Origin of the sequence: Streptomyces sp. NBC_00385 (genome assembly GCF_035917155.1) — a bacterium.
GTDB classification, from domain to species: Bacteria; Actinomycetota; Actinomycetes; order Streptomycetales; family Streptomycetaceae; genus Streptomyces; species Streptomyces poriferorum.
The window spans coordinates 8,602,636-8,715,607 of the sequence record NZ_CP107951.1 but is presented as its reverse complement, the minus strand read 5'-3'; the positions used below and the strand labels follow the sequence as shown (position 1 = coordinate 8,715,607).

At 69.2% G+C, this 112,972-nt stretch carries 102 protein-coding genes, 10 pseudogenes and 1 riboswitch (2 of these 113 running past the window's edge); of the genes and pseudogenes, 55 read left to right on the top strand and 57 right to left on the bottom strand.

Annotated features, from left to right (window positions below; all coding sequences use genetic code 11):
* The 3 genes and pseudogenes from OG959_RS38580 to OG959_RS38570 form a co-directional block, all read left to right on the top strand.
* Positions 1–543, top strand: a pseudogene (locus tag OG959_RS38580) (IS1380 family transposase); it begins 831 nt to the left of the window's first position.
* 243 nt (positions 544–786) lie between these two features.
* Positions 787–1,095: a hypothetical protein gene (locus tag OG959_RS38575; RefSeq protein ID WP_326666130.1), complete on the top strand. Its 309-nt coding sequence runs from the start codon at positions 787–789 to the stop codon at positions 1,093–1,095.
* Between the two features lie 273 nt (positions 1,096–1,368).
* Positions 1,369–2,014: pseudogene (locus OG959_RS38570) on the top strand (ISAzo13-like element transposase-related protein); the annotation flags it as partial.
* Positions 2,015–2,126: 112 nt separating this feature from the next.
* On the opposite strand, the gene OG959_RS38565 reads toward OG959_RS38570, so the two are convergent.
* From OG959_RS38565 to OG959_RS38550, 4 genes are all read right to left on the bottom strand, one after another.
* Positions 2,127–2,447, bottom strand: coding sequence for a DUF4333 domain-containing protein (locus OG959_RS38565; RefSeq protein ID WP_326666129.1), 321 nt, complete (start codon positions 2,445–2,447; stop codon positions 2,127–2,129).
* A gap of 732 nt (positions 2,448–3,179) precedes the next feature.
* Positions 3,180–3,518, bottom strand: coding sequence for an inner-membrane translocator (locus tag OG959_RS38560; protein ID WP_326666127.1), 339 nt, complete (start codon positions 3,516–3,518; stop codon positions 3,180–3,182).
* An 823-nt stretch (positions 3,519–4,341) separates the two neighbouring features.
* Positions 4,342–4,785, bottom strand: coding sequence for a hypothetical protein (locus OG959_RS38555; protein WP_326666125.1), 444 nt, complete (start codon positions 4,783–4,785; stop codon positions 4,342–4,344).
* A gap of 806 nt (positions 4,786–5,591) precedes the next feature.
* Positions 5,592–9,440 (bottom strand): nSTAND1 domain-containing NTPase, encoded by a 3,849-nt coding sequence (locus OG959_RS38550; RefSeq protein WP_326666123.1) that lies wholly within the window; start codon positions 9,438–9,440, stop codon positions 5,592–5,594.
* Positions 9,441–9,637: 197 nt separating this feature from the next.
* Between OG959_RS38550 and OG959_RS38545 the strand changes: the two genes are divergently transcribed.
* The 4 genes and pseudogenes from OG959_RS38545 (at position 9,638) to OG959_RS38530 (ending at position 12,147) form a co-directional block, all read left to right on the top strand.
* On the top strand, positions 9,638–10,069 hold the full coding sequence (locus tag OG959_RS38545) for a hypothetical protein (protein WP_326666121.1): 432 nt from the start codon (positions 9,638–9,640) through the stop codon (positions 10,067–10,069).
* Positions 10,070–10,347: 278 nt separating this feature from the next.
* A pseudogene (locus OG959_RS38820) lies at positions 10,348–10,548 on the top strand (hypothetical protein); the annotation flags it as partial.
* Positions 10,457–10,882, top strand: coding sequence for a hypothetical protein (locus OG959_RS38535; RefSeq protein WP_442805772.1), 426 nt, complete (start codon positions 10,457–10,459; stop codon positions 10,880–10,882). The pseudogene OG959_RS38820 and the gene OG959_RS38535, both read left to right, overlap by 92 nt.
* A 254-nt stretch (positions 10,883–11,136) precedes the next feature.
* Positions 11,137–12,147 (top strand): SGNH/GDSL hydrolase family protein, encoded by a 1,011-nt coding sequence (locus tag OG959_RS38530; RefSeq protein WP_442805771.1) that lies wholly within the window; start codon positions 11,137–11,139, stop codon positions 12,145–12,147.
* 125 nt (positions 12,148–12,272) lie between these two features.
* On the opposite strand, the gene OG959_RS38525 is transcribed toward OG959_RS38530, so the two are convergent.
* Entirely contained in the window at positions 12,273–13,253 is a 981-nt protein-coding gene (locus OG959_RS38525; RefSeq protein WP_326666847.1) for a transposase, read from the bottom strand.
* A 151-nt stretch (positions 13,254–13,404) separates the two neighbouring features.
* On the opposite strand from OG959_RS38525, the gene OG959_RS38520 reads away from it, so the two are divergent.
* From OG959_RS38520 to OG959_RS38510, 3 genes and pseudogenes are all read left to right on the top strand, one after another.
* Positions 13,405–13,914 (top strand): hypothetical protein, encoded by a 510-nt coding sequence (locus OG959_RS38520; protein ID WP_326666118.1) that lies wholly within the window; start codon positions 13,405–13,407, stop codon positions 13,912–13,914.
* A gap of 440 nt (positions 13,915–14,354) precedes the next feature.
* Entirely contained in the window at positions 14,355–14,648 is a 294-nt protein-coding gene (locus OG959_RS38515) for a hypothetical protein (RefSeq protein ID WP_326666116.1), read from the top strand.
* A 527-nt stretch (positions 14,649–15,175) separates the two neighbouring features.
* Positions 15,176–15,286: pseudogene (locus tag OG959_RS38510) on the top strand (IS21-like element helper ATPase IstB); the annotation flags it as partial.
* 75 nt (positions 15,287–15,361) lie between these two features.
* Here the strand turns inward: OG959_RS38510 and OG959_RS38505 are convergent.
* Entirely contained in the window at positions 15,362–15,760 is a 399-nt protein-coding gene (locus tag OG959_RS38505; protein ID WP_326666114.1) for a hypothetical protein, read from the bottom strand.
* 185 nt (positions 15,761–15,945) lie between these two features.
* On the opposite strand from OG959_RS38505, the pseudogene OG959_RS38500 reads away from it, so the two are divergent.
* A pseudogene (locus OG959_RS38500) lies at positions 15,946–16,066 on the top strand (IS21-like element helper ATPase IstB); the annotation flags it as partial.
* Positions 16,067–16,177: 111 nt separating this feature from the next.
* On the opposite strand, the gene OG959_RS38495 reads toward OG959_RS38500, so the two are convergent.
* Both OG959_RS38495 and OG959_RS38490 read right to left on the bottom strand, forming a co-directional pair.
* Positions 16,178–17,044, bottom strand: coding sequence for a bifunctional 5,10-methylenetetrahydrofolate dehydrogenase/5,10-methenyltetrahydrofolate cyclohydrolase (locus OG959_RS38495; RefSeq protein WP_326666846.1), 867 nt, complete (start codon positions 17,042–17,044; stop codon positions 16,178–16,180).
* Between the two features lie 22 nt (positions 17,045–17,066).
* Positions 17,067–17,152: riboswitch (ZMP/ZTP riboswitch) on the bottom strand.
* Positions 17,153–17,378: 226 nt separating this feature from the next.
* Positions 17,379–17,867 carry a MarR family winged helix-turn-helix transcriptional regulator gene (locus OG959_RS38490; RefSeq protein ID WP_326666112.1) on the bottom strand — a complete coding sequence of 163 codons (489 nt, stop codon included), beginning with the start codon at positions 17,865–17,867 and terminating at the stop codon, positions 17,379–17,381.
* Positions 17,868–17,897: 30 nt separating this feature from the next.
* Between OG959_RS38490 and OG959_RS38485 the strand changes: the two genes are divergently transcribed.
* The gene (locus OG959_RS38485) at positions 17,898–18,968 is read left to right on the top strand and encodes a bifunctional NAD(P)H-dependent oxidoreductase/GNAT family N-acetyltransferase (RefSeq protein WP_326666110.1); all 1,071 of its coding nucleotides are present in this window, start codon (positions 17,898–17,900) and stop codon (positions 18,966–18,968) included.
* Between the two features lie 482 nt (positions 18,969–19,450).
* Here the strand turns inward: OG959_RS38485 and OG959_RS38480 are convergent, their stop codons facing one another.
* Positions 19,451–20,065: a TetR/AcrR family transcriptional regulator gene (locus OG959_RS38480; RefSeq protein ID WP_326666108.1), complete on the bottom strand. Its 615-nt coding sequence runs from the start codon at positions 20,063–20,065 to the stop codon at positions 19,451–19,453.
* A 51-nt stretch (positions 20,066–20,116) separates the two neighbouring features.
* On the opposite strand from OG959_RS38480, the gene OG959_RS38475 reads away from it, so the two are divergent.
* Positions 20,117–20,668 (top strand): GNAT family N-acetyltransferase, encoded by a 552-nt coding sequence (locus OG959_RS38475; protein ID WP_326666106.1) that lies wholly within the window; start codon positions 20,117–20,119, stop codon positions 20,666–20,668.
* Positions 20,669–20,970: 302 nt separating this feature from the next.
* On the opposite strand, the gene OG959_RS38470 is transcribed toward OG959_RS38475, so the two are convergent.
* From OG959_RS38470 to OG959_RS38460, 3 genes are all read right to left on the bottom strand, one after another.
* Positions 20,971–21,216, bottom strand: a complete 246-nt coding sequence (locus OG959_RS38470) for a transposase (RefSeq protein ID WP_326666103.1) — start codon at positions 21,214–21,216, stop codon at positions 20,971–20,973.
* A gap of 64 nt (positions 21,217–21,280) precedes the next feature.
* A complete protein-coding gene (locus OG959_RS38465; RefSeq protein ID WP_326666101.1) occupies positions 21,281–21,490 on the bottom strand; it encodes a helix-turn-helix domain-containing protein in 210 nt (69 codons plus the stop codon).
* 267 nt (positions 21,491–21,757) lie between these two features.
* Positions 21,758–23,023, bottom strand: a complete 1,266-nt coding sequence (locus OG959_RS38460) for a HEAT repeat domain-containing protein (RefSeq protein WP_326666099.1) — start codon at positions 23,021–23,023, stop codon at positions 21,758–21,760.
* A gap of 414 nt (positions 23,024–23,437) precedes the next feature.
* Between OG959_RS38460 and OG959_RS38455 the strand changes: the two genes are divergently transcribed.
* Positions 23,438–23,641 carry a hypothetical protein gene (locus OG959_RS38455; RefSeq protein WP_326666098.1) on the top strand — a complete coding sequence of 68 codons (204 nt, stop codon included), beginning with the start codon at positions 23,438–23,440 and terminating at the stop codon, positions 23,639–23,641.
* Positions 23,642–23,833: 192 nt separating this feature from the next.
* Here OG959_RS38455 and OG959_RS38450 read toward each other — a convergent pair whose 3' ends face one another.
* Complete coding sequence (locus tag OG959_RS38450) at positions 23,834–24,043, bottom strand: hypothetical protein (RefSeq protein WP_326666097.1); 210 nt, start codon at positions 24,041–24,043, stop codon at positions 23,834–23,836.
* A 213-nt stretch (positions 24,044–24,256) separates the two neighbouring features.
* Positions 24,257–25,519: an MFS transporter gene (locus OG959_RS38445; protein WP_442805719.1), complete on the bottom strand. Its 1,263-nt coding sequence runs from the start codon at positions 25,517–25,519 to the stop codon at positions 24,257–24,259.
* Positions 25,520–25,617: 98 nt separating this feature from the next.
* Between OG959_RS38445 and OG959_RS38440 the strand changes: the two genes are divergently transcribed.
* Positions 25,618–25,998: an ArsR/SmtB family transcription factor gene (locus OG959_RS38440; RefSeq protein ID WP_326666095.1), complete on the top strand. Its 381-nt coding sequence runs from the start codon at positions 25,618–25,620 to the stop codon at positions 25,996–25,998.
* Positions 25,999–26,277: 279 nt separating this feature from the next.
* On the opposite strand, the gene OG959_RS38435 is transcribed toward OG959_RS38440, so the two are convergent.
* From OG959_RS38435 to OG959_RS38385, 11 genes are all read right to left on the bottom strand, one after another.
* Positions 26,278–27,354 carry a winged helix DNA-binding domain-containing protein gene (locus OG959_RS38435; RefSeq protein WP_326666093.1) on the bottom strand — a complete coding sequence of 359 codons (1,077 nt, stop codon included), beginning with the start codon at positions 27,352–27,354 and terminating at the stop codon, positions 26,278–26,280.
* Positions 27,355–27,801: 447 nt separating this feature from the next.
* Entirely contained in the window at positions 27,802–28,122 is a 321-nt protein-coding gene (locus OG959_RS38430) for a hypothetical protein (RefSeq protein WP_326666091.1), read from the bottom strand.
* Between the two features lie 26 nt (positions 28,123–28,148).
* The gene (locus tag OG959_RS38425; RefSeq protein ID WP_326666089.1) at positions 28,149–29,012 is read right to left on the bottom strand and encodes a DUF3592 domain-containing protein; all 864 of its coding nucleotides are present in this window, start codon (positions 29,010–29,012) and stop codon (positions 28,149–28,151) included.
* A gap of 3 nt (positions 29,013–29,015) precedes the next feature.
* On the bottom strand, positions 29,016–30,119 hold the full coding sequence (locus tag OG959_RS38420) for a hypothetical protein (protein ID WP_326666087.1): 1,104 nt from the start codon (positions 30,117–30,119) through the stop codon (positions 29,016–29,018).
* A 623-nt stretch (positions 30,120–30,742) separates the two neighbouring features.
* Positions 30,743–31,609: an NAD-dependent epimerase/dehydratase family protein gene (locus OG959_RS38415; RefSeq protein ID WP_326666086.1), complete on the bottom strand. Its 867-nt coding sequence runs from the start codon at positions 31,607–31,609 to the stop codon at positions 30,743–30,745.
* A 4-nt stretch (positions 31,610–31,613) separates the two neighbouring features.
* Positions 31,614–33,845 (bottom strand): FAD-dependent oxidoreductase, encoded by a 2,232-nt coding sequence (locus OG959_RS38410; protein ID WP_326666085.1) that lies wholly within the window; start codon positions 33,843–33,845, stop codon positions 31,614–31,616.
* A complete protein-coding gene (locus tag OG959_RS38405; protein WP_326666083.1) occupies positions 33,842–36,154 on the bottom strand; it encodes a hypothetical protein in 2,313 nt (770 codons plus the stop codon). The genes OG959_RS38410 and OG959_RS38405 overlap by 4 nt, the downstream gene beginning before the upstream one ends.
* A 36-nt stretch (positions 36,155–36,190) precedes the next feature.
* A complete protein-coding gene (locus OG959_RS38400; RefSeq protein ID WP_326666080.1) occupies positions 36,191–37,072 on the bottom strand; it encodes a carbohydrate ABC transporter permease in 882 nt (293 codons plus the stop codon).
* Positions 37,069–38,022, bottom strand: a complete 954-nt coding sequence (locus OG959_RS38395) for a carbohydrate ABC transporter permease (protein ID WP_326666079.1) — start codon at positions 38,020–38,022, stop codon at positions 37,069–37,071. The genes OG959_RS38400 and OG959_RS38395 overlap by 4 nt, the downstream gene beginning before the upstream one ends.
* A gap of 7 nt (positions 38,023–38,029) precedes the next feature.
* Positions 38,030–39,370: an ABC transporter substrate-binding protein gene (locus OG959_RS38390; protein WP_326666078.1), complete on the bottom strand. Its 1,341-nt coding sequence runs from the start codon at positions 39,368–39,370 to the stop codon at positions 38,030–38,032.
* 92 nt (positions 39,371–39,462) lie between these two features.
* On the bottom strand, positions 39,463–40,461 hold the full coding sequence (locus OG959_RS38385; protein ID WP_326666076.1) for a LacI family DNA-binding transcriptional regulator: 999 nt from the start codon (positions 40,459–40,461) through the stop codon (positions 39,463–39,465).
* Positions 40,462–40,665: 204 nt separating this feature from the next.
* Here OG959_RS38385 and OG959_RS38380 point away from each other — a divergent pair, with 204 nt between their 5' ends.
* The 3 genes from OG959_RS38380 (at position 40,666) to OG959_RS38370 (ending at position 45,299) form a co-directional block, all read left to right on the top strand.
* The gene (locus tag OG959_RS38380) at positions 40,666–41,808 is read left to right on the top strand and encodes a mandelate racemase/muconate lactonizing enzyme family protein (RefSeq protein WP_326666074.1); all 1,143 of its coding nucleotides are present in this window, start codon (positions 40,666–40,668) and stop codon (positions 41,806–41,808) included.
* Positions 41,809–41,868: 60 nt separating this feature from the next.
* Positions 41,869–44,022, top strand: coding sequence for a DUF6351 family protein (locus OG959_RS38375; RefSeq protein ID WP_326666072.1), 2,154 nt, complete (start codon positions 41,869–41,871; stop codon positions 44,020–44,022).
* 161 nt (positions 44,023–44,183) lie between these two features.
* Positions 44,184–45,299, top strand: a complete 1,116-nt coding sequence (locus OG959_RS38370; RefSeq protein WP_326666070.1) for a PP2C family protein-serine/threonine phosphatase — start codon at positions 44,184–44,186, stop codon at positions 45,297–45,299.
* 169 nt (positions 45,300–45,468) lie between these two features.
* Here the strand turns inward: OG959_RS38370 and OG959_RS38365 are convergent.
* Positions 45,469–45,591: pseudogene (locus OG959_RS38365) on the bottom strand (transposase); the annotation flags it as partial.
* A 158-nt stretch (positions 45,592–45,749) separates the two neighbouring features.
* Entirely contained in the window at positions 45,750–46,343 is a 594-nt protein-coding gene (locus OG959_RS38360) for a TetR family transcriptional regulator (RefSeq protein WP_326666068.1), read from the bottom strand.
* A 120-nt stretch (positions 46,344–46,463) separates the two neighbouring features.
* Between OG959_RS38360 and OG959_RS38355 the strand changes: the two genes are divergently transcribed.
* Genes OG959_RS38355 through OG959_RS38345 form a run of 3 tightly spaced genes read left to right on the top strand, consistent with a single transcriptional unit; the run spans position 46,464 to position 47,988 of the window.
* A complete protein-coding gene (locus OG959_RS38355; protein ID WP_326666065.1) occupies positions 46,464–47,633 on the top strand; it encodes an alkane 1-monooxygenase in 1,170 nt (389 codons plus the stop codon).
* Positions 47,630–47,818, top strand: a complete 189-nt coding sequence (locus OG959_RS38350) for a rubredoxin (protein WP_326666063.1) — start codon at positions 47,630–47,632, stop codon at positions 47,816–47,818. Before OG959_RS38355 ends, OG959_RS38350 begins: the two co-directional genes overlap by 4 nt.
* Positions 47,815–47,988: a rubredoxin gene (locus OG959_RS38345; RefSeq protein ID WP_326666062.1), complete on the top strand. Its 174-nt coding sequence runs from the start codon at positions 47,815–47,817 to the stop codon at positions 47,986–47,988. The genes OG959_RS38350 and OG959_RS38345 overlap by 4 nt, the downstream gene beginning before the upstream one ends.
* Before the next feature lie 365 nt (positions 47,989–48,353).
* Here OG959_RS38345 and OG959_RS38340 read toward each other — a convergent pair whose 3' ends face one another.
* Positions 48,354–48,953: a TetR/AcrR family transcriptional regulator gene (locus tag OG959_RS38340; protein WP_326666060.1), complete on the bottom strand. Its 600-nt coding sequence runs from the start codon at positions 48,951–48,953 to the stop codon at positions 48,354–48,356.
* A 110-nt stretch (positions 48,954–49,063) separates the two neighbouring features.
* Here OG959_RS38340 and OG959_RS38335 point away from each other — a divergent pair, with 110 nt between their 5' ends.
* Complete coding sequence (locus OG959_RS38335; RefSeq protein ID WP_326666058.1) at positions 49,064–49,636, top strand: hypothetical protein; 573 nt, start codon at positions 49,064–49,066, stop codon at positions 49,634–49,636.
* 192 nt (positions 49,637–49,828) lie between these two features.
* Here OG959_RS38335 and OG959_RS38330 read toward each other — a convergent pair whose 3' ends face one another.
* The 3 genes from OG959_RS38330 to OG959_RS38320 form a co-directional block, all read right to left on the bottom strand.
* On the bottom strand, positions 49,829–50,896 hold the full coding sequence (locus OG959_RS38330; protein ID WP_326666057.1) for a glycoside hydrolase family 43 protein: 1,068 nt from the start codon (positions 50,894–50,896) through the stop codon (positions 49,829–49,831).
* Between the two features lie 327 nt (positions 50,897–51,223).
* A complete protein-coding gene (locus OG959_RS38325) occupies positions 51,224–51,562 on the bottom strand; it encodes a tryptophan-rich sensory protein (RefSeq protein ID WP_326666055.1) in 339 nt (112 codons plus the stop codon).
* A gap of 9 nt (positions 51,563–51,571) precedes the next feature.
* Complete coding sequence (locus OG959_RS38320) at positions 51,572–51,700, bottom strand: hypothetical protein (RefSeq protein ID WP_326666053.1); 129 nt, start codon at positions 51,698–51,700, stop codon at positions 51,572–51,574.
* 135 nt (positions 51,701–51,835) lie between these two features.
* Between OG959_RS38320 and OG959_RS38315 the strand changes: the two genes are divergently transcribed.
* The 3 genes from OG959_RS38315 (at position 51,836) to OG959_RS38305 (ending at position 54,342) form a co-directional block, all read left to right on the top strand.
* On the top strand, positions 51,836–52,840 hold the full coding sequence (locus OG959_RS38315) for a YdcF family protein (RefSeq protein WP_326666051.1): 1,005 nt from the start codon (positions 51,836–51,838) through the stop codon (positions 52,838–52,840).
* 223 nt (positions 52,841–53,063) lie between these two features.
* Positions 53,064–53,648: a DoxX family protein gene (locus OG959_RS38310; RefSeq protein WP_326666050.1), complete on the top strand. Its 585-nt coding sequence runs from the start codon at positions 53,064–53,066 to the stop codon at positions 53,646–53,648.
* A 181-nt stretch (positions 53,649–53,829) separates the two neighbouring features.
* Complete coding sequence (locus OG959_RS38305) at positions 53,830–54,342, top strand: hypothetical protein (RefSeq protein ID WP_326666049.1); 513 nt, start codon at positions 53,830–53,832, stop codon at positions 54,340–54,342.
* Positions 54,343–54,442: 100 nt separating this feature from the next.
* Here the strand turns inward: OG959_RS38305 and OG959_RS38300 are convergent, their stop codons facing one another.
* Positions 54,443–54,805, bottom strand: coding sequence for a MerR family transcriptional regulator (locus OG959_RS38300; RefSeq protein WP_326666844.1), 363 nt, complete (start codon positions 54,803–54,805; stop codon positions 54,443–54,445).
* A 70-nt stretch (positions 54,806–54,875) separates the two neighbouring features.
* Here OG959_RS38300 and OG959_RS38295 point away from each other — a divergent pair, with 70 nt between their 5' ends.
* The gene (locus OG959_RS38295; RefSeq protein ID WP_326666048.1) at positions 54,876–55,739 is read left to right on the top strand and encodes an NAD(P)-dependent oxidoreductase; all 864 of its coding nucleotides are present in this window, start codon (positions 54,876–54,878) and stop codon (positions 55,737–55,739) included.
* A 126-nt stretch (positions 55,740–55,865) separates the two neighbouring features.
* On the opposite strand, the gene OG959_RS38290 is transcribed toward OG959_RS38295, so the two are convergent.
* Entirely contained in the window at positions 55,866–56,174 is a 309-nt protein-coding gene (locus tag OG959_RS38290; RefSeq protein ID WP_326666046.1) for a hypothetical protein, read from the bottom strand.
* Between the two features lie 648 nt (positions 56,175–56,822).
* Here OG959_RS38290 and OG959_RS38285 point away from each other — a divergent pair.
* Positions 56,823–57,005 carry a DUF6480 family protein gene (locus OG959_RS38285; RefSeq protein ID WP_326666044.1) on the top strand — a complete coding sequence of 61 codons (183 nt, stop codon included), beginning with the start codon at positions 56,823–56,825 and terminating at the stop codon, positions 57,003–57,005.
* Positions 57,006–57,720: 715 nt separating this feature from the next.
* Entirely contained in the window at positions 57,721–57,798 is a 78-nt protein-coding gene (locus OG959_RS38815; RefSeq protein WP_371604899.1) for a 50S ribosomal protein bL37, read from the top strand.
* Between the two features lie 118 nt (positions 57,799–57,916).
* Here OG959_RS38815 and OG959_RS38280 read toward each other — a convergent pair whose 3' ends face one another.
* Together OG959_RS38280 and OG959_RS38275 are read right to left on the bottom strand one after the other, a co-directional pair.
* Entirely contained in the window at positions 57,917–58,711 is a 795-nt protein-coding gene (locus OG959_RS38280; RefSeq protein WP_326666042.1) for an SDR family NAD(P)-dependent oxidoreductase, read from the bottom strand.
* Positions 58,712–58,822: 111 nt separating this feature from the next.
* On the bottom strand, positions 58,823–59,218 hold the full coding sequence (locus tag OG959_RS38275; protein ID WP_326666040.1) for a hypothetical protein: 396 nt from the start codon (positions 59,216–59,218) through the stop codon (positions 58,823–58,825).
* 268 nt (positions 59,219–59,486) lie between these two features.
* Here OG959_RS38275 and OG959_RS38270 point away from each other — a divergent pair, with 268 nt between their 5' ends.
* The 6 genes and pseudogenes from OG959_RS38270 (at position 59,487) to OG959_RS38240 (ending at position 64,481) form a co-directional block, all read left to right on the top strand.
* Positions 59,487–59,819, top strand: coding sequence for a hypothetical protein (locus tag OG959_RS38270; protein ID WP_326666038.1), 333 nt, complete (start codon positions 59,487–59,489; stop codon positions 59,817–59,819).
* 94 nt (positions 59,820–59,913) lie between these two features.
* A pseudogene (locus OG959_RS38265) lies at positions 59,914–60,703 on the top strand (hypothetical protein).
* A gap of 388 nt (positions 60,704–61,091) precedes the next feature.
* Positions 61,092–61,439, top strand: coding sequence for a S24 family peptidase (locus OG959_RS38260; protein WP_326666036.1), 348 nt, complete (start codon positions 61,092–61,094; stop codon positions 61,437–61,439).
* Positions 61,440–61,955: 516 nt separating this feature from the next.
* Positions 61,956–62,699: an IPT/TIG domain-containing protein gene (locus OG959_RS38250; protein WP_326666034.1), complete on the top strand. Its 744-nt coding sequence runs from the start codon at positions 61,956–61,958 to the stop codon at positions 62,697–62,699.
* A gap of 158 nt (positions 62,700–62,857) precedes the next feature.
* Entirely contained in the window at positions 62,858–63,616 is a 759-nt protein-coding gene (locus OG959_RS38245) for an IPT/TIG domain-containing protein (RefSeq protein ID WP_326666032.1), read from the top strand.
* A 373-nt stretch (positions 63,617–63,989) separates the two neighbouring features.
* The gene (locus OG959_RS38240) at positions 63,990–64,481 is read left to right on the top strand and encodes an Ig-like domain-containing protein (protein WP_326666030.1); all 492 of its coding nucleotides are present in this window, start codon (positions 63,990–63,992) and stop codon (positions 64,479–64,481) included.
* A gap of 402 nt (positions 64,482–64,883) precedes the next feature.
* On the opposite strand, the gene OG959_RS38235 is transcribed toward OG959_RS38240, so the two are convergent.
* On the bottom strand, positions 64,884–65,477 hold the full coding sequence (locus OG959_RS38235; RefSeq protein WP_326666028.1) for an RNA ligase 1 family protein: 594 nt from the start codon (positions 65,475–65,477) through the stop codon (positions 64,884–64,886).
* Positions 65,478–65,625: 148 nt separating this feature from the next.
* Positions 65,626–65,949, bottom strand: coding sequence for a hypothetical protein (locus OG959_RS38230; RefSeq protein WP_326666027.1), 324 nt, complete (start codon positions 65,947–65,949; stop codon positions 65,626–65,628).
* Between the two features lie 334 nt (positions 65,950–66,283).
* On the opposite strand from OG959_RS38230, the gene OG959_RS38225 reads away from it, so the two are divergent.
* Entirely contained in the window at positions 66,284–67,681 is a 1,398-nt protein-coding gene (locus OG959_RS38225; protein WP_326666024.1) for a hypothetical protein, read from the top strand.
* Between the two features lie 212 nt (positions 67,682–67,893).
* On the opposite strand, the gene OG959_RS38220 is transcribed toward OG959_RS38225, so the two are convergent.
* Positions 67,894–68,934, bottom strand: a complete 1,041-nt coding sequence (locus OG959_RS38220) for an NAD(P)-dependent alcohol dehydrogenase (protein WP_326666022.1) — start codon at positions 68,932–68,934, stop codon at positions 67,894–67,896.
* 94 nt (positions 68,935–69,028) lie between these two features.
* Between OG959_RS38220 and OG959_RS38215 the strand changes: the two genes are divergently transcribed.
* Positions 69,029–69,637, top strand: a complete 609-nt coding sequence (locus OG959_RS38215; protein WP_326666020.1) for a TetR family transcriptional regulator — start codon at positions 69,029–69,031, stop codon at positions 69,635–69,637.
* Positions 69,638–69,692: 55 nt separating this feature from the next.
* Here OG959_RS38215 and OG959_RS38210 read toward each other — a convergent pair whose 3' ends face one another.
* Positions 69,693–70,601 carry a LysR substrate-binding domain-containing protein gene (locus OG959_RS38210; RefSeq protein WP_326666018.1) on the bottom strand — a complete coding sequence of 303 codons (909 nt, stop codon included), beginning with the start codon at positions 70,599–70,601 and terminating at the stop codon, positions 69,693–69,695.
* Between the two features lie 280 nt (positions 70,602–70,881).
* Here OG959_RS38210 and OG959_RS38205 point away from each other — a divergent pair, with 280 nt between their 5' ends.
* Genes OG959_RS38205 through OG959_RS38195 form a run of 3 tightly spaced genes read left to right on the top strand, consistent with a single transcriptional unit; the run spans position 70,882 to position 73,278 of the window.
* Positions 70,882–71,514, top strand: coding sequence for an NADPH-dependent F420 reductase (locus tag OG959_RS38205; RefSeq protein WP_326666016.1), 633 nt, complete (start codon positions 70,882–70,884; stop codon positions 71,512–71,514).
* Positions 71,515–71,567: 53 nt separating this feature from the next.
* Positions 71,568–72,533 (top strand): SDR family oxidoreductase, encoded by a 966-nt coding sequence (locus tag OG959_RS38200; protein WP_326666014.1) that lies wholly within the window; start codon positions 71,568–71,570, stop codon positions 72,531–72,533.
* A gap of 55 nt (positions 72,534–72,588) precedes the next feature.
* Entirely contained in the window at positions 72,589–73,278 is a 690-nt protein-coding gene (locus tag OG959_RS38195) for an NADPH-dependent F420 reductase (RefSeq protein ID WP_326666012.1), read from the top strand.
* A gap of 359 nt (positions 73,279–73,637) precedes the next feature.
* Here OG959_RS38195 and OG959_RS38190 read toward each other — a convergent pair whose 3' ends face one another.
* Together OG959_RS38190 and OG959_RS38185 are read right to left on the bottom strand one after the other, a co-directional pair.
* Complete coding sequence (locus tag OG959_RS38190; protein WP_326666011.1) at positions 73,638–77,396, bottom strand: S8 family peptidase; 3,759 nt, start codon at positions 77,394–77,396, stop codon at positions 73,638–73,640.
* Between the two features lie 146 nt (positions 77,397–77,542).
* The gene (locus OG959_RS38185) at positions 77,543–78,154 is read right to left on the bottom strand and encodes a hypothetical protein (protein WP_326666010.1); all 612 of its coding nucleotides are present in this window, start codon (positions 78,152–78,154) and stop codon (positions 77,543–77,545) included.
* A gap of 109 nt (positions 78,155–78,263) precedes the next feature.
* On the opposite strand from OG959_RS38185, the gene OG959_RS38180 reads away from it, so the two are divergent.
* Entirely contained in the window at positions 78,264–79,157 is an 894-nt protein-coding gene (locus tag OG959_RS38180) for a LysR family transcriptional regulator (protein WP_326666009.1), read from the top strand.
* 7 nt (positions 79,158–79,164) lie between these two features.
* Here OG959_RS38180 and OG959_RS38175 read toward each other — a convergent pair.
* From OG959_RS38175 to OG959_RS38165, 3 genes and pseudogenes are all read right to left on the bottom strand, one after another.
* A pseudogene (locus OG959_RS38175) lies at positions 79,165–80,297 on the bottom strand (aldehyde dehydrogenase family protein).
* Positions 80,298–80,328: 31 nt separating this feature from the next.
* Complete coding sequence (gene phnA, locus OG959_RS38170; protein WP_326666007.1) at positions 80,329–81,693, bottom strand: phosphonoacetate hydrolase; 1,365 nt, start codon at positions 81,691–81,693, stop codon at positions 80,329–80,331.
* A gap of 255 nt (positions 81,694–81,948) precedes the next feature.
* A complete protein-coding gene (locus OG959_RS38165; protein ID WP_326666006.1) occupies positions 81,949–84,804 on the bottom strand; it encodes a glycosyl hydrolase family 95 catalytic domain-containing protein in 2,856 nt (951 codons plus the stop codon).
* A gap of 271 nt (positions 84,805–85,075) precedes the next feature.
* On the opposite strand from OG959_RS38165, the gene OG959_RS38160 reads away from it, so the two are divergent.
* The 7 genes from OG959_RS38160 to OG959_RS38130 all read left to right on the top strand — a co-directional run bounded on the left by OG959_RS38160 (position 85,076) and on the right by OG959_RS38130 (position 92,389).
* Complete coding sequence (locus tag OG959_RS38160) at positions 85,076–86,164, top strand: substrate-binding domain-containing protein (protein ID WP_326666005.1); 1,089 nt, start codon at positions 85,076–85,078, stop codon at positions 86,162–86,164.
* Between the two features lie 39 nt (positions 86,165–86,203).
* A complete protein-coding gene (locus tag OG959_RS38155; protein ID WP_326666002.1) occupies positions 86,204–87,292 on the top strand; it encodes a mandelate racemase/muconate lactonizing enzyme family protein in 1,089 nt (362 codons plus the stop codon).
* Entirely contained in the window at positions 87,289–88,371 is a 1,083-nt protein-coding gene (locus tag OG959_RS38150; protein ID WP_442805716.1) for an ABC transporter permease, read from the top strand. Before OG959_RS38155 ends, OG959_RS38150 begins: the two co-directional genes overlap by 4 nt.
* On the top strand, positions 88,368–89,441 hold the full coding sequence (locus OG959_RS38145) for an ABC transporter permease (protein ID WP_326666000.1): 1,074 nt from the start codon (positions 88,368–88,370) through the stop codon (positions 89,439–89,441). The genes OG959_RS38150 and OG959_RS38145 overlap by 4 nt, the downstream gene beginning before the upstream one ends.
* Entirely contained in the window at positions 89,438–90,982 is a 1,545-nt protein-coding gene (locus OG959_RS38140) for a sugar ABC transporter ATP-binding protein (protein WP_326665998.1), read from the top strand. The genes OG959_RS38145 and OG959_RS38140 overlap by 4 nt, the downstream gene beginning before the upstream one ends.
* Positions 90,979–91,302, top strand: a complete 324-nt coding sequence (locus OG959_RS38135) for an L-rhamnose mutarotase (protein WP_326665996.1) — start codon at positions 90,979–90,981, stop codon at positions 91,300–91,302. Before OG959_RS38140 ends, OG959_RS38135 begins: the two co-directional genes overlap by 4 nt.
* Positions 91,303–91,669: 367 nt before the next feature.
* Positions 91,670–92,389, top strand: coding sequence for a GntR family transcriptional regulator (locus tag OG959_RS38130; RefSeq protein ID WP_326665994.1), 720 nt, complete (start codon positions 91,670–91,672; stop codon positions 92,387–92,389).
* A gap of 106 nt (positions 92,390–92,495) precedes the next feature.
* On the opposite strand, the gene OG959_RS38125 is transcribed toward OG959_RS38130, so the two are convergent.
* The gene (locus tag OG959_RS38125) at positions 92,496–93,866 is read right to left on the bottom strand and encodes a DEAD/DEAH box helicase (protein WP_326665992.1); all 1,371 of its coding nucleotides are present in this window, start codon (positions 93,864–93,866) and stop codon (positions 92,496–92,498) included.
* A gap of 478 nt (positions 93,867–94,344) precedes the next feature.
* On the opposite strand from OG959_RS38125, the gene OG959_RS38120 reads away from it, so the two are divergent.
* Positions 94,345–98,250 (top strand): glycoside hydrolase family 2 TIM barrel-domain containing protein, encoded by a 3,906-nt coding sequence (locus OG959_RS38120; protein ID WP_326665990.1) that lies wholly within the window; start codon positions 94,345–94,347, stop codon positions 98,248–98,250.
* Between the two features lie 66 nt (positions 98,251–98,316).
* On the opposite strand, the gene OG959_RS38115 is transcribed toward OG959_RS38120, so the two are convergent.
* Both OG959_RS38115 and OG959_RS38110 read right to left on the bottom strand, forming a co-directional pair.
* The gene (locus OG959_RS38115) at positions 98,317–98,772 is read right to left on the bottom strand and encodes an SRPBCC family protein (protein WP_326665988.1); all 456 of its coding nucleotides are present in this window, start codon (positions 98,770–98,772) and stop codon (positions 98,317–98,319) included.
* A gap of 141 nt (positions 98,773–98,913) precedes the next feature.
* A complete protein-coding gene (locus OG959_RS38110; protein WP_326665986.1) occupies positions 98,914–99,735 on the bottom strand; it encodes a class I SAM-dependent methyltransferase in 822 nt (273 codons plus the stop codon).
* A gap of 254 nt (positions 99,736–99,989) precedes the next feature.
* Here OG959_RS38110 and OG959_RS38105 point away from each other — a divergent pair, with 254 nt between their 5' ends.
* Positions 99,990–100,895: an NAD-dependent protein deacetylase gene (locus OG959_RS38105; RefSeq protein WP_326665984.1), complete on the top strand. Its 906-nt coding sequence runs from the start codon at positions 99,990–99,992 to the stop codon at positions 100,893–100,895.
* A gap of 34 nt (positions 100,896–100,929) precedes the next feature.
* Here the strand turns inward: OG959_RS38105 and OG959_RS38100 are convergent, their stop codons facing one another.
* The gene (locus OG959_RS38100) at positions 100,930–101,298 is read right to left on the bottom strand and encodes a VOC family protein (RefSeq protein ID WP_326665981.1); all 369 of its coding nucleotides are present in this window, start codon (positions 101,296–101,298) and stop codon (positions 100,930–100,932) included.
* Positions 101,299–101,361: 63 nt separating this feature from the next.
* Here OG959_RS38100 and OG959_RS38095 point away from each other — a divergent pair, with 63 nt between their 5' ends.
* Positions 101,362–101,820, top strand: coding sequence for a MarR family winged helix-turn-helix transcriptional regulator (locus tag OG959_RS38095; RefSeq protein WP_326665979.1), 459 nt, complete (start codon positions 101,362–101,364; stop codon positions 101,818–101,820).
* A 150-nt stretch (positions 101,821–101,970) separates the two neighbouring features.
* On the opposite strand, the gene OG959_RS38090 is transcribed toward OG959_RS38095, so the two are convergent.
* Entirely contained in the window at positions 101,971–102,126 is a 156-nt protein-coding gene (locus OG959_RS38090; RefSeq protein ID WP_306106244.1) for a hypothetical protein, read from the bottom strand.
* Between the two features lie 266 nt (positions 102,127–102,392).
* Here OG959_RS38090 and OG959_RS38085 point away from each other — a divergent pair, with 266 nt between their 5' ends.
* Positions 102,393–102,647, top strand: coding sequence for a hypothetical protein (locus OG959_RS38085; protein ID WP_326665977.1), 255 nt, complete (start codon positions 102,393–102,395; stop codon positions 102,645–102,647).
* A gap of 51 nt (positions 102,648–102,698) precedes the next feature.
* Here OG959_RS38085 and tpg read toward each other — a convergent pair whose 3' ends face one another.
* The 5 genes and pseudogenes from tpg to OG959_RS38060 form a co-directional block, all read right to left on the bottom strand.
* On the bottom strand, positions 102,699–103,253 hold the full coding sequence (gene tpg / locus OG959_RS38080; RefSeq protein ID WP_326665975.1) for a telomere-protecting terminal protein Tpg: 555 nt from the start codon (positions 103,251–103,253) through the stop codon (positions 102,699–102,701).
* A 3-nt stretch (positions 103,254–103,256) separates the two neighbouring features.
* Positions 103,257–105,428, bottom strand: coding sequence for a telomere-associated protein Tap (gene tap, locus OG959_RS38075; protein WP_326665973.1), 2,172 nt, complete (start codon positions 105,426–105,428; stop codon positions 103,257–103,259).
* A 114-nt stretch (positions 105,429–105,542) separates the two neighbouring features.
* Positions 105,543–105,725: pseudogene (locus OG959_RS38070) on the bottom strand (peptidase E); the annotation flags it as partial.
* A gap of 84 nt (positions 105,726–105,809) precedes the next feature.
* Positions 105,810–106,769, bottom strand: a complete 960-nt coding sequence (locus OG959_RS38065) for an SDR family NAD(P)-dependent oxidoreductase (RefSeq protein WP_326665971.1) — start codon at positions 106,767–106,769, stop codon at positions 105,810–105,812.
* 131 nt (positions 106,770–106,900) lie between these two features.
* Positions 106,901–107,104 (bottom strand): cold-shock protein, encoded by a 204-nt coding sequence (locus OG959_RS38060; RefSeq protein WP_136326921.1) that lies wholly within the window; start codon positions 107,102–107,104, stop codon positions 106,901–106,903.
* Positions 107,105–107,470: 366 nt separating this feature from the next.
* On the opposite strand from OG959_RS38060, the gene OG959_RS38055 reads away from it, so the two are divergent.
* Both OG959_RS38055 and OG959_RS38050 read left to right on the top strand, forming a co-directional pair.
* Positions 107,471–107,911, top strand: a complete 441-nt coding sequence (locus OG959_RS38055; RefSeq protein ID WP_326665966.1) for a hypothetical protein — start codon at positions 107,471–107,473, stop codon at positions 107,909–107,911.
* 44 nt (positions 107,912–107,955) lie between these two features.
* Positions 107,956–108,681, top strand: a complete 726-nt coding sequence (locus OG959_RS38050) for a class I SAM-dependent methyltransferase (RefSeq protein WP_326665964.1) — start codon at positions 107,956–107,958, stop codon at positions 108,679–108,681.
* Positions 108,682–108,778: 97 nt separating this feature from the next.
* On the opposite strand, the gene OG959_RS38045 is transcribed toward OG959_RS38050, so the two are convergent.
* The gene (locus tag OG959_RS38045) at positions 108,779–109,297 is read right to left on the bottom strand and encodes a GNAT family N-acetyltransferase (protein WP_326665961.1); all 519 of its coding nucleotides are present in this window, start codon (positions 109,295–109,297) and stop codon (positions 108,779–108,781) included.
* Positions 109,298–109,558: 261 nt separating this feature from the next.
* Here OG959_RS38045 and OG959_RS38040 point away from each other — a divergent pair, with 261 nt between their 5' ends.
* Positions 109,559–110,398, top strand: coding sequence for a GH25 family lysozyme (locus tag OG959_RS38040; protein WP_326666842.1), 840 nt, complete (start codon positions 109,559–109,561; stop codon positions 110,396–110,398).
* A 64-nt stretch (positions 110,399–110,462) separates the two neighbouring features.
* Positions 110,463–111,070: pseudogene (locus OG959_RS38035) on the top strand (LLM class flavin-dependent oxidoreductase); the annotation flags it as partial.
* Positions 111,071–111,232: 162 nt separating this feature from the next.
* Here OG959_RS38035 and OG959_RS38030 read toward each other — a convergent pair.
* The gene (locus OG959_RS38030; protein WP_148015772.1) at positions 111,233–111,682 is read right to left on the bottom strand and encodes a spore-associated protein; all 450 of its coding nucleotides are present in this window, start codon (positions 111,680–111,682) and stop codon (positions 111,233–111,235) included.
* Positions 111,683–111,819: 137 nt separating this feature from the next.
* Positions 111,820–112,972 carry the 3' portion of a serine hydrolase domain-containing protein gene (locus OG959_RS38025; RefSeq protein WP_442805715.1) on the bottom strand. The gene runs 20 nt beyond the window's last position, so the window shows 1,153 of its 1,173 coding nt (coding positions 21–1,173); the start codon falls outside the window, past its right edge — the gene reads right to left on this strand; its stop codon occupies positions 111,820–111,822.

Genomic DNA, 112,972 nt, shown 5'->3' with positions numbered 1-112,972 from the left:
CGAGACGGACGGCGAGATCCGCGACGGCGCCTGGGTCGCCGAACTCACCGGCGACGCGCTGACCGGCTGGCCCAAGGGCATGAGGCTGATCGTCAGGAAAGAACGACCGCACCCCGGTGCCCAGTTGCGGCTCACCGACGCAGACGGCATGCGACTGACCTGTCCGCCACCAACACGGTGGGCCGGCCGATCGCCGAACTCGAGCTCCGTCACCGTCTGCGGGCCCGGGCCGAGGACCGCATCCGAAACGCCCGCGCCACCGGCCTGCGCAACCTGCCCCTCCATCGCACCTCCCAGAACCGGATCTGGCTGGAGATCGTGCAGATCGCCCTCGCCCTGCTGGCCTGGATGCCGATGCTCGCCCTAACCGGCAAGGCCCGCCTCTGGGAACCCCGCCGACTACGGCTCCGCCTGTTCACCGCTGCCGGACAGCTCGTCACCACCGCCCGCCGGCGGATTCTCCGCCTGGCCCGGCACTGGCCCTGGACCGCTCACATCACTACTGCCCTCGATCGGCTCACCCAACTGCCCGACCTCGGCTGACCAGCAGATTTCCCCCTTCGACGGCATCTCAACACCCGGCCCCGTGGAAGCCGGCTTCGCCCCGAGACGACACTCGGGTCCTCATCCTGCCCATCTTCAGCTCACGGCACGAAAACGGTCCACCGACTCCGTCGGCGGACCGTCACGAAACTTCGAGGTTGATGTTTTCAGAATAACTTGGCCAGACAGCAATGCCCTGCGAAGATGCGACTTCGACTGGGCAGTTGAGAACGGAGCGAGTCGGTGACGCAGTGGCAGCTCTTACAGGGGAACGTCTTGCTCGGCGAGCTCAGCGAGTACGGCTGTGACCAACCATTCTTCCTGGCGCGCTTCACTCCGGGGCCAGGCTGGGAGAGCGTGAGGGCCTTGTTCGAGGCATGGGCGGCCCTCAAGGACCCGGACCCAGACGGCTCTCGCACCGTCGCCGTGGTGAAGCCGCTGAGGGACCTGGAGCTCACTCTGGCACCGGTCGGCGGCGGGCAACATCTGCTGCAGGTCTTCAAGAGCTGCACGCTGCGCATCGACGGGGCTGAGGCCCTCCTCCGCTACTGATCCGGCGAGCGGCAATTCTCCTGGAGCCAGGCCTCATCCTCGTCAGGCATGGTGCGCCCACGGACACGTGGACGACGCTGAGAGCGCCGATCACAGTATCCCACCTGGGGGCATTTGAGGGAGCCTCCCCGTAACGCTGTTCAATCGAGGTTACGACCGCTGGCCTCATGGAAGATGGGAACCTTGAAGGTTCCCATGCCCGGCCTCTATCCACCAGGCAATCTAAGGGCTCGCAGAGAATCAAGGTGTTGCATCCCGCGGTTCGGCTCGTTGATGCGGTGTTTGCATACTGATGAGTCCCGTAATCAACTCGCCCTGACGTTCGTGGTGTTGTTTTCGCACCTGGACGAGCGGCAGCGTCATCTGCTGACGGGGGCCGAAGCCCGGATCCTGGGGCACGGCGGGATCCGGGCGGTCGCCCAGGCGGCCGAGGTCAGCGAGACGACTGTCCGCAAGGGCGTGGATGAACTGGAGGCGGGGGCGGAACCTCTGGGACGAAACCTCTGGGACGGGTCCGCTGTGCCGGTGGCGGGCAAAGGCGGGCAGCCGAGGTAGATCCAAGGTTGCGTCCCGCGCTATTGGCGCTGATCGAGCCCGACGTGCGCGGAGATCCGACGTGTCGTCGCTGCGCTGGACGTCGTCGCCGACCTGCTGCGGGAGGAGGGGGTCAGCCTCCAGGCCAACGCCAAAACCCTCGAGGGCGGAGTACCCCGACCGGGATGCCCAGTTCCGCTACATCAACGACCGGGCCGAGGAACACATGGCTGCCGGCGACCCGGTGATCAGCGTGGACACCAAGAAGAAGGAACTGGTCGGCCCTTACGAGAACGGGGGCCGCAAGTGGGAGCTGAAAGGAGCTCCGGCACAGGTCACGACCCATGACTTCCTGGACCGGCAGGGGCCGGGCAAGGCGATCCCTTGACTATGCAAACACGGCAAGAACCTGCCCGGATGAAAGGCGGCGGCAAAACCGCTGGCACTCAATTGAGTTTGGTGAGCCGCCGCGCGTCGGCGTCCGCCACAACCTGCGGTCACCCCGATAGCGAGAACTCGCCCTGTCCACCCATCATTTTGACCTCCACCGTATTCGGGATGTCTTTGACCCAATACGTGCACGTGAACGACTTGCCGTCCTCGGCCACGAGGTAGACAGGGCAGCTCACCCGGTCGGTCTTGGGGCCAATGCGGGCTTGAACTGCCTGCTCCACCGCCACGGGGTCCAGCACCACGGGTTCCGCGGGGAGGTCGGTGTCCGTGTTCATCACCTTGGTCGTCACGATTACCGCGCAGACGGCAACCACCACCGAGGAAGCCGCCATGATGCGCCGCGCCAAGCTCCGTTGATCAGTCACCGGACAGTCCTACCGGGCACCAGCCGAGCTGACAAGGGCCCGCGGGCATCTATCGGTGGGCGGGCAGAGTCACGATGCTCGCCCCGGACGCGTCGTTGAACTCGGCCTCGGTGACCTTCCCGATGTCCGTCCGGCACACCACCGTACGCGTCCAGGGCGCCGCTGGCAGTCAGCCACCCGCCTTTGCCGTTGAGGTAGCTAGCATGGTCCGCTCCTCAGCTGGTGACCACGAGGAGGTCAGTATCGGTGATCCACTGGTTCGGGGTCACACTCCCCGGACACCACGCTGATCGAGAGGTATACGCGCACCGCGTAGGCGGTTTGGGCGGGCAGGACAACCGCCTTCGATGTCGCGAAGCTCCAGCGCTCGTGTCCGGCCACGCCCCCGGCCTGAAGCGGGTACTGAAGCTCACGCCGCGGCACGTCGACGGACCGTCCGCAGCGTAGGCGCCGTCGGGCAACGCCGAGTTGTCGGCGATGACGAACCCGCCGGTGGGGCCGAGCGTCGGTGTGCCGAGAGGGTGGTTCTGCTGGAGCGAGACTGCAGCGAATGTGTGCTCGGGCGGCGTCCATATAGGCTTTACTGGCCGGGTCGCGCTTCAGCGTGCTGAACGTATGCGCACTGATCAGCACGCCATCATCTGGCCTGCGGTATCAACGTCGCCCGTACGCCGCACTCCAGCACGACCTTCCTGTACCAGGGCGTCCTCGGCTGCCGTGGCCACACGGGGGTCACGACCAGGATGCCAGCGCGATGAGCGCCACAAGGACGCAGAGAATGACCTGCACCACCCCGATAGCGCGGTGCCCGATCCGCAACAGTACGACGGCCGTTATGCCGACCACGAGGGCCAACGCACCGAAACCCAGCACCGGAGCCCAGTCCGGGGGCGACCCGCTGGTACCAGTCTGCCCGGAGCCACTGTCCATCCGGTGCAGCCCCCGAACGGCAAGCATGATGGCGACCAGCAGCGCGGCCGCCACATCCGCCACCAGCACAAGCAGCAGCAGACAACCTCCGGTGAGCGCGTCCTTCCTGCCGGAAGGCTGCGCGTCGTCACGATCAGGCATGTCCCTACGATCACCCGGAAAGCATCCTTCCGAACGGTCCGTTGCCGAGTCGCAACCCAGACGTACTCCATCCTCCATGGACCTGTCCGGCCCCGGCGATCTCTCGTGACCTGACCTCGGCGGACGTGTCAACCCGCGCGCACAGCCTGACCGGCGACATCACCCTGGCGTACGTGCAGGCCCCGGGATCTTCGAGCTCACCGAAACGCCAGAGCCCTCTCTGCCGACGTCCATGTTTTTCCGGGCCGAGCGGCGCTGCGGGCAAGGTGAGCTGGGTGGTGCCGCCGACCACGACCAGGTCAGGATCCGAAGGCATCGTTCGGCTACGCGGTGAGCGCCAACCGCGAGAGCAACTATCCAGCCGGCCTTGGTAAGTTCAACAGAGCACTGTCGCAGGCTGCCCACCCTGCAGACCGGACGACCGTGTCACCGAGATGATCTCCGGCTACGAAAATCTTGCCAGAGCCACATACGCGAGTACGCCGACAGAGCCCCCTCGAAGTCCTACTGAGGTGGACCGAGGCAGCCTAAGCCGCAGCCCAGCGAACCGCCGACTCACCCACCCCCCGCGAGATGGCTCGCGCGCATGCAGAATCCATGCGCCGGGAACTCACACAATCCGAAGCCACCGACGAGCAAGCACCGGTCACCATGACCACACAGGTCAGTGGTTGAACGGCAAGCTGAGGTCTGAATACGGGCACGGACCGGCTCCGACGCCACGGGGCTGCGGCGACGGAGCCAGCGCCCACTATTCTCTGGCTTCGGCAGGCCCCCAGAGGGGCGGTGTGCTGAGCTGTTCAGGGAGCCGATCGGCGGCGTCTCAGCAGATGTTGCGCCAGGCGCCGAAGGAGCCGGGTATCGGCTGACCGCCTTCGGTCAGGTAGGCGCGCACGCTGACGGCCGCGTCATCCGCCCAGTTCGCCGTGCCGGATATGACGGCACCGTTTGCGCCGTTGTGGTTTACGGGGGGATTCACGTACCAATTGGAACCGTCGTTGATCCAGAACTGCAGTCCGGCGCCGTGTCCGTCGGCCAGGGTGTCGTCCACGTTCCACGTCGTGTAGCAGTCCGCATTGGATGTTCCCCAGCCATGGACGGAGCCGGGGTAGCTGCCGCTGGCATACACGTGCCACGCGCCGGCCGCGGAAGCCTGGCCCGCCGTTGCGAACAGGGCGCCGGCGGCAAGGCCGATTGCTGCGGCGCTGATGGATGCCCGCTTCGCGAGCCGCCCGTGTCGTGCATCGGTTCCAGGTGTACTGCGCATGCCCATCACACCTCTTCCAGTCGATGGTCAGGACGGGTGTCCTGACCGCTGCCGGCCAAGTCTTGGGGGCAAAAACATTGTCTGAAAGGGCCTCTCACCAGTGCAGACAATTTCAATGTCCTGGCGAGGAGGGGGCATGCCGCCTTGGTGGGGGCCGTCCTGGTGCCCATCGTTGCCAGGATATGGCTGTGCCGACGGCGGGTGCCATGGGGCGCCGGCAACGTCCGCTGGATCCTGCCGAGGGTCCGGTGGCGAGCTTCGCGTACGAGTTGCGGAACTGCGCCAGGAAGCCGGCGGAATCACCTGCCGGCAGTTGGCGACCACAGCGCACTACTCGACGGTAACTCTTGCTCAGGCAGCGGCCGGGGACCGGCTTCCCTCTCTCGCCCCCGTCGCCGCGTGCGGCCCCGAGAAGGCGAACTGGGAACAGCGCCGTAACCAGGCGCTGCAGGATGTCAGGGACCAGGCGACGCTCGCCGAGGAGAACAGTCAGTCTCCCTGTGGCCCGCTTTAACACCGGCGAACAGGACCGCTTCTTCGGCAGGGACCGGCTCATTGAACGGCTCACCACCCCTGATCGGGCGTAAACGCCTGGTCGTTGTGGCCGCGCCTTGCGGCAGTGGCAAGTCCGCGCTGCTCCGTGCACTCAGGGGCCGGACCGCCGCGCTCTACCAGGAGCGGGTCTGCAAGGGCTCCGCCTGGGGCATCGCCAGCCCGACCATGGGCATGCCACCACCGCCGCAGCCCGGTTGCCGCACCGCAGCCCGCGCCGGCGCCGGTGGTGGCCGAGCAGCGGTGACCGGGGGTCACGCCGCCGGGCAGCCGGGAGCGAAGGGCACATCGGGGAGATACGTGCGCCAGGCCGCCTCGTCGAGGGGTCCGTGCGCCCGGCGGCAGACCGTGGCCGCAGCCGTACGCGGGTCGGTCCTGTACGTCGCGAGGTCCACATGGCGTCCCGCGACACGCACGGTCGTGCCGTCCGCGTCGAAACTCAGTGCCATAGCGGGCTCTCCCCCCGTAGCCAGCGGCGGGCCCAGCAGCGTACGGGAGGCGACGTCCCACACCTCCACGGACCCGTCGCCGCCGACGGCCAGCAGGCGGGAGTCCGGGGAGAAGGCCAGCGAGACGACCATCCCGGGGGCTTCGGGGCTCACGTCCCTCAGCTCGCCCAGGCGGCTTCGCGCCCGCCCGTCCCACAGCACGACGCGGCCGGTCGGGTCCCCGGCGGCCAGCAGCGCCCCGTCGGGGCTGAAGGCCACGGCGCTCGACTCGTCGAGGGTCCGGGCCTCCGCGCCCGGCCGGCCCTCGGGCAGCGCGCCGACCTGACCGTCGGAGGTGACGAACCGGCTGCCGTCCGGGGCCGTGGCCACCATGTGGCCCTGGACGCCGGGCCAGGACCGAACCACTGCGCGGCGGCGGGGGTCCCACAGATATGCCGAGCCGAGGGCCGGGGATCCGACCACGAGCAGTGACCGGCCGTCGGGGGCGTAGGAGAGGGCACCCACCTCCACCTGGCGCGGACCGGGCAGGACCACATCCTGTGTCCCGGTGACGCGGTGCCGGGTTATGTCCCAGAAGACCACGCGCGGGGGCAGCAAGGGGCGGGTGGCGGTCGCGTACGCCTCGGTCCCGTACACGAGCGTGCGGCTGTCGGGGCCGAAGGCCAGGAACGTCGCACAGCCGTGTACTGGGCCCTCCGGGTCCTCCGGGTTCGGGCACGGCAGATCGGGCAGTTCGGTCCAGCCACCGCCCGGCCGCAGATCCCGTAACCGGAACCCGGCCCGATCCCCCTGCCCACGGGCGACGGCCAGCAGCGTTCCGGAAGGGCTGAACTCGGCGTTCATCGCAGGATCGCGCTGCCGGCCGAGGGACAGGACGCGGCCTATGTCCAGGGTGCGCACCGTCCTCGGCCACCCGCTGGCGTTGCGGGCACCGGCCAGATAGCTGAGGCTGCCCGCAGCGAGATCGAAGCGGAGTTCTGCCGCCTCCTCGCCGCCGAGCGCGTATCGGAACACCGGGCCACCGCCCGGGTCGTCCGTCCGCCAGATCAGCAGTTCGTCGTGGTCCGCCGCCGCCAGGAATCGTCCGTCGGGGCTGAACCGCGTCTCCATGAGGCCCGGACGCTCGACGAGGCGCTGCCCGTGTCCCGTAGCGATGTCCCAGGTACGGATGCCGTCGTCGTCGGCCACTGCGAGCACACGCCCGTCGGGGCTGAACCGCACCGCCTCGTTACCGCATTGTTCTCGGCGGACCGTGGGCGCCCACGGCGTGGTCAGGCTGCGGCGGCGGCGCAGATCCCAGAGCTGGAGCGGCTCGCCGGGCAGGCACCAGGCGAGCAGGCGGTCGTCGGGGCTGAGGATCACGTCCTGGCCTAGCGGGATTTCGCGCCGTTCCGACCCGCGCCGGGCTTCGAGAGCGGCCGGCTCGTATGCGGCGAAACCCTCGCCCATGCGCGGCTCGCGCCAGGGCCGCGGAGGGAGGGCCAGACGTGCCTTCCCGGTCGTCGCGTCGCGCGCCACCGCGCGTTCCCTCCGGCCCTCGCCGGGCGCGGCGGGGACGGCGTCGTAGGTGACGAGGAGGCGTCCCTCCGGTCCCGTCGTGGCGCCACCGAGTACATCGGTCGAGAGAGGGCTACCCGTGCGGCCGCCGGCCAGGTCCCGGACCGCCACCGCCATCGTGGGGGGTGCGCTTCCGGAGAACTCCAGCACGCGCAGCCCGTCGCCCCGCATCGGTGCGACCCGGTCCAGCGCCGCACCCACGCCGGGCAGGCGGCGCCGCTGGCGGCCCGTGCGTACGTCCCACTCGACGACGCCCTGCCGGCCGATGCTCAGCAACGTGCTTCCGTCATCGCTGAGTTGCCTCATCGTGTCGCCGCTCGTGTCGGGGTCGGTGAACAGGCCCTGCTCCGGTTGCGCCGACGCCGCCAGCAACGCCGCACGCGTCTCGGGGAGGTCGGCCACCTGCCAGGCGGCGAGGCCGAGGCGCATGGCGGAGACTGGCTCGGACAGCCGCAGACTCTGGGCCACCCCCGCGATGCGCCGGGCCTCGTCCTCCACGCGGCGCCGTTCACCCTGCCGGTTCTGCTGCCACGCAACCAGGCTCGCCAGCAGCGCGAGCACGAGCAGGGTCGACAGCGCGCCGCCGCGCAGGCGTCGGGTGCGCTGTTCGCGCGCCGCGGCCCGGGTGCTCGCGGCCAGGAACCGGCGCTCCAGGGAGGAGAGCCCTCCGGGATGCGGACCGAAGCATTCCCTGGCCCCCGACAGCCGCGTCCCCCGGTAGAGCGCACCCGGATCGCCGCCGAGCTCCTGCCAGCCGGCGGCGGCCTCGGTGAGCCGGCGGTGCAGGCGCAGCCGCTCCCGGTCCTCGTCGATCCACCCCCGCAGCCGCGGCCAGGCGGTCAGGAGCGCCTCGTGCGCGAGGTCCACGGTGTCGTGGCCGAGGGTGACGAGCCGGGCCCGGCCGAGGCGTTCGAGGACCACGGTCACATCGCCGCCCGTGGCCTCCTCGGCGTTCTCGCCCACGGGCATGCCGAGTTCGGCCCGGGTGACGGGCCGACGGGTGTCCTGGGTGCCGAGGCCCGGGGCGACCAGCCGCAGCAGCAGATGGTGAGCCGTCTCCCGCTGGGCGGGGGTGAGCCCCTCGTAGCAGTCCTCGGCGGTACGGGCGATGGCCCCGGCGAGTCCGCCCGTGGCCAGGTACGCCGCTTCGGTGAGGGTCCGGCCGTGGCGCCTGCGCCAGGTCTCCAGGAGGGCGTGTGACATCAGGGGCAGGCTGCCGGGCTGTTCCCCGAGCTCGTCGATGATCCGGGTGGTCAGGGCCTTCTCGACGAGCAGTCCCCGGGCGGCCGCGGGCCCGGTGACCGCCGCGCGGAGCTCGTCCTGGTTCATCGGCCCCAGGAGCAGCGCGCTGTCACCGGCCGCGTCGGCGAGACGGCGGTCCTGGGCGAGATGACCGTAGAAGTCGGCGCGGATCGCGATGATCACGCGGTCGCCCTGCTCGGACCGTGCCGCATCCAGGAGCCCGTCGACGAACCCGGCCCGCTCGGCGGGGTCCGTGCACAGCGTGAACAGTTCCTCGAACTGGTCGACGACGATCAGGGCCGGGCCGCCCGCCGCCCCGGTGGACAGGGCCGCCGCGTGCGCGGTCGCCGGGCGCGGACCGGGGGTGAGGACCCGGATCACCGCCGGCCGCTCCGCGGGCTGCTCCCCCGGATCGCGCAGCCGGGGGATCAGCCCGGCCCGGAGCAGGGACGACTTCCCGCTGCCGGAGGGGCCGCACAGCACGGTGAACCGCTTTTCGGACACGTGGGAGGCGAGTTGGGCGATGACGCGGTCGCGGCCGAAGAACAGGCCGCTGTCGCTCGTCTCGAACCGGGCGAGCCCCCGGTACGGGGTGGAGGCGTCGTCCCCGTCTGCGGCGAGGCGTTCCTCCGTCGCCTCTTCCTCCGCCTCGGCCCAACGCCTCTCCCAGTGCTCCTCGTCGCCCCCGCAGGCCCGTACGTAGGCGAGAGTCACCGGCAGGGACGGCAGCCGCTCCCCGGCGGCGGCCTGCGCGAGCGTGGCAGTGGAGTAGTGGGCACGTAAGGCCATCTCCCGGTACCTCAGCGGCCCGGCCTCGTCTCGCAGCTTGCGCAGTTCCAGTGCGAAGCGGGCCACGGGCCCATCGTCCGGATCCAGTTCGCGTTCACGGCGCCCCACAGCGGCTCCCCCTTGCCCGTCATCGACCCACCCAGCATGCCGGGCTTTGTCCGGAGTGATGAGAGGGGCTCGCCCGACAACTCCACCGCGCCGAAGACTCGGCACCAGGACGAACGACACGAATCGTCCCGACCAGCAGAGGAGAACCCGAACTCATGCGTATGAAGCGCGCTCTCGGCACGGCGGCGGTGATGGCCACGGCCGTCGCCGCCCTGGCCGTCACACAGGCCGAAGCCCTGCCGCCGGCCCCGGCCCCGGCCTCGGTGCAGGCGACGTCACCGAGCGTCTCCCCCAGTACCGGCTACCCACCCATCTACAACACCGAGGGCCTCATCTCCTGCCAGAAGGGCTCCCTGTGCACCTCCGTGTGGGACCCGGTCAGAAAGAAGTGGCGGGTCGACCGCTTCGAGAAGTGCGGCACCTACGACCTGAACTACTGGGGAGGCCGGGGGTCGTACATCAACAACCAGACCGGCGGGGTCGAAGGAAGGTTCATCTGGCAGGACGGGACAGCGCGCGTGGTCGCGGCCGATAACAAGCCGCACAGCGTCACCTGGGACCCGTACTGGCACATCAAGCCCTGCTGACCCTGACAGCAGCCGCTCCGGAAGCTGCCCCGCGCTTCGGGTGCGGACGGTGGGGCCGCCCTGGGTGACGTACTCGACGTCACCCGGGTGTCGGCCGCCATGGTTCTCTTCCGTGGCTGACGAGCTCGTGCACGGTAGCGGTGAGACGTCGAGCTCCGGATCGGCGATCATGGTTGCGTGGTGGGGAACGTGACGCGCACAGCGATCATCAGCGACCGGAGGATCACGGGCCTGTCAGCCGCTGTGATCGCTGAACTCGTGGCCGAGGTAGGACCGTTGTGGCAGGAACGGCACCAGGCCAGGCTTGCATCCCGGCCGCGGAAGCGTGCCGTGGGCGCCGGTGCGGCGCACCGCATGGTCTTCGTCGACCGGCTCCTGGCCACGCTCGTGCACCTTCGCCACGGGGTCACTCACGATGTGCTGGCCTGCTGGCCTGCTGGTTCGGCGTGGACCGCTCGACCGTCACACGGACGATCGGCGAGGTGCGGCCACTGCTCGCCGAGCGAGGATGCACAGTCAGCCCCGACGTGCGGCTGCGAACCCTGGCCGAGGTCGTTGACCATCTCGGCGCGACGGGGAAGCTCGGCATCATCGACGGCACCGAGATCCGTGTCCGGCGGCCGGCCGTCGGCCGCAAGGACCGGGACAAATTCATCTCCGGCAAGAACGAGCAGAACGCCGTCAACGCCGTGGTGTTCACCGACGGGGACGGGCGGCTGCTGTTCTTGCAGTGCGCGGATTCCCGACGCCGGAGGCCACAAGGCCCCGGGCCGCCGTCCAGGGCCTGGTCGAGCACGGACATCGCGAACCTGAGGAACTGGCGCGCACTGGCCGAGCTCCGGCCCACACGTCGCCCACATCGGTCGCCTGTTGATCCATTTCTTCCCAACAAACTGGTTGACATTCAGGGGTGGAATGTCGGACGTTCAGCCGTGACCACCGATGCGCCACAGGAGCGGGGAACGAGCACACAGATGACTTTCGGAGGAGAGGACCCGAAGCCAGCGCGCGGGAGGCGCTCGGCGGAGCCTGCCGTGGACACGGGCTTGCGCTACGAGTTGAGGCGAATGGTCCCCGAGAAGAGCTTTTCGGAGCAGGTGCACACCGCAGGGCGGGTCAAAGACGCGGGAAAGACGGTGCAGTTCAGCTGGCCCGGGGTGTACTTCGAGGGCCGCTTCCGCGGGACCGGCCTCGGCGTGGTACTCGACTGCGCGGCCGCCGACTACGACGTCCAGGTCGACGGGGCCACCGTAGCCACCCTGGTCACACCCGGCGACACCACGCACTGGATCGACGGCCTGCGGGACGGCGAGCACACGGTCCGGGTCGTCAAACGCAACGACACCCCTGGGGACACCAGCACGTTCGGAGGCTTCGTCGCCGCGCCCGGGGGCGCCGTACTGAGCAAGCCGGCACCCCGGCACCGCCAGATCGAGTTCATCGGGGACTCCATCACGGTGGGCTACGGCAATGTGTCGGGAACCCGCGACTGCAATCCGGAGCAGCTCAAGCGGAACACCAACACCGACGTGAGCCACGGCGCCCTCGCCGCCCAACAGCTGGACGCCGACTACCAGGTCAACGCCGTCTCCGGCCTCGGCATGGTGCGCAACGTCGCCGGCATCTGCCCGGACGTCACGTACCGGACCTACTACGACCGTGTCCTGCTGAACGTGGAGGGCGACGTCTGGCAGAACCCGGGGACGTGGCGCCCTCAGATCGTGGTGGTCAACCTCGGCTCCAACGACTTCACCGACCTCACCCCCGGTGAACCCTGGACGCCCGACGGCCTTGCGGCCGCCTACCGCACCGCCTACGGCGAGTTCCTCCGGAAACTGCGGACGCGCTACGGTGCCGGAACCCACCTCGTGGCCGTCGGCTTCGACAGAAACGCCGAGTATGTGCGGCAGGTGGTCGAGGCGCGCAACGCCGCCGGCGACAGCGGGGTCCACTACTGGTTCCTCGATCAGTCGGGCCTGGACTTCCTCGGATGTGACGGGCACACCTCGGCTCACGATGACCAGGTGATCGCCGACCGGCTTGCCCCGTTCCTCAGGAGCCTGCCGACGGGATGGTGAGGGACATTCGCCACCTACGAACCGGGCCAGGGCTGCTGCCCCCGCCGTCGCCCCCGGCGCCCCTTGCGTGTCCTGCCGTCGGGCGACTTGATCACCTCGGTTGAGGCCAGCAGCACGGGCGACGGCTACGGGGGCCGTTGTGGGACAGGCTCACCTCTGTAGCGGTCCCCGGCCCCGGCCCGGTGTCGGGGCTGGCCGCCGGGCGAGGAGCTGATCTCGTAGCCGAACTGGACGTGGTCATACGCGCCGCCCATCGCCACTGTCTCCCCGCGATCCGCTGACCTGATCGCGGCCAGAATGACATGCGGGACCGAGACATCCGACAGATCACTGCCACTCGTAGATCGCGGCGATGAGGACGGTCGCTCTGCAGCGGACCCCGAGCGTGTCGAACCGTGTGGCCACGGCCCGGTTCCGCCTGAGCAGGTTGATGCCGCATCGGCCGCATGGCGGGCCTTGCAGTCCTCGCGGTCGAACGCCGGAGGACGCCCGCCGGCCGCTCCCCCGACGTTCACGGTGGCCTGCTGATCTGCAGGCTCCGGGATCGTGCAGCGGATCCCTCTCTGCCGCAGACAGGCACGGTTCACGCGCGATGAAACGCTTCGCCGCCTCGCACCCGCAGCGGACGATACCCGGGGCCGCCCCAGCCCGAGACGAGGAACCCAAATGGCTTCCAGCACGGCCGTGAACTGCGGGCTGTCACCCCGCTGCCCTGCTGCGACCAGCAGCAACAAGGGCCGTTGGCCTTGCTCGCAGGCCAGATGAATCTTCGTGGTCCAGGAGCTGCGGGACCAGCCCAAGCCGTGATCGTCAGGTTCGCTCTGTTTTCGGCCGTCCCGCCGGGCACAGGACGCGTGCTGATGTGCCCGGCAGATCGCGGGGTCGACGATCACCTCCCAGGCGATCAGCCCGACCGCATCCGCTCGCGCTTGCAACCTGGTCAGTACCGACGACCAGACATCGCGTTGCCGCAGGCGGAAGAGCCCGTAGACCGTCTGCCACGGACCGTACTCCGCCGGCAGATCCCGCCACGGGACTCCGGTCCGAACCCGCCGGCGCATCCGATTGATCAGGTTCCGCCGGCACTCCGACGGCCTGCCCAACATCGCGACAGGCAGCAACGGGCACAACTCTGCCCGCTGGTCATCAGAAGATCTCCTCGCCCCACACCGAGATCATCACGGTACGAGGCGAGACACTGGAGCCACTCCTGGAAACGGCCTAGTAGTATCCGGACCATCCTCGGGGGGTGGGTAGATGCGACGAGTGATGGTATATGCGCTGTTCGCGGCGGTAGGAATGGCGACGCTATCCGGATGCGGTGCGGTGGTCGTGCCATTGGTTGGCGTACAACTCGATGCCAAGGAAGTTCCGCATCTTCTGTTGCGGCCGTGCGGAGACGACAAGATCCAAGGGCTGGCCCTACAGGGATTCGCAGGAATCAACCAAGCTGAGAGTGGCGGCCTGCTCGATGGGGAGAACCTCTCCGGCTGGAAGGTTCCGGGTAAAAAAGCGCCCGGGGATGTCGACTTTCCGATCTTCGCACCGCCCTCGCAGTGGGCTGCCGTCCACGTGGGGGATCAGAATCTGCGCACCGACCTTACATACCAAGTCGCTTTCGGCAAGGCCGAGTTCAATTATGAGTACACGGGCCTGGTGACCTTCCGTCTGACGGATGTCGATGCTTTGGAACCCGGCCAGGTGTGGGCCGATGGCCGGAGCATGACGCGTGAAGCCTTCGAAGAACTAGCCGAGGAATCCTGCTGAGGCTGTCCGTCTCCATCAGCCTGCATATCCGGCAGACACCGCACGCCGGTTCGCCTCCGCTCGCGCAGAGAGCACTACGACTTCGCTCACGGCACCCGGCTCTCGCCGCTCCCGCGCTCCTGCCTTCGGCCCGCCCGTCGCTGCCGCCGGCGCCGTGGATCGGCGCACGGGTATGAGTCGAAACCGATCCGCGACACCTTCGCCCCCGAAGCACAGGGCACCGGCCTCCTCCAGAACGCCCGCATCACCGTCATCGAACTACCCGCGTACACCGACGCAGCGAAGGCACCGATCCGGCATCCGCTACAACCACCCGCAACCGGAGCCGCCGGCCGGACTCGATGTGCTCGACGTGTGGACATCGAACACCAAATCGAGACGCACCCCCTCATCCAGGAGCAGCTGGACGCGCTGCCGACGCTGGGCGTGTAATGGGCGGCATGAGTCCCGGGGAGGAAGAGCACGAAGCGCAGCTCGCGGCTCCCGAGGTCAGTGTCGAGGCCGACGGGCGGCTGACCGTACCCGCCGACCACGTCACCGGGCTCCTGCGCTCCATCGCCCGTAGCTGGGAAGCCGGCACACGCGACGGCATCCCCGTACGTGTCGTAGAAGAGAACACCGCCGTCAGTCTGGAGCCCTTCACCGTCCAGGCCCTCGCCGAGACCTTGACTCACATCGCCGACCAACTCGACGTCCAATACATCCACATCACCACCCACACCCACAACGGCTGAACGACAAGGACGGGAACCCCCCGGGATCTGAGCGCGAAGAGAACACAGTCAACAACGAGACCCATCCAGCGACCGAGAGGGCCCAAGGTCTCGCGCACATGAACCGCTACCAGTACTGCCTGGTCGACGTGCACCTCACCGGTTTCTTCCCTGCCCACGCGATGGATTCGCCCCGGTCCACAGTGCCTGGTAAGCCCGGGCCCGCAAGGTTCACGGCGAGCGGGACGGAACCCGGGCGTTGCTCGAGGCGCTGCTGAACCGGCACCCCGCCCACCAGCACATGGTCGCGGACCTGGCCACCGCACTGCAGGCCGACGCTCTGACCGCCGACGCTGTTGCCCCGGAAGCCCGCAAGATCGCACAGCGGAGGGCGAGCCCAACCAACGCGGCATCCATCCCGGCGGCCCCGGGGCAGACGCCGACCCCCGTCACCTCGCTGCACGAGTGGCGGCTCACCCACCTTCCACCGGACACCAGACCACCGCCGTCGCTGATCCCCTACGACCAACTGCTCCGACCCGCCCCACCAGCTCGGCCACACGGAACTCGACCGCCACGGCACCGAACTGCTGTTCCAGGTGCGGACCGAGCGGGAGGAGAAGAACAGCGTGGCCATCGCCTCCAACGAGAGATTCGGTAAAGCGCACATGTTCTGCGAACCCGTCCAGGGCGACACCAAAAGTCAACGGGTTCGGCGTTACCAGGTACCGCGATCAGTCGTCGGAGAAGGAGAGACAGACCGCAGTCGGCTCCAGAGTCACTTGGTTCTGGGTGTAACAGTCCGCTTGTCGGGTGGCGACTTCGGCTCCGCAGCCCCTGCAGACCAGGTTCAGACCATTGCCACCTGCAGGGCCTTGGCAGCAGCCGATTGATCGCATGAAGTCGGGATGCTCTTCGGTGCCGATCAAGTCGGTGGGGTGCACGATGAAGCCCGGGACGTCGTTGCTGAACTCGCTCAGCCGGAAATTCGGGGCATAGGTTCCGCAGGGCACGCGGGCCGGACGTGTTCGGACACCCGGGATTTCCGACATCGGCACCGAAGGCGGCACTTTCACCTTGGCGACCCGTCCGGTGAGGGGACGTCGGCAGTGATCACACAAGAAGCGCGGCATTCTGTCGATTCTGCAGATCGAACACAGCCGTGACCAACGAATTGATCCGGTAGGTCACGCAGCCGGCATGCGGCCGGGGTCGACGTGGTCGGCGAGATGGACCATGGCGGCCTCGGGGCCCATGCCGAACGCGGCAGCGGCGAGGTCGGGTGCATGGTGTTGACCAGCTCGAGCAGTCGAGGCCGCTGTGCGCGTCCATCGTCGACCGACCTCACCTGCAATGGCACCGTCATCGAGACCGGACCCGACTCCTACCGCCTCGTCAGCACCCGAGCCCGAGCCGGAAAGCCCGCTGCATCCGGCTGACAGACCTGCAGGCGCGCCTCCGTGGCGGCTCACCGCCCTTACGAGCGGCGAGCCGTCACCGGAAGGACAGCCGACCCGACTACGCGGTCTCCAGTTCTGGGCGGAAGACCTTCAGCGCTCCCGGATTCCTATTTGGTTCGCGGCGGCTTCCACGGTCTGCGCGAGCAGGACGGCGATGGTCATCGGTCCGACGCCGCCGGGCACAGGGGTAATCAAGGTGGCACGGGTCCGGGCGGTGTCGAAGTCCACGTCGCCGACATTGCCCGGGTTGTAACCGGCGTCGATCACCACTGCACCAGGTTTGATGTCCTCGCCCCGGATCAACCGGGGCCGTCCTACGGCCGCTACCACGACGTCTGCTTCCCGGACGACCGCCGAGAGGTCCGCCGTGCGCGAGTGACAGTACGTCACCGTTGCATCCTTCGCGAGAAGGAGCATCCCCACCGGTTTGCCGAGAATCGCGCTGCGGCCCACTACGACGGCACGCTTGCCGGCGAGTTCTACGTCGTACGCCTCCAGCAGCCGTACGATCCCGCCGGGAGTGCAGGACACGAAGCCCGGCAGGGCGAAGCTCATCGCGGCGAAGGAACGCATCGTGACCCCGTCGACATCCTTCTCCGGGGCGATGGCCTCGAACGCCGCCCGCTCGTCGATGTGCGGGCCGCAAGGATGCTGAAGCAGAATGCCGTGGACTTCCGGATCACCGGACAGGTTGGCGAGCGTGTCGATCAGTTCGGCGGTCGTGGTGGCGGCCGGCAGACCGATGTGCCGGGACTGGATACCTGCCTTCGCGCACCGCGCCCGCTTCATGCGGACATACGTGACCGAGGCCGGATCCTCTCCCACCAACACCGTCGCCAGACAGGGACCCGCACCCGTGCGCCGTGAGATCTCCGCCGCCTTGGCAGCAGCCTCTCCGCCGATACGTTTGGCGAGACCGTTGCCATCCATGAGCTGGGCCGTCTGCGTCGCGGACATCATTGCCCTTCAGGCGTTGCTGACCACTCGCCCAGGCGCACGGCAACGACATCTCGTCAGACCGCTCCCCGGTGGTTCTCCACCTCAGCGCCAGTCACGGCCCACACCGCACCCTAGTAGACGCCGCGTCGTCACCAGGCACCCATCAGCGTCCTCGGCCAGAAAGCGCGTCACGAACCTCGGCCGCTCTGCGTTGACGTCGATTCTCGTGAAACATTCCTGACGCGCCCACCAGATGCCTCCCGGGCTCACAGACACATGCTGCTGCTGGAAGTGGACGAGGCCGAGACGATGCTCGGCAGACCCACTTGGTCCGGCAACTCTCCTGCCGGCATCAGCCTCCGTGGCTGCTGCGTGACTCCTGGTCGTTGGCGAGTTTCTGTGCGATTCGGTCGAGCGCCGCGAGTTCCTCGGGGTCGAGACGGTCGATGAAGTGCAGGCGTACGGACGCAACGTGGGCGGGGGCGGCGTGCCGCAGAGTTTCCCAGCCTGTCGGGGTCAGACCGAGGAGGCAGCCGCGGCCGTCGGCGGGATCGGGTGCGCGGCGGATGAGTTCGCGTGCCTCCATGCGGGAGGCGTGCCGGGACAGGCGGCTGCGTGACCAGCCCATCTTGGTGGCTTGGTCGTGGAGGGTGCTGGTGCCGTCCGGGTGCTCGGACAGGGTGCTGAGTACCTCGTAGTCCGGCTCGGACAAGCCGAGTGCGGCCAGGTCCTGGGTGGTGCGGACCTGGAGGGCGGTCACCATGCGGAGGTACGAGCGCCAGGCGTGCTCCTCGTCGGACGTCAGCCATCGGACCGGGTCGCCCGTCTCATTCGTTGACATGTAACCAATCTACCCGCTAGTTTCGTTTCCATGACAACGAAAAGATTGCGCGTCCTCGTTCTGGTCTGCAGCACCCGGCCCAATGCACTCGGCCACACCGTCGGACAATGGTTGACCGAAACGCTCGCGCCGAGCGCCGAACTGCTCGGCGTGGACCTGGTGCCCATGGCGATCGGCGATCTGGGACTGCCGTTCCTGGACGAGGAAGAGCATCCGGCCGAAGGAGTCCACCACCACGAACACACCCGGCGCTGGAGCAGAATCGTCGACGCCTCGGACGGCGTCGTCCTCGTGACACCCGAGTACAACTACGGCATGCCGGCCACGCTGAAGAACGCCCTCGACTATCTGGGCCCCGAGTGGGCCTGGAAGCCCGTCGGTTTCGTCAGCTACGGCCACACCTCCGCCGGCACCCGGGCGGTCCAGCACGCCAAACAAGTTGTGACGACATTGCGGCTGGTACCCCTCGGAGCGACTGTCGCCCTGCGGATCACGGAAGTGGTACAAGGCGACCGCTTCGCTCCCGGAACGCGCCATGCGGACGCAGCGCAGGGCCTGCTCGAGGAACTGGCACAGCTCGCACGGGCCCTGCGCCCCATGCGCGAGCGCGAGCACGCCTCGTCCGTCACCGGCCCGCTCCCCGGCTCGTACGCGCGCCGGCTCGCCCCGGACGATGCCCCCCACGTGACCGTTCTGCAGCGCTGCTGCTGGACGGAGGAGGCACTCACCAACGACACCCTGGCCCTACCGGCGCTCCACGAAACGCCGGCTGACGTGCGTTCCTGGCTGGCCGACTGGCACACGACGGGCCTCTGGCAGGACGGCCGGCTGGTCGGCATGGTCCGCACCCGCCGCGACGGCACAGACCTCCACATAGGACGGCTCGCCGTCGCCCCTGACCTGCGAGGACTCGGACTGGGCCGCTGGCTGCTGCACCAGGCCGAAACGGCCGCAGAGGAATGCCAACGGATCGTCCTGTCCACCGGCGCCGCCAGCCACCACAACATCGCTCTCTACCAACGACAGGGATACGAGCCGCTACCCGATACCCACCAGGACGGCACGGTGGACCTCGCCAAGTCCCTTGTGGCACAGACATGAACACGCACTTCACGGACGGCCGTCTGCCCGAAGCCGGCCAGACGGCCGTCCAGTGACCACCTGACCCGTACCCGGAACGCGTAGGCCACTGGTGCCAGTGCCGCCAGAGCGGGCGGCCTGCAATTTCCGCGCGATCTCACGGACCGTACAGCCAGAGAGATCTACCGCCCGACTGCCACGTCAGATCCCCACATCGGCCCGTACCCCAGAACCCCAGAGGCGTGACTTCCTCCACCGGAATGTGGACAAGGCCGAGGCGGGCCGGGGCCGACGTCGTGGCTGCGCCCAACACCCGTCCACGCAGTCCCCGTTCACCCCCGATGTTCATCCGGTCAGCCTTCCAGCCGTCACCCAACATTGCGCCGGTCCCGAGGCTTGCCCACGGGGGCTGACCTGGGGCAACAGCCGGTTGCCGAGTTGCCGGGCTCATGCCTCCGGTCATGTATCCGGAGCTGTCGTACCGACGCGGTCGCCCGCCAGGATCACGCAGAGCGCCCTTCGCTGGAGTGATCGGGTGCGGTCAGCGCCCCCAGGTAGGCGTCGAGGAGCTGGACCTGCCGCTGCGGCGGGAACACCGTCGGGGCGAACAGTGCCTGAACGACCAGGCCAAGAACAAACGACTGAGCCCCGGCCGCGACGTCCGCGGGGTCGCCCGGGGGCAGTTCGCCGAGCTCCTGGGCCACGGCCACCCGATCGGTCAGCCTGTCGCGGCTCACCGCGTACTTGCGGGCATGGCCGGCACTCAGACCGGGGTCGGCAAGCGCGGCATCCCACGAGGACACCCAGATCCGGCTGCCGTCAGTGGCCTCGGGAGTCATCGGCAGGATGTCCAGCAGCGCATCCCTGAGGGCGGCCAAGCCCCTCCCCGAGTTCCGGCGAGGGCGGGAGAGCGTACGTTGCTCGAGCAGCTCGAGGGCGTACTCCACCAAGGCCCGCTTGGTGGGGAAGTAGTGCGTGAGCAGGCCGGTCGTCGCACCAAGCTCGGTGGCGACGGCGCGCAGAGTCAGGCCGGCGAAGCCGCGGGCGGCCATCACCTGCCAGACAGCTTCGGAGACATCGCGTCGCCGTGCCTCGTGATCTCCCCTGGTGCGTGGCATACCACCACGATACATTCCCACAACACTCGTTATGCGAATGAGGAGGTCTTCATGTTCTCGTTGCCTCTGCGCGACGACGCCCACCTCGGTCCGCTGGAGGTCTGGCACGCCCAAGAGTTCGCCGACCACCTCGACCGGGCGCGTGAGCACATCCGCCCTTGGGTCGGTCCGTCTTTCGTCACCGACGACCTGGCCGGAGCGCGCGCCACACTCCAGCGGTATGCGGAATTCCAGGCGGGCGACGGTGCCCGGCTGTACGGCGTCCGGCAGGATGGAATGCTGGTCGGTGGCGTGATGTTCACCAGCTTCGACGCCGCCGTCGGCTCGTGCGAGGTCGGCTGTTGGCTGGAGCCCTCCGCCGAGGGCCACGGCGTGGTCACGCAAGCATGCCGCGCGCTGCTGGACTGGGCGTTCACCGTGCGCGGACTGCATCGAGCCGAGTGGCACTGCCGGGCCGACAACGACCGCAGTTCGGCGGTGGCCAAGCGGCTCGGCATGACGCTCGAGGGTGTGCGACGCGAAGCATGGCCCTATGCGGGCAGGCGCTACGACAAGCAGGTCTGGGCTGTCCTCGCTCCCGAATGGCGAGACCTGGGACGATGACCGGAATCGGCCTCGCCCGGCGGCCATGCCGTCTGCCTGACCGGCGAACAACGGGAAGCTCTTCGCGGGCCCGCGCGCGAACCGGCCTCCCCGGGGCCGCCCGCCACACATGGGCGGCCCCAAGCCGGTGTGGATGGAAACCACCAGCCATGCCGGCAGGGCGAGAGCGGGGAGCAGAGGCGCTTTCAGCGCCAGTCCCTCGTTACGCCAAGGCGTGAACAGATGTGTCTCCGCATGAGCGGCCCACATGAGCTCGTGCACGGCTAGCGGTGAGACATCGAAGGACCGGGGGGCCTCGGTGCTCACGTCTGCCGGGCCAGGATCCGGTCTGCGGTCTGCTGCTGGGGCAGCGGGCCTACGATGGCCTGGGCGGTGTCGTCCATGTGCTCGCTACGGCCAAGGCGACGGGCCAGTGCCCGCCAGTTCTTCAGATGGGCGACACCGTGCTCGACCCGGATGCGGCGTGAGGAGTGTGCTTTGCGCCGGCACTCGTGTCTCCTCGTACCAGTCCGGGCGTTCTTCTTGAACTTGCAGTGCGATGGCGTCACAACGCGTCCGCCGGCCGGGCGGCGGACACGGATCTCGGTGCCGTCGACGACGCCGGTCTTCCCGTCACGCCGAGGTGGTCAACGACCTCGGCCAGGGTTCGCAGCCGCACGTCGGGGCTGATGGTGCATCCCCGCTCCCCGAGCAGGGCCGCACCTCGCCGGTGGCCCGGGTGACGGTTGAGCGGTCGACGCCGAACCAGCAGGCCAGCACGTCATGTGCAACTCCGTGGCAAAGGTATACAAGTGCGGTCAGAAGCCGGTCGACGAAGTCCATGCGGTGCTTCGCGCCGGCACCCACAGCCCGCTTCCCCGGCCGAGACGCAAGCCTGCCTCAGTGCCGCCCGCTCGTGCCGCTCGTGCCGCTCGTGCCGCTCGTGCCGCAACGGTCTTACCTCGAGAACGAGTTCAGCGATCGTGGTGGCCCGACAGGCCCGTGATCCTCCTGTCACCGGTGATCGCTGTGCGCGTCACGCTCCCCACCACACAGCCATGATCAACGATCCAGTGCTCTACGTCTCACCGCTATCCGTGCACGAGCTCGTTAGATGCGCAGCGCTCCGGTGAACGGTCGGTGGCCCACACCCTCCTCCGTGACCGCCAGCCACCCGTGGCCGCGCATGGAAGTGTGCTCGCCCACCCCGGTCGGGTCGAGGGAAAGCTCGCCGGCGGCACTGTCGACACTGGATGCCTGGGTGGCGTTCGATGCCTGGTCGTCATCGGGGTCGAAGTCCGGGTCCGCGCTGAGAGGTTCCTCCCAGTCCAGTGGCTCTCCCCGCCATTCCGGCTCCCCGTAGCGCCAGTAGCTGCGGCGCACCTCGCCGTCGACGGCGAGGGCCCAGACCATCGAATCGCTGTGGTCGTCCTGGAAGAAGAACTGCGCCTGCCCGCAGGCGGCACTGATTCTGTCGAGCAGACCATCGATGTCCCAGTGCATCTCCCACAGCGGTGTATCGGCGTAGACCAGCCGCCAGCCGTCCAGTTCCGGCGTGACGAACACTCGGTAGACCGCACGCTCCACACCCTCGGAGTCCGCCACGAGGGCAACATCGTTCTCCATAGCGGCCAGGCCCATCGCGACGGTACAGGGCCTTCTGTCATGCAGCCCCATAGCCGCGAAGAGACCTTCGTACGTCGCACCGGGGACGGCCAGCCAGCGGTACTCGGGGAGGCTTTCCGGAATGTCCTGGGCCGATTTGATCCGCACGAGCCGCTCCAGGACATGCAGGTCCCGCTCGCCGATCTCGGCCTCGCCGCCGATGAGGGCCAGTGCGTTCAGTGCGTGCCTCCGCAGGTGTGCGGGACCTTCACGGCGGACGGCCCGCAGCTCTGGGGCCGCCTGCCTGCCGATGGCGCGGACCGCCTTCTCGGCCTGGTAGCGCGTGTAGCTGTCGGCGTCGGCCAGGAACGGGATGACATCCATCACGGCCGTGGCAGCTGACTCGCCGAGGTTCTGCAGACCCCACAGTGCCTGCTGACGTATCTCCTTCATGGGGTGCGACAGCGCAGCCACGTACTGCGGCAGGCACCGCTCGTCGAAACCACGCAGCACATGCCCCAGTTCCCACCAGTCGGGTACCTTCTCCGCTCTGGCTCGCGCGGCCACCGCGGCTTCGAGGGCGGCGGGGCCGATGAGATGCAGGGCGTCCCGCACACCCCACATGGCCTGCTCGCTCACCGTACCCAGCGCGGCAACCAGCCCGGGCGCGGCAGCAGCACCGGGCTCGGCCAGACTGCGGACGACTCGCGCCGTCAACTCCTTGTCACGAGTCGCCAGTTCCAACTCTGCGATCAGCTCACCTTGATCCATGCAGCTGACGATAGAGCAGCCGGAGACCGAACCCCCGCCAAGCGATACGTAAGAGAGCCCCTAACGCGCGTATTCGCTTGTGCCCCATATATGGTCCGGGTGAGGTGTTCGAGCCGGATAAGGCGCCCTCGAAGCCGGACACGGGGGTCTCGTTGAAGCGACGGAAGCTGATCGGGATCGGGGCGGGGCTGGCGGTCCTGCCCGCCTGGTGGACCTTGCGTCAGGTGACGAACCGGACCCGGCGGGACTGGCACACCGACACCGCACCGCTGGAGCAGGCGTTCCCGCTGCTGGGCCCTCTCACCGACGCCAAGTGGGTGAGCAGCCGGGACAACGATCGGGGCGTGCCGTCGCCGGAGCTGGTGATCTCGGGGCTTCGCCCGCCTGGCACCGGGGAAGCTCGCCGGGCTGACGGTGGCCCACGCCTTCGTCTCCGAGGGGCCGGCCGATGACTTGTCCTCGTGGTTCGAGAAGCCGCTCGAAGCCGAGGGGCCGGAGAACCCGCAGTGGATCCGGTCGCACGAACTCGACCGCGACGGTAGCCGCTACTCCACCAAACTGTGGTTTGACCGTCGCAGCGACACCGTCCGTTTCTGGGCACTCAACCCGTACGGCTAAGGGCTGTCCCGCAATTCCTGGTGGATCAGCGCGCGGCGTCAGATGCGGTGCATCGCAAGGCGGAGAGGCGCCCGCATACTGGATGTATTCGGGCGTTTCGACAACGGAGGGGGTCCCCCCGTGCCGTTGAGGCTACGGGGGAGAGGTGCCGTAGCTGTCGTCGTGCGCCCGCCAGGAATTGCGGGACAGCCCTTAGGTCCTGGCTCTTTCGGGCGTCGGCGCATGAGGAATACGCGCGCGGTCGGCCAGGGCGGCGAGGGGACGGGTTCGTGGCCTGCCCGGACCGCTGGGCGAGTCGACCGGCACGGTCCGGTCGATGATGTCCTCGGCCTTGGCTGCCGCCAGGAGAGCGGCGGGGATGCGTTCCCAGGTGCCGTCGACGGCCGATCTGAGCAGGTGCATATGAGCAGTGCGGAACGGGCCGAGCCCTCGACGATCGACCTCGCCCCGCACCGGTCGGCCGATCGCCGGCCACATGCGCGCGGACCTCGTATCCGCCACCCTGGCTGCGGCGAGCCGAACTCGCGGCAGCCTCACCGGATCGGTCGTGCACACCGGCCACGGAACTCAGGATCGGCGCATCCCTTGCCAGGGCGCACATGGCCCGTCGTGACTTCAGGATCGTTCCGCCACCTGGCGCCAACTGGCAAGGACCACCAGGCCTCCGATGGCCGCGAGGACCATGAGGACTACGCCGAACACCGTGGCACCGTTGGTCAGCCCCACCGCATCACTCAGGTACCCGGCAGTGACAGGAAGAGCGCCGGCGAAGACATACCCGCCCACGTTGAGAGCGGCGTTGGCCTCCGCGAGACGCTGGGCGGGAACGCTCGAATTGAGCAGCGACAGGCCACCCAGCTGCCCCATCCCCTGGCCGGCTCCGGCGAGCAGCGCCGTGGCTACGAGCACCGGCACGGAGGAGGCGTGCACGGCGATGACCAACGCGATCATGCTCGCCGTGGTGCTGATCGCGCCGGCCGCCAGGATGATGCGCCGGTGCAGATGCTGGACGGCGAACTGCATCGCGGTAGCGGCGAGAAACATGGCGAAGGCCATTGCACCGGCGATGATCCGGCTGGTACTGCCCAGCAGCCCCGAGAGGAGTGAGGGACCCAGCGAGAGCACAAAGGAGGTGGCGGTAATGCCGGGTGCGAACACGGCGATCCCCAGGGTGAGTTGACGACCGCCTCCTCGCGGAACGGCGGGTACACGCACCCAGGCACCTTTGGGCGGCGACAAGGGGCTCCGGATCGGCATGCGCACTACGGCAAACACCGCGGTGACGAGCAGCATGGCCTCGACGACGAAGACGGTGACGGTGGGTGCGGGCATGGTCTCCGAGAGGACCCCGGCAAGGAAGGGGCCGAGACCGGCGCCGAAGACCATCGCGCACGAAGCAAGCAGGGCGGCAATTCTCTTGCGTTCGGGGCCGGCCACGTCGGTCACCGCAGCCATGCCCGCCGAGACCACAGCACCGACCGCCATTCCGGTGAGCAGCCGGGCCACGATCAAGGCGGCCACACTGGTGGCGGTCGCGAAAGCCAGGCATGCGATGAGGGCGAGTGCGAGGGCGGGCAGCAGTACGGGCTTGCGTCCTAGCCGGTCGGAGACCACACCGGAGACGAGGAGTGAACCGACGAGACCGACGATGTAGAAGGCGAACACGACGGTCAGGGTGCCCTTGGAAAAGCCGATGTCGCGCTGCCACAGCACGTACAGCGGGGTCGCCGCGTTCGAGAGAACGAAGATGGCGGTGATAGGCCATGCGGCCAGCCATACCCACAGCAGCGGAGCGGCGCCCCCTTCCCCGGCCCTCGTGGTGTCTTTGCGTCGCCTCGCGTCTACGGCCTGGACGGGTGTCGTCCGAGTCCCGAACATGAGCGTGCCTCCCGACTTCCTGCAGTACGAGTCAAGTCGAACTTAGCATGCAGTACGATTGAAGTCGTACAAAGGAATCGAGTCATGAGGAGTTACCGATGCCTCCGACCGCGGGCACCGCACCCGGCACCGTCAAGGTGTTCCCCGAGCCGCCCGGCCTGCCGGAACCGCTGCCGGAACCGGCAGTCGACGACCTTCGCCTGGAAACGGTTCTTGCTGCACTCAGCGACCCTTTGAGGCTGACGATCGTCCGCAAGCTCCTCCTGGAATCGGAACAGTTCGACCACGCCTGCGGCTGGTTCGGCTTCGACCGGCCCAAGTCATCTCTTACGCACCACTTCAAGGCCCTGCGGGAGGCGGGAATCACGCGCCAGCGCCAGTACGGGCTCGAGCGCCGCAGTCACGTACGCGTCGACGATCTCAACGCCCGCTTCCCCGGCCTCCTCGACCTGGTTGCTGCTTGGGCCCCACGGGCATGACGCAGCACCGGTCGGCGGGACGTCCTTGGGCTGTGGGCCGGGGATGCCGGTGAGGACGCCAAGCGCGGGATACGTACCCTCGCCGCGATCGATTGCCGCGGAGTGGCGGAGTGAACGACATCTCATGCCGGTCTGTGACGGGCTGAAAGGTCTGTCGTGCGCGCCGGGACCGTCCGCCCCTCATTGCCACCAGTCGTCATGGGCACCAGTCGTCAGGGGGGAAGTGAACGGGTCGCTGACGGGCTCCCGCGCCTGACCGTGCACGTCAAACCGGCTGTGCTATTGGGTAGGCCGCAGAAAACGAGCGACGGCCTCCTTCTCCCTCTCAATTCCCTCCCGGATCTCGGGCGGGCCAGGTTCGAATGCATCCACCTGGATGGGGCGCGAGCCGGAGCCACGGGTCCAGGTGGCGACGGCCAGGCCGTCGGCAATGACGGTGGGGCGGATGATCCCGCCTCCCGGCCAGACGCCGGCCTGGAGCCGAGCGGGGACAGATACCTCGCGGGTGCGGTAGCCGACGAGGTAGTTGTCGTAGGCGGGCAGCATGCGAACGTCCGGCGTGTCGGGTGTACCCGTTGGCTGTTCCACCCGGTCGGCGAGCATGGTCAACGCGTCGTATCCGGTGATCGCGCCGGATTCCGCCAGCGTTTTCCAGGCCCTGCGGGCCCATGTGACCGGCAGCCCGGACCACGCGGCGAAGTCCTCCGAGGCGGCGGGGGCGTGCACGGCAAGGTAGCGGCGGGCCAGCTCGGCGAGGGCAGGGTCTCCCTCCCACTGGGCGCCCCCGGTGGTGGGCAGCCAGTCGTCGAGCAGTACGTAGGTGGCCTCACCGTCGCGCTGGGGGCCGTGGCAGAGGATGCCGGTGAGTGCCGCGTGGCGGATCAGGTGGAACGGCGACTGTCCGTCGGGCGGGATGCCGAGGGTGGTGAGGTGCTCGGTCAACTCGGCCCGGGTGAGTGGGCCGTGCGTGGCAAGATCGCACCGGATCAGGTGGTCGGCGCGCCGGCGCAGATCGTCGTCCAGGCCCAGCTGCTGGTAGCGACGGCTGGTTGTGGCAAGGATTCGAGGTGCGAGCAGTTGCCGGATCCAGCGGGCGTCGTCGCTGGGGATGGTGTGCAGGGTGCCACGCATGTACCAGCCGCGGACGATGCTCCGCTCCTTCTCGTATGCCGTGCGGATGGACTGTGCGGTGAGATCCCGTCCGCGTACCCGTATGCCCAGGTCGGCGGCCGTTGCGTCCTGGGCCTGTACGGCGAAGACCCGTCGGACGACCGCCTCGGCAGATGTCTCCCGTGTTCCGCCGGCCAGGGCCTGCGCGTGGGCCCGCAACCGGCGGACGCATTCGTGGTCGAGCATCGGGCTGCGCCTCTCAGTTCGCGCGGTCAGGAGACGGTCGCGTCGAGGATGTCGGCGAGTTCGACGGGCGCGTACAGTATCGGCCAGTGACCAGTGGCCAGATAGAACTTCGACTCTACGACGCGATCGGGCGGGCAGCCGGATGGGCGAGCTCGGCGAGGAAGGCGCGGTAGAGGGGCTCGTAGGCGGCTCGGGATCTCGCGCCGGCAGAGCACCGGTCCGACGCCCGGCACGCTCGCGTAGGCCGGTTCGCCCAGGTCCTCGGCGGCACAGAAGCACAGCCGGTCCGGCCCCCTCGACGCCGCCTCGGCGTACGCCGTCACCCAGGCCGGCGCGTAGCGGTACGGCCCGATGACGATGGTGCGCCGGAAGACCTCGACGATCCCCCGGTCGACCTGGATGTACAGGCTGTGGCGCTGGAGGGCCTTCGGCTCCGCAGGTTCCCTCTCAGACCACCCTCCGGTCGGCGAGCGCGGCCACCTCGGTGAAGTACGCGCGGAACAACGGCTCGTCGTCGGGCGGTACCCGGAACGCGGGCGAGGTGCTGTACCAGAAGGCGGCCTGCTCGGTGCCGTAGAGCGCGGCGCTCGGATCGCGGACGGTGCCGATGAACAACTGGCCGGGCCGGGCGGGCTTCTTGTAGTGCACCAGTGCCCCGAGCCGCCGCAGCGGCACCCGGAGCTCGGACCTGCCCATGGCGAACTGTTCGAACACTCCTCGGTCCACGCGCAGATGCAGGTCCTCGTAGTCGAACGTCAGCGGCTCCATGTCGGGAAAGTGGCCCGGCTCCCTGCTCACAGCGCGACCACCCCCGCCACGGCCGCCGCCGCCACGACCAGCACACCCACCACGTTGACCACCATGTCCCGTTTCCAGGAACGGCGTTCGGCCTCGACGTCCAGGATGTAGAGGGCCGGGTCGTCGGGGGCGTAGTGGATCGTGAGGTTCAGGCCCCGTGATCCGGCGGGGTCCGGGATTCCGGACTCGCAGTAGGCCGTGACCTCCCTGCCGTCGAGGGTGGTGAAGGTGACAACCGGCATCAGGTTGGTCAGGGTGTTGCCGTCGCTGGAGTCGACGGTGACGCTCTTGAGGACGGCGACGACACGGCCGGATACGGTGTCCATGGCAGCCAGTTGGTCGATGCGGCGGTTCCTGTCGCGGATGTTCCCGGGCAGGTGGTACAGACCGGAGAGGGCCCAGGGCCCGCAGACGCCGAGCAGCGCCCACGGCCAGTCCCAGTCGACCGCGGCGGCGGCGACCAGACCGGCGTACACGAGGAAGAGCGCGAAGTACGCCCAGCCGAGGCCGCGTCCGCCTTCGGAGAGGTGGTTGGCGAACCGGAAGGCGTGGGGTCTGCCGCGCGGATAGTGGACCCCGATCTCCCGGCCCTTCCAGGCGACGCCGATCCTCTCGCCGCGCTCACCCTCGTTGGTGACGGTGAACTCCCTTCCGGTGGACGGGTCCTGGAAGGAGACGACCACGGCTATCCCGTCGCTCGGGGAGCTTCCGTGCCGGGGCTCGTCCACCCGCTCGATCCGTCCCGTCACCCGGACAGCGCGCTGCGTCCGGGTCATCCCGGCCAGGGATCTCCCGTATCCGACCAGCGCCCACGCGCCGAACACCCCGCACCACAGCACCAGGTACACATGCCAGTCCATGGATCAGTCTCCTGTTGAGACGCGCCGTACGACCTTGCCGTGCCCGTCCGCCTCCAGATAGGCGGTGCCTTCGGAGCCGGTCACGGAGATCCTGAGGGCCACCCTGCCGGTGAGGCCGTCGGCGATGAGCTGCCAGGTGCGCGGGGAGGCGACGCCGAGCGTGGTCGTGGCCTCCTTCACGAGGGCCGGGACACGGTCGTACGGCAGGGAATCCAGATCGAGTCGGGGGGCCGCGTGGGTGCCGGTGGGGGCGAAGACGACCGTCAGCAGGCGTTCCTGCACGACGACGGTGAGCGCCCGCTGCCTGTCCTCGCCCTTGGCCAGCGCGGAGACGGAACGGCCCAACCTGCCTTCGTCCAGAAAGGATTGCCCCGGGCCGAGGGCCACCGTGCCGGACGCCGACGACACGGTGGTCGTGGACGACGAGGAGGTGCTGGAGGAGGAGACCGAGGGCCGGGCGGTATCGGAGTCGCCCTGGTCGAACAAGCTCGCGCGGAAGAACAGGACGACCAGGGCGGCACCGAGCAGCAAACCGAGGAAGCCGACCAGGGTGGCACCGCAGCCTTCCAAAGGGTCGCTCGCCCGGGCCGGCCCTGGTGCCGAGTCGAGGCGGGCCGAGGCGGCCCGTTCCTCCCAGTCCGGTGTCGGTCGTTTGACGATCCTCACCTTCAGCGGCCGGTCCGGCGGGTACTGGACGACCAGGATGCCGCGCGGCCTGTAGTCGGGCAGGTCGGCGAGGTTGATGTCCTGCGTGAACTCGACGCGGTACGCCGGTACGTCGTCCGGTGCGACGGTGAGGTCGAACTTGACCGGTATGTCGCTCGTTTCACCCCCGACGGCCTCCAGGCTCTCGATCATCGCGAGGGCCAGGTGTGGCGGGATCTCCGCTTCCCGGGTGCGCCTCGGAAGGCCGGCGAGGTAGCGGATCAGGACGTAGACCGCGAGCAGGCACGCGCCCCCGACGATCAGCGGCTCGTTCGAAGTGACGATCCCGACGACGACGGCGGCCAGGGACGCCCCCGTCACGCCACCCGTGAGGAACCCCCGGGCGAGCGCGACGGGCCTGTTGCGCATGGGCGGCGGCGCGGCGCTCGTGGTGATCGTCATACGGGCGATTGTGCAGGGCTCAGGTGACGCCCGGTAGACCTCAGCATGAGCTTCCGGCAGGTGCCGACGCTGAGCTGGTGCTGCACGGCTCTGAGCTCGCCCGGTGTTCGGAAGGCCGGCGTCTGCCCGAGCTCTCGCGGTCGATACGGACCGGTGGCGAACGCGCCCGCTGTTCCTCAACCCCCGGCTCGCAGCGGCGGAAGCACAGCCGGCGGGCTGTGGGAATCGTCCGCCGCAGATCGTCGCGAGGGTGCGTGGATCGAATACCTCCTCTTCGTCAGTGGGCCCGGCACACCGCCGAGGTGATCATTGGTGCGGTCAGCGGCTCCCTCCGCACCGGCCGCCGTGCTGATCGGCCGCCACGACGCCCACGGGCACCCGCACTGTGCCGACCGCAGTGCCGTCCTGGCCCGCCGAGGCGCCCAGTACCTGGCGCCGCACAGCTCACCGCACCGCACGGTGACCACCCCTGGCAGGGACGGACCTCCACCACCGGCTGGGGCACAGCCCACAGGCCACACCCGCGTCCGCCCCAGGTCGTTCGCACCAGGCAAGAGGCCCGTCGCAGGCGACTACTCGACCTTGCGGCACCAGCCGGAGGCCTCCCACCTCAAAGTGTTACCTCAGTGAGAAGTGACACCCTCGCGGTCGACGAGATTCCGGGCCGTGAACCCCAGGAGCCTGCGCGCCGCCGAGGTGTCGACCGGGGCTGCACGGCCCGGCAGCGGGGCGCGCAGCACGGTGCCGGGGTGGTAGCGGCGCAGCAGTTCCTCCGTCGGGTACGGGACGATGATCTCGGGGGCGCAGAGGTGCACCGCGTGCGCGTCGCTGCCACGCACGTCCAGCGCGAGCAGTGCCGCTCTCGCCGCGTCGTGGACCTCGAGGTACGTCCACAGGTCCCTGGCGCCGGCGGCCGGGTCGGCCGTGAGCCGGGCGGCGTGCGCCAGCAGCCGTTCCTCGAAGCCGCCCACGTACGGATAGCGCAGGCACACCACACTCATGCCGTGCCGTCGCGCCATCATCCGCGCGGTCAGCTCGTCGACCTGTTTGGACAGGCCGTAGGCGTCGGCGACCTGGGAGTCCATCGCCTCGTCGACCGGCACGTACGGCGGATGCGGATGCTCGGCCGCCGTCCAGGGCAGACCGGTGACACCCCACGAGCTGGCCAGTGCCACGTGCCGGATCCCTGCCCGACCGGCCTCCTCCAGCACGGTGAAGGTGGTCAGGCTGTTGGTCGTGAAGACCTCGGCTGCGGTGTTGTGCTCGGGAGTGGGGATCGCGGCCAGGTGGATGACCGAGTCGGTGCCCTCCAGGGCCGCCCGTACGGTCGTCGCGTCGGCCGCGTCGCCGGTGACGACCAGGCGGGCCGGGAGGTCACCGGGGTCGTCGAGGACCAGGGCGTTCGCTTCCAACCCGCGCGCGGCGAGCAGCGTGAGGACCGCTCGCCCGATCCGTCCGGCGGCCCCGGTGACCAGCACTCTCGCGACCATCGGGTCACTCCCCCGCCGCGTAGGCGCGTACGGCGACGAGGTGCGCCGCGTCCGTGCCGTTGGTGGCTTCGACGACGATCCGGACGGCAGATGTGGTGACCGGCTCCGACGGCGTGTGGGACCGGCGGCGTTGTCGGTTCCGGTCCGCGCGGGCGATCACCTGCCATGTGCCGTCCGCGTCCCGCGCTTCCACGCGGTAGTCGCACAGGAGCGTGGGGAGGGTGTCGAAGGGGGTGCGGTGGTGGTGCAGGTTGATCAGGTCCTCGTTGACGTCGTCGTCGGCGATGACCTCGATACGGCCCAGGGTGACCGGTTCGGGCCAGGTGAGCGACAGCCAGGGCGAGGGATCGTCCGCCAGGGGTGCGGAGACCCACATGTGCGGTCCCGCGTAAGGGCGGGCGTAGCCGTCGACGGCCTTGGCCGGGGCGTATGCCGCGGTCTCCCCCGCGCGGAAGCAGAAGGTACGGCGCAGCAGACCGGCGTCCGTCCACTCGCGCAGCAGCTGCGGGGACTCGTCCTGCGGACGAAGCGGGACACGCGTGAAGCACAGGACGCCGGGTGCCGGCCGGTCGGCGCGGTGCAGGGCTATCGCGTCATTCGCGCGGATGACGAGGAAGGCGTTGCGCGGGGTGTCCGGGTACCAGTCCAGGCCGGTCTTGAGCCATTGCCGGCGACCGGCGGCGACCGGCAGGGTGGTGGAGATGACGAGGCGGCGCGGGACGTAGTTCTGGCCGAGTTCGGGATCGTACAGGTCGATCACGAGCTCGGTGTCACGGTCGGCGTCGACCAGGAGTTCAAGGCCGGTGAGGTCCGGGTCGGCGGGAAGGACGAGTCCGGCGTCCGCCGCGAGCGGCCACAGCTCGGCGGAGTCCTCGACTGCCAGGCAGGACAGGGCAGATGACGCGACTGTGGTCGCTCGCAGCGCCAGGTCCTCCGGGTCCGTCGATGCCAGACCGATGAGCGAGGCGTCGTGACGCAGCAGCACCCGGTGCAGCTCGGGTACGGAGAGTTCGCGCGGCGCGGTCTCGCCGGCAGCACACAGCGCCGCCGCCGTGCCCGCCGCCTGCCCGATCGTGGCGCATGTCGCCATGACCCGGGTCGAGCCGAACGCGACATGGCTGGCGGAGATGTTCCGCCCGGCGAACAGCAGGTTCTCGGTGTTCACCGAGTACAGGCTGCGGTACGGGATGTGGTAGATCCCGTCCGCGTAGCGCTGCCGGGCCCCCGACTCGGTGGCGTACATACCCTGCGGCGGATGCAGATCGATCGACCAGCCTCCGAAGGCAACCCGGTCGGCGAACTCCGTCTGCCCGAGAATGTCCCCCTGGTGCAGCACGTAGTCACCGAGAAAGCGCCGGTACTCCCGCTTCCCGGGCACCGACCCCACCCACTCCAGCGTCATGTTCGCCGCGTCGAACTCGCCGGAATTCTTGATGTGATCCCAGATCCCGTAGATCACCGACCACAGCTCGTCGCGTATCCGCTCGTTGTCGTGCACCGTGTCCAGTTCTCCGCCGAACTCGATCCACCAGTACGCACACCCGTTGTCCCCCGCCTTGATGATCCGCCGCTGGGGTATGGAGGTGGTGCTGATGTTCTTGGCGAAGTCCGGCGGCACGAACTTCACCGGACGGCCGGCGTCCTTCGTGTAGAAGAGCAGCGTGGAGCCGAGAGTGATGCCGTCGGCCGACTCCGGGGCCCACGCCTCCTCGAACTCGTTGCGCGCCTCGCGGCCGATGCGGTGGTGGGCGCCCGCGAGGTGGCCGACCAGGCCGTCTCCGGTGCAGTCGAGGAAGACGGGGCTCTCGAAGCGGATCCGGCGCTCGGAGCCCATCATCCAGCCCGTGGCCGAGGTGATCCGCCTCTGGTCGTCCGGGCCCTCTGCCTCGACCTCGCGGACATCGGTGTTGAGGTAGAGCGTGATCCCGGGCTCGGCGCGTACCGCGTCCAGGACCACGGCGTCCCAGTAGTACGGGTTACCGTCCGGGTTGCGGTACTGGTTCTCCACGAGCAACTCGCCCATGATGCCGCCCTCGCGGGCGTTGTGGTTTCTGCCGTGGCCGGTCGCGCCGCACACCCAGACGCGGACCTCGCTGCTCGAATTGCCGCCGAGTACCGGCCTGTTGTTGATCAGTGCGACGGTGCGGCCGAGGCGGGCGGCGGCGATGGCCGCGCAGACCCCGGCCAGGCCGCCGCCGACGACGGTGATGTCGTGGCGTGCGGTTTCGTTCCTCATGCGGTCCGTCCCGTGTTTCCGGGCTTGCGGTCGGGATCGGCGGCGAGGCCGTAATAGATGCGCGGGGCGCCGTCGACGGTGAGGGTGATCCTGCCGCCGGTGGCCTTCAGGGAGCGTTCCTGGCCGATGCAGTTGAGCTCGCGCACGGTGCCGGCGGCCGCTTCGGCCACGACCTCGGTGCTGGTGGTCCAGGTGTCGACCCACGGCTCCGGGGACGCGTACCAAGGATCGTCACCGTGTTCGGAGTTGAGGACGTACCCGTCCTTGCGGGACCAGATGATCGACAGCGGGCCGTCGGGAGTGGTGAAGAGAAGGCCCTTGATGTCCGGGTCCGGGAAGGCGAGATGGCGGACGAACTCGGCCTGGTCCAGGACCCGGGCGGCGGTCGCGAAGGCGAGCAGCGACGGCTTGGCACTGGTGTCGCGGTTCATCAGGCCGTAGTGGTACTCGGGGTTGGCCGGGTCGGCCTCCTGAGGGTGGTGGATGATCGAGTCGTGCAGCTGGTACCAGTTGACGGCGCGCACCTTCTCCGACTTGGCGAGGGCGAGCGAGAGCAGCGTGTTCTCGGCGGCGTGCCGGTAGGTGTCGCTCCACCACACGTTGGGACGGGTGGGCGCATAGGCCTCGGTGATCCAGAGTTCCTTGTCGCCGCCGTATTCCGCCATGACCTGCCGTGCCTTGCGCAGGGCGCCGAGGAAGTTCCAGTACGTGCCGGACGAGCCCTGGGTCCACTCCTGTGGCGGCGGCGCGAAGTCGGGTGTGAAGTTGCCGCGGCCGGGGTGAAAGGCGAAGACGTCGATGAGGTCCCAGCCGCCCGCGTCGTGGAAGTTCTTGGTCCAGACGTGGTCCATGCCGCCGAGGCCGGCGTTCATGACCTTCATCTCGGAGCCGGCAGCGGCGAGGCGGGTGGTGACCTGGCGCAGGCCGTCGCGGACGTAGGCGTCGGCGCCACGGCCGGACATCCAGGGCTGGTTGACCTCGTTGCTGACTTCGAAGTACGCGGCGTCGGCGGCCAGCGCCTTGGCGACGTTGGTGTCGGCCCAGGCGGCGATCTGCTCCGGGCTGCCGCCTACGGGGATGCCGCTGAGCTGCACGTTGTGGCCGATGCCGTTGGCGTCCAGGGTCGCGATGTCGATGCCGGGGGCGCCCTCGTAGGCGATCCGGATCCACTTGATGCCGAGCGTCCTGACCAGGCCGAGTACGGCTTCCTTGCTGGGCCGGAGCAGCCAGGGGTAGTTGGCGAGGCCGAACATCGACTCCTTGCCGGCCCGGTACGTGAACTCCGGGAGCACGCTCAGATTGGTGCGGGCGATTGCCCGGTCAGCACCGCTGACCGCCTCCACACCGGTGAACACGATGTTCTGCGAGGGCGAGGTGAGGGGGAAGGAGGCGTTCCAGGCGGCGCCTGCGGCGAGGTTCTTGCAGAGGGTCCCGCCACCGACCTTCTTGCCTCCGAAGTCGCGTGCCCACCAGGTCAGAGTCACCTTCCTGGCGGCTCCCGACCCGTTGACGACCTGCGTCCGGAGCGTCATCGTCTGCCCGGCCGCCTTGTAGAGGTTGAACGGCTGGTCGGTCCACACCTCCACGCCGAGCGGCCGCCCGGCGCCGATCGTGCCCGCCGCGCGCGGCCGCAGGTCGCCGAGGACCAGATCGGCCTCGGTGACGACGGTGCTCGCGCCGGTCGAGGTGCCGGGCGCGTGGATCCATGTGGCGTTCGTGCCGGCGGGGTCGGTGGAGGAGAGGCAGAAGAAGCCCTTCGTCCCCTCCCACGTCTCCACGTACGTACCGCCCGCGTTCACCTCGTACGGGATGCCGCCCCGAGTGTCCCGCTCCCAGACGGTCAGCGCTTCGTACGACTCCGGTGCGCTCGCCCCGTACACGGTGCGGGAGAACTGGAAGCCGGACGGGGTGAGCGTGCTGGAGCCCGCGACCTCCCACTTCAGGTGCGCCTTGCGCGCCGTGACGTCGAAGGTGCCGCGCACGGTGACTCCGGGCGCGCTGCTCCCCATCGTGTACGTGACCTGGACCGCGGGCCGTCCGTCGGGGAGTGTGACCAGGGCGGGGCTGCCGCCGAAGGTGCGCTGCTGGCCGAGTGCGGTGTCCTTGATCATGAAGTGGCTGAGGAGGATGCGGTCGGTTCCCGCACCGTCCTGGACGAGGACGCTGCCGTCGCTGCGGCCGACCAGTCTGATGCCGTCGGCCTCGACGGTGACCGGGTCGGCGGCTGCGTACGCGGGGACGTTCGGCAGCAGTGCGGCGCCGGCGGTGAGGGCCGTGCCCTGGATGAGTCTGCGTCGGGCGACTGACATGGAGGTGCCCTTCTGTTGGTCCGGTGTGGGTGGGGCTCAGCCCTTGACGCCGGTGAAACCGAGCCCGGCGACGATGTACTTCTGGCAGACGACGAAGACCAGGACCGGCGGGGCCACGGCCAGCACCATCGCGGCGATCAGCTGGTCCTGCGGGGCCTGCGTGGCGAGCTGCGCCAGCGCGACACTGATCGGCTGCTTCTCGGGGTCGGTGATGGCGATCAGCGGCCAGATGAAGTCCTTCCAGGAGTGCATCACCGCGAGCAGACTGATCACGGCGAGGACCGGCTTGCTCATCGGCAGCACGATCCTGGTGAGCAGCTGCAAGGTGCTCGCCCCATCGACCCGTGCCGCGTCGAACAGTTCCCTGGGCAGAGCGTCGAAGAACTGCTTGGCGAGCAGCACCGTGAAGGCGTTCGTACCGGCCGGCAGCCAGATCGCCCAGTACGTGTCACCCAGGTTGAGGTGCAGGAGCGGCACGTCGATCACGGTCATGAAGAGGCTGACCATGTTCACCGTGTACGGCACGAACATGGTGGCCAGGATCGCCCCGTAGACGGCCTTGCCGAACTTCGGCCTGAGCACGGAGAGCGCGAAGCCCGCCGTGGCCGAGACGAAGAGCTGCACGAACCATGATCCGCCGACCACCAGGAAGGTGTTCATCAGATAGCGGCCGACGCTGAGGTCGGTGTATGCGGTGGCGAAGTTGCCGAGTGCCGGGCGGTCCGGCCAGAGGGCGAGCGGCTGGGTGGTGAGCTCGGTGGGCGGGGAGACCGCGCCCTTGAGCATCCAGTACAGCGGTCCGATGCCGATGAGCAGCAGCAGGATGAGGGTGAATCCCTGGATGGAGCGTACGGCGGCGCGGACGCCGGGCCGTTGCCGGTCGTTCGTCGAGACGAACGTGGTGAGTACTGTGGTCATGATGTGCTCCAGCTGCGGGTGGCCCGCAGATACACCGCGGAGAGCAGGGCGAGGGCGAGCACCATCAGGAAGGAGAGGGCGGCGGCCTGGCCGTACTCACCGTCCTGGAAGGCGTAACGGAAGATCAACAGCAGGATCGTGAGGGTGGAGTTGTCGGGGCCGCCGCCGGTGAAGACGTACGGCTCGGTGAAGACCTGGACCGTGTTGACCAGTTGCACGAGAAGCAACAGACCGATGACGGAACGGAGTTGGGGAAGCATGACGTGCCAGATGCGGCGCCAGATGCCGGCGCCGTCGACCTCGGCGGCCTCGTAGAGTTCGCCGGGGATGGAGACCATGGCGGCGAGGTAGATGAGGACGGCGCCGCCCATTCCGGCCCAGGTGGCTTCCAGGACGAGCGACAGCATGGCGCTGTCGGAGGACTCAAGCCAGGGGTACGGGCCGAGGCCGATCTTGCCGAGGATGTTGTTGAAGAGGCCGCTGCCGGGGTCGTAGAACCATTTCCAGAGCAGGATCGCCACGACCGGCGGGATGACGACCGGCAGGTAGACGAGAAAGCGGTAGACACCGGCGCCACGTCGCACGGTCGACATGATGGCGGCGAGGATCAGTGGCGCCGGGAAGCCGATCAGCAGGCCGAGTGCCACGAAGAAGAGGGTGTTCCCCACGGCGGTGGCGAGCAGCGGATCGTCGAAGAGCGTACGGAAGTTGTCCAGGCCCACCCAGGCGGCCGGTTCCACGAGATTGGTGCGCTGGAAGCTGAGGAGCAGGCTGCGCACGATCGGCCACCAGGCGAAGAGCCCGAAGACGAACAGTGCGGGGACGAGGAACAGCCAGGCCGTGAGCTGTCTGCGGGCGCCGGTGCCACGCTTCCGCCGCATCGGCGGCGACTGCGGAACGGGCTCCTTGGACACTGCGGCGGAGCTCCGGGAGGGAGTGAGCAGAGTCATCGGCCGGCTACTTCTGGTCCGCGGCAAGCTGCGCATTGACGTCCTTCTCGGCCGAGGCGAGGAGGGAGCCGATGTCGGCGTCACGCTTGGTGAGCACGGCCTGGATCACCGGGTCGAGCGCGGTGTACAGCTTCTGCGCCTGGTAGGGCGGCTCCGGCTTCAGCTCCAGCGTCGCGAGCCCGCCGATGTACGGCTTGAAGTGGTCCAGCTTCACGTTCACGTACGGCTTGATCGCGGCATCGATCTCGGTCTGCCGCTTCTGGCCGAAGACGGGCAGGGTCGGTACGCCCACCGCGGACTTCGGGTCGGCCGAGAGCGCCTTGGCCTGGGCGGCGGCGATCTCGGTGCTGTACTGCGGCTTGGCGTAGGCGAAGGTCAGCCACTCGACGGCCGCTGCCGCGTGCTTCTTGTCGGCGGACTTCGGGACCATGTAGATGTCGCCCCCGGTGAGGGTCGCGTCGCCACCGGACTGCGGCATCGGGGCGGCCCCGAAGGCGTCGGTGTTCTCCATGCCGAACTGCATCTTCGCCAGCCGGTACGTCCCCGGGCTGCCCATGAACATGCCGACCTGTCCGGCCGCGAACTGCTTGATCACATCGTTCTGGTTGACCAGCAGCGTCTTGCCGAGCGAGTCGTCCTTCCAGCGCATGTCCTTCAGCAGCCGCAGCGCCTTCTTCGTCGGCTCCCCGGTGAGCGTGGCGGTGTACTTGCCGTTCTCCTGCTTCTGCAGCTCGCCGCCGAAGGCGTACGAGAGCATGGTGAGCTGCCAGCCGCCCTGGTTGTCCTTGGACTCGTGGACGAAGCCCGCCTTGCCGGTCCTCTCGCTGATCCGCTCGGCGGCGGTGCGGACCTCCTCCCAGGTGGCCGGCGGCTTGTCGGGGTCGAGGCCGGCCTGCTCGAACAGCTCACGGTTGTAGACCAGGCCCTGGGCGTACGGGTTCTGCGGTACGCCGTAGACGTCGCCACCGTCGTCGGTGAGCTGCTGGAGCACCTGCGGGTTGAACTCCTTGAAGTGCTGCCACTCCTTGAGCTGCCCGGTGATCGGCTGGACCTGCTTCTGCCGGATGAGGCGCTGCGGCTCGGTCAGCGGCACCTTGATGACGTCCTCGACGTTGCCGCCGGAGAGCTTGGCGGAGAAGGTCAGCGGGTCGAAGACCGTGGTGGAGCCCTTGACCTTGATGCCGGGGTGGGCCTTCTCGAAGTCGGCGACCTGCTTCTTGAAGAGGGCGAGGCCAGGCTTGTCGGTGGCCGGGGGCATCCCCTGCACCCGCAGGACGAGATCGCCGGAGGTGTCGGCGTTGGTCGGGGTGAGGGAGGAACAGCCCGCGAGGGTCGCGGTCAGGGCCATGGAGCCACATATGGCTGCATAGCGGAAGTTTCTGGGCATGACGGCTCCAAGAAGGGCAGGGGTGAGCTCGGTGCGGTGCTTTTCGCTATGGATCAGTGGGTGGGCGCGGGGCCCGTCGAGGCCCGGGGGATCAGGCGGGAGCCGATCTCGACGAGGGGGGCCGCGGCATCAAGTCCCTTTGTGTGTCCCGCCGAGCCGGCGATCATCTCGATCAGGAGGTCTCCCGCACGGGTGGCGATCTCCTCGGGGTCGATCCTGATCGTGGTGAGGCCGGGGGTGGAGACGGAGGCGAGCAGGGTGTCGTCGATGCCGATGACGCTCACGTCACGGGGCACGCTCACCCCGAGGTTGGCCATCTGGTGCAGCACGCCGAGGGCGACCAGATCGTTGTGGGCGATCACGGCGGTGGCGTCATGAGCGGCGACCAGGGTGGCGGCGTGTACACCCGTCTCGAACCTCGGCTCGTACGGACCGAGTTCGTGCAGGGAGAGGTCGAGCGCCTCGAAGGACTCCTGGATGGACTTGCCGCGGCTCAGTTCGGCGCGGGACGCGTTGACGAAGACGCAGCGCCGGTGACCGTACGCCTTCAGAAGCTCCGCGGCCTGGGCGATCCCGGCGGAGAGTGAGATGCGGACCTCGGGGATGCCGGGGACGTGGCGGTTCACCACCACCAGCGGCATCCGGCCCGCGAGTTCGTGGAGGCGCCCCTCGGTGAGGGTGGAGGCCCACAGGATCAGGCCGTCGACCCGCTTGGACACGGCCGCGATGACGGCCAGTTCGTCCGCCTCGCGCTCGTCGCTGTCGGCGACCAGGACCGTGTAGCCCAGACGCCGGGCGCGGGCCTGCATCGCCTTGATGATCGGCGGGAAGAACGGGTTGGCGATGTCCGGGACGATCAGGCCGAGGGTTCCGGTGGAGCCGCCGCGCAGCGAACGCGCCGCCGGATTGGCGGAGTAGCCCAGTTCGGCCGCGGCGTCGAGGATGCGCTGCCGGGTCGCCGGCTGCACCTGGTCGGGCGCGGTGAACGCACGGGACACCGTCGAGACGGAGACACCGGCGACACTCGCCACCTCCCGGATCGTGACTGCCACGGACGGCCTCCTCGTCGTCTGGATCCTGCGAACGCGGTTGATGCTTGCGAACGTTCCCAGGAAGTGTCAAGACGTGCGGCACGACTTGTTCACCGACTAAATGCCGCTCACTGCAAGGGTCTTGCGCTGGAGCTCGGCTGCCCCCAATGATGCGTTCTCGAGAATGATGCTGACTTTGCGGGAACGTTTTCATAGAGGAGCGGAATGAAGATCACCGGCCTGGAAGTGCTGACTCTCCCCGACCACGGCGACAGCATGATGCTGGTGGTGGTCGACACCGACGAGGGCATCCACGGCCTGGGCGAGGTCGGCATCAGATCGCGACAGCGGGCGGTCGCGGGGGGCCTGGAGCATCTCGCGGAGCTGATCACCGGCGAGGATCCGCGGCGGATCGAGCACCTGTGGCAGGTCATGTTCCGGCGGGGCTTCTTTCCCGCCGACCGCTTCCTCGGTGCCGCCATCGCGGCGGTCGACGTAGCCCTGTGGGACATCCGCGGCAAGGCGCTCGGCGTACCGGTCCACGAACTCCTCGGTGGCCGGGTACGTGATCACGTACCGGCCTATGTGCATGTCGGCGACGGCTACCACGACCGCGAGTGGTTCCTGGACCGCTGCCGCGAATTGGTCGCCGAGGGCTGGCGCCATCTGCGGTTCGCCGCGCCGCACGACGCGGACGACACCCTCGATGCGCGCCGTTGTCTGCGGGACTCGGTGGAGCTCTTCCACCAGGTTCGGGACGCGGTCGGCCACGAGGTGGAGCTGATCCTCGATGTCCACACACGCCTGGATCCGCCGGAGGCGCTGACGCTGTGCCGGGAGATCGAGGCGGCACGCCCGTACTTCGTCGAGGACCCGTTGCGCTGCGAGAACCCGGACAGCTACCGGATGCTGCGGGCGCGTACCGGCGTTCCGCTCGCGGCAGGCGAACAGTACGGCTCCAAATGGGAGTTCAGGACCTTGATCGAGGACGATCTGATCGACTACGCGCGCGTGGACATCGGGGTGGCCGCGGGCCTGACCGAGGCGAAGAAGATCGCGGCGATGGCGGAGACCCATCACATCAAACTGGCCACCCACAACCCGCTCGGGCCGGTGACCGCCGCCTCGTCGCTCCAGCTCAATCTGGCGTGCCCGAATGTGGCGGTCCAGGAGCATCAGACCGATCCGGATCCGGAGATCGCCGCGCTGTTCACCGCTCGGCCGACGATCGTTCCGGGGCGGGTGGAGATGAACGAACTCCCGGGTATCGGCGTCGACATCGACCGGGAGGCCGCACGCCGCTACCAGGCCGCCGCAGCCGAGCGGCCTCATCTTCGGGCGGCGGACGGGTCGTTCACCAACTGGTGACCGGCCGTGTCCGGACATCGGGTACGCAATCCCACTCCAGGAAGTGAGGCGAATTCCGTCATGTCGTTCACCGCAGCCACGAGGAGACCGGCCCGGCTGGGCCTTACCGGTCTGGCGGTCATGGGCGTACTGCTCGGCGCGACAGCGACGCCGGCCAGCAGTCTGGAAGGCGGGCAGCTCCAGGTGACGGCCCTGTCGTCACGGCCCGCCACGGTGTCGGGCGACGACGCCCTGATACGCGTCGGGGTGCCCGCGTCGACACCGGCCGGCACGATACGGGTCGAGGTGGGCGGCCGGGATGTGACCTCGGCCTTCCGGCCCTCCGGCGACAACACGCTGACCGGCCTGGTCAAGGGCCTGTCCCAGGGGGACAACCTCCTCACGGCGAGCGCCCCGGGAGCGGAATCAGGGCAACTGACCCTGAAGAACCACCCGGTCACCGGCCCGGTCTTCTCCGGGCCCCACGAGCAGCCGTTCGTCTGTGACACCGCCGAGTTCAAGACGATCACCGGCGTCACCCTCGGGCCGCCGCTCGATCAGGACTGCTCGATCAAGACCCGCGTCGACTACATGTACCGCACCACGGCCGGCACATTCGTCCCCCTGCCCGACCCGGCCGTACGCCCCGCCGACCTCGCGAGCGCCACGACGAGTGCCGGCGAGAAGGTCCCGTACATCGTCCGCGTCGAGACCGGCACCATCAACCGGGCCATCTACGAGACGGCCGTGCTGCACGATCCGCAGTCCCCCGGCCCCGACCCGCTGCTTCGCGGTCCGGGCTGGAACGGGCGACTGGTGTACGGCTTCGGCGGGGGCTGTTCGGGCGGCTGGTACGTCCAGGGCCGCAACACCGTCGGCATCATGAACGACGCGTATCTGAGCAAGGGGTACGGCGTCGCCTCGTCCTCGCTCAACGTCTTCGGCAACAACTGCAACGACGTCCTGGCAGCCGAGACCATGAGCATGGTCAAGGAACACTTCGTGGAGACGTACGGCGAACCGGCCTTCACCATCGGCAACGGCTGCTCCGGCGGCTCGTACCAGACCCATCAGATCGCCGACAACTACCCGGGGCTGCTCGACGGCATCCTCTCCGGCTGCAGCTTCCCCGACGTGGGCTTCGGGACGATCCAGACCCTCAGCGACGCACAGCTCCTGAACCACTACTTCACTCAGGTCGCGCCCGACGCGTTCACCCAGGAGCAGCAGCGGGCGGTGTCCGGGTTCGGGAAGTGGGAGAGCATCGGCAGCCTGGCCAGGGCGGCCGGACGGATCGACCCGACGGTGTACTGCCCGGCCCAGCTGCCCGCGGCCCGGCGTTACGACCCCGCGACCAACCCGGGCGGTGCACGCTGTGACGTCTACAGCCACACCGTGAACGTGTACGGCAAGGACCCGGAGACCGGAAAGGCGCGCAGGCCCCTGGACAACACGGGAATCCAGTACGGACTCCACGCCCTGAACGACGGAACCATCGACATGGACCGGTTCATCGACCTGAACAGGCGTATCGGCGGACTCGACGCCGACGCCCGGCCCGTCGCTTCGCGCACCGCCGCCGATCTCGCGGCGACGCGGCTCGCCTATCGCACGGGCCGTCTGCTCAACGGCGGTGGCGGACTCGCGAACGTACCGATCATCGACTACCGCGACTACGTGGACGACGCGGCGACCGGTGACATGCACATGCGTTTCCACTCGTTCTCCACCCGGGCGCGACTGGACAAGGCCAACGGCACCCACGCCAACCAGGTCATGCTGACCCGCGCCGGCGGCCACGGGTTCACGCTCGCCGGGATGGTGTCCGACATGGACCGGTGGCTGACCTCCATCAAGGGCGACGCGGGGGCCGGCGCCCCCATCGACAAGATCGCCCGGAATCGGCCGGCGGGACTCACGGACGCCTGCTGGACGCGTGGCATCGGCGCGCAGAAGATCGAGGAGCCGCAGGTCGAGGGCATCGGCAATACGGCGTGCAACACGCTCTACCCGGTGTGGACCTCGCCCCGTATGGTCGCCGGGGCCGATGTGGCCAACGACATCGTGAAGTGCCGCAAGCGGCCCGTGACCCCTGAGGACTACAAAGTGCCGGTGACCGAAGCGCAGTTGAGCGCGCTGAAGGTGATCTTCCCGTACGGCGTCTGCGACTGGTCCGTCCCCGGGGCGGGGCAGCAGGGGCTTATGGGGACCTGGCTCTCCTTCGGCCCGGGCTGACCAAAACCGGCAGGCGCAGGCGTTCGAGGGTCACGCACGGACCGGGTGTCATGCACACTGCGCACCCGTGGATCGTCGACCGGGCCGCACTGGCCGTGCGGCCCGAGCAGCCCCGTCCTCTCCCCGATGCGAGCCGGGCACGGGAGGTGTAGAGAGGAGACATGTCGCAGCGTCTCGCAGGACTTCGCCTGCCGGTGCGAGCAGGGAGAGCATGGGTGGCCATCCCGATCGCGTGGATCGTCGCCGTGTCCTTGACCGATGTTCTCGCACCACCCGACATCCACCTGGGGCCGCTGCTCGTCGCGGCACCCGCCATCACCCCGTCGTTCGGCGGGCCCCGGACAGTGGGCCTGGTCGCCGCGCTGGCCGTGATCGCACAGACAGTCATCGGGGTCCTGCGCGATCACGACGCGGTGCTCTCGGCCAACCACCAGGCACAGATCATCGCCCTGGTGCTGGTCGGCACCAGCCTCGTGATCTTCTGTGTACTGCGGGAGCGGCGCGCGAAGGAGCTGGCGCAAGTACGGCACGTGTCCGAGGCTGCCCAGCGCGTAGTCCTGCCGCCGCTGCCCAGTCGGCTCGGACCACTGCGCGTCGCCACCCTCTACCTCGCCGCGGAGGCCGAGGCCCAGATCGGCGGGGACCTGTACGCGGCGGCGCGCACCACCTCAGGCACCCGGCTGATCGTCGGCGACGTACGAGGAAAGGGGATGACCGCGGTCAACGACGCCGCCATGCTGCTCGGAGCGTTCCGCGCCGTGGCCCACCGCCGGTCGAGCCTGAGCGAGCTGGTGGCCTACCTCGACCGAGGCATGTACACCGACCCCATGGGGCCGAGCGAGACCAGCCACCACGGAGAAGGATTCATCACCGCCACCATCCTGGACATCCCCGACCGGGGAGGCCGGGTCCAGATGGTCGCCTGCGGACACCCACCCCCGGTCGTCCTGCGCAACGGCCGACCGGCGACGATGAACGCCCTTCACCCCGCACCCCCATTGGGCCTGGGCGAACTGACACAGCCGCAGTACCACGTCGACACCTTTCCGTTCGAGCCGGGAGACCTTCTGCTGTTGTACACGGACGGCATCACCGAGGCCCGCGACTCCACCGGCACCTTCTACCCTCTCGCCGAGCGGATCACCGGCTGGACCGAGAACGACCCCGACGCCTTTCTCGACCGCTTCCGGCGCGACCTTCTGCATCACGTAGGCGGACACCTGAACGACGACGCCGCCATGATCGTCATCGAACGGCCTGCCACACCTCTGACGTGATCGTCTCTCGATTCCGACGGTACCCCGACCCTGCCCGACAGAACGGCAGAGCGTCGCAGCCCGGATCGTGCGGCACCTGGCGGGGATCGCCGCCCGACGGCGGCGATCCCCGCCGCCTCCGGAGCGGCCGGCTGAGCTACTTGGCGGCCAGGGGCATCGGCTGGTGACCGTCAACGATCCGCCGCCGTGGGTGCTTCTCGGATCGCCCACCCTTCGGCCCCACCCCCGCGGCCGGCAGGAGTGGCTCCGCCAGAGCCCGCTGTGCGTCCGTCAGGTCCGACGGATACCGATCCCCACCGGGGACACCACGACCGAGACGGCCGCCGTTTGGAAGTGACCGTGCCGCGGCCGACGTGCCACGCGGCCCGCACGGTCGACAAGGCCGGTTCGCGCCCCGGCCCGGTTACAGATACTGGGGGCGGCCCAGCCTCCCCGCCCTTCAGGCGATTGTCAGTGACGTGGGTACTGGGCCGTGAGGACGGTGATCCGGGCGATGCGACGGGCGGACTCCTCCGGGGAGGCGCCGGGTTGCACGATGTGGCTGACCGTCAGCCGCACGATCGTCTCCACCGCGAGGCTGCGGGACTCCGCGTCGACTTCGGGCCAGGCATCGGCCGCGTACGCATCGAGCATCGCCGCCGCGGTATTGAAAACGGGTTCGGGCCGGGTGGTCAGGTAGGCGAGCAGGTCGTCCTCGCCGCCTCGTGCGCTGGTGAGGACCGACTTGATGAGCGCGTTGTCGGACGCCTGGCGCAGGGTGTAGCCGACGCCTGCCGCAGCGGCCGCCTCCAAGTCGTCGCGGTGCGCGTCCAGTTCCTGCTGAATACCCAGGAGGAAGTGGTCGGCCTCACGCGCGATGAGTGCCTGGCCGATGACGTCCTTCGAACCGAATTCGTTGTAGAGAGTCTGCCGGCTGATACCTGCGATCCGTGCGATCGCGGCCATCCGCAACTTGCCCCAGCCCTCGGTGGTGACGAGCTCGTAGGCCGCGTCCAGCACCTGGTCACGAAGCAGCGATCGAACACTTTCACGGAACCTTGTCATGGTTGACTCACTGTATCCAGCAAGCCGCATCCTGTCGAAAGTCTTGACACTATTTAGTGAAACTGTCTAACTACTCGACGTTAACTCACGTATATGTCACACGAGTTGAGGAGTCGGTGCATGACGGAATCATCCGAGACCGCGCACACGGCCGTGACCTGGCACGATCCGAAGCGCTACCTGTGGCTCATCGGACTCCTCGTACCCCTGCTGCCCTTCATCTCCTGGGGACTCGTGGAGACGACCGGACTCGGCGCCTTCTGGTGGACCGGACTCGTTCTGCTGTACGGAATCGTCCCCGCCATCGACCAACTCTTCGGCAAGGACACCGCAAACCCGCCGGACACCGCACTGTCGTGGCTGGAGCAGGACCGCTACTACCGCTGGTGCATCTTCCTCTATCTGCCCGTGCAGTACGCCGGGCTCGTCTTCGGGTGCTGGCTGATCACTCACGGCGGCCTCTCCACGGCCGGCCGTACGGGCCTTTCTCTCACGCTCGGCGGCGTCGCGGGCATCGGCATCAACACCGCGCACGAACTCGGCCACAAGAAGGAGTCCGTCGAGCGCTGGCTGTCGAAGATCGCCCTGGCGCCGACCTGGTACGGACACTTCTTCATCGAGCACAACCGCGGCCACCACGTACGCGTGGCGACCCCCGGGGACCCCGCCAGCGCCCGCCTCGGTGAGAGCTTCTGGAGCTTCCTGCCCCGTACCGTCACCGGAAGTCTGCACTCGGCCTGGACCCTCGAGCGCACCCGTCTGAAGCGTCTCGGCAAGGGCCCCTGGACGCCTCGCAACGACGTACTCAACGCCTGGGCGATGTCACTCGCCCTCTTCGCCGCGCTCACGGTTGCCTTCGGCCCCGGCATCCTGCCCTACCTCTCCTTCCAGGCCGTCTTCGGCTTCTGCCTGCTCGAAGTCATCAACTACACCGAGCACTACGGCCTGCTGCGCCGGCGCACCGACTCGGGCCGCTACGAACGCTGCGCCCCCCGGCACAGCTGGAACAGCGACAACGTCACAACCAACGTCTTCCTCTACCACCTGCAGCGCCACAGCGACCACCACGCCAACCCCACCCGCCGCTATCAGGCCCTCCGGCACTTCGACGAGGCACCCGAACTTCCCGCCGGATACGCCGGGATGATCCTCCTCGCCTACTTCCCACCGCTGTGGCGCCGAGTCATGGACCCACGGGTCGTCGCCCACTACGAAGGCGACGTCACCCGCGCGAACATCCAGCCCTCCAAACGCCGGGCCCTCCTCTCCCGCTACGGGCACGCCGCATGAGCGCGACGAGTCCCGGACACCACTACGCCTGCCCGGTCTGCGACTACCGCTACGAGGAGCAGACCGGGGCGCCTCGCGAGGGCTTCCCCGCAGGCACCCCCTGGAGCCGGATACCTGACGACTGGTGCTGCCCCGACTGCGGCGTACGGGAAAAGATCGACTTCGAGTACGTGGAGCCCTCATGAAGACATGGCAGTGCCTGGTGTGCGGCTGGATCTACGCGGAGGCCGATGGCTGGCCGGAAGAGGGAATCGCTCCCGGAACCCGCTGGGAGGACATTCCCGAGGACTGGTCCTGCCCCGACTGCGGAGCGGCAAAGGCGGACTTCGAGATGACCGAGGTCACCCACACCTGACGAGCCGCCCCGGCCCCTCGCCGCCGGGTCGGGTATCGCGCGAGCCACCGTCTCCCAACGCCTCGTTCCGCGCGCCGAGGGCAGACGGACTGCCTGATCCTCCAAGGGCCTTCTCCAGCGGGGTTCGAGTCCGCTCGCGTGGCGGGCACGGGCGCCTCGGCCGCCGGCTCATCCGCCGGCACGGTTCGCCTCCGCTCGAGCGGGCGTGAGCCGCCGAGGCCACCATCGAACACGTGAGGGCGGAGGTGAGCTCCGGGCCCGCTTGTGGCGACGCCGGAATGTGCACCGCATCAGGCGCAAGGCGTCAACGCGGGGCCTGCCCCACGCCCTTCGCAACCGCCGCCTCGCCAGGAAGGCCGTCGGACTCAGTCTGCCGAACGGGCTGTGGAACGTGACCGCAAGATCCCTTCGATGCCCTCCAGGAACGTCTCGGTGATCAATCCCGGATGGGAGAGACATCCCGCAGCCATGGCCCCGTCCCGGAGCATGACGAAGTGCCGCCCCGCCGCTTCGGCAGGCGCGTCTCCGACCTGTGCCATCAGGCCCGTGACGGTGTCGAGGAACCACTGCCGGTGCGCGAGAACGGCCTGGTGGATCGGGTGAGCCGGATCGGGATACTCGGCCGCGGCGTTGAGGAAGGCGCAGCCGCGGAAGCCCTCCGACCTGATCCCCTCGGCGATGGAGCGGCCGACCGCACGGACCCTGTCGCCCGGGGTCCCACCGCCCTCCTGAGCGGCCGACACCTGCGCTCTGATGCCCTGGTCGGCCTGCTCGAGGTAGGCGAGGACGAGATCTTCCTTGCCGGAGAAGTGACGGTAGAGGGTGGCCCGGGTCACCTGCGCTTCCTCGATGATCCTGTCAACGCCGACGGAGTGGATCCCCTCCGCGTAGAAAACCCTGATCGCCGTCCCGAGCAGCCGCGCTCGGGCCCCGGACGTGCTGACCTCTTTTGTCTTCCGGCTCATGACTCCCACCCTACAACGGAGGGAGAACGTTCGGTCTTGACACGTTGACCGGAGCGACCAATGATGAAGGGAGACCGAACGTTCTCCCTCATACTGAAGGCGGTTGCACCATGGACACTGTCGCCAGCCGGCCCGCTCCCACCGCACCGGCCCCTCTCCCGGTGGCTCTGCGCAAGCTCTACCTCCTGCGTTTCGCGTTCGCCGCCGTCTGGGCCGCCTTGCTGTTCATGAAGGCCGACGCGCTGGGCCCGCTCAGCGGGACGCTGCTGGTGGTCTATCCCCTCTTCGACGCGGCCTGCGTGGTGGCCGACCTGCGCTCGGCCCGGTCGGCCGACGGCGCGGCCAGGAGACTGTCCGTGAACATCGGGCTCAGCGTTCTCACCGGCATCGCCCTGGCGGTCGCCCTCACCTCCGGAATCCCGGCCGTCCTGCGGGTCTGGGGTATCTGGGCCGTCACGGCAGGCATCGCGCAGCTCGCCGTGGGCCTGGTCCGGCGCCGGATGGGCGGGCAGTGGCCGATGATCGTGAGCGGCGCCATTTCCACCCTCGCCGGCGCGAGCTTCTTCCTCCAGGCCGGCAAGGACGGAGCCACGCTCACGAATCTCGCCGGTTACGCCTTCCTTGGCGGCGTCTTCTTCCTCATCTCGGCACTTCGCCTCAAGTCCGCGGACCGGAAGAGTTGATAGCCCGTCGACGCCGATGGCAGGCATGCTGACGGCGGGACTTGGGGCCCCTCCGCCCACAACAGCCAGGGCAGGCCCGCACCGTGCTCGTGTACGACAATCGTGGCTGCCACCCCGCAGCCCGCAGTCCCCGGCCGCGCGCGACGTCTTCTCCGGCTCGGTGCGCCGGGTGGCGCGGGTGGACAAGCCGCTCTACTCGAAGAACTTGAGGCTCCAGCCCGTGTCGGTGGCCGGGCCGGGGACATTGGCGCGGCTGTAGGTGACGTTGCCCCACCAGGCGAACGTGCCGGTGTACCAGTACCGGTTCTCCCACGCGTACGGCGTGCCCTTCGGCACCGCGTGGAACATCGAGGGGAATCGGGGGCCGGCGGGCGGGCTGGTGCCGATGTCGCCGTTGAGCAGGACGAAGCTGTGATGGCCGGGACCGTTGACGTACAGCGTCGGGTCCCAGCCGGACATCATCGTCGCCCGGTTGGAGCCGAACAGACAGCCGTTGGACTTGTACCAGTCCCAGACGTATGTCGGGTCGCCTCCGGGCCGCAGGCGCAGGTCGGCCAGGCAGTACTGGTCGCTCCAACTGCCGTTGGCGGAGTACACGATGTGCAACTGCCCATTCGGGTCCTTGATGGCCTCGGGGCCCTCATTGATGAACGGGTTGCCTACCACCCGTTCCCAGCTCTCCCGCGGCTGCGAGATGACGTGGCGTGCGCCGGTCGGTGTGGTGGGACTGCTCATACGCGCGATGTAGAGGTTCTGCTCGACATTGGTGTCACCGGCCCAGCCGGACCAGACGAACCAGCGCTGCCCACCGAAGGTGAACAGGGTCCCGTCGATCGCCCACTTGCCGTCCGGCAGGGCCAGCCGGCTCTCTCCGGTGTAGCCGCTGTCCGGGCTCGCCGAGCTGATGACGTACATCCGGTGGGCCGCCCCGCGGCCGGCCGAGAAGTAGATGTAGTAGCGGCCGCCGTCCATGACGATCTCCGGAGCCCAGACCTCGCCGTGACCGGCCGTGTCCGACCACACCTGCCGGGCAGGCGCCGCTGCCAGCGCGGCCGTCGAGGACGCCTGCCGAACGGCGATGCCCCCAGCGGCCGACTGCACCGATATGTAAGTGCTGCCGACCCGGATCACACTCGGGTCCGCGGCCCTGATGGTCTGTTCCGCCCCGGCTGGCGCTGCGGACGACAGGGACATGATGACAGCGAGCACGCCGGACAACGCAAGGACGGCGGCGCGGGAAAGACAGCGAGTGAGTTTCATGGTCCCGTTCCAAGGTCGGCCTCCGATGCGACGCTCAAGTCGGCGGCAGCGTTTACATCGATGGAAGAGCGTCCTCACAGAATTTCAATTCGCCCTGGACATGTCAATGACTCGCGCGGATCGCCCGCAGTCCCCCCGCCGCATCCCGCGAGCACCGACAGCACGTCACTCACCGCTCCCGGAAACCTGCTCCCGAAACCCGGGCGCACCCGGGCTGCTCGGCCGCCCCTCGTCGGGTGCCGGCGGCCGGGAACGCGCGGCACGGAGCGGACGACGCGCGCCGACCGCCGTCTGATCTGCGCATGTTCCGGCGCGCGAGGTCTGCGTTCAGGAAGGCGGCGAACCCGCACCAAGCCGCCTACGGGACCAGTGCGGGAGCAGCCCTTCGGCAGCCTTAACCGCGCGGGCGATGAACTCCGCGTCGCTCACGCCGAGCAGTGCGGTCCCCACCAGACCGGCCTTCGTGCTGCGCATCCGGAAGAACGCCCAGTTCCAAGCCGTTTTCACAGCAAGGTTCGCGCAGTGACTCGCGGTCAGGGCAACCCCGCGCTCCTGCGTACGGGGCGCCGGGAGGGCTCGCCCACCGGGCCCGTACGACGCTCGCGCAGAGCGGGTCCAGGCGGCTCCGGAAGACCGGGCCGGCGGTTGCCAGTGCGGCTTGGGCAACGAGCGGTATCAGGGCGTGTCCGGCGCGACAACCCAGCTCCCGAAGGCCGCCGCCACCGTCACACCCGCTGCGGTGGCTGCGTACGTCTTCCACGGGCCCGAGGCCGGCAGCCGCTCGCCTTCGCTCGTCAGCCTCACGCCTCCCCTACCCGCTCTCGCCGAGGTGACAGCCTGCCCTCCCCGACGTGGCTTCCGCTCCGGACCTCCCGGCCGCTCCGAGTCGATGATCCGGCCTCCTCAGACGTGCCGGCGCCCTCCGCTTAGCATGTGCGCATGTTGGCCTACGCCCCGGCGGTCCTGATCTTCGTCGCCTTCTGTGTCGGCACGCTCCGCGAGCGTCGGCGTTTCAGCAACGCCGTCCTTCTGGGGCTGTCACTCACCTTCGCAGCGGCCGCCTGGCTCACCGAACTCGCCCGCTCGCAACCGGCCACGGGGAGGGAGATCGGCATCGCGCTCCTCGTCCTCGTCGCGGTGGGCATCGTCATCCTGTCCTGGTTCCTGATCTCCAATGGCGTGACGATGGTGCGCAAGGAGGGCAGAAGCCCCGCCAACCTCCTGTCCCTGCTGACAGGGCTTGCTCTGGTGCTCCTTCTCGCGCTGATGATCACCGCGCTGATCCTGAAGAACGACACCCTGGTGGTGGCGACGGGCACCGTGCTCGCCCTGGCCGGCTACATCGCCTTCCTGTTTCTCTGCTTCGTCGTCTACGCGTTTCTCTACGGCCGCCTCCACATCCACCGCAAGGCCGACTACGTGGTGGTGCTCGGTGCCGGTCTCATCAACGGCGCCACGGTGTCGCCGCTGCTGGCCGGCCGACTTGAGCGGGCCCGGGCCTTGCACACGAGGCTGACGGCTCACGGCAGGCAGCCCGTACTCCTCGCCTCCGGCGGTCAGGGGCCCGACGAAACCCTGCCGGAGTCACACGCGATGGCCGAGTACCTGATCGAGCGCGGATTCCCGGCCGCCCTGATCGAACGCGAGGACCGCTCGACGACGACCGAGGAGAATCTGCGGTACAGCAAATCGATCATGGAGAAGGCCAATCCCGACTACCGGTGTGTCGTGGTCACGAACAACTACCACGTCTTCCGCGCCGCGGTGACCGCCCGCCGGACGGGGGTCAGAGGCCACGTCGTCGGGTCACCCACAGCCGCATACTTCTGGCCCAGCGCGATGATCCGCGAGTTCGTCGCCATCTTCCTGACGTACTGGCGCACCAACTTGGCCATCTGCCTGCTCCTCGTCCTGGGCGGGGTATGCATCTGGCAGCTCAGCTGATCAGTGCCAGCCGAATGTCTTGCAGCAGGGCGCCCGCGCGCGTGACGGCGGTTGCGCGGAAGGGCGCCTGCCCCGGAGTGGCCTCCCCCGTGACGACCGCTCACGAACCGTCGGCCCCTGCCGCAGCAGCCCGGGAAACATGTGCGGGAGGATCGAGTGATGACTCCACCGGGCAGGGCCGCGGACGCGTGTGCCGGTTGATTCCAGGGGCACACGGGGATCCATGGCTGTCCTGAGAAGAATCACCCGCCCTCTGCTGGCAATTCCGTTCGCCATCGAGGGGGTGCGTACGCTGCGCAGACCGCTCCCTCTCGCAGCGGGCACCGAGTCATGGGCACGGCGCCTCGGAATCCCTGTCGACGATCCGCTGCCCGTGGTGAAGCTCAACGCCGCCGTGCAGATCGGTGCGGGCGGACTGCTCGCTCTGGGGCGGCTCCCTCGTACTTCCTCCCTTGTCCTGGCCGCGAGCCTCGTGCCGGCCACCCTCGCCGAGCACGCGTGGTGGAAGGAAGAGGACCCGGAGCTACGGAAGGACCAACTCCTCGAATTCACCCAGCGCATAGGCCTGTTCGGCGCTCTGCTACTCGGCGCAGCCGACACGCACGGCAAACCGTCGGCGGCCTACCGTGCCCGCACCGCGACCACGCGTGGCCGGAAGAAGGCCCACCGTGCGGCGGCGAGGACGGGCGGACACGTGCACGCGGCGATCGACACAGTCGGCTCCGGCGCCTCGGCAGCCGCGAGCGGGACGGGGCGGGCCGTGCACTCCGCCGCCGGTTCCGCACGCGCGAAGCTGCCTCACCGCTAGCACGGGGGCAGCCCTGTCCCCCTGAAGCCGAAGCGTGCACCGATCTCCCGGTCATGCGTCTGATCAGCGCGTTCGCGGGCAAGAGATGTCGAGTCGGAGCGGCATGTCACCGAGCATCACCGCCCCGAGCAGACCCGCGCGCGGGTCCGTGAACCCTCACCACGTCGAAAGGCCGTCAGCGATGCCTCCCGTGACCGAGCAGTGGGAAGACGTACTCAGTACCCGTTTCGCCCTGGGTGGGAGCCACCCTGCCGTCCGTGCGGTGGCGGCCTTCTCCGCCGAATCGGGGGTCTTCGCCACTGCGGGCCGCGAGGGCGAGGACGGCCGGCAGTTCTTCGGCAGCGCCGCCGGTCAGGGAGACCGGAAGACCCAGTCCGGCACAGCCGATGCTCCGGACCGGGCTGAGATGGCGGCTCTGTGGACGGCCGGTGAGGAGACCGGCCGTCCTCCGACGCTCCGGCTCGGCGGGGTGGTGTGGCGCCGTGAGGAGCTGGACCGGATCACGGACGCGGTGACAGGAACGGAACTCGATCTGGCGCTCCTGCGCGACGGGAACCGCGTCATGTGGGTAGCGACAACCGGGCAGGGCATCTGCGTGCTCGTCCTGGTCGACGGGAACGACGAGGGCCACGCGGCCGAAGCACGTTCGCTCGCCCTCGACTTCGACTCCTTCCTGGTCGGCCAGGGCTACTGATCCACGGGCCTGGGAGGTCGGCGGGCCGGGGGGCGGGCTGGGCAGTCCGCCGGCCGCGGCGAGCCGGACCCGCGCCCGGACGAGGGGCTGGGGCAGCCCCTCAGCTGGCCGCCCGTCGCTCCGTGACCGCCAGGTACTCACGCAGTGTCCGCCGGGACTGGACGAGCGTGTCGATCTGCTCGTCCAGTCCGGCTATGCGCGCCCGAAGCAGATCCAGGGTCTCCGGGCAAGGCTTCAGATCGGGTTCCGCGCCTGTGACGCACGGTTGGAGGTAGCCGATCTCCTGGGTCGACAGCCCGGCGTCGAGCAGTTTCCTGATCTGGGACACGGTCAGTACGGCGTCCTCTCCGTACTCGCGGTAGCCGTTGTCGCCACGGCCGGGCACCAGCAGGCCCTGAGCCTCGTAGTACCGCAGTTGGTGCGGATTCACCCCGGTCTGCCGACTCAACTCCCCGATCAGCACACGCACTCCCCCTTGACCTTCATACCGGTATGAACGTTGACGATTGTGCCAGTGATCAGAAAAGGAGCACATGATGCACACCGGCACACCTGTCACCGTTCTGGGTCTTGGACTGATGGGCAGCGCCCTCGCCGGGGCCTTCCTGCGCGCGGGACACCCGACGACCGTGTGGAACCGCACGCCGGCCAAGGCCGGCGACCTGGTTGCTCGGGGCGCGACGCTCGCGGGTTCCCCGGGGGCCGCGATAGCGGCTGCTCCGCTCGTGGTGGTCTGCGTATCGGACTACGACGCCGTGGTGGATGTCCTCGACGGACCGCTCGACGATCGCGTCGTGGTGAACCTGACCTCGGGCACGCCCTCGCGCGCCAGGAAGCTCGCCGAGGAGGTGGTACGCCGCGGCGGCGGATACCTCGACGGCGGGGTCATGGCCGTCCCGGAGGCGGTCGGCACACCTGACGCAGTGCTCGCCTACAGCGGGCCGCGACCGCTGTACGACGCCCAGGAGTCCTGCCTGGGCAGTCTCGGTACGGGCCTCTACCTCGGTGACGACCCCGGACTGTCTGCCACACACGAGATGGCCACGCTTGTCCTCATGTGGAGCATGCTCGACGGCTTCCTCAACGGAGCCGCGATCCTCGGCTCGGCCGGTGTGTCAGCGACGGCGTACCTCCCCGTCGCACGAACCGCGATCGACATGGTGGCAGGCTGGCTTCCGAGCTACGCGCGGCAGGCCGACGACGACGTCTACCCGGCCGACGACGGCACCGTGGATACCCATCTGACGGCGATGACGCACGTGGTCGAGGAGAGCGAGGTGCTCGGCCTCAACTCCGAGCTGCCGAGACTCTTCATGGCCCTGGCGGAGCGAGCGACTGCCGCCGGTCACGGCGGCAGCGGATACGCGGCACTGGTGGAACAGTTCCGCAGGCAATGAGTCGCGCGCAGCAGCCTTCTCGGCGGTCGCCCCTGAGCAACACTGCTTCACAACTCTCCGCAACCTCCGTCGGGACCTGGCCGACCCCTCATTCGTGCAGAACGGGAAACCATTGTCGCCTCAATGTCAGAGGTCGCTGTCGATCCCGGTGACGGCAGGCGTTCCCAACGGTGCGTCCTCCTCCGAGAATCCCGTCTCCTGTAGTGCCGTGGATACGAGCCCCACTGCATTCAGTTCCGCCTGGTACCGATCCGCGGCCTCGACTTCGAGGCGGATGGAGAAAGTGCCGTCGTCGTTGACACTGAGCAGATCGAGCCCCTGGCTTTCGCTCAGGTTGGTGTGCTGCTCAGCCAGCTTGCCCTCCAGAGTCGCGCAGGACGTGTCTGTGACGCCGACAACAAAGGTTCCCGGCACAGTGATGAAAAAGGTGGTCATGACAGCTCCTCACGTACGGCAGGGACTTTTTCACGTATCGCTCCGGCTTCCCTGATTCTCAGAAGTTATCGAGGAACCCGCCCGTGAGGCCGTTGATCAGGCGCCGCAGCCTCCCCGTTCCGCATGACCCGACCGGATCGCCGGATGGCGTCACTGCAGGGGCCCGTCCCTCGGGCGTACCCCCTGTCTCCCATCGGCCGCGTCTTTCCGCCCGCCACACGCGTCGCCTGTCGCCCCACCGCTTCGACTCCACCCGGCGGGGCCGCACCGACCGCAGCAATGCCGGAGAGAAGGTGGCCGCCAGGGAGAAGGAAGCCCGCTGACCGTGCAGCACGTGGAAGGCTCGGACCGACGCGCGCGGTGGGCGCCGAGCAATGCCTCTGCCGGCCCACATCTCCTTCCCGGGGCAGGAGTGACACCACCGATGCGCTGGACCCGCAAGGCCCCGCTCGCGCGAGCGCGGGAGCTCGAGTGTGGAGCGGTCCTGAGTGACCCCGAGCATATGGATGGGCAACGGCGCGTCACGGATGGTGAGAACGCCGGCGCGGCAAGGTCTCGGATTGCAGGTAACCCACCCGGGAACGGGCTCCCGGGGCAGCCAAGCCTTCGCGCGCTGCGGGAGCGGCTGGATGGGGAGAAGCTGGAGGTATGGCTATGTCACTGACTCCACCGGGAGAGACACCACCGGCCGAGGGCTCCATAGGCGAAGTCCATCGGCAACCGGCAGACGGAGGTATCTGGGAACACCCCAGGCTCTGGGCAGGACTGATCCTCCTGGGATCGGTCTTCTTTGCCGCGTACTTCATCGGGCGGATATTCGGCTACGGATGACTCCTGGCCCTTGGCGAGGTATGGAGACTCATGCCTCCAGCCGCAGAACCCTGACCGTCGCGGCCGCCGACCCCCGGCGCACTCGCGGCCGGCTTCGGCTTCGGCTTCGGCTTCGGCTTCGGCTTCGGCTTCGGCTTCGGCTTCGGCTTCGGCTTCGGCTTCGGCGCACCCCTACCGGAACGTGGCATGCGTGCAGGCGATGTCCGCGCGGCCCCGCGCTTCGGCGACCACAGCGTGATCGACGTGCTTCTGCGGGGGTGGTTCTGCAAGCCCCGCCCTCCCGTCTCCGCCGAGCATGTCGCGAGGCCCGGCCATCCCCCTTGCCTCAACCGGCCGCGATCGCGCCTGCAAATCCCTGGCGCACGATGACGGACTACGTCAGTCAGCTTGACCTGCGGCGGAGAGGCAGCCGGGACAGGTCTGTCCGGTGAGCGTGGCGTGTTGCGCCGCCGACACGTCTGCCGCCGCGGCACCGGATCCGACTTCAGCGGCGGCGCAACAGGGCGGTACCGGCGCCCGATACGTAGAGTCCGATCTGTGCGGGCCGGGCACATCGATGTGGGGGTGCGTGGCTGATGACGGACCTAGCGACATTCATCACACGGGCAAACCCGATGAGAGAGTTTTTCACCGTGCGAGTGGGTAAGGGGTCAATGATCGCCACAGGCGACAAATCGGCAGAAACATTCGAACGATGCAGATCAAGGAGAGTTTGATGTCCTCGAAACGACGTCGCAAGAAGAAGGCCCGCCGCAAGAACGGCGCAAACCACGGCAGCCGTCCGCAGACCTGAGGGACACCACGCATCCGGGGGCACCGTTCCCCGGATGCGCGCCCGCCGACGGCATAAGCAATCGGGCCGGCCCCTCACCTGTGCGGCATCAATCGGGCCACACCTCTGCCGGCCGGACTCAGGGCAGGATCGAATCCACGTAGCCGCCGTCCACTCGCAGGGCGCCGCCCGTGGTCGCTGATGCGTACGAAGAGGCAAGGTAGACCACCATGTGGGCGATCTCCTCCGGTTCGATGAGCCGCTGCAGCAGGGACTGCGGCCGATGGATGCGCATGAACTCGCGTTGCGCCTCGTCCCACGGAAGATCTTTGTCGACCAACTCATAGACGAATTTCTCGACACCGCCGGTGCGCGTGGGCCCGGCGATAACGGAGTTGACCGTCACGCCCGTGCCTGCGGCTTCCTTCGCGAAACCGCGGGATACCGCCAACAGTGCCGTCTTGGACACGCCGTAGTGGATCATCTCGGCCGGAATTGCCACCGCCGAGTCGCTTGCGATGTATTGCACCCGGCCCCAACCGTTCTCCCTCATACCCGGCAGGTAGGCACGGGTCATGCGGACCGAGGCCAGGACGTTCACCTCGAAGTAACGACGCCACTCATCGTCGCCGATCTCCAGCGCCGGCTTGGCACCGAAGATTCCGAGGTTATTGACGAGGATGTCGGCGCGCGGCAACGTGGCCTGCACCTGTCGGGCACCGTCATCCGTGGCGATGTCGCCCGGCGCGGCGACGAATTCCGCCTCCGGCCACTGTTCACGCAACCGCTCGACAGCGGCTGCTACAGAGTCTTCACTACGACCATTGACCGCAACGCGGGCACCCGCGCCCGCGAGTCCGGCGGCGATACTCGAGCCGATCCCCCGCGTGGAGCCGGTGACCAAAGCTGTTTTTCCGGAGAGATTCACGTGCATGGGAGTCGCTTTCCCTGGATGCATCGGAATCAATCACCCAAGAAAGAGCATTCAGTGCGATACCGACCTTATTCGCATGCTTGAGGGGTCTGCACGCAGATTCGGCCCTCGCTATCGCAATCCTGACCATGCTGCCGCACCGTGCGCGGCCCGGCGAGTCAGCGCTCCAGTGCGCCGCCGGGTGAGATCAGTGTCTTGCATGATGCGGTCGACAGTGTTCGCCGGACTACTGTCGGCGCCTATGAGGGTCTTCATGTCGCCGGGCAGGAGGTCGAATGGCAGGTGCCGGTCGAGCAACCGCCTCTCGTCGACCTTCTCCGCGATGGCTGTGGTCGCGTGCCCGGCCACGGTCTCAGGGAAGGACACGTCCAGGCAGTAGGTGTGAGCGTGCCCGCGATGGTCGGCGGGCAGTTGCTGGAGCATCTGGCCGTTGCGGTCTGCGTACAGGGTGCCCTCAAGGACGACGTGATGCCCGGCATCGAGGTTGTAGCGGGCGACGGTGTCCATGAGGCCGATGTCCGCACCGCCGGGGCCGGTCGTGTTGGGCGATCCGGCGCAGGTTGTCCTGGCCGACCAGGGCGAGACCGCGGCCGAAGCAGTCCCGGATGCCGGCCGCGAACGAAGACTTGCCCGAGGCGCTGTTCCCATGATGTGTGAGGGCTCAGGACATCCTTGACGCTCCGTCCTCATGAGTTCTTTGACGCATCAGGCCGCTGTCAGACCCGCGGGCGATGATCGGGCCATGCTGCAAGCGAGAGATGAACATGGTCAGAGGGTGGGGAACCCGAAGCCGTCAGCGTTGAGCCGGATGGTGGCGAACCTCGGCCGGGGCAACGCCTTCGTGATCGTCGAGCGAATCGACAATGAGACGGACGGCGACTGGTACGTGCAGGTCTGGCTGAGGGATGACAACACCTACCAGCTGGAATTCCGCGATGGAACCGCGGCGGAGCACTACCAGACCCGGACGGTCTCTCAGGAGAAGGTGATCGTTGCCCTGAGCGGCTGGGCTGAAGGGTGTCCGGAGTGGAAGGGCGCCTTCATGTGGAACAACATCAGCACCTGGTTTCTGGCCGGGGCCGAGTCTCTGACCTTGCCCACGCCTTGAAACAGCTGACTGGCCGTAATGCGCCGAACATGACGTGTACGCGGCGTTCTACAGTCGCCCGGGTCGGCTGTTTTCACAGGGGGTCCGGAACACAATGCAGTCCAGGAGATCACTGGCCGGAATCCTGCTGAGCGCCGTCGCCGTGCTGCTGCTCAGCGCCTGCGGGACCCAGCGGGCCGGGGCCGGGGCGCCGACGGAATCGCCGCGCCGGCAGACGTTCGCACCGTTCCGTGTGACTGCGGCCCGTCTCTCCGACGACGGGCGGGCGCTCAGCGTCGACGCAGAGATGCCCGGCAAGGAGAAGACCTGCGCGCGCCGGCTGAAGGCGGCCGTGACCTCCACGTCGGAGCGCACCGTGTGGGTGCAGGTCACCTTCTCCACCCTGACCGGTGACCCGCACGCCGCCTGCTCGAAGACCGCGACCGGCACGGCGAAAGTGCGGCTGCCGTCCGCGCTCGGCCACCGCGAACTGGTCGTGGACCACGACACGACGTTCACCGCGGACGGCGCCGGCCCGCCCGGCCTGCGCCTGTGCGGCGACCGCGGCTGCCACCCGGCACCCACCGGCTGCACCCCCGCCTCCTACGACCAGGCAGTGTCGGCGCTCGACGTGCCGAACCACACCTCCCGCGGCGAGGAGCACTGCGACGGGAAGTGGCTGGTGTTCGACGTGTCGTCACGCATGGGCCCGGCCTGCGCGGAGGGCGAGGCGCCTGGCTGCGGGGCGAGCCTCGGCGACCGGCGGTTCTTCCGGGCCGAGAAATCGGGCTGGGTGCCCCCTCGCGCGCGGCACAAGGGCGGGCTGCGCCGACGTGCACCGCATCGAGCCTGCCTTCCCGGCCGCCCTGTGCGCCGACCTGCCCGCCCTGCGGACCTCGAACTGAGCACCGCACCGGACCTGGTGTAAGGCCACGAACTGAAGCCCCGACTCACACGACGAACCCAGGTCCAACAGGGTTTGGTTACATCTCCGGGCAGTTGGCCACGCGTCCCGCCCGTTGCCCTGTCGGCTGGTCCTGCCCAGACGCTGGGATCAGCCGAAGGCTACCGACCGGCGGGCCGCCCGCTGCCGCATTCCTGACGATGAGTATCACTGGCCGAAGTCGTAATGCGCGCTGGGCATGCTCGACGACCTTGCCGCGCTGGGGCTGCGGCCGGCAGTGCCAGGGCCGCATCAGGCAACGTTTGCCTCGCCCTTGAGGACGGAGGAGTATATCGGTGGGGTGGTCCAGGGAAATCTGCGACGATCGCCGGATGGGTGCATTGGATGCAGTGGCGGACAGGGTTACCGGCGGGGCCACGGTGGCGTTCCGGCCCAGCGGCTCCTCGATGGTCCCGCTGATACGCAGTCGGCAGCACGTGGTCGTTGCTCCGGTGGCCCCGTCGAAGCTGGAGGCCGGGGACATCGTCCTCGCGCGTGTCGCCGGGACGGTCTACTTGCACTTGGTGTCGGCCGTGGACCCCGCCAGGAAACGGGTGCAAATCAGCAATAATCGTGGCCGTATCAATGGCTGGACCAGCCACGATCGTGTCTTCGGTATCTGTGTGGCAGTCGACGGCGTCACCCGGTCAGGGGCCGGAGGCAAGACACTTGCGGCCGACACCAACGACTCCTCCTGACCTATACCCCCGAGCGATGGCGGCAGCACTTCGAGGGCGTGATCCGGCCGTTCCGGTCGGGCACCCAGTGACGGGAGGAGCCGGGCGAGTTCGGCGCCTGGTCGACCGTGTCCAACCGTTTCCGCCAGTGGCGAGACACGCCATAGTTCATGTCCACACACGGCCGTTGCCCAGCACCCACGGCATGGCCCGCGTGGCCCGGCAGGTGCCCGCGTACCACCGGAAGGCGCCGCCGCACGCCCAGCGCGCTCCGCCAACCGACTGATACCGCGTCAATTCCCTTGGCATACGAATCACTCTGATGGGTCAATTCAGGTGTCTGCACCAACGGGCAATGGTCCATCAAGTCCTCGCGGACCAGCCACCCTCACGGGACTGAACTCGTGCCGTCCGGACGGGCCTGCGCACATCCCATCTGCCGGTGGGCCAACGTATCGGCCTGGGCTGTTTCGGGACCTCCGTGGATCGGAACCCAGTCGCTGCTCGGAGAAGACCTCCGAGTGAGAGGAACCCCTCATGCCGATCAGCCCCAACCAAGGCTCCACCAGCGGCGGAACAACCGTCACCATCACAGGCGTGAACCTGTCCGGTGCCACCGCCGTCCACTTCGGGTCCCGGACGGCCACGATCACCGCGAACACCCCGACCTCGATCACCGTCATCGATCCCGCGGGCTGCGGCGTCGTCGACGTCAACGTGACGACCGCGGGAGGGACGAGCAACTCGCTCTCCTTCTTCTACATCAGCCCACCGATCGCGGTGTCCATCGGCCCGGGCTCCGGCCCCACCGCGGGCGGCAACACGGTCGCCATCAACGGCTACGGCCTGTCCACGGCCACCACCGTGTCCTTCGGCTCCAACAGCGCGACCCCGACAGTCGTCTCGGACAGCCAGTTGTCGGTGGTCGTTCCGGCCGGCAGCTCCAGCGGTTCCGTCGACGTCACGGTCACCACCACCGGGGGCACGACCGCTCCGCTCACCTACGCCTATGTCGACGCGCCGACGCTGGTCTCGCTCACACCCACCTCGGGGCCGACGTCCGGCGGCACCTCGGTGACCGTCAACGGCACCGGCCTCGCCTCCACCACGGCCGTCACCTTCGGCGGCACCACCGCGTCCTTCGCAGTCCTGAACAGCACCACGCTGGTGGCCGTCACACCGCCCGGCGCCGCTGGTTCCGCCGACGTCACCGTGACCACCGGGGGCGGTAGCGCCACTGCCGGCGACGGCTTCACCTACGCGTCCGGGCCCGGCATCTGACGGCGTCTCGAACACTCAGCCACGCACGGCTCCGGTGCGCTCCGGTCCACCGGCCCGTGCCCTGCGGACGCGGTGCGGGCCCGCGAACACGCGCCCGCACCGCTTCCGTGCCGCCAGCTCGCGGCCCAGCCAGGCCGACCACACTCCTTGGAGTCACCGTGGCCCCTCCCGTCCTCACCTCGGTCGTACCCAGCACGGGCCCGACGGCGGGCACCAATCCCGTGGCCCTCAACGGAAGCCAGTTCACCGGTGCCATCGCCGTCACGTTCGGATCCGCAGCCGCCCTGTCGTTCGCGGTCAACACCCCATCGACGATCACGGCGGTCGTCCCGCCCGGAACCGGCACAGTGAACGTGACCGTGCGCACACCCGCCGGGCTCAGCAACACGATCCCCTACACCTACGCACCCACGCCGGCTCTCAGCACGATCGCGCCCAACCAGGGACCGACGTCCGGCGGAACGAGCGTGGTCCTCACCGGCACCGGCCTGATCTGGACCACCGCCGTCACCTTCGGCAGCACCCCCGCCACCTCCTACACCATCAACTCCGCCACCCAGATCACCGCCGTCACACCGGTCGGCACCGGCTCCGTCGCGTGCACCGTCACCGGTCCCGGCGGCACCAGTAATTCCGTCGTCTACACCTATCTGACGGCGCCTGCGCTCATCGCGCTCTCGCCCGCGCAAGGGCCGACGGACGCGGGCGCCGCCGTGACCCTGACAGGCAACGGGCTGACCACGACATTCGCGGTCCGCTTCGGCAGCGCGCCGGCGGCCTTCACCGTGGTGTCGGACACGACTGCGATCGCGATCGCCCCCGCGGGTCCGGCGGGTTCGGTGCTGGTGAGCGTCACAACGTCGGGCGGCACCAGCAACTCACTCGCCTACCAGCGTGTCCCGCCTCCCGCCATCTAGCCAAGGGCTGTCCCGCACTTCCTGGTGGTTCAGCGCGCGGCGTCAGATGCGGTGTGTCGCAAGGCGGAGAGGCGCCCGCGTACTCGATGTATTCGGCTGTTTCGACAACGGAGGGGTCCCTCCGTGCCCTTGAGGTTACGGGGGAGAGGTGCCGTAGCCGTCGTCGTGCGCCCGCCAGGAACTGCGGGACAGCCCTTAGCAGGCATCGGCGCCACCGGCGCGCTCCAGCGCATTCGAGCGAACCGATGACTCAGGTGGGCCCACCGGGACCCGCACCTACCGCGCATGCCACCAAAAGCGGCCTAAGGTCACGCTCCGAACGGTCAGGCGGACCCCCGCCTGACTATCAGACCGAGGAGGCCCCTCAGTGAAAGTGTGTCTTCCACGCAAGGTCGGACTCGTGGTCGCCGTCGCGGCGGCCACCGTGCTGGCCCTCGCTACGTCGGCTGCTGCCGCCGATCCGTCGTCGACCACGGTCCAGGCCACGCCGTCCTCGGCGGTGACCGGGCAGCTGGTGACCCTCGACGCGACGGTGACCTGCAGCTCCGACCCGAGCGGCGGCCTGGGCGTGTCGTTCTTCGACGGCTCGGACCTCCTGGCGACCGCACCCGTCTCCGCCGACGGGCACTCCTCACTGACCACCGGTTTCACGACCACCGGAACACACAACATCACCGCCGCCTACAACGGCGACGACAGTTGCAGCGCTTCGAACGACACCACCACCGTCACCGTGTCCCAAGCCCCGTCTCCCCCGGCCAACAGCCCGGGCTGCCTGCTGTGCGGGCTGATCGACTTCCATGTCGGGGACATCCACAACGAGGTCAGTGTCGACAGCCACAATGTGACGCGCATCCACAAGTGAGCCCGGCCCGCCATGTGCCGGACGCGTGCGAGGGGTGCCACGGACCGTGGTACCCCTCGTCCGTCCGTCAGAAGCACCTTGGGGGCCGATGTCCGGGCCGGCCGGGCAGGTGAACGCGTGCAGGTCCCATCAGCAGCGACATGATCAACGTGACCCGCCGCAGGCGAGCCGAGCCGGCACGGCCCGCGCTCCGGACCGGATCAGCACTCTCGTCAGCCCATGGCGGGCCGCGGTGCACCGGCGGCGGGCTGACAGGCCCGTGGCCGTGTCCGGTGGAGAGCCGGGCGGAGATCCGGGCCGGGGCGACGGTGGTGTGGCCGTGCGCCACCCGCTCACCATGCATCTCGGCACTCTGGGCTGCAGGTTGGGGCGCCATCGCCGCGCCGCTCACGTCGCGACTGGTCAGTGAGAGGTGTGCTGTGCGGCGGGGCGTCGCGGCGTCGGAAAGTCACGTCCTTTCAGCTTGGCCATGCGGCCATCGTCGTGATGCCAGACGATCCCCTCGTACGGCCGGGCGTGCAGCCATACGCGGAGGCCTTCGTAGTCCCGGGGGGCGGTCGCGAAGTCCTGCCGGACGGACAGGACGGACCAGCCGTGGGGCATGAGGATGTGGCCGACGTAGCCGTCCGGGTTGCCGTTGATCTTCGGGCCGAGGAGTTCGTAGGTGCCCGGCTTCTCGGTGCTCCGGTTGTCGAGGGCTTCCGCGTGGAACTTCGCGAACGCGGTCTGCCCGATGGGTTCCCACCCGACGGTCTTGCCGGTCTCGGCATCGGTGCTGACCGGCAGGTAGTGGGGCGGTGGGGTCTTGCCGGGCTTGACCTCACGGCGGGCCCACCAGCGCCCGGCCTCGTCGAGCATGACGCAAGTGCCGTCGTACTTCCTGGTTGCCGTGCCTTCCCCGTCGACCACCCACTCGCAGCCCGGGGAGACCTCCGGCAGCACGACGGCAGGGCGGGCGCTGAAGTCGCGGACGAAAAGGGTCGGGATCTTCTCCATGCCGCTGACCGTACCGGTCTCGGTGACGGGCAGTTGAGAATTTCTGACTGTGCGCGGCCTCAGCGGCCGCCGGGGCGCCGCGGTGTGAAACCGCCGGGCCGTCGCCCCGACCGCCGTGTGCCCGCGCGCATCACGAAGCGTCTACTGGTCAGAGGGGATCGGTGAACGAGACCGGCTTGCCGGTGGCGTGGGCGTACGCGATCTCCCTGCTCGTGGACTCGCCGACATACCCACCGGGGTTGACGACCAGAACCCGGTCAGCCAGGTCGATCTTGCGCAGATGGAGGGCGTCCAGCGCGGTCTTCTGCTCGTTGGTGATCCGCTCGTCCGCGCCGCGATCCTCGGCGCGCAGGAAGACGCCCGGCGCGACGACGATGACACCCGCGAAGGTCAGATCACGGTTCGCCGCGCTCATCTCGTCCACGAACCGGGTAGAGCCGCAGATGCAGACAATCTCAGGTCGGTCGGGCACAGCTCAGTCCTCCGGGTCGAACGAAAAGCCGTCCGCGTGCGTGTAGACACCGCAGACGGACATACGAGCCGACAGCCTACGCAGTGAGATGGACACCACGCGGCTGCGCCGTCGCAGGTGGGAGGCGTGGCCCGTGGTGGGAATGCCCCTGCTCCACGCCGAAGTCCGGGATGTGCCCGGATCATCAGCTTCCTCTGGCCGCTCGTGGCGCCCGGGCCTCCGCCCCGGTCCCGCCACCTGAGCGCCCCGGCAAGTCCTCATGCCTGTTTGATAGTTGACGCAGCACTCTATTCATCCCGTCTCAATGACGTGAGGTTCCATTAGTGGGGGCGACATGCACAGAAGTCGGAAGTGGTTAGTACTGGCCGCGGCCGTGCTCGGCCTGGCGGCATCGGGGACAACCCCAGGTGCCGCCCAGATCCAGGACGAGGCCTACGCCGAGGTCAGACCCCTCTCCAGCACCACCGAGGCAGCCGAGCTCCGGCTCGAAGAGCGCAGGGTCTCAGGCGCCACGCTCGCGGAGCTCGACTCCCGCCTGGACAAGGTCGGGGTGGCCGAGGTCCTGGCCGGCGCCAACCACACGATGAGGAACTCCGCCGACTGCTACCCGCAAGAGGTGAAGGCGTTCCCCGTGAACCCGGCGCCCGCTTCCGCCTACTGCTGGGACACGGGCGACGCGTATACCCAGCGCTGGCTCCCGCAGGGCGTGACCTCCTCGGGCGATGCGGACGACGACGGGCTGTGGGGTGACGACAAGGTCCTGCTGTCCGGCTGGAAGTCCAACGACGGTCTGTTCACCGACTTTCCCACCATGCTGAACAACGACCCCAACGGGCAGCATCTGGCGCGCGTTGCCTTCATCAACGCCAACAACCCCAGCGCGCTCTCCTATCGCTGGGTGCTGCTCGTGATTCCCACCGAGGGCGGCGCCAACTTCGACAACGCCGGGGTCCAGCTGGGCGGCATGGTGTGGTTCGGGGACAAGCTGATCGTCACGGCCAAGGGCGGGGACCCCAGCACCAACGCCCTGTACGTCTTCTCCATGAACCACATCCTGCAGGCCACCGTGAGCAGCAATGCGATCGGCAGGGTTTCCGGGGGCTACTCGGCCCACGGCTACCAGTACGTCATGCCGGCCATCGGCTCGTACGGCCTGAGCAAGAAATGCGGTTCCACCACGGGCATCGTCTGCCCCGCCCACGTCTCCCTCGACCGCAGTGCCACTCCGGACAGCATCGTCCTGAACGAGTACCAGCCCTCCGGCACCCCCAAGACCGGCAAGATGTGGGGCTACCAACTGGCTGCGCCATCGGAGTCGGGTATGCCGCTGCTGAAGGACTCCTCGGGGTACGCGAATGTGTCGGAGATGTTCACGGCCGACATGGCCGGAGCGCAGGGCGCCCTCTCCTACCGGGATCCGGCGACCGGACAGCGGTCCTGGTACCTGCCCAGGCACCGTGGCGGTGTCGGCCAGCGCGGCGTCTACCAACGTCGTGACGCCACCGGCGTGAAGACCACGACGTGCACCGGCACCGATGCACCGACCGCGTGCTGGGCCGCGAAGTCCCAGGGGCTGTCGCTCTGGTGGAGCACGAAGACGGTGTGGAGCCAGACCGAATGGGCTGCTGACAAGCATGCCGAGTGGGTGAACGAGGACGCGAGCAGCACCTGGAAGTCCCAGGTGATTCCCGAACGAATTCTGTTCTCGGTTCCGTTGTCCCGCATGCCTTGACCTTGACCTGGAGCCGGCGGCGGAGCGGGTGACTTCGCCGCCGGCCCATGGCCGGGTCCACATCTGCGTATGCCTTCGGCAGGAGACCGGCCCTGCGGGGCCGGTCCAGCCCTGCCTGCCTTGAGCACGGACAGGTCCCGGCAGTCGGTCCGCTTCCTGCTGGTCTGCGCCCGGCCGTATGTGATCACGCGATGGCCCGGCCGAAAGTCTCCTCAGTCCAGGTCGGACATGTCGAGCACGAAGCGGTAGCGGACGTCGTTGCGCCGGAGGCGGTCGAGCGCCGTGTCCACCTGTGCCGACGGCAGTACTTCGACGTCGGCGGCGACGCCGTTGTCGGCGCAGAACTGGAGCATCTCGGCTGTGGCCGGGCGGCCTCCGCTGCCCGCGGAACTGAGTTTCTTGCGGCCGATGAGCAGGTCCATGGCCTCGACCGTGAGGGGGCCCAGGTACCCGAGGAGACTGAGGGTGCCGTCCATCGCCACCAGCTTCAGATACGGGGCGAGGTCGTGAGCAGCCGAGATGGTGTCGATGACGACGTCGAAGGTGTCGCGTGCCGTGGCCATCCGCTGGGTGTCGGTCGAGGCGATGAGGTCGTGAGCGCCCAGCTTGCGGGCGTCGTCGCGCTTGTCCTGGCTGCGGCTGATGACGGTCGTGGTGGCGCCGAGTGCCACGGCCATCTTGACGGCGAGGTGCCCCAGGCCGCCGAGGCCGGCCACCGCGACGCGACTGCCGGGACCCACACCCAACGAGCGCAGGGGTTCCCAGACGGTGATACCCGCGCACATCAACGGGGCGGCTGCGGCCGGATCGAGGTTCGAGGGGAGCGGGTAGGCGAAGGCGTCGCGCACGACGTACTCGCGGGAGTAGCCGCCCAGGGTGGTCGACCCGTCCTGCCGGTCGGTGCCGCCGTAGGTCAGAGTCGGGAAGGAGTGGCAGAAATTCTCCTGTCCGGCTTCGCACATGGCGCACATGCCGCAGGAGTCGACGATGTTGCCTACCGCGACGCGGTCGCCGGCCGAGAAGGCGGTCACCTCGGGGCCGGTCCCGGTCACCACTCCGGTGAATTCGTGGCCGGGCACCAGGGGCACATTCGTGTCCTGGTCGTAGGCGTGCAGGGCGTGCAGGTCGGTGTGGCACACGCCGCAGTAGTCGACCTGCACCGCGATGTCGTCCGGGCGCAGGTCACGGCGCTCCAGCGCGGTGCGCCGCAGCGCTGTCGGGCCGGCCGCCCGCCATCCGGTGGTCGTGCGCATACGTGACTCCTTAAACAGACTGTTCTGTCTGTTGCAGCGTAGACATCACCGCCCCCCAAGGCAAACCAACTGTTCTGTTTGGTAGAGTGCGGGCATGCCGGAACAGCCCCAGACCTCGCGAGGCGCCGCGACCTACCAGCGCATCCTGGACGCCGCCACCGAAGAGTTCGCCCAGCACGGAATCGCCGGGGCGCGGATCGAACGCATCGTGACGGCAGCGCGCACCAACAAGGCACAGCTCTACGCCTACTTCGGCGACAAGGAACGACTCTTCGACGCGATCTTCCTCAGCTCGCTGGAGCGCATCACCAACGTCGTGCCCATCGACGCCGACGACCTCGCGGACTGGGCCGTCCGCCTCTACGACGAGTACCTGCGCCGCCCCGACCTCATCCGGCTGGCAACCTGGACACGGCTGGAGCGCCGTCCTGAGGGGCACCTCGTCGAAATGCACCAGCATTACGACGACCGCAAGCTCACGGCCATCGCCGAGGCCCAGGCCGCCGGTCGGGTTCGCGCAGGTGACCCGTTCGACATCATGGCCATGGTCATCGCCATGTCCATGGCCTGGTCACCGGTCAGCAACGTCTACGCGGCCAACAGCCACGAACCCGATGCCGTACACGCCCAGCGCCGCGAACTGCTCCGCGACTGCGTCCACAACGCCATCGCGGCCGGTCGCGACGACGCATCCCCCTTGTGACCGCCACCCGGGCGATCCCACAACGCCCGGCAGCACACGATTCGCGTCCCTGAGATCACCTCATGGGAACGGCACCGCTTCCCAGCTGCCACATTTCGTAGTTCCCACATTCTGCCGTGATCTCGGCCGCCTCCTGAGCCGCCAAGAAGAAGTCGTCGACCACCGGCGAGTTGTGCGCTTCCGCCACCGCGAGGCACACCTGGTCGGACGCCAGATCCAGGACGGGCACGTAGCTGATGTTCGGATGTGAGTAGAACACCGTCGCCGAACGGGCAAGGAACGAAATGCCCCGGCCGGCCGCGACATGCTCGAGCGTCTCGTCCACCCCGCGCACCAGGTACCCGGCGTTGGGATGCGGCCGCCTGGTGGGCTGCGTACTCGTGTCCCCATGCCAGATCAGCGGCTCACCGGCCAGGTCGGCCTCGGTGATCTGCTCCCGGCCGGCCAGTTCGTGGCCGGCGGGCAGCACCGCCACCCGCGGCTCGGTGTACAGGGCGGCGACGCGCAGACCGGCCTCGTCCATGGGCAGCCGTACGTAGCCGACGTCGATGCGGCCGTCGAGCAGCATCGGGGCCTGGTCGTCCCATTCGATCCGCTGCATGTCCACCAGAACATCCGGGTGCCGGTCGGCGAAGAGCCGTACCGCCGGGGCGACCGCGATGCCCGCCCGGAAGCCGACCATGATCCGCCGGCTGTCCCGCGCGGCCAGCGTCACCCGGCGACGGACCGCGTGCGCGGAGGCCAGCAGCGGGCCGGCGTCGGTCAGCAGTTGCCTGCCCGCATCGGTCAGCGCCACCCCATGGCTGTCCCTGGTCAGCAGCGGGGTACCGAGATCCTTCTCCAGCGCGCGGATCTGCCTGCTGAGCACCGGCTGCGCGATGTGCAGCTCATCGGCGGCGCGGCCGAAGTGCAGCTTGTCGGCGACGGCGACGAAGTAGCGCAACTTGCGCAGGTCCAGATCCATGAAGCCCCCCTCCGGCGATGCCTTCAGGGTATCGCAGCAGCTGAAATAGGTCTTGGACACCCACTCGGGCCAATGCCATTCTCAATACGCAACCGATGGGGCCGAAACGAATCAGGCAGAGGAATTCGACATCGGGAATTCAATAGCAGGCCCCGAACCGGAATGAGCGCACCAGTAATTGAGCCGGGCCGCCGCTTCATTCGAAGGAATCGAGTACACACCCTTCACCACGATGAGGCAGGCACAGCGCCCTGTTCAGCTCCAGAAAGCGGGCACACCCATGAGCAGCATCAGCATCATCGGCCTGGGGAACATGGCCGGCGCCCTGGCCGGCCGGGCACTCGCCGGCGGCAACGCCGTCGAGATCATCGGCCGCGACCCGGCCAGGGCCGGGAAACTGGCCGCCGCGCTCGGCGGCGCCACTGCCGGGACGGCCGGCACCGCCCCGGCCGGGGACATCGTCATTCTCGCCGTCCCGTACGCCGGCGCCGCGGCGGTGGTCAGGAAGTACGGGGACGCGCTGCGCGGCAAGGTCATCATCGACATCACCAACCCCGTCTCCCCCGACCTCAAGGGCCTTGTCACCCCCGACGGCAGTTCCGCCGCGCAGGAGATCGCCGAGGCCGCCCCCTCCGGCGCGCATGTCGTCAAGGCGTTCAACACCCTGTTCTCCCATGTGCTGGCGGCCGGCCCGGCCGATGGCCATCCCCTGGATGTGTTCATCGCCGGCGACGACGCAGAGGCAAAGGCACGCGTGTCGGCGTTCATCGAGAGCCTGGGACTGCGTGCGTTGGACACAGGGCCGCTTTCGATGGCGCGGACGCTGGAACACGTCGGCCTGCTCGCGATAGGCCTCGTCACCCACTCCGTCAAGCACACCGACTTCTCCCTGGGCGTCAGCTTGCTCGGCTGAACCCCGCCCGCACCACCGCTTCTCACGCCACATCACTCACAAGGAGCCTCAGCATGCGCGTTTTCGTCACCGGCGGGACCGGCCATTCCGGTTCGCACATCATCCCTGAGCTCCTCGCCGCCGGGCACGAGGTCACCGGCCTGGCCCGGTCGGACGGGACCGCGACGGCGCTGTCCGCGCTCGGCGCGAAGGTGCGGCGCGGCGACGTCGAGGATCTCGACGGGCTCAAGGAGGCCGCCGCGGACTCCGACGGCGTCGTCCACGTCGCGTTCAGACGGGATGTGTTTCTGTCCGGCGGACTCGACGCCCTGTCCGCCGCGGAGCTCTCGGCCGTCCTCGCGTACGGCGAGGCACTCTCGGGAACCGGAAAGCCGCTGGTCTGGGCCGGGAGCATAGGTTCGCCCGCGAACCTGGGCGGGCCTATCGCCTCGCCCGGAAACCTGGGCAGGCCGGCCACCGAGGAGGACCCGGCTCTTCCCGGCGGCGATGAGTACAGGGGGACCCTGAGGGTTCGCAACGTCGTGGAGACCGCAGTAATCGGCCTCGCCCAGCGGGGGGTTCGGTCTTCGGTCGTACGGCTTCCCCCCATCGCGCACAGCACGGCCGATCGTGAGGGATTCCTTCCGGCGCTGATCGCGCTCGCGAAGGAGAAGGGCTTCGTCGGCTACCCCGGAGACGGCGCGAACCTGTGGCACGCCGTGCACATCCGTGATGCCGCCTCCGTGTTCCGCCTGGCGCTGGAGAAGGGGCCCGCCGGCACGTACTGGCACGCGATCGAGGACGGGGGCATCCCGTTCCGCGAGATCGCCGAGGCTGTTGGCAGCCGTCTGGGCCTGCCCGCCGTGAGCGTTCCCGCAGACGTACTGATGCTGCCGGGATACTTCGGGTCCCTCGCGCATCTGGTCACGCTGGACCTCCCGGCGTCCAACCTGATGACCCGCCGGGCCCTTGGCTGGGAACCTGTTCAGCCCGGGCTGCTCGCCGATCTGGACAACGGCCATTACTTCCCCGCCGGCTGACGGCAGGAAGTCGCCTCGCAGAAGGAATCCGGCAGATGACAGGGGTTCGGCTCTCGTGGAGGGGCCTGAGAACATGACGACGACTGTGGGATTCATCGGAAGCGGCAACATCGGCACAGCCGTCGCACGGCTGGCCATCGAGGCCGGTCACCAGGTCGTGCTCAGCAACTCGCGCGGTCCGCAAACGCTCGCGGACACGGTCGCGGAACTGGGGCCGCGGGCGTCCGCGGCAACGAACGGGGAGGCCGCGGCGGCCGGTGACATCGTCGTGGTCACGGTTCCGGTCCATGCCTTCCCCGACTTGCCCGCCGCGCCACTGGCCGGGAAGACGGTCATCGACACGTGCAACTACGGCCCCGAACGTGACGGGCACATTCCTGAGCTCGACAACAAGTCGCTCACCTCGAGCGAGTTGCTGCTGCGCTACGTCCCGGGCGCCCTGCTCGTAAAAGCCTTCAACAACATCTTCTTCAAGCACCTGGTGTCACTCGCCCGCCCGGCGGGGGCGGCCGACCGCTCCTGGCTGCCCATCGCCGGGGACTCCGCGCCGGCGAAGGCGGTCGTGACCGCATTCCTCGAATCCATCGGATACTGCGTGGTGGACGCGGGGCCGCTGGCCGGCAGCTGGCGGCAGGCGACGGGGACGCCGGTGTGGGGGACGCCGTACGGGCCTTACTCGAACGAGAGCGGCCTGCCGGTCGGCGAGGACGCCATCCGCTCGGCACTGGCCGTCGCGACGCGTTGATCGTGAGTTCGCACGGGCCGGTACGGTCCGGCCGGACGCCGGTTGTGGCCCCGTCCGGTCGACGTCGGGCGGGGCCACAACCCGCGTCCGGCCGGCAGACCATCCGGCCTGCCGGCCGTTTCACGGTGACACGGACCGCCGGGCCGAGGACTGCGGCTCCGGTCCGGAGTTCCGCCGGCCCGGCGGGCGGCGGCTCGTGACCTTGCTGTGCGCGAAGGGCGCGAGGACCGACTGGCGGCCGGTCGACGGCTGCTTCACACCACGGGACCGGCGGGGTCTCGTTGTCCCGGGCACGGAACCGAATGGCCAGGAGTCGAATGGCCAGGATCTCGACGGGGCACCGGCTGCCGCAGGTCTCATCAGTGTCTCTTCAGGCCGAACGCCCCGATCACCTCCTGTGTGACCGTCAGTCCGTCCGGGCCCTCGGCGCTCGCCCGCAGGGAGACCGGGGCGTCGCCGGTGCGCGGCGTGGACAGACTCGCCGTCCACCGGCCGTCGCCGGTCCGTTGCAGGGAGACCCGGTGCCAGGTGCCTCCGTCGTCGTACGACACCTGAAGGGCGGCGCCGGTCGCGACCGCGCCACTCGTGTAACTCGCCGCGCTCAGGCCGATCTTCACCTTCCGGCCCGCCGGTACGTCACCGCGCAGATCGGTGTCGATGTCGTACGACAGGTCCAGCAGCGGAATCTCCTTGCTGGGCGTTCCCTGCGGTGGCGCCGATGAACGGAAGGTCCACGTGGTGTGTGTGGCGGTCGACCTGGCCCAGTGGCCCGTGTCCGCGCGGGAGGCGTCGAGGGTGAGGCTGTACTGCTGCTGTTCGCCCGTGAGGCCGCTGGACCAGCCCGCGTAGCCGTCGCTGCGGCTCACCAGCGTGTCGCCGCGCCGCAGTTCCGTGCTGACCGGGCCGTCGTGGCCGTTCGGGGAGACCGCGATGTGACCGTCTCCGCTGCCGGACCAGGCGGGGATGTTCCAGGAGATGCCGTCGCTGGTGCGCTTGGGGCGCCACAGGCCCTCGCCGAGGCGCGGGCCGACGACCGGCTCGAACCAGTCGCCGGTGTAGCGGCGCCCGGCCGCATAGGTGTGCGCCGGCGCGATCTCGTACACCGAGTCCGAGGCCTCCACCGGTTCGGACGCGTGGGGCTTCAGGGTGAGGCGATGGTCCTCGTACCACTTTCCCGTAGCGGCCGGCACGGGCGAGAGGTAGTCGGTGCGGGCGGCGGGATAGCCCTCCCTCGTGCTGCTTCCCACGCCCGGGCCCCAGTACGGGGCAAGGACGCGGTGGCCCAGTCCCTCCACCGGGCCCGGGCCCGCCATCGGGGCGTAGAAGCGGGTGTCGACGCGGGCCAGTTCGGTGGTGCGGGGGCGGAGGACCAGGTCGTGGTCCGGGACGGCGCCCTTCCGGTACTGGATCAGGTCGTACTGGTAGTCCGGGTAGCGGTGTTGGGTGAGGTCCAGGGTGCCGTTGCCCGACTTCGCCTCGGCGACGATCCGGGAGCTGTCGGCCTGGCCCACGCCGGCCAGAATGAGACCGTGTGCGTCACCGAACGTCTCGTACAGACGGCCCCGTTCGTCGTTGACGGTGATCAGCGCGGCGGCACCGGCGTCGGCCGCGGCCTGTGCCCGGTCATCGGGACTCGCACCGCCACGCTCCACGACGACGGCTCTGCCCTTCACATCGAGGCCGGAGTAGTCGGCGGGGGTGCCCCGGCCCGCGTACACCGTCCTCAGCCGGCGATGTCCGTCCTGGTGGGCGGAGGCAGTCTGCGCGGTAAGCGCGATGTCGTGCCCGGTTCCGGTCCGGGCGTCGAGCGCCTTCTGCCGCAGCTGCCAGTGCACCAGCAGGTCCTGGGCCCCCTGATCGGTCTCGTCGGTGGGCTGGACGTACAGGGCGTCAGAGGCCGGGTCCATGACGAACGCCGAGGAGGCACCTCCCCCGCCGGCGAACGTACGCCGGTACTGGACCACCGCCTGCGCGCGCTCGGTCTCCCGCGGGGTGACGGCGCGCACCTGCCTTGCCGCCGAGGCGTCCAGCTCGGCCGTCGCCCCGCCCGGGCCCACGACCGCGTCGGGTGCGATCACCATGGCGAGGCCGAGTTCGCCGTCCCTTTCGCCGTCGACATCGAGGAAGCCCCACGCGGTGTAGGTGCGCGGGGGCAGCCGCAGCGTCGTCGAGCCGTAGACGGTGACCAGGCCGGGAACGGCGTTGCCGGGGTAGGTCAGGGCTACGGTGCCGGTGGTGGGTCTGCCGTCGCGTCCGGTGAGTCCGATGGTGTAGTCGTAGAGTTCCGGCTCCTTGAACAGGGCGTACGAGGTGTGCGCGACCGTCGTGCCGTCGGCGTGGTCGGTCGCCGTGATCTGCCCGGAGTACGCCTTGGCCGCGGATGCCGATGTTCCGTCGAGGCGCAGCGTGACCTCGCCCTTTCCGCCCGCGGGGAGGGTGAGCGATGACGCGGACAGGGTGTACGCCGGTGATGCCGTCCCCGTACTCAGGTCCAGGGTCACCTCGGCGCTGCCGGAGTTGCGGTAGGTGACGACACGGTCGACGGGTGCGGCGTCCTTGTTCGGCCACCGGAACACGGCTGTGGCCACGGAACCGGGTGCCTCGATGGTGCCGTCGATCGCGGCGGCGACGTCCAGGCGTCCGGAGCCCTGCTGGTAGGGGGTGACGGCTTTCAGCTGCTCGGAGTTGGTCATCAGCGCGGCCTTGACGCGCGCCGCGTCCCAGTCCGGATGCGCCTGACGCAGGATCGCCGCCGCGCCCGCCACGTGCGGGGTGGCCATCGACGTGCCGCTCATCGACTGGTACGCGGAAGCGCCGGGGGCGGGATGAGCGGCCGCGGCGCTGATCCCGACGCCCGGCGCGGAGATGTCCGGCTTGACGGCGTACGTGCGGGGAACCGGTCCCTGGCTGGAGAAGGCGGCCCGGTTGTCGCGCTTGTCGACGGCGCCCACGGTCAGCGCGGACGCGGCGGCGCCGGGCGAGCCGACCGTTCCCTCGTACATGTTGTTGCCTGCGGCGACGACGAACAGGGGTCCGTCGTCCGCCGAGAGCGTGTCGACGGCCTGGGAGACCGGGTCCGAGCCGTCGGAGGCGGTGTTGGTGCCCAGGCTCATCGACACCACGTCCACGCCCTGGGCCCGCGCCCACTCCATGCCGGCGATGATGCCGGAGTCGGTGCCGCTGCCCTCGTCGGACAGCACCTTGCCGATGTAGAGCCGCGCGCCGGGTGCGACCCCCTTCTTCGCGCCGTCGGATGCCGCGCCGGATCCGGCGATCGTCGACGCCACGTGCGTGCCGTGTCCGACCTTGTCGTCGGTGCTCTGACCGGGTACGAAGCTCTTCTCCGCGGCGATGGCGTCCTTGAGGTCGGGGTGGGTGTCGTCCACGCCGGTGTCGAGGACGGCGACCTTGCTTCCCGCGCCGTCGAATCCCTCGGCCCACGCCTCGGGAGCCCGTACCTGCGGCACCGACTCGGCGAGCGTGGCCTCGGCCTTTCCGTCGAGCCACAGCTTGCCGATCCCGGAGGCGGAGTCGAGGGAACGGGCCTGCCGGGCAGCCGGCCCGTCGGCGGTGATGTCCTGCCAGAAGGCACGGGCGTGGTCCACGTCCGTCTTCAGGGCGACGGCACCAATGCTCGGCAGGCTCCGCACCTGGGTGGCGCCCTTCGGGACCGCGGGCCGCTGCGCGCCGCGGGAGTGCGGCGGGGAGGCGATCACGGGGATGCCGCCGGAGCGGGCGTCGTCGTATCCCATCGCCACCAGCCCGGTGACGTCGAACAGTTCGCGGTCCAGCTTGTCGGCGGCGATCAGGCCCATCGCCTCGGTGGGGATGACGTAGGTGTGGTCGCCGTAGGTCTGCACGTCCACGCCGCCCCGTGCGCCCGCCGGCCGGTCGACGGTGATGTCGTCGTGGGCTCCCGGCCGGTCCCTGATGTGCACGGTGTCGCCGGTGATCAGGGTGATGTCGTACGCGGGTTGCGGCGCCTCCTCCTGCGAGGGCGCCGCGCGGGGTGTGCTGTTCGCGGTGGCGGGCGGCGGGAACAGCAGGGCGCCGCCCAGGACGAGGGGCAGGGCGGCGGCCGCGGTGGGCAGGCGGCGGCGTCTTCGCTGAGATGTCATACCTCTGCACTGCGCGCCCGCGCCGGTCCGTACGCGCGGGGCCGGTGGCGAGTGGACGACATGGCGCCACTTCGCCACCGGGCCGGGCGACGTCCTGATCGCACCGTGCGACCGTCACATCGCGCCGCTCTGCGAGGCCATCGGCGTCACCTGGCGTGGAGCCGGAACCTGTCGATCACCCAGAAGAAGTCGTTGTCGCCGGTGTAGTGGAAGCGGACGTGCGCCGAGGTGGCGCCGGAGGGGATCGGGACCTCGATGGACTGTTCCTGCGACGTGACGTCCGTGGCGTAGCTCCTGACCTCGCTGGGTGTGCCGGCGTTGAAGGAGACGAGGACCCGGGCCGTCTGCTGTTCCACCTGGCGGTAGTGCGTGATGAACTCGATCGTCAGCGTGCTCCTGCCCGAGAGGCTGCCGATCACGGGCGACACGAGGGTCGAGTCGAAGCGGCCGGAGAAGGTCTTGTCGGACCACTCGTCCGAGTCGGCGACCGCGAAGACGCCGCGGGCACGGACGTTGAGCTCGCGCCACTGGTCGCGTCGGGTGCGCGACCAGAACTCGTGCGGAGCGTTCGCCGCCTCGATCCGGTCGTGCCGCAGACCGTCCATCCCGACGATGAGCACCTTGTCCTTGCTGATTCCGTTCGGCAGGGCCGGGACGGCCTGGGCTTCGGGTGCGTGCGCGATCGTCGTGGTGACGGCCGCGACGGTGGCAGCGCCGGCGGCGAGCACCGTGCGGCGGGCGACTCCGTCGTGGGGCATGGGTTTCCTCTGCTGTTGGATGAAGATCGGTGGGAGTGGGACAGTCGGTCCGCAAGGTGTGCGCCGGGCCAGGCGCATGCCATGGCTCGTTCGTCGGGAGATCCGCAGCATGGTGACGCTGAACCAGTTGGAAGTCCTGCTGAGGGTGCTGGAGCACCAGGGCTTCTCAGGAGCCGCGAAATCGCTCTTCATGAGCCAGCCGTCGGTGTCCAACCACATCCGGAACCTGGAGAACTCCTGCGGGATCCAGCTGGTCCACCGCACGAGCGCCGGTGCGCGCCCCACGCCCGCCGGGGAGGTCGTGGCCGAGCACGCACGCCAGGTGTTCGCGATCATGGACTCCCTCGAACGGACGGTCGCCGACTTCCGCGGGCTCGGGGGCGGCCGGCTGGTCCTCGCGGGTACGACCACCCTGGGCACGTACCTCCTGCCGCGTCTCGTCGCGGACTTCTCCACGCGGGCTCCCAAGGTGAGTTGTGAGATCCGCGTGGGCAACGAGGACGCGGTCGAGTCGTGGCTGCTGCGGGGGGAGGTCGCCCTGGGTCTGTGCGCCGGTACGCCCCGCGATGAACAGCTGGTCTCCCAGGGCATGTTCGAGGAGGCGATGGTGCTGGTGGCCGAGCCGCAGACACCGCTCGCCGGCCGTGCGCTGACGCCCCCGGACCTCAGGAACCAGCGCTTCCTCATGCGGGAGGCCGGGTCGGCCACCCGCCATCTCCAGGAGGAGACGCTGCGCGCCTGGGGACTCGGGGACGCCGAGCAATGGGACATGTGGGGGCCCGGCACGCTCAAGCAGGCGGTGTGCGAAGGGCTCGGGGTGGCCCTGCTCTCCGAGCACGTGGCCCGCTACGAGATCGCCGCCGGGATGCTCGCCGACCTGACGGTCACCCCCGCACCGCCGAAGCGCACCGTGTCCCTGGTCCGCCGCAGCGACCGCGTCCTCACACCGCCGGAACAGGCGTTCGTCGACCTGGTCAGGGCCGTCGCCGAGTGGCCTTCCTGACATGTTGTCAGTACCTGATGCAGGCGGACCGCAGATCGGTGTAGAAGTCCCACACATCGGGCGAGCATTCGGGCGCGCCGAGCTGTGAGGCCTTCGCACCCATGTGCGGCAGGTGGGAGTACGCGCCCACTCCCGGCCGGTTCACATGGAGCATGCCGGCCTGGAAGTCCTGGAGCGCCTGGAACATATGGCCCGGGTTCTGCGTGAAAATGGTGCCGGACATCCCGCACTTCACCGAGTTCGAGATGCTCATGGCGTCCTCGTAGCCGTCGCAGTCGATGACCGACAGCACGGGCCCGAAGACCTCTTCCTGCGCGATCCTGCTGTACCGGGCCACACCGGTCAGCACGGTCGGCTCGATGAAGTAGCCCGGGCTGTCCGTCTTGGCTTCACGGCCACCGCAGACCGCGGTGGCGCCCGCGGCCGTCGCACCCTCCACCGCCGCCAGACAGGCCCGCAGCCTCTCTTCGTTGACCACCGGTCCGATGTCTGCCCCGTCCCGGTCACCGCGGCCGACCCGCATCGCCGCGATTCGCGGGATCAGGAGCTCCAGCAACGCTTCCCGCACGGACCGGTCCACCACGACCCGACTGGTGGCGCTGCACCGCTGTCCGCTCTGCCCGAAGGCGCCGTGGACGATCGCGTCGACGGCGGCGTCGAGATCGGCGTCGGCGAGCACGATGAGGGCGTTCTTTCCGCCCAGTTCCGGTTGTGTCCACATCAGCCGGCCGGCGCCCGCCCTGTTGATCGCCTGCCCCACCGGGAGCGATCCGGTGAACGAGATCCCCGCCACCCGCTCGTCGGCCACCAGCGCCTCCCCCGGTGCGCGGTCACCCTGGACCAGATTGAGTACGCCCCGGCGAACGCCCGCGTCGGTGAACGCCTGCACCAGCAGGGCCGAGGTCCACGGCGTCAGCGGAGACGGCTTGAGCACCGCCGTGCAGCCGGCCACCAGCGCAGGAGCGACCTTCCACATGGGTATGGCCACGGGCAGTATCCAGGGAGTGATCAGACCACGACACCGACCGGACGTCGGAAGGTCATCGCGATCGTGCGCGGCTCCTCCGCGGGCGTGGTCACCCCGTTGATGCGGCGGGCCTCCCCGATGGTGAACTCGAGGATCGCCAGGGCACGGGCCACCTCTCCCCCGCCCTCGGACAGTCGCTTGCCCTCATCGGCGGGTCGGCGCGGTCGCGCTCTCCTGCTCGGCGAGCAGTGTGGTGGCGACCCAGAGGGCGTCGTAGTTGTGGATGCGGGCGGGGTCGCCGAAGGGCTTGTCCAGCACGTCCGGCCGTGCCGGCCGCCGGTTGATCAGGAACGGGATCTGCAGCTCGCCCAGAGCCCCGTGGGAGCGCAGCGGTGCGTCGAGCCCGCTGAGGTCGTGCCAGGCGGCGAACCGGCCGAGCGCGGTGCCCGCCTCCGCGAGGACCACGATGTCTCCGATGCGGTCGGGGGGCAGGGCGTAGCGCTCGGCGGCCTCCTCACGGCCGTGAACCTCCTGCACTCCCTCGATGGCGCGGAGCGCTTCGACGGTGGAGGCCCGCACGGCTCCCGGCGGCAGGTACACGCTCGCGAAGGAGCCGAGTGCGCCGTGGTGCACGGTGTACGGGTCGGTGATCGGGAGGATGACCCGCAGGCCGTCCGACTCGGTGACCTCGGCGTCCTCGGCGATTGCGAGGATCCTGCGGACCTCCTCCTCGACGTAGATGATCCGGGCGGCGCCCGCGTCGTCCGTCTTCGCGCTCATGCCGTGATCGGCCGTCAGGACGACGGTCGCGCCGAGTCCGGCCAGCCGGCCGGCGTAGTGGTCGATCTTCTCGTACAGGCCGTTGGCCGCCTCGGTGCCGGGCGCGTGCTTGTGCTGGATGTAGTCCGTCAGCGACAGGTACATGAGGTCGGCGCCGCGGGTCTCCATGATCCTGAGGCCTGCGGCGAGGGCGAACTCGCTGAGGTCGGCGGAGTAGACGCTCGGCAGCGGCCTGCCGACGAGCTCCAGTACGTCACCGATGCCGTTGTCCTCGACGGTGGCCCGGTCGGCCTTCTCCGCGGAGAAGCAGATGCCGCGACGGGACGGTGCGACGAACTCGCCGGAGCCGTCGAGCGAGGGGCCGTCCTCGACGAGTCCTGCGCCGAGCAGCCTGCGGAGCTTGTCCTTGGCCGTCACGACGACCACGTCGAGGCCGGCCTCGTTCGCCGCCCCGAAGACGGTGGGGACCCGCAGGAACCGCTTGTCGTTCATCAGCACCTCCTCACCGAGCTCGGTGTCGAAGATGTAGTTGCCGCTGATTCCGTGCACGGACGGCGGGCAGCCGGTCGCGATGGACACGTTGTTCGGATTGGTGAGGGCCGGCATCGCGCAGTGGGCGGGCCACGACGTGCCCTCTCCTTCCAGCACCTTGCTGAGCCAGGGCATGCGTCCGGCCGCCATCGCCTCCATGTGGTAGTCGGGTTCGCTGCCGTCGATACAGATGACCACCACCGGTCGGCGAGACTTCGCGTAGGTCCTGCCGTTGACGCTGAATGTCCCTGAGGTCACGAAGGGCTCCCTGCTGCATGTGACGTGGCCGAAATGCTGCTGCCCCTTGAGCGTGCCGGCAGGAGCCGTCGCGAGGAGCCCGCCTTTCGGCTATCGCCCCCATAGCCCGGGCCCCTGGCCCGGGCTGCGTCGTGCCGGCACACCGGTGGTGCCGGTGCGCGTCCTGCGTGATCCGGCCGCATGACACGACAGCCCCACGTCCCGGCTCCGGAAGCCGGGTCGCGGAGCCGTTCCACAGAGTGAGTGGGCGTCAGTTCACCGGCCGACGCGCCGCCACTGCTGGCCCGTGCCGCCGTCGGCCTCCTGCTGCTCGACCGTCGCGCCGTCGGCGGCCGAGTCGCCGGTGATGCCGAGGACCTTGCCGCTGCGCACGCAGGTGAGGGTGACGTGGCCGTCGCCCGCGTCGGCGATCGTCCACTGCTGACTGGTGCTGTGCTCGGGTGTCCACTGGGTGATCTTCGCGCCGGCGTCCGGGACGCCGCCCCAGACGGCCCAGATCAGGGGCGTGCCGCCGTGCGTGGTGTAGATCTCGTACCTCCCCGAACCCACGGGGATGAAACGGAACTGCTGGTTCACGGCTGAGCTCGGGGTGTACTGGATCAGTCCGGTGCCGTTGGCGGTGGAGGCGCCGGGAACGTCCACCGCCTTGCCCGACCGGCGGTTGACCAACTGGAAGACGGAGTGCTGAGCGGGAGGTGCGACCGTGACGGACCCGGCTGCGGGGATCGTGACGTGGCTGCTCCACTCCCCGAACACGACGTCGGTGGACCTGCCCGCCGCACCTCGCAGGGTCGCGTCGGTGACCTGTCCGTCCTTCCACCGGATGTCGAGCGTGAAGCCCCCGCGTACCCCGACTCCGGTGAGGGACCCGGCAGCGGCCCAGGCCCGTGGGAGGGCCGGCAGCAGCTCCACCCGCCCGGGGCGGGACTGCACCAGCATCTGGACCATCGCCACGGGGGTGCCGAAGTTGGCGTCGATCTGGAACACGGAGCTGCTGCCGAAGCTGTACATGTCGAACAGGTTGATCGCGCTGCCGTTGCCGAAGTTCACCGATGGCCTCAGCACGTCGAGGACGAGTTCGTACGCCTTGTCGGCGCGCTTCAGCTTCGCCCAGCAGATGGCGCGCCAGGCGCTGGCCCAGCCGAAGCTCGCCATGCCGCGTGCCTCCAGCAGCTTCGTCGCCCCCGTGACGAGCTCGGCCGGTGAGTCCTCGATCGCGATGCGGTCACCGGGAAAGAGGCCGATGAGCGGCGACAGGTGACGGTGCGTCGTCTCGCCGAGGTCGTCGTCGCTCATCCACTCCTCGAGCCGGCCGCTGGTGGCGCTCACCTCCGGCAGGTACAGCCTGTCCTGGAGTCCCGCGACGGTGGAGGCGTACGCGGCGTCCCTGCCCAGTGCGGCAGCCGCGGTGCGGTAGTTCAGGAAGAGCTGCCGGACCAGCTCCTGGGCGTACGTGATCCCTCGCGCGTCCTGCGGCCCGTGCTCCGGCGACCAGTCGTGGTCGTCGACGAGGACCTGCTTCGTCCCGCCGGACGCGGGGTCAGGCACGGTCATCGTGATCAGCCGCGCCTCCCAGAACTCGCAGGCTCCCTTGAGCAGCGGGTAGATCCTGCCGAGGTGTGCGGTGTCCTGGGTGAACTCGTAGTGCTCGTAGAGGGAGTTGCACATCCATGCGTTGCCCGCCGGATGCCACCACCAGCCGTTGCCGCCCCAGATGTTGGTGGAGATGCCCAGGGTCCAGCCCGCGACCTTGCCGGAGGTGTTGCGGAAGCGGTTGCGGGAGTCCTGGAAGAGGTTCCTGGTGGCCGCCTGCCATCCCGGCAGCTGGGCGAGGCAGTACTCGGTGAACGCGTCGAAGCACTCGGGCAGTCCCGCACGGTCGGGCAGCCAGTAGTTCATCTGGACGTTGATGTCGCTGTGGTAGTCACTCATCCAGGACGGGGTGTTGGTGTCGATCCATAGGCCCTGGAGGTTCGTGGGCAGGCCGCCGCGGGAGCCGCAGATCGTCAGGTAGCGGCCGAACTGCAGGTATGACGCCTCCAGTTCCGGGTCGGGCGCGGATCCGGCGGCAGCACGCGCCGTGAGCCGGGCCGGCGTGTCCATCGCCCGCTGCGCGGCCGACGAGGTGCCGAGGTCCACGGCCATCCGCTGCTGCAGACGCTGGAAGTCGGCCACGTGTGTGGCGAGGAGCGCCGTCCCGGTGGCCGCAGCGGCCCGCGTCGCCCTGGTGCGGGCGACATCCAGCGGCACGAGCGACGCGTCCTTGTACGCCGCGGCCGGGTCGGCCTTGTAGTTGGTGCCGCCCGAGACGACCAGGACCACTTCGGAGCAGCCGCCGAACGTCACCTTCGTACCCGACGCCGACACGGTGCCGCCGGTCCCCGCGGCCTTGACCACGGTGGCGTACTTCAGGGCGTTCGGCAGTGCCGCGGAGAACGACACCTCGGCGGCGCCGGCGTTCGCGGTCACGGTTTCGCCCCGGGTCCCGGACAGGGCCAGGGACCCCGTGTACGTTCCGCCGCCGCTCTGCGTCAGCCGGATCACCACGACATCGTCGGGGTGGCTGGAGAAGACCTCGCGCCGGTAGGTGACACCACCGGTCCGGTACGAGGCGGTCACCAGGCCATTGCTCATGTCCAGCGTGCGGCGGTAGTCGCTGACTGACGCGAGGGCGTGGGCCGGGATCTCCAGCACCGTCCCGGCCAGTGTTCCGAACGTACCGAAGTCGCCCGTGCCGTAAGGGAACTGCCCGTCCGACTGCAGCACGGCATTGGCGTGACCGGTCCACAGTGTCGCGTCCGCCAGGACCATCGTGTCGCGCGAGGGGTCGCCGGTGACGAGAGCGCCCAGCCGGCCGTTGCCGATGGGCAGACCCTCCTCGGTCATCCGGTTCCCGGCGCCGGGCAGGGAGTACCTGAGCGTCACCGCCTCGCCCTCCGGCACGAGCGACAGCGCGTCAGGACGCGCCACCGCAGCGGCGCCGCCGGTGAATTCCGGCAGGGACGACAGGGCGACCAGGGCGGTCAGCGACGCGGCGGCGCGCAGTACGCCGCGCCGTGACATCCCGGGGTCGTCCGGGGCGGGGTGCTGTGCGGAAGTTCGACCAGACATGGGCTGCGGCTCCTTCTGGGGCAGCGGTGCTCGAATCGTGGGGGGGGTACGGCGGCTGCGAGGCGACGCCTGGGCAGAAGTGCAGCGGCAGCGGCACACCCTGTCAATGACTTCAACCAATGTTTCCTATACGATTTTCAGGATTCTGAGCCACACGTGGGATGGCCGCGAACCTCACACCCCAGAAACGTCAAGGGCCTTGACGGGGCGGTTCGACTGGTCAACCATCACCTCATCAATTTCCTATTGGATTTTTGAGGAGGTGGCGGAGATGCGTCTCCCGACCGGATCTGTGGTGCCCGGGCTTCTCGCCGTTGCGGTTCTGCTGGCGTCCACTGCCTGCACCGTGAAGACCTCCGGTGAGTCCGAGAACGACCGGCCCCAGGCGTCGGGCAGGAGCGGCGGCGGTGCCGAACTCGCTGACGGGTCCGGCACCGAGGTGGCGCTCGTTCCCGGTGGAGCCCACCCGTACTTCCAGCCGTGGAAGACGGCCGGAGCCGCGGCGGAGAAGGCGTACGGCCTCGGCGACGTGGCCTTCGACGAGACGGCGGAATGGGACCAGCAGAAGCAGAACAACCTGCTGTCCACCCTGGCGGCGCGTGGCTACAACGCCTTCGGCGTGTTCGGGGTGTCACCGACCGACATCAACACCACGTTCGCCGACCTGAAGTCGCAGGGGCTGACGGTGGCCTCGCTGGGCTCCTGCCCGGCCGGCGGCACGAACGAGGCCGCCTTCTGCCTGTCGACGGATGTCGAGCTCGCCGCGTACAAGGCGACCCGCGCCGCCATCGACGCGATGGGCGGCCAGGGCACCCTGGTCCACCTCACCGGCAACAACGTCGACGCCAACACACAGCTCCGGATGAAGGGCGTCTCCAAGGCGGTGTCCGAGTCCGGCGGCAAGGTGAAACTCCTCCAGACCATCACCGACATCGACAAGGACCTCCAGACCGCGCAGAAGGCCGTATCGGACCTGCTCGCCGCCAAGGGCAGCAGGATCCAGGGCATCGTCGCCACCGCCTACAACCCGGCGGTGGCCGCCGCCGACGCCGTCAGCAGCACCGGCTCGAAGGCCGAGGTCGTCGCCATCGACGACGACGCCAAGATCCTCAGCTCGATCCGGAAGGGCTCGGTCACCGCGACCGTCGTACAGAACCCGGTGGCTCAGGCGGACATCGGCGCGTGGGCGCTGGCACTGCTCCAGACGAAGCAGTGCACCGTCCGCAGGCCCGGGCAGAGCGTGGACTCCGGCTCCTTCGTCGTCACCGAGGCCAACGTCGACACCTACGACAACGACCGCAAGGCCAAGACCGAGCAGCTCAGGAAGCAGTTCGCGGACGACGTCCTCAGCTGCAACTGACGCCGCTGCCACCGCACTACAGAAATCGGACGTCGCACGATGAGCATCATCACCACCGCCACGGCCCTGCTCGCCGACATCGCCGTGGAGACGGACCGCACCGACGCGGTACAGGCTTTCGTCAAACAGGAGACGATCCTCGTCGAGATCGCCTCCACCGACGGTCTCCGGGGAACCGGCTACTCCTACACGATCGGGACCGGCGGATCCTCCGTCCTGGCCCTGCTGCGGGACCATCTGCTCCCCCTCCTCGTCGGTCAGGACGCCCGCAACGTCGAGGGGCTCTGGCAACAGCTGTTCGCCTCGACGCGCTCGACCACCACCGGAGCCATCACCTCCCTGGCGCTCGCCGCGGTGGACACCGCCCTGTGGGACCTGCGCTGCAAGCGGGCCGGGGAGCCCCTGTGGCGCCTGGCCGGCGGCCATCGCCGCGAAGTACCCGTGTACGACACGGAGGGCGGCTGGCTCCACCTGAGCCCCGACGATCTGGTCAAGTCGGCGCTCCGGGCACAGCAGGCCGGCTGGGCGGGCGTCAAGATCAAGGTGGGCAAACCCCGCGTCGACGAGGACGCCGAGCGGATGCGGGCCGTACGCGAGGCCGTGGGTCCGTCGTTGCACATCATGACGGACGCCAACCAGTCGCAGACCGTCTCCTCCGCGCTCCGGCTGGCTGCCGCCATCGAGCCCTTCGCCCCGTACTGGCTGGAGGAACCCATGCCGGCCGACGACATCGGCGGCCACGCGCAACTGGCCCAGGCGACAAGGATTCCGATAGCCGTCGGTGAGTCCATGTACGCGATCACACAGTTCCGCACCTACCTGGAGACGCGCGCCGCTTCGATCGTGCAGGTCGACGCCGCCCGCATCGGCGGCATCACGCCGTGGCTGAAGGTCGCGCACCTGGCGGAGAGCCACAACGTCATGGTCTGCCCGCACTTCCTGATGGAGCTGCACGTCAGTCTGGTCGCCGCCGTGCCCAACGGGCAGTTCGTCGAGTACATCCCGCAGCTGCGTGCCGTGACCCGTACCGAGATGACCGTCCGCGACGGCATGGCGGTCGCGCCCGACGAGCCGGGCATCGGCATCGACTGGGACCGGGACGCCCTCGACGACCGGAGGGTGTCGTGACACCACCCGTCGCTCCTCCCGGTCTCGAAACGGAGACCGCGGCACCACCGGCCGGACCTCGCGCACCGCACAAGCTGCCGTTCTGGGTGAACCAACGGCTGGGCCTGCTCGTGCTCGTCCTCGCCCTCAGCACCCTGTTCGGGATTCTGCGTCCTGCCTTCCTCGACGAGCGGCTGGTGCTGTTCCCCCTGCTGCGGGACATCGCGACCCTGACGGTGGTGGCTCTCGCGCAGATGGTGGCCCTGTCCGTCGGGCACATGAATCTGGCCGTGGGCCGCATGGCCGCGTTCGGGGCGCTGTTCGCGGGGTTCGGGTACGACCGGCTCGGCCTGCCCCTGCCGCTCGGGCTGCTGCTCTGTCTGCTGGCCGGCGCTGCCATCGGCGCACTGGCGGGCTGGATCATCGCGCGTACCGGGGTGAGTTCCTTCGTGGTGACGCTCGCCATGGACTTCGCGCTGATGGGCCTGGTCTCCCTGCTGTACTCGTCGCTCACGGAGAACGCGGCCTTCACCACCAGGCCGTCGGGGCTGACCGAACTCCGTTCCTACTCGCTGGCCGACATCTGCGCCGGTCCGGTCTGCGGCTCCCCCGCCGTGCCGCAGATGATCCAGTTCACCGTGCTCGCCCTGGCCGGTCTCGGTTTCCTCTACGGATGCACCCGCCTCGGCCGGGAACTGCTGCTCACGGGTGCCAACCCGGCGGCGGCGGAGCTCTCCGGCATTCCCACGGGCCGCCGGATCGTCCTCGCTCACGCCCTGTCGGGGCTGCTGGCCGCCCTCGCCGGTTTCATGGCAGCCGTCGGAACCGGAACCTTCCGCGCGTCCATCGGCGACGACTTCATGCTGCCGTCGTTCCTGGGCGCGGTGCTCGGCGGCACGCTGCTCACCGGTGGTGTGGTCTCCGTGATCGGAGCGCTGCTCGGGACCTCCCTCGTCGGCGTCATCCGCAAGGGCCTCGACCTGCTGGGCGTCGGACTCGAGAGCCTGAACATCTACCTCGGCTGCGTGCTCCTGCTGGCCCTGTCGGCCGACCGCGTCCGCTCCGTGGTGTCCTATCGCAAGGTGGTGCGCTCGACATGACCACGATCAACGTCCGGGGAGCCCGGACCGGCGCCGCCCTGCGACGCTTCTCCCGCTCGACCACGACGACGCTGCTGGGTGTCGCGGTGATCGGGTACGCGGCCCTCGGGGTGGCCTCGTCGGGCTCGTTCCTCGACGGCCCGTCCGTGCGCACCTTTCTGCAGTACCTGGCGACGCCGATTCTCATCGGTCTCGCCCAGATGGTCGCGTTGTGCGTCGGCCAGCTCAATCTGGCGGTCGGCGCCCTGGGAGGTTTCACCGCCTGCCTGATGGGCGTGCTGATGGCGGACAGCGGTGTCCCGGCGCCCGTCGCCGTACCGGCGGGCGTTCTGGCGGCCACCCTCGTCGGCCTGGTGACGGGGCTGTTCATCGTGGCGACGCGGATCAACGGCTTCATCGTCACGCTCGGCACGATGACGATCCTGCTGGGGGCGCAGTACCGGCTCGCCGGAACGCGCACCGTCGACGGCTACTCCCAGACCCTCAAGAACCTCGGCAGAGCGGCCCCGTCGAACATCCCGCTGGTCTTCCTTGTCGCGCTCGCCTCGGCCGCGCTGCTCGCGGCCTTCATGTACCGGACCATCGCGGGCCGCCGTCTGCTGGCCGCCGGCGGCAACCCGCTCGCGGCCAGACTGTCGGGCATCTCCACCGACCGGCAGATCGTGCTCGCCCACACGGTGTCCGGGCTGCTGGTCGGCATAGCCGCGCTGACCGCGACGGCCTCCCTGCCGGGCGTCAACCGCAGCGTCGGCGGCGACTGGCTCCTGCCGAGCTTCGCCGCGCCCATCATCGGTGGTGTCGCGCTCAACGGCGGCACCGTCGCCGTACTGGGCACGGTGCTGGCGGCCTTCGTGATGCGGCTGATCGATGCCGCACGGGCGCAGTTCTCGCTCGATCCGAGCTGGGTCAACTTCCTCATCGGTCTCGTCGTGCTGAGCACCGTGGTCGGTGGGCGCGTGCACCGGACGCGCCTGGAGAAGAAGGGCAAGGCGCAGGGGCGGGTGCCGGCGGATCCGGTGGATAACGGCCGTACGAACGCTGCCGTGACGAAGACGCGAGGTGCGCGATGAACGACGTTCTTCTCGACTGCCAGGACATCGTCAAGGTCTTTCCCGGAGTACGGGCGCTGGACGGCGTCGGACTGCGGCTCACCGCGGGCTCGGTGCATGCCCTGCTGGGCGAGAACGGAGCGGGCAAGTCCACCCTGATCAAGGTCCTGACGGGGGTGTACTCCCCCGACGGCGGTCAACTCCTGTGGCTGGGTGAGCAGGTCCGGCTTCGCTCCCCGCTGGAGGCCACGCGTACCGGCATCGGCGTCGTCCACCAGGAACGCAATCTCATCCCCGGATTCTCGGTCGCGGAGAACATCACCTTGCAGAGCCCTCCTTCACGGCGCGGGCTCGTGGACCGTGACGCGATGACGGAGCCGGCGCTCAGGTGTCTGGCCGAACTCGGCCTGGACATCGATCCGCACCGCCCTGTCCGTGAGCTGTCGGTGGCACAGCAGCAGCTGGTGGAGATCGCCAAGGCGCTCTACACCGACAGCAAGGTGCTCCTCCTCGACGAGCCGACCGCTTCTCTGTCGCCGCAGGAGGCGGAGCGGCTGTTCGATGTGGTCCGGCGTCTGACGGCCAGGGGCACCTGCGTCGTGTTCGTCAGCCACAGGCTCGAAGAGGTCTTCGCCGTCTGTGACACGGTCACGGTGCTGCGTGACGGCCGGTCTGTGCTGGAGTCCTCGCCGCTCTCGGACCACACGCACGACGACGTGGTCCGTCTGATGGTGGGCCGCGCCCACGCGGCCGCGGAGATGTCGCCCCGGGACGTCGACTCCGGCGCGGCTCCGGTTCTCTCGCTCGACCGGCTCTCGACGGCCGACGGGCACGAGGACATCTGTCTGGAGGTGCGACCGGGCGAGATCGTCGGTCTGTACGGCCTGGTGGGTGCCGGCCGCAGCGAACTCGTGAAAGCGGTCCTGGGCCTCGACCGTTGCACCGGCGGTGAGATCCGGGTGCACGGCAGGACCGCCCGGATCAGTTCGCCCCGGCAGGCGCTCCACCGGTACGGCATCGGGTACCTGACCGAGAACCGCAAGGAGGAAGGTGTCTTCCTCGATCAGCCGATCCACCGGAACATCACGGTGACGGTATGGCGGAGGCTGGCCCGGGTTCTGGGGTTCGTCCCGGCACGCGAGGAGCGCCGCATCGCGCAGGACCTCGTCGACCGTCTGGGCATCCGCGTCTTTGGCCTCGACCAGACCGCCGGCGAACTCTCCGGGGGCAACCAGCAGAAGGTGAGCCTGGCGAAGTGGCTCGCCGCCGACACCCGCCTGCTCATCGTCGACGAGCCGACCGTGGGCGTCGACGTCCGCACCAAGCAGGCCTTCCACGAGCTCCTGTGGGAACTGGCCCGCGACGGTCTGCCCATCCTGCTGATCAGCAGTGACCTCCCGGAGATGGTCACGCTCGCCGACCGGGTCGTCGTGATGGCTGATCACCGGATCCGGGGAGAGGTCGCCAACGATCACGACTACGCGCGCACGAGCGAGCGGATCATCCGCATCATCCATGACCGCGCGGCGTCCGCCGTGGCCACGAAGGCCGATGCGGGATGAGGCGCGTGGCCCAGGTGATCAGGGTCCTCCCCGAGAGGCTCGACGAGTACCGCGCCCTGCACCTCGACGTACCGCAGCCGGTGCTGGACCGTCTGCGGGCCTGTCATATCGCGAACTACTCGATCCATCTGCTCGGTGACCGGCTCTTCGCCTACTTCGAGTACGACGGCGACGATCTGGCGGCCGATCTCGCGCTGATGGCCGCGGACGGGCCCACGCAGGCGTGGTGGCGGCTCACCGATCCGTGCCAGGAGCCGGTGGCGGAGGCGGGGGCCGGGGAGTGGTGGGCGTCGATGGAGCAGGTGTTCCTGATGGAGTGACCGGCCGGGCTCGGCGATCCCTCCGCGAAGGGGGTGCCGGCCGCCCGGTGAGTCGCCCGGCCGGGGCCGGCCTCCGGTCGCGGGCGCCCCACCTCGGAGTTCACCACGGCACCCGCTCCCGGCCGGCTAAGGGCTGTCCCGCAATTCCTGGTGGATCAGCGCGCGGCGTCAGATGCGGTGCATCGCAAGGCGGAGAGGCGCCCGCATACTGGATGTATTCGGGCGTTTCGACAACGGAGGGGGTCCCCCCGTGCCGTTGAGGCTACGGGGGAGAGGTGCCGTAGCTGTCGTCGCGCGCCCGCCAGGAATTGCGGGACAGCCCTTAAACTACGGCTGTCCCCAGAGGTCCCGAGCAACAGGAGAACGGATGCCCCCGCAGAACCGTTCTGCCGACGTGCCCAAGGACCCGGACGGAAGGTCACCGGCCACGCAGCCTGCCAGGCAGGTGCTCTCGGACAGCGTCTACGAGAGCATCAAGGCCATGGTCATGGACCATGAGATCGCGCCGGGTGCCCGCGTGGGCATCGACGCCCTGTCACGGACTCTGGGGGTGTCGCCGACACCTGTCCGTGAGGCCCTGGCCCGCCTCGAGGCGGACGGCCTGGTGGTCAAGCGGTCCCTGTCCGGCTACCGCGCGACCGAGCTGCTGACCCGGCAGGGACTCGAGGAGCTCTTCGAGATGCGGCTGCTCCTGGAACCCCGGGCGGCGGCCCTGGCGGCGGCGCACGCCACCGAGGAGCAGTTGGACACGATCGAGCGGATCGTCGAGGAGATGCGGACACTTCCGGGACCGACGGGCCGCTACGCGGACTACCGCGACTTCGCCGTCCTGGACCAGCGCTTCCACGACGCGCTCGCAGCCGCGTCGCACCGGCCGCTGCTCGCCGATGCGGTCGAACGGCTCCACTCGCACCTGCATGTCTTCCGGCTCAGCAGCGTGAAGGCCGCCGAGGATCCGACGCTGGCCGAGCACGAGCGGGTCGTGCGCGCCGTACTGCGTGGGAAGCCCGACCGCGCGGCCGAGGCCATGACGGAGCACCTGACCCTCAGCCTCCGCCGCCAGCTCGCCCTGGACAGCGACGCCTGAGCCGCGGTGCGCGACGTGGCACCCTGCGGGTCACGACCTGAGACCGCGACAGACCGTCGTGCAGGCGTACTCGCGGTCGGGGATCATGCCGGCAAGTCCGTCCGGGTCAACGGCCCTTGCGTACCCGGGCGGCCGCGCGTGCTTCCGCCGTCCTGCGGGCGTCAGCCGTCTTGCGGGACTCCTTCGGGCGGCCCGGGCGCGTGCCCATGCCCCGGAAGGCGACGTTGCCGCCGCCCTTCCCCTCGATCGGCGGCCGCTTCGCGCCGGTGATGGCGGTGAGCTTCTCCTCGCCGGAGCGCACCTGGGTGACGGTCGGGCGGATCCGGGCCTCGGTCATGATCCGGTTGACGTCCCGCCGCTGGTTCGGGGTGACCAGGGTGACCACGTTCCCGGATTCGCCGGCGCGAGCCGTACGCCCGCCGCGGTGCAGGTAGTCCTTCGCGTCGGCCGGCGGGTCGACGTTGACGACGAGGTCGAGAGCCTCGATGTGAATGCCTCGCGCCGCGACGTTGGTGGCCACCAGTACGGTGATCTCGCCGTCCTTGAACTGCGCGAGGGTGTGGGTGCGCTGCGGCTGTGACTTCCCGCTGTGCAGGGCGCCGGCCCGTACACCGCTGGCCCTCAGGTGCCGGGTGAACTGGTCCACGCCGGCCTTGGTGTCCAGGAACATCAGGACCCGGCCGTCCCGCGCGGCGATCTCGGTCGCGGTCGCGTACTTGTCGGCGGGGTGGATGTTCAGCACATGGTGTTCCATCGTGGTGACCGAGCCCGCGACCCGGTCGAGCGAGGCCACGGCCGGCTCGTGCAGATAGTTCTGCACCAGCTGGTCGACATTACGGTCCAGCGTGGCCGAGAACAGCAGCCGCTGTCCGTCGGGGCGGACCTGGTCCAGGATTTCCGAGACCTGCGGCAGGAACCCCAGGTCGCACATCTGGTCCGCCTCGTCGAGCACGGTGATCCGCACCTGCTGCAGCTCGCAGAACCGACGCGATACGAGGTCGGCGAGCCGCCCCGGAGTCGCGACGACCACTTCGGCGCCGGCCCGCAGCTGTGCCGCCTGCCGGTTGATCGCCAGCCCGCCCACCACTGTCGCCAGCCGCAGGTTCAGAGCCTGTGCGTACGGTGCCAGCGCGTCGCTCACCTGCTGCGCGAGTTCCCGGGTCGGCACCAGGACGAGTGCGAGCGGCCGCTTGGGCTCCGCTCGCACACCGGCCGTCCGCGCCAGCAGCGCCAGTCCGAAGGCAAGCGTCTTGCCGGAGCCGGTCCGCGCGCGGCCGAGGACATCACGGCCGGCCAGCGCGTTGGGCAGGGTGGCCGCCTGGATCGGGAAGGGCTCCGTCACGCCGAGGCCGGTCATCGTCGCCGTCAGCTCCGGCGGCAGCCCCAGTGCGTCGAACGACTCGACCGGGGGCAGGCCGGCGGCAGCCGTCCGCGGCGTTGTGGGGTCGCCCTTCGGGGCAGACTGCTTCGCGTTCATGGGGGAACCTTCCTCGGCCTGGCGCCCGGCACGCGCCGGGGCCCGTACCCCTTGGTACGGGCCCCGGCGGATTCGAAGCGTGCCCCCAGTTTACCAGCGGGCGCTCCGGCACATTCCGGTCCTGCCGGCCCGCCCGCCGGCGTACCGCGCGTCATCAGGATCGGCGTGGCCGCGGCATTCGCGGGGTCCGGCCGGCAGCGCGCATGTTCCTATTCGGCCATTCGTATGGCGTGGTAGCCGACCGTCGATCATGGACGCCGAGTTGCGGGCGGTGATCGAGCCGTTGCTGTCACCGTGGCCGGAGCAGGCGAGGCGGGCCAGGCGGTCCGGTCCGGCCCAGGGCGTGCAGCCGTCAGAAAACAACAAAATCTGACGTTGTCATTGTGGTGGTTGTGTTCCCTTTCTAGGGTGGGCGCGTCTCAACAGGTGTCACCCATCACACCAGTTGCACATCCTGGCGCACTAGGAAGGCCCTGCCATGGCCCACCCGAACTCGTCCCCCCACTCCGACCCCCAGCGCGGATACGTGAGCCGTCGCCGCCTCATCGAGGCGGGCGCCGCCGTGCTCGGCGGCCTCGTTCTTTCCGGCGCACCGCCCGTTGCCCGCGCGTTCGCCGCCACCGGCGACATCCCGGCCGGCGGCGACGAGTGGAACGGCCACATCGACGTCTTCCGGCTCGGCACCGAGCCTCCGCACACCACCCTCATGCCGTACGCGAACCTCGAGCAGGCTCTCACCGCCGACCGCACCACGTCCCCGTGGCGTCAGAGCCTCGACGGGACATGGAAGTTCGCGTATACGGACCGGCCCGCCGACAAGAAGGCGGACTTCTACCGCACCGATCTAGACGACAGCGGCTGGGAGGACACCCCGGTCCCCTCGGCCTGGCAGCTGCACGGCCACGACTACCCGGTCTACGTCAACATCACCTACCCCTGGTGGGGGCCCAACGGGCTCGGTGAGGACGCCCAGCCGCCGGCCGCGCCGACCCGGTACAACCCCGTCGGCCAGTACCGGCGCTCCTTCACCGTGCCCAGGGGCTGGGCGGACCGGCGCACGTTTCTGCACTTCGAGGGGGTCAAGGCCGCCCACTACGTCTGGATCAACGGTCATCTGACCGGCTACCACGAGGACTCGTACACCCCGGCCGAGTACGACATCACCCCGTACCTGAAGGACGGCACCAACCAGATCGCCGTCGAGGTCTACCGCTACTCCGACGGTGACTGGCTCCAGGACCAGGACATGATCCGGCTGAGCGGCATCTTCCGGTCGGTGTATCTGTACTCGACGCCCGGCGTCCAGGTGCGGGACTTCAAGCTCGACACCCCGCTCGGGGACGGGTTCACCACCGCCGAGCTGTCCGTCACCGCCCACGTACGGGACTCCACGGGCGACGCGGGCGCAGGGGCGTACACGGTCGAGACACAGCTGTACGACGCCGGCGGGCACGCGGTGTGGCCGCGTCCGCTGGCCCTGCCCGCCTCGCCGGCCGGCGGCGAGGTGACCGTCACGGGCGCCAGGGCCGTTCCCTCACCACGCCTGTGGTCCGCGGAGGACCCGTATCTGTACACCGCCGTCCTCCAGCTCCGCGATCCCTCCGGCAAGGTCGTGGAGACGCTCTCGCACCGGGTCGGGCTGCGTGAGTTCGCGATCGGGGACGGCCTGATGCGCATCAACGGGCAGCCGGTCACCTTCCGCGGCACCAACCGCCACGAGATGCACCCCGAACGCGGTTCGGCTCTCAGCCGTGCCGACCTGGTCGACGACGTCACGCTCATCAAGCGGCTGAACATCAACTCGGTCCGCACCTCGCACTACCCCAACAACCCGCTCTGGCTCGAACTCGCCGACGAGTACGGCCTCTATCTCGTCGGCGAGACCAACCTGGAGACGCACGGCATCCGCGACCAGTACCCGACCGACCGGGCCGACTGGACCGCGGCGTGCGTAGACCGTGCGCAGAACATGGTCCACCGCGACAAGAACCACGCCTGCGTCGTGATCTGGTCGCTGGGCAACGAGGCCGGCTCGGGGTCCGCGTTCCGTGCCATGCACGACTGGATCCGCTCCTACGATCCGACCCGCGTCATCCAGTACGAGGGCGACGACGGCCCCGCGACCAGCGACATCCGTTCCAGGATGTACGAGTCACCGAGCCGGGTGGAGGCCCGGGCGAAGGACACCTCCGACACCCGGCCCTACGTCATGATCGAGTACGCCCACTCGATGGGGAACTCGACCGGCAACTTCAAGGAGTACTGGGACGTCATCCGCCGCTACGACGTCCTGCAGGGCGGCTGGATCTGGGACTTCGTCGACCAGGCGCTCACCTGGCCGACGCCTGCGCGCAAGCTGCTCACCGAGACCGGGCCCATGGGTCTGAAGGGCGAGGTCATCAACCCCTCTGGCTCGTTCGGCCACGAGCAGGGAGTGAGCGGTGCGACCGTCTTCGCACGCGACGACCGGCTCGATCTGACTGGATCACTCACCCTCGAGGCATGGCTGACCCCGCACGTCCGCGGCTTCCACCAGCCGATCCTGGCCAAGGGCGACACCCAGTACGCGCTGAAGCAGGCAGACCAGGGCCTGGAGTTCTACATCTACGCTGACGGGCAGTGGATCGCAGCCTCCTGGACGACCCCGGACGACGGCTGGACGGGCGAGGAACATCACGTCGCGGGCGTTTTCGACGCGGACGCGGGAACGCTGACCCTGTACGTGGACGGCGAGGCCAAGGCCACGAAGAGCACGGACCGGAAGCCCAGCAGCAACACCGCGTCGCTCTCCCTCGCCGGTGAAGTGGAGAACCCGACAAGGGAGTTCAGCGGCACGATCCGCCGCGCCCGGGTGTACGCGCGTGCCCTGGAGGCAGCCGAGCTCGCCGACGACGGGCGCGGCCCCGGCGACGACGGAGTGCGCTTCTGGTTCGACGCGCAAACCGCCCGGTACGAGCAGAAGAAGCCGGGAGCGAGGACCTTCTACGCCTACGGCGGCGACTGGGGCGACAACCCCAACGACGGTGCGTTCGCCGGCGACGGCATCGTCCTGCCCGACCGCCGCCACACGGGCAAGGCGGCCGAGGTCAAACGCATCCACCAGACGATCCACGCGACCCGCGCGGACGACGCCGCGCCCGGCGAGATCACCCTCACGAACGAGAATCTGTTCACCAACCTCCGTACGTACAACGGCACCTGGGAACTCTCCGCCGACGGCGAGACGGTGCGTCGCGGCAGCATCCGCCGCGACCAGCTCGACGTGGCGCCGATGACGGAGAAGGCCATCGCGCTGCCGGTGGAACTGCCCCGCAACCCTGCGCCCGGGACCGAGTACTTCCTCCAGCTGTCCTTCACGACCAGGGAACGCACACCGTGGGCGGACGAGGGCTTCGAGGTGGCCCGGGTGCAGCTGCCCCTCGGCAAAAGCGGCCCCGAGATCGTGCCGGTTCCGCTGGCCGAGGTGCCCGAACTGTCGTTCCGGAACGGTGATTCCGATATCACCGTCACGGGCGGCGGCTTCGAGGTCGTCATCGACAGGTCGACCGGTGTCATCACGTCGTACGAGGCCGCCGGCAGGAAGCTCCTCGTTTCCGGCCCCGCCCCCAATTTCTGGCGTGCCCCGACCGACAACGACCGCGGCAACGGCCAGCACACCCGCAATCAGACCTGGCGGGACGCCGGGGCACGGCGCAAGGTGACCGATGTGACGGTGCGCGGGCTGGACGGGCGTGCGGTCGAGATCTCGGTGCGGGGGACGCTGCCGACGAGCACCGCCTCCGTCTTCACCACGACCTTCACCGTCTTCGGCAACGGCGAGATCAAGGTCGACAACACGCTCGCTCCGGGCAGCCCGTCCCTCCCCTACATTCCCGAGATCGGGACGATCCTGCGCCTTCCCGCGGCACTGGAGCGGTTCCACTACTACGGCCGCGGCCCCGACGAAAGCCACTGGGACCGCAAGGACGGTACGGACGTGGGGCGTTGGTCAGGGACCGTCACCGGGCAGTGGAGCCCGTACCTGCGGCCGCAGGAGAACGGGAACAGGACCGACGTACGCTGGGCGGCGCTCACCGACCGGCACGGTCGCGGCCTGCTCGTCAGCGGCGACGGGCTTCTGGAGGTGAACGCCTCCCACTTCACACCGGAGGACCTGTCCGTCGGAGTCCGGCACGACTACCAGCTCACGCCGCGGGACGAGGTGATCCTGCGGGTCAGCCACCGTCAGATGGGCGTCGGCGGCGACAACAGCTGGGGCGCGCACACGCACGACGCGTACAAGCTGCTCGCCGACCGGGACTACGCGTACACGTACCGGCTGCGGCCGCTCACGGACGTGCGGGGCGCGACGAACCTCTCCCGCCGGCCGACGGCGGTGCGGTAGCCGCCGCGGCAGGTGCCGGCGCCCGCAGCCGGGCTTCGGCACCTGCCCCCGGGCACCCTGGGTGGATCACCGCGGGCGGGGCCCGCCCAGGGGCACGTCGCCCGCGGCGGTCCGCTCGGCCAGCTTCTGGAACTCACCGAGGTCGTAGTTGGCCAGGACCGAGTCCAGATTGGTGAGGGCCCCCAGGTGCTCCGCGAACCCCTGGGGGTCGTATTCGATCTGCAGTGTCAGCCGGCTCGACTCGTCGTCCAGGCGGTGGAAGGTGACCACACCGGCGTGGTGGACGCCCTCCGTCGTCTTCCAGGCGATCCGGTCCTCCGCCACGACCTCGGTGAGTTCGGCGACGAAGCTCTTGTCGACCCCCGGCAGGGCGAGCTGCCAGGCGAACCGGCGGTCGTCCAGCGGATCGACACGCTGGACATGGCTCAGGAAGGTGGGCCACTGCGTCACATCACTCCACAGCGCCCAGCTGATGGCCACCGGGGCCTTCATATCTACGGTCTCAACGATTGATGAGGACATGCGGACTCCTTCGTGGGTTCGCGGGTTCGTCAGCAGCTCGCAAGGCCTGCCCGGACGTCGTTTCGACTACCCGCGCCCCGAGGCAGCACACCCGGGCCCTTCAACCCGCGCGCGGCAGCCGGCGGCGCGACGCCGGGCGCCTCATGCCGCGCCCTCCGCGGGTTTCCGCCCCCAGACCGTGAGCATGCCGGCCGACAAGGCGGCACACTCGTCCGACCTCACGTAGCGGACCGCCGCGTCCACGGCCGCATCGTCGACCAGACCGGTGGCGAGCATCGCGGCCCTGCCGCGCTCCCATGTGTCCTCCCAGAAGCGGCTGATGGCACTGCCCGGCAGCAGCGGTGGCACGTGGATCTCGGCGGCGACGGACGTGAGCCCCGCCCCGCGCAGCAGCTGCGGGTACGACGGAACCCAGGAGATATCGGTGCCGATCGCGGCGCGCAGGCCCTGCCACATGGCGCGCATCACCGCGGTGTACGGCGTGCCGGGCGTCCGGTCACTCGTCAGGTCGACCGCATCGCTGAGCACCAGCACTCCGCCGGGCGCGACCAGTTCGGCCAATGCCGTGATCATGCGTTCGTGCTCGGGCAGGTGCATCAGCACGAAGCGTGCGTGGACGAGCCGGAACCGGCCGGAGGCGAAGTCCGGGAGTGTGATGTCAGCCTCCCGGACGTCGAGCCCGGGCAAGGACCGGTCGCCGAGGAACCGTACGTCGCGGTCCACGGCGAGCACGCTCTCCACTCCGGCCTCCCGCAGCAGCCGGCAGGACACCGTGCCCGTACCGGCACCGACGTCGAGGCAGCGCCAGCCGGGGCCGGCCCCGACGGCCCGCAGACGCGCCATGGTGAAGCCGTCGTAGGCAAGGGCCCCGAAATCGATGCGCTCCCCCTCCCCCGCCTGTTCGGGACGGAAGAACGCCTCCCCGTAGCGGCCGTCGTCCGGGGCGTCGCTCGATGATGTCAAGGCCGGGCCTCTCCACGCGGTGTGTGTGGTGGCGGCCGGCCCGTCCCGAAGTGACCGGGCCCGCCGGCCCTGCCGATCCTCCCCCTGTGGCCGTCGCCTCGGCTGAGGCGCGCCGCACCGGGTCGAGGACCACTCCTCGCACACTTCGGGCGATGGGCCGTATACGTACTGTCACGACGGGCGGTGGCTGAGCGGGCGGATGGGGCCGGTGGGCGGGCGAGCGGGTGCCGCCGCCCGTTCCGTACCCTGAAGAGATGCGTATGCGCCCCACTCTGAGCTGGGCCCCCACCGAAGATCTGCCTCCTGCCACCACCGACCTGGAGCCGGTCGCCGATGCACTCCGCACCGGCGGCGTGCTGGTGCTCAGCGGGGCGGGCATCTCCACGGAGTCAGGCATCCCCGACTACCGGGGCGAGGGCGGGAGCCTGAGCCGGCACACTCCGATGACGTACCAGGACTTCACCGCCGGCGCCCAGGCCCGTCGCAGGTACTGGGCGCGCAGCCACCTCGGCTGGCGTACGTTCGGCCGGGCCCGCCCGAACGCCGGGCACCGGGCCGTGGCCGCGTTCGAGCGGCACGGCCTGCTCTCGGGTGTGATCACCCAGAACGTCGACGGGCTGCACCAGGCCGCGGGCAGCGAGGACGCGGTGGAACTGCACGGAAGCCTGGAACGGGTCGTATGTCTTTCCTGCGGTGCCCTGAGCCCGCGCCGCGACCTTGCCCGGCGGCTGGAGGAAGCCAACGCGGGTTTCGAGCCGGTGGCCGCCGCGATCAATCCGGATGGTGACGCCGACCTCACCGACGACCAGGTCGGGGACTTCCATGTGGTGTCCTGCACGGACTGCGGCGGCATCCTCAAACCGGACGTGGTGTTCTTCGGCGAGGCCGTGCCCCCACAGCGGGTCGAGCACTGCCGCGGCCTGGTCCGTGAAGCGGCCTCGCTGCTGGTCCTGGGCTCCTCACTGACCGTGATGTCCGGGCTCCGGTTCGTCCGCTACGCCGCTCAGGACGGCAAACCCGTACTGATCGTGAACCGGGACCTCACCCGGGGCGACCGGCACGCCGTCGCCCGCATCGCGCTCCCGCTCGGAGCGGCCCTGACCACCGTGGCCGGCCAACTGGGCATCGCGGTCACCGAGGAGGCGGCCGGGCCCGCGTGAACGGGTGGGCGGAGTCCGGTGCCGTCGCGGCGCATCAGGTGCGGTCGTGGAGCGTGACGTGGTAGCCGTCGGGGTCGGCGAAGGTGAATGTCCGGCCGAAGGGGCCGTCGACCGGTGCGGAGACGATGGTGTGACCGTCGGCGACGAGATCATCGTGGATGGCCTGGACGCCGGTGGCGTGGAGCCAGATCGCCGCACCGATGCCGGGCTGCGCGACGGATTCGAGAGCGGTGCCGGGAATGACGTCGCGGAGTGCGAACGCGATCGGCTTCGTCTCGAAGACGACGGCGTGCGGAGGTCCGGTCCGTGAACGGACGAGGCCGAGGTACTGCTCGTAGAACGCCTGCGAAGCGGCGAGGTCGCGCGCCTGGAGCGAGATGAAGTCGGGGCCGGTGGCGGGCATGGTGATGCTCCTTCTCTCCGTGTCAGATTCCTGACACAGGCCACGGTATGTCAGAATACTGACATGAGTCAAAGCGGCGCCGGCATCGACCTGGACAAATCACTGGGCTATCTGCTGAAAGAGGCTTCGAGCGCCCTGCGCGCAGCCATGGAGGAGGTGCTGCGGCCGCTCGGGATGAGCGTGACGCACTACTCCTGCCTCGAGCTGCTGGCTCAACGGCCGGGCTTGTCGAACTCCGAGCTCGCGCGGGGCGCGTTCGTGACACGGCAGTCGATGAACGTGCTGCTCCAAGCCCTGGAACGAGACGGCTATGTGACCAGGCCCGCCGAGGCGTCCGTCGGGAAGGTCCTTCCCGCACGACTCACCCCCAGCGGCCGGCAGAGCCTGGAGAAGGCGACCGCCGCGGTCCGGGCCGTCGAGGTCAGAATGCTGGCCGGCCTGACCGGGACCGAGCAGTCGGGCGCTTTCCGGATCCTTCAGAGCATGATTCATTCCCTGCGCGAGGGCAACGACGGCGCATAGCCCGTTCCTCGGCGCGCGCCTTCCATAAACAATTCGCCTTTGCCCATTCCGGAACAATGACCGGTCACGTGCGGGTGGGCCGCGACGGCATATCGTCGCGGCCCACCCGCACATCACTGTCCTCAGCCGTTACTTGCCGGCGGGGGGGGATCAGAAGTAGTGCCTGCGTCCGCCGACCTTGCGCCCACTGGCACCAAGGATCCACAGAACGGCACCCACCACGACGAGCACCCCGCCGATGGTCGTCAGCAAGGACATACCGACCAGCAGGCCGATTATGAGCAGTATCGCACCGAGAAGAATCATGTCAGTTCCCATCATCAAGTCTCTTAGGCGATTGCGAGGACGTCGCTCTGCAGCGACTTCATCGCAATCGACCGGTACTACCTGGCTGACCTGAAATTGACAGCCACACGGTTCCTGTCGCGAACATCCTCGTGCCCCGTAATTCCGCGTTCACTCACGTCTTCCTGACGCAACCGCCGCTGGTGGCCTCGGCGAGGACGCGGAAATCTGCCCGCGGGCCCGTCCGCATAGAATGCGCTCCACAAACAGCTCGTACGGATGAGGAGTTGGGGACCGAAGTGTTCGGGGGCAGGAAGAAGGAGGGCGGGCTGCCGAAGATCCCGCGGAGCGTGGATCCTCGACGAGCCCGCAGTCTGCCGGTTCCGGCCGAGGCACAGGCCGACGCGCGCATGTTCATGCTGGGCGGCGACACCATGCGGGCCCTCAAGGTGATCCTGGACGCGACGGGCTACGACCTGCGCCAGGCCCGGGACATCGTGTACGCGCTGGTCTACGACATCGAGGTGCCGAGGGGGACATGAGCCGAAGCGCGACCCGGCCGAGGATCCGGTTGAACTGCGCGGCAGCCGTACCTACAGGCCGAACTCGATGTGCTCGACGTCGGTGTACTCCACCAGGAGCCCGGACGCCCTGCGGCCGCCGTCCTTGAAGTAGGTCTCCTGCAGTGCTTCGGCCGCGATGTTCTGGAGTTGCTCGTCGGTGGCACCCTGGTCTCGTGCGTCGAAGAGCCGGGCCGCGTAGGTGGGCGGGAGCGCCACGGTGAGATGGCGCAGCCGGGCGTCGTCGGTTGAGCCGGGGGCGGCGGTGTAGCCGAAGCGTGCGCGGGTGTCGATCACGATTCCGTGGGTGGTGGCGGCCCTCTGCTTGGCCCGGGCCCGGATCCGGGGCTGCCAGCGTGCGGCGACCTGGCGTTCCAGGCGTGCGGCGAGGTCTTTGCGTGGTGTTCTGATCTGGTCCTTCACATAGCGCTCGACGGTGCGCTGGCTGATCCCCAGTTGCTGGGCGGCTGCCCTGGTGGATCTGAGCTGTCCGACGAGGTAGCGCATGCGAGCCCCGGCCGACTTGGGGATCGGGCGGGTGAACGCTTCGTGGACGGCCTTGTCGAGACCGTCGCCGAGCTTTCCCATCGGTTACTCCCCGTTGTCGGTGCGGGTGACGTGGCCGTCCTTGATGTACCGGGCGAGGTTCTCGTCCTGACCGTGTTCCTCGTGGACGCTTTCGGCCCACAGGGTGGTCTGGGTGCCTTCGTGCTTGACCATCCCGGGGCTGACGCCGAGCCGGAAGCCGCCGGGCAGCGGTTTGCCGCCCTCGTAGGGGAGGAAGTCGAGGGGGCCGGGTCCGTCACTGGCGTAGACGGCGCAGTCGGAGAGGACCGCGATGGGGTACTGGCCGGTGGCGTCGGCGAGTTTGAGCATCTTGCGGTGCATGTTGGTGCGGGCCTTGGAGATGACGGCGGCGCGGATGTCGGGACGCCACGTGGGGCGGGACAGGGCCCTCCAGGGGCGGCCCGGCTTCCAGCCCTCGCCCCGGGGGCGTTCCCGGAGCTTGCCCAGGCCGCCCTTGACGGTGGCCTTCACCGCGGTCAGGACGGTCGCCATCTGCGGATCGTGCTCCCTGTAGCCGTCCATCGCTGCCAGGAAGTCGGCCGCGGAGAGGCCGGTGGTGACGCCGAGGTCGGCCATCGTCGCGATGTAGGCGTCGCGGAGACGGTTGTACCAGCCGTCGAGGTAGCGGCCGTTGTCGTGACGGACGTAGGCCTCGGACGGGGCGACCCGGTAGCCGAGTTCGACGGCGTAGGCCACGGTCGGCGTCGCGTACCAGGCGGGCCCGGTGGGGCGGTCGCCCCGGGGGGTGAAGGGTGAGGGGAGGCGGTCGTCCAGCTCGATGTGGGAGAGGTCGACGAGCCAGGAGCCGGGCAGTTTCGGGTCGAAGGCGGGGTGCTGGAGGTGAGTGGGTGCACCGAGGCCCACCGTGGTGCCGTTGGCGGCGGCGGCGAAGGCCATGTTGACGTCGATGCCGACCACGTACCGTCTGGTGCACTCTTCGTCGGTCAGCGGGCGCGCCCAGTCGTACGCCTCTTCCATCAGCATCTGATCCGGGGTGCGCTGATGGAAGCGCGGCAGATCGGCCAGGAGCGGGTGCCCGTCGGGTGCTTCGCACGGGGCGCAGTCCACGGGGTCGTTGCCGAGGGAGCCGGGGTTGTGCTCGCTGTGCCGCTTGCCGGCGCGGTCGGGTTCGCTCGCCCGGGTGGGCGGGTGCAGCGCCGTCATCAGCTCCAGGCCGGTGACCGCTGTCGAACCGCGGGGGGTGATCACACGCGTCGCGTAGGTGCCGAGGAGGCGTGCGAGTTCGGGGGCCGGGAGCTGCCCGGCACTGCCCCAGCTGCGGGCGTCGAGCGCGTTCCATGACGGAATGCACAGCTGGACGCAGGCGCGGTTGCCGCCCTGGGCGGGGCGGTAGATACGGGCCCACGGGCCGAAACCCCGGCGGGTGAGCTGCCAGTTCGCCCGCGCCAGCTGCTGGATCACCCGGTGGTCCGCGGGGAGCCGCCCTGTCGTTGCTTCCTCCTCGCTGAGCTGCGGGGGCAGACCGTAGCGTTCGCACGCGGCGGGCGTCAGGACGATCAGGGGGTCGGCGTCCTTGCCGTTGCGGCTCAGCCGGGGAGCGCCCAGCCTCGCTTCGCTCAGAACCCACTCGACGAGGGCGGGGGCGGACTTGGCGGGCACGTCCAGGACGAGGCCGCCGACGCAGTACGCCGCCATATGCCCCTCCTCGACGTCGAGGACGGCCAGGGGGCCGTTCGCATAACGGGGATCGGTCCCCGCCTGTGACGCGGCGGTCTTCGCGGGAACCGGACGTCGTGAGGCCGTGCGGGTCGCCGTGGCCCGGCCAGGGGCCGGAGGAGGCTGTACTTCGGACGCGGGCGCGGGTGCCCGTGCGGCCGCGGAGGGCACTTCGGGCGCGGGTGCGAGTGGCGTCGGAGACAGCGGTTCGGGTGCCGGTGCTTCCGGTGCCGCGGGTGCTTCCGGGCCGCCCGCCGGCGCCGTCGGCGGGGCAGGCGCCTCGGGGTACAGCTCGGCAAGCTTGTTCACCAGTCGGGCGTAGGCCTCGCGTTGTGGCGGGCGCGGTTCCGTCCTGCCGTTCTCCCAGCTCACCACGGTCGCCCTGCGCACACCCAGGGCGGCGGCCACCTGTTCCTGCGTCAGACCGTGAGCCTTGCGCAGACGCTCCCGTTCCTGCGGCGGCGGGAGAGGTGAGTGGTCCGCGATGAGCGCATCGACCGCATCGAACAGTTCAGACACCAGAAACCTCCCCGATCACTCTCCGGACGCTACACCAAAGCACCCACCGAACGAACTTTCACCGCACATTGTTCGATCGTTCGGCGTACTTCGGTGGGCCTCGGGCGCATGCGCACGGGCCGTGAAGTGTTCGGCGTCCCTGATCGCGGTGCCGACGTACATGACACGCGGGCGCCGGCCGTGCGCCCCGGAGAGGTCGACGGCGTGATGCACGAGGGCATCGAACATCACACTGGTACGTCCTCCGGCACGGTGTCCGCCGGAGGTCGCGACGATGGTTGGTTCCGGTGCGGTCATGGCCGTGATCATATCGACGGCCGTTCGAGGCTCTCCGCTTCCTGTGGCCGGGCGCGATGGCCCGCTGTGTACGAGGCGGTGCGGTCAGCGGGCCGCCGCGAAGGCGTCGACGCCCGTGAGTTCGGCCGAGAGCGCCCACAGGCGGGCGGCCTGCTCGGGGTCGGTCGCGTGTGCGTGCACACCGCCTTCCGTGCCGTCACGGGCCGGCTCGGCCACGTCGCAGTCCTCGCAGTACACGCCGCCCTTGCCCGTGAGCCGGGGCGAGGTCGCCGCCCACACCTGTGTCGCGGCGCCCTGTGCCGGGGTCTTGAAGGTGGGATCGGTCGGATTGCCGTGTTCGTCGATCCAGCCCGCGTCCACCATGTCCGCCTTGGCGAGGTGGCGCTGAAGAGGGGTGAGGATGCTGCCCGGGTGCACCGCGAACGCCCTGACTCCGGCGTCGCGGCCGAGTGCGTCGAGGTGCACGGCGAACAGCACGTTGGCAGCCTTCGCCTGCCCGTAGGCCTGCCATCGGTCGTAGCCACGCTCGAACTGCAGGTCGTCCCAGCGCACGCCCATCCCGTGGGCGCCGGAGGACACGGCGACCACCCGTGCGCCGCCTTGGGCGATGGCCGGCCAGAGGTGGTTGACCAGCGCGTAGTGACCGAGGTGGTTGGTGGCGAACTGAGCCTCCCAGCCCGGGCCGACGCGCGTCTCGGGGCAGGCCATGATCCCGGCACTGTTGATCACGAGATCGATCGTGCGCCCCGAGGCCAGGAACCGCTCGGCGAAGCCGCGGACGCTGTCGAGGTCGGAGAGATCGAGGTCGTCGGTCTCGGCGTTGTCGATGCCCTCGATCGCCTTCCGGGCGGCCGCCGGCCGGCGGGCGGGGACGACAACGCGGGCACCGGCCGCAGCCAGAGCTCGTGTCGTCTCCAGGCCCAGCCCCGAGTATCCACCGGTGACCATCGCTGTGCTGCCGGACAGGTCGATGCCGCTCAGTACCTCGTCCGTGGTGCTGCGAGCACCGAAACCCGAGCCGATGTTGTGCTGAGGTGTCGTCATGACGGTGACGCTAGGTGCTGGATCGCGCTCTAAGTCAAGGCCGTCGATGGCGCGTGTCCGCGTGCAGGTGCTCCGGAACGCCCGACGGGCCGCCGGAGCGTGCTCCGGCGGCCCGCGTCACCCCTTGAAGGTCAGGCCGACGTGATGTTCTCCGCCTGCGGGCCCTTCTGACCCTGCGTGATGTCGAAGGTCACCGCCTGACCCTCCTGAAGCTCACGGAAGCCGGTGGCGTTGATGTTCGAGTAGTGCGCGAAGACGTCCGGCCCGCCGCCGTCCTGCTGAATGAAGCCGAAACCCTTTTCGGCGTTGAACCACTTGACGGTTCCGCTGGCCATGCCGGTGCCTCTCGTTCGTTCCAGGATCCGCACCACACGGACCCGCGAATGCCCTGGCCCCGCACAGCAAAGCGCCCGCGGCGGAGCGCGGGCAGCTGGGGAACCACGGCATCTGGAAAAGACGCTACATGCCGAAGCCCGCTGCCACCAGAGATTGACGGAGTGTTGCGGCCGGTCCGGCGGGGCGATCACCGCGACAGCGTCCATAAGGGACCGGCCGGCCGGCCTTCGCCGTGCCCTCGGCTCCCCCCGCGCCGCGGCCCGTCCGGACCTGATGACGCAGAGCGGACCTCGGGCCTAAGGTGTGCCGGTGATCTTCGACAGGAAGCGGAAGGCTTCCGTTTTCCGCCCACCGGGCCGCGGCCGGTGCCGGCCACGGCGTCCGGCTTCTGCGCCGAGCGCGGGGCCGATCCGGCTGCCCGCGCCGAACCGATCCCGGACGGCGTCCACCAGGACCTGCTCGACGCCCTGGAGTTCGCCCGCGGCTGGACCGCCGCCGGCGCGGCCGAGGACGAACTGCCTGAGCCTGATGAGAAGATCATCGACGTCGCGTTGCCGGCCCGCCTGGGCTGTGCCGAGCCGGAGGCCACACGGCCCGCGCCGGCCTGGTGCCCGGTCGAGGAATGGCAGCCCTCCGGCTCTGGCCGCGCCGTGCCGCAGCTCCGAGGTGCGCCGCCGGCACGCCTCCGCGATCCTCCCCTCCTGCCGCGCGTGGGAGGTGCGCCGGGCTGTCGTCGCCACCCGTCCCCGCCGCACGCCTTCCCCGCGGCGCGCCGCGCGTGCCGCCGACGACCGTCGCCGGGGTGAAACCCGGTGGCTGTCCGGGCCCTGTTCTGCGTACGTTCGCACGCATGGCTGACGACTGCTTCGCCCATCCACGACTCGCCGCGCTCTACGACGTGCTCGATCCCGACCGCACCGATCTCACCGCGTATCTCAGGATCGCGGAGAAATCCGGGGCACGCCGTGTTCTGGACATCGGCTGCGGAACAGGGGTGTTCGCGCTCCTTCTGGCCGGCCGCGGGATCGACGTCGTCGGCATTGATCCCGCCCTGGCCTCCCTCGAAGTGGCCCGGGCCAAGCAGGACAGTGCACGGGTCCGATGGATCCATGGCGACGCCACGGGCCTCCCCCCGCTCCAGGTCGATCTCGCGACGATGACCGCGAACGTCGCCCAGGCCATCGCGGCCCCGGAAGCCTGGGAGGGGACGCTGCGGGGAGCCTACGAAGCGCTACGGCCCGGTGGGCGCCTGGTCTTCGAGACCCGCGATCCGGCCGTTCGCGCCTGGGAGGAGTGGACCCGCGAGCACTCGTACCGCGTGACGGAGGTCCCGGCCGTCGGCCCGGTCGAGAGCTGGGTCGAACTGGTCGAAGTCAGTGGGCCGCTGGTGACGTTCCGCTGGACCTACGGGTTCGCGGCGGACGGGCAGGTCCTCACGTCGGACTCGACGCTCCGCTTCCGGGAACGGGAGGAGGTCGAGCAGGACCTGATCGCGCGAGGGTACGTGGTGGATGAAGTCCGCGATGCACCCGACCGGCCGGGCAGGGAGTTCGTCTTCCTGGCACGCCGTCCGTGATCCTGGCCGTTCAGCACCGGCTCCGCCGCGATGTGCGGACTCGCCGGCTTGCCCGCGGGGCCACATGTTCGTGGACGGGCCCCTCGAACGGCCGGACCTACGGGAGTTCCTTGCGCATCAGCGTGCACATCGTCTCGTAGCGGCGCAGCGATCCGTCCGGCGCCTGCTCGTCCCACGCGTCGGGGCGGCGGTCGTACGCGACGTAGCCCAGGCGTTCGTACAGGGCCCGGGCCCTGGGGTTGCTCTCCTCCACACCGAGCTCGGCGTGGCGCAGACCGCGACTCCTCATCCGGAGCTCCGCGGCTTCGACGAGGAAGGTGCCGATCCCGCACGACTGCAGGGCCGGGTGGACTGCCAGCTGCCAGAGGGTGCCCACGCCCGCCCTGACCCGGTAGTCGATGCCCGCCTTCGCGACGGGAACGTCCGTGGGAGTGCAGACCGCCAGGTAGTCGGCCTCGCCGAGCCGGACACGCTCCAGTTGCGTCGCGACACCGGCCAGATGGTGTGCGGACCCCGACCACCCGCAGGACGCGAGGTCCGCATGCACCAGGTCGCGCACCGACAGCTTCAACACCACGCTGGTCATCTTCATCGCCTCCGGCCAGTCAGCATCCATGCGGACCACCCGGAATGCAATGCCGTTTTTCCGCACGTGCCCCCGCATCGCGCCCGCACGCGGGTCATCCGAATGCCACGCCGGACGCCCGTCCGCGGCGCGCCGGGGGACGAACCCCTCCTCGTTCGTAACTCTTTGCATCAGGACGTGACGTCGGCGGGACGAGAACAGGCGGCGCACGGCTCCCGAATTCGTCCTTCACCCAGGAGGACCGCGTTGTCATCTCGAATCCACCGCCCCGGATCCATGCGGCGCAAGCTGATGGCGGCCGGCGCGTTCAGCCTGGTCATGGTCCTCGGTCCAGGAGTTCCTTCCGGCACCGCGGCAGCAGTGCCGCGGCCCTCCGGCAGCTCCATCCCCCTCGGCGACGGATACATGGGCGCCGGGTATCTTGCGGACGCGGAGAGCTTCACGGCGGACACGCGGCAGATGGAGTTCGACGCCGAGGGCAGCGCGACCACTCAGGCCACCCAGGCGGGCATCGACGTCTCCCACTACCAGGGAACGATCAACTGGTCGTCGGTGAAGTCGGCCGGCGTCAAGTTCGCCTACATCAAGGCCACGGAGTCGACCACGTACAAGGACCCCACGTTCAGCGCCAACTACCTCCACGCCCACCAGGCGAAGGTGATCCGAGGCGCCTACCACTTCGCCCGTCCCGGTCTGTCCGGCGGCGCGGCACAGGCGAAGTACTTCGCCGGCAACGGCGGGGACTGGTCGCGGGACGACCTGACGCTGCCCGGCATGCTCGACCTCGAAGGCGGCTGCTCCGGCAAGTCGGTCTCGGCCATGCGGTCGTGGATCCTCGACTTCTCCACCACGTACAAGGCGGCGACCGGGCGTGACGTCGTCATCTACACCGGTCCGAGCTGGTGGAACACCTGCACGGGCGGCTGGAGCGGCATGTCCGCCCGGAGTCCTCTGTTCGTCGCGCACTGGACCGGCGCTTCCAGTCCCTCCATCCCGGGCGGCTTTCCGTACTGGACCTTCTGGCAGTACACCGACTCCGGTTCGGTGGGCGGGGTCTCCGGCGCCGTGGACCGCGACCGGTTCAGCGGTGACGGCGGCCGCCTTCTGGCCCTGGCCAACAACACCCTCTGACGGCCGGACGGGGGCATCGCCCGCCGCGTGTGAACCGTCGGCGCGATTCGCTGTTGATCACAGCATGACTTCTGACACACGTGGCGCGTTCGGGCAGATCGGCATCTGGAGCGGGGCCCTGCACCGGTCGCGGGCGGACGACGCGGGGAAGGCGGCCATCACGGAGGCGGTCACCGAGCTCGAAGACCTCGGGTACGGCACGCTCTGGATCGGAAGCAGCGCTCTCCCGACGACGCCGCCGCCTTCGTCGACGCCACCCGTTCCCTCACCTTCGCCACCGGGATCCTCAGTATCCGGGACCACCCCGCGGCGGATGTGGCGGTTCGCATCGCGAAGCTCGACGCGGACGCCCGCGGGCGCCTCGTCCTCGGCCTGGGTGTCAGCCACGGCCCGATGGTGCCGCAGTACGCGAAGCCGTACAGCGCGATGGTCTCCTGCCTCGACGCGCTGGACTCCGCCACCTCGCCGGTGGACCCCGGACATCGTGTGCCGGCAGCGCTCGGCCCGAAGATGCTGAAGCTCGCGGCGGGGCGGGCGCTGGGTGCCCACCCCTATCTCGTCACCACCCAGCACACGGCGGAAGCCCGCGAAGCGCTGGGCCCCGACGCTCTGCTCGCCCCGGAGCTCTCCGTCGTGCTCGACACCGACCTCGACCGGGCGCGCGGGACGAGCTGTAGACGACGGTTCCGCAGGAGAAGCAGGCGGTCCCCCGTCGTCACCGCCGCCTCGCACCTCGTCGACCGGACGATGTGCGAGGCGGCGGCCGGGACCCGGCGGGAAGGCGGGCATCAGCCGCACCTTCCGTGGGCCGGAGCATCCCTTCGTGCGACCGGGTCAGCGGATTTCGGTGACCCGGTGCTCCGTGCGCGCGGCGCAGTTGGAGTTGTCCACGGACACGTACACGTTGGCGATGTTGCCGCCCCAGCTCACGCAGTGGCCCTTGCCGTAGACGTAGGCCGGTCCCGCGTACGACGTGTAGTTCCCGGAGTCCCCGGCCCACTCGTCGGTGTCGGGCACGTAGATGTACGTGGACATGTCCTTGGCCGTACCGGGGTTGGTACGGATGGTCGCGACGCAGTTCTTCCCGTTCTTGGAGTTGTACGTCAGGTAGACGGTGCCCAGTGAGCCGACGGGCACCGAGTTCACGGTCTTGTAGGCACTGCCGCAGACGCCCTGAGGTGTGACGTTGGGTGCGGCAGAGGCTGCGGTGGCGCCCATGACCGTGGCACCCGCCACCAGCGCGCCCACCGCCCCGACGACCGCGACATTACGCAGGCTTCTCATATATCCCCCTTGTGTCTCCAGGAGCGGTTTGCTCCCACTTGGTGTGACCCGCGGGCGACAGGGATGGTTGTGCCGGGTACACCCGCGGGTTCCGTGATTGGGGGATTCGCGGGGTTCGGGGCATCTCGTCCCGCCCATCACCGCTTGCGCAGGAGCGCGCAGACGAAGTTCTCCTCCACGGTGCGCAGCCGCTGCAGCAGTTCCGGCTTGTTCGTCTTGTTCACCTGGGTGGTCAGGGAGAAGGTCAGCGACCGCTTGCCGTCCGGTGTGGCGGCGACCAGTTGCGTGTACCCGGGAAAGTTGCCCGTGTGGCCGTACACGGCACCGCAACGGGTCGTGTACCGGAAGAGGGCCAGACCTGCCTTGTTCGCGCCCGGGCCCGCGGGCTCGGAGGCCCCGTTCACCCAGTTCAGCTGCTGACGCCGGGTCCGGTCGGAGATCAGCGTCCCGCCGGCGTATCCGCGGATGAACGACGTCATGTCCTGCGGCGTCGAGATGATCCCGCCCGACGCCCACACACCCGAGGCGCTGAGCGCCTCGCTGACGTCCTCGGGCGGGTTCGGCGGGGTGACGTCGTAGCCGTGCATGTACGGCTCGGGCATCCGGTAGCCCTGCGGAAGGCTGGTGCTGCCCATCCGGAGCGGGCGGTAGACGAGTTGGGCGAGCAGATCCTCGTAGCGGCGTCCTGTCACCGCCTCCGCCATCAGCGCGACGGCGATGTTGTCGGAGTTCGAGTAGGCGTACCGGGCCCCGGGACGGAACGCCAGCGGCTCGGCGGCGACGAAATCCAGCAGCCGCCGGGAGTCGAAACGGCGCCGGGGGTCCGCGGCCAACAGGGACAGGAACTCCGGGTCCTCGGTGTAGTCCGGCAGCCCGCTGGTGTGGTTCAGCAGCTGCCTCAGTGTGACCCGGTGCCAGGCACGCGGCAGTCGGGGGAGCACCCGGCCGATGGTGTCGTTCAGCCGCAGTCTGCCCCGGTCGACGAGCTGGAGGGAGACCGCGCCGCTGTACGCCTTGGCCGTGCTGGCGATACGCATGTGGTCGGTCGTCCGGATCGGACGGGCGGTGCCGGTGTCGGCGACACCCGCCCGGAAGACCTCGGTGCGGTGCTCTCGTTCGAGGACGGCGATCACTCCGGGCGGCCCGCCGGGCGCTTCGGTCAGTTCCTGCAACTGCCTGCGCAGCGCGCGGTCGTGGTCGGCGGGGGCGTCCGCGGCGTGGGCGGGGGAAAGCATCAGCCCGGCCGTGCAGGCGGCGGCCAGCAGGGCGGCAAGGGGCAGGCGGACCTGC

Bases quoted from the DNA above. Each gene is read 5' to 3' on its own strand.
- OG959_RS38100 (WP_326665981.1), bottom strand. From the start codon at position 101,298: ATGCCCGCCACCGGCCCCGACTTCATCTCGCTCCAGGCGCGCGACCTC.
- OG959_RS38050 (WP_326665964.1), top strand. From the start codon at position 107,956: ATGGCTGACGACTGCTTCGCCCATCCACGACTCGCCGCGCTCTACGAC.
- OG959_RS38390 (WP_326666078.1), bottom strand. From the start codon at position 39,370: ATGGCCCTGACCGCGACCCTCGCGGGCTGTTCCTCCCTCACCCCGACC.
- OG959_RS38235 (WP_326666028.1), bottom strand. From the start codon at position 65,477: ATGGAGAAGATCCCGACCCTTTTCGTCCGCGACTTCAGCGCCCGCCCT.
- OG959_RS38290 (WP_326666046.1), bottom strand. From the start codon at position 56,174: ATGACCACCTTTTTCATCACTGTGCCGGGAACCTTTGTTGTCGGCGTC.
- OG959_RS38065 (WP_326665971.1), bottom strand. From the start codon at position 106,769: ATGACGACACCTCAGCACAACATCGGCTCGGGTTTCGGTGCTCGCAGC.
- OG959_RS38280 (WP_326666042.1), bottom strand. From the start codon at position 58,711: ATGCACGTGAATCTCTCCGGAAAAACAGCTTTGGTCACCGGCTCCACG.
- OG959_RS38285 (WP_326666044.1), top strand. From the start codon at position 56,823: ATGGCTATGTCACTGACTCCACCGGGAGAGACACCACCGGCCGAGGGC.
- OG959_RS38305 (WP_326666049.1), top strand. From the start codon at position 53,830: ATGCCTCCCGTGACCGAGCAGTGGGAAGACGTACTCAGTACCCGTTTC.
- OG959_RS38205 (WP_326666016.1), top strand. From the start codon at position 70,882: ATGAGCAGCATCAGCATCATCGGCCTGGGGAACATGGCCGGCGCCCTG.
- OG959_RS38495 (WP_326666846.1), bottom strand. From the start codon at position 17,044: ATGTCCGCGACGCAGACGGCCCAGCTCATGGATGGCAACGGTCTCGCC.
- OG959_RS38440 (WP_326666095.1), top strand. From the start codon at position 25,618: ATGCCTCCGACCGCGGGCACCGCACCCGGCACCGTCAAGGTGTTCCCC.
- OG959_RS38815 (WP_371604899.1), top strand. From the start codon at position 57,721: ATGTCCTCGAAACGACGTCGCAAGAAGAAGGCCCGCCGCAAGAACGGC.
- OG959_RS38555 (WP_326666125.1), bottom strand. From the start codon at position 4,785: ATGCGCAGTACACCTGGAACCGATGCACGACACGGGCGGCTCGCGAAG.
- OG959_RS38465 (WP_326666101.1), bottom strand. From the start codon at position 21,490: ATGGACTTCGTCGACCGGCTTCTGACCGCACTTGTATACCTTTGCCAC.
- OG959_RS38160 (WP_326666005.1), top strand. From the start codon at position 85,076: ATGCGTCTCCCGACCGGATCTGTGGTGCCCGGGCTTCTCGCCGTTGCG.
- OG959_RS38040 (WP_326666842.1), top strand. From the start codon at position 109,559: ATGGCGGCCGGCGCGTTCAGCCTGGTCATGGTCCTCGGTCCAGGAGTT.
- OG959_RS38090 (WP_306106244.1), bottom strand. From the start codon at position 102,126: ATGATTCTTCTCGGTGCGATACTGCTCATAATCGGCCTGCTGGTCGGT.
- OG959_RS38475 (WP_326666106.1), top strand. From the start codon at position 20,117: ATGTTCTCGTTGCCTCTGCGCGACGACGCCCACCTCGGTCCGCTGGAG.
- OG959_RS38275 (WP_326666040.1), bottom strand. From the start codon at position 59,218: ATGGACACCGTCGCCCGCTACAACCTCGATGCCGGGCATCACGTCGTC.
- OG959_RS38480 (WP_326666108.1), bottom strand. From the start codon at position 20,065: ATGCCACGCACCAGGGGAGATCACGAGGCACGGCGACGCGATGTCTCC.
- OG959_RS38125 (WP_326665992.1), bottom strand. From the start codon at position 93,866: ATGAACGCGAAGCAGTCTGCCCCGAAGGGCGACCCCACAACGCCGCGG.
- OG959_RS38545 (WP_326666121.1), top strand. From the start codon at position 9,638: ATGCGTATGAAGCGCGCTCTCGGCACGGCGGCGGTGATGGCCACGGCC.
- OG959_RS38215 (WP_326666020.1), top strand. From the start codon at position 69,029: ATGCCGGAACAGCCCCAGACCTCGCGAGGCGCCGCGACCTACCAGCGC.
- OG959_RS38375 (WP_326666072.1), top strand. From the start codon at position 41,869: ATGTCGTTCACCGCAGCCACGAGGAGACCGGCCCGGCTGGGCCTTACC.
- OG959_RS38340 (WP_326666060.1), bottom strand. From the start codon at position 48,953: ATGAGCCGGAAGACAAAAGAGGTCAGCACGTCCGGGGCCCGAGCGCGG.
- OG959_RS38430 (WP_326666091.1), bottom strand. From the start codon at position 28,122: ATGGAGCCGCTGACGTTCGACTACGAGGACCTGCATCTGCGCGTGGAC.
- OG959_RS38310 (WP_326666050.1), top strand. From the start codon at position 53,064: ATGGCTGTCCTGAGAAGAATCACCCGCCCTCTGCTGGCAATTCCGTTC.
- OG959_RS38155 (WP_326666002.1), top strand. From the start codon at position 86,204: ATGAGCATCATCACCACCGCCACGGCCCTGCTCGCCGACATCGCCGTG.
- OG959_RS38525 (WP_326666847.1), bottom strand. From the start codon at position 13,253: ATGTTGGGCAGGCCGTCGGAGTGCCGGCGGAACCTGATCAATCGGATG.
- OG959_RS38335 (WP_326666058.1), top strand. From the start codon at position 49,064: ATGGACACTGTCGCCAGCCGGCCCGCTCCCACCGCACCGGCCCCTCTC.
- OG959_RS38515 (WP_326666116.1), top strand. From the start codon at position 14,355: ATGAGTCCCGGGGAGGAAGAGCACGAAGCGCAGCTCGCGGCTCCCGAG.
- OG959_RS38295 (WP_326666048.1), top strand. From the start codon at position 54,876: ATGATGCACACCGGCACACCTGTCACCGTTCTGGGTCTTGGACTGATG.
- OG959_RS38220 (WP_326666022.1), bottom strand. From the start codon at position 68,934: ATGCGCACGACCACCGGATGGCGGGCGGCCGGCCCGACAGCGCTGCGG.
- OG959_RS38350 (WP_326666063.1), top strand. From the start codon at position 47,630: ATGAGCGCGACGAGTCCCGGACACCACTACGCCTGCCCGGTCTGCGAC.
- OG959_RS38120 (WP_326665990.1), top strand. From the start codon at position 94,345: ATGGCCCACCCGAACTCGTCCCCCCACTCCGACCCCCAGCGCGGATAC.
- OG959_RS38415 (WP_326666086.1), bottom strand. From the start codon at position 31,609: ATGGTCGCGAGAGTGCTGGTCACCGGGGCCGCCGGACGGATCGGGCGA.
- OG959_RS38395 (WP_326666079.1), bottom strand. From the start codon at position 38,022: ATGACTCTGCTCACTCCCTCCCGGAGCTCCGCCGCAGTGTCCAAGGAG.
- OG959_RS38345 (WP_326666062.1), top strand. From the start codon at position 47,815: ATGAAGACATGGCAGTGCCTGGTGTGCGGCTGGATCTACGCGGAGGCC.
- OG959_RS38200 (WP_326666014.1), top strand. From the start codon at position 71,568: ATGCGCGTTTTCGTCACCGGCGGGACCGGCCATTCCGGTTCGCACATC.
- OG959_RS38380 (WP_326666074.1), top strand. From the start codon at position 40,666: ATGAAGATCACCGGCCTGGAAGTGCTGACTCTCCCCGACCACGGCGAC.
- OG959_RS38185 (WP_326666010.1), bottom strand. From the start codon at position 78,154: ATGCCCCACGACGGAGTCGCCCGCCGCACGGTGCTCGCCGCCGGCGCT.
- OG959_RS38370 (WP_326666070.1), top strand. From the start codon at position 44,184: ATGTCGCAGCGTCTCGCAGGACTTCGCCTGCCGGTGCGAGCAGGGAGA.
- OG959_RS38410 (WP_326666085.1), bottom strand. From the start codon at position 33,845: ATGAGGAACGAAACCGCACGCCACGACATCACCGTCGTCGGCGGCGGC.
- tpg (WP_326665975.1), bottom strand. From the start codon at position 103,253: ATGGGAAAGCTCGGCGACGGTCTCGACAAGGCCGTCCACGAAGCGTTC.
- OG959_RS38445 (WP_442805719.1), bottom strand. From the start codon at position 25,519: ATGTTCGGGACTCGGACGACACCCGTCCAGGCCGTAGACGCGAGGCGA.
- OG959_RS38355 (WP_326666065.1), top strand. From the start codon at position 46,464: ATGACGGAATCATCCGAGACCGCGCACACGGCCGTGACCTGGCACGAT.
- OG959_RS38420 (WP_326666087.1), bottom strand. From the start codon at position 30,119: ATGACGATCACCACGAGCGCCGCGCCGCCGCCCATGCGCAACAGGCCC.
- OG959_RS38330 (WP_326666057.1), bottom strand. From the start codon at position 50,896: ATGAAACTCACTCGCTGTCTTTCCCGCGCCGCCGTCCTTGCGTTGTCC.
- OG959_RS38145 (WP_326666000.1), top strand. From the start codon at position 88,368: ATGACCACGATCAACGTCCGGGGAGCCCGGACCGGCGCCGCCCTGCGA.
- OG959_RS38485 (WP_326666110.1), top strand. From the start codon at position 17,898: ATGACAACGAAAAGATTGCGCGTCCTCGTTCTGGTCTGCAGCACCCGG.
- OG959_RS38180 (WP_326666009.1), top strand. From the start codon at position 78,264: ATGGTGACGCTGAACCAGTTGGAAGTCCTGCTGAGGGTGCTGGAGCAC.
- OG959_RS38520 (WP_326666118.1), top strand. From the start codon at position 13,405: ATGCGACGAGTGATGGTATATGCGCTGTTCGCGGCGGTAGGAATGGCG.
- OG959_RS38140 (WP_326665998.1), top strand. From the start codon at position 89,438: ATGAACGACGTTCTTCTCGACTGCCAGGACATCGTCAAGGTCTTTCCC.
- OG959_RS38105 (WP_326665984.1), top strand. From the start codon at position 99,990: ATGCGTATGCGCCCCACTCTGAGCTGGGCCCCCACCGAAGATCTGCCT.
- OG959_RS38165 (WP_326666006.1), bottom strand. From the start codon at position 84,804: ATGTCTGGTCGAACTTCCGCACAGCACCCCGCCCCGGACGACCCCGGG.
- OG959_RS38435 (WP_326666093.1), bottom strand. From the start codon at position 27,354: ATGCTCGACCACGAATGCGTCCGCCGGTTGCGGGCCCACGCGCAGGCC.
- OG959_RS38250 (WP_326666034.1), top strand. From the start codon at position 61,956: ATGCCGATCAGCCCCAACCAAGGCTCCACCAGCGGCGGAACAACCGTC.
- OG959_RS38400 (WP_326666080.1), bottom strand. From the start codon at position 37,072: ATGACCACAGTACTCACCACGTTCGTCTCGACGAACGACCGGCAACGG.
- OG959_RS38225 (WP_326666024.1), top strand. From the start codon at position 66,284: ATGCACAGAAGTCGGAAGTGGTTAGTACTGGCCGCGGCCGTGCTCGGC.
- OG959_RS38450 (WP_326666097.1), bottom strand. From the start codon at position 24,043: ATGCACCTGCTCAGATCGGCCGTCGACGGCACCTGGGAACGCATCCCC.
- OG959_RS38490 (WP_326666112.1), bottom strand. From the start codon at position 17,867: ATGTCAACGAATGAGACGGGCGACCCGGTCCGATGGCTGACGTCCGAC.
- OG959_RS38315 (WP_326666051.1), top strand. From the start codon at position 51,836: ATGTTGGCCTACGCCCCGGCGGTCCTGATCTTCGTCGCCTTCTGTGTC.
- OG959_RS38115 (WP_326665988.1), bottom strand. From the start codon at position 98,772: ATGTCCTCATCAATCGTTGAGACCGTAGATATGAAGGCCCCGGTGGCC.
- OG959_RS38425 (WP_326666089.1), bottom strand. From the start codon at position 29,012: ATGGACTGGCATGTGTACCTGGTGCTGTGGTGCGGGGTGTTCGGCGCG.
- OG959_RS38030 (WP_148015772.1), bottom strand. From the start codon at position 111,682: ATGAGAAGCCTGCGTAATGTCGCGGTCGTCGGGGCGGTGGGCGCGCTG.
- OG959_RS38190 (WP_326666011.1), bottom strand. From the start codon at position 77,396: ATGACATCTCAGCGAAGACGCCGCCGCCTGCCCACCGCGGCCGCCGCC.
- OG959_RS38360 (WP_326666068.1), bottom strand. From the start codon at position 46,343: ATGACAAGGTTCCGTGAAAGTGTTCGATCGCTGCTTCGTGACCAGGTG.
- OG959_RS38210 (WP_326666018.1), bottom strand. From the start codon at position 70,601: ATGGATCTGGACCTGCGCAAGTTGCGCTACTTCGTCGCCGTCGCCGAC.
- OG959_RS38560 (WP_326666127.1), bottom strand. From the start codon at position 3,518: ATGCCTGATCGTGACGACGCGCAGCCTTCCGGCAGGAAGGACGCGCTC.
- OG959_RS38135 (WP_326665996.1), top strand. From the start codon at position 90,979: ATGAGGCGCGTGGCCCAGGTGATCAGGGTCCTCCCCGAGAGGCTCGAC.
- OG959_RS38060 (WP_136326921.1), bottom strand. From the start codon at position 107,104: ATGGCCAGCGGAACCGTCAAGTGGTTCAACGCCGAAAAGGGTTTCGGC.
- OG959_RS38505 (WP_326666114.1), bottom strand. From the start codon at position 15,760: ATGCCGCGCTTCTTGTGTGATCACTGCCGACGTCCCCTCACCGGACGG.
- OG959_RS38460 (WP_326666099.1), bottom strand. From the start codon at position 23,023: ATGGATCAAGGTGAGCTGATCGCAGAGTTGGAACTGGCGACTCGTGAC.
- OG959_RS38405 (WP_326666083.1), bottom strand. From the start codon at position 36,154: ATGTCAGTCGCCCGACGCAGACTCATCCAGGGCACGGCCCTCACCGCC.
- OG959_RS38095 (WP_326665979.1), top strand. From the start codon at position 101,362: ATGAGTCAAAGCGGCGCCGGCATCGACCTGGACAAATCACTGGGCTAT.
- OG959_RS38530 (WP_442805771.1), top strand. From the start codon at position 11,137: ATGGTCCCCGAGAAGAGCTTTTCGGAGCAGGTGCACACCGCAGGGCGG.
- OG959_RS38130 (WP_326665994.1), top strand. From the start codon at position 91,670: ATGCCCCCGCAGAACCGTTCTGCCGACGTGCCCAAGGACCCGGACGGA.
- OG959_RS38045 (WP_326665961.1), bottom strand. From the start codon at position 109,297: ATGGATGCTGACTGGCCGGAGGCGATGAAGATGACCAGCGTGGTGTTG.